The organism is Rheinheimera baltica (assembly GCF_030731985.1).
Taxonomy (GTDB): domain Bacteria; phylum Pseudomonadota; class Gammaproteobacteria; order Enterobacterales; family Alteromonadaceae; genus Alishewanella; species Alishewanella baltica.
Map to the genome: position 1 here is coordinate 288,358 of NZ_JAPJDY010000004.1, position 115,343 is coordinate 403,700.

Consider the following 115,343-nt stretch of genomic DNA (forward strand, 5'->3'; position numbering starts at 1 on the left):
CCTTACGTAGTTAAAATAGGGCCAGAGGAAACGGCAGCTGTGCGTATCAGTATCATGGGAATATTAAATAAAACGGCTGGTGTTGTAGCACCAATCGTGTTTACGGCATTAATGGCGAGCAGCTTTGTGGCAACGCCAGACACCGCGTTAACAACCGCACAAATTGACGAAATGGCGGCAGGTTTGGTCTTACCATACCTGGGGTTAGCCGCTTTTTTGGGTTTGCTGGCATTAGCGGTAAAATTTTCACCGTTACCCGAGTTGGCAAAAGAGGCGGACGATAATAGTCATGCCGGGCAGATTAAAGCGGCGCTGGCAAAGCCCAGTCTGGCACTGGGTGTCGTAGCGTTGTTTGTATATGTTGCAGTAGAAGTTATTGCTGGAGATACCATCGGCTTGTTTGCCTTGTCGCTGGGTGTAGAGCGCTATACGGTGATGACGTCCTACACTATGGGGTGTATGGTTTTGGGTTATGTGCTGGGTATTTTGCTCATCCCGCGGCTACTGTCGCAACAAACCGCGTTAGCGATTTCTGCCGTACTGGGCTTACTGTTGGTAATGGCTATTGTACTGGGTGACACCTCTTCCTACGCTATTGCTAATACCGTACTGGTGCCTTTCGGTGGCACTGCTTTGCCGGATACGTTGTTATATATCGCGATACTAGGCCTGGCGAATGCGATTGTCTGGCCTGCTGTTTGGCCTTTAGCGTTATCAGGTTTAGGCGCGTTAACCAGCACCGGTTCGGCGTTGTTAATAATGGGTATCGCCGGTGGGGCTTTTGGCCCGCTGTTCTGGGGCTTGGCCAGCGGCACTGGGTTGGGCCAGCAAGGGGCTTACATCGTTATGCTGCCATGCTATTTGTTTATTCTGTTTTATGCCGTTAAAGGTCATAAAATGCTCAGCTGGAAATAAACATGACGGCACAACGCTTTGTTGCGCTGGATGCGCTGCGCGGCCTGGCTATTGCGCTAATGATCCTGGTGAATACACCAGGATCATGGCAGCACGTTTATCCCAGTTTGCTGCATGCTTCCTGGGACGGTTTTACTTTTGCCGATATCGTGTTTCCAGGGTTTTTGTTTGTTGTCGGCGCAGCCATGTTTTATGCCTTACGCCATAGCACCTTCAACGTAGCCACATTGGGGCGCATTGCCAAGCGCAGTGCTCTGCTGTTTGCCATTGGCGTGTTGCTTAATTGGTACCCATTTACCACTGATATTTCCGAGTTGCGCATTCCCGGCGTGTTACAGCGTATTGGTTTGTGTTATGCCATAGCTGCGATATTGGTACTGCTGTTGCGAGGCCGTTATCTGCTGTTTGTTAGTACAGCTATTTTGGTCGCATATTGGGTATTACTTACGTTGTTTGGTAATGCTGAACCCTTTAGTCTTACCGGCAATGCCGTACTTAAGCTGGATCTGTTGTTATTGGGCCCGGCGCACTTGTACCAGGGCTTTGGTCTTGCGTTTGACCCGGAAGGATTGCTCAGCTCGTTACCCGCGGTAGTGTCGGTATTAGTAGGGTATTACGTTGCACAGCAACTTAGTCAGCACAATGCAAAAGACGGTGCGCGTTGGTTGCTGCTGGCGGCTTTCGCTTTACTTGCTTTAAGCTGGGTTTGCGCTGGTTTTTGGCCACTGAACAAAGCACTATGGAGTGGCAGCTACGTTATGTTATCCAGTGCTATTTTAATGGTGTTGTTGGCCGTGTTAGTTGGCTTGTCAGATGTACTTAAGCAGCACCGTTTAGTTCAGCCGCTGGTAACCTATGGGACTAATCCGCTGTTTATTTACATTTTGTCCTGGCTTTGGGCTGCCACACTGATGCGTATCCCGTTTGCAGGCAGCAATGTGTATCAGGTGGCATTTGAGTTTATAGCGACAATGATGCCCGCTAAACTTGCCTCACTTGTTTTTGCGTTACTACATGTGGTGTTATTCTGGTGGTTATCACGTTTACTCTACCGGCGTAATATCATAATTCGCCTTTAACATAGCCTGCTTCTAACCTTGTTAGAAGCGGTACTCCCATGTCGCGGCCAAACTGCCACGTTTTATGTTGAGCTCAGGCTGGGGTGACTTATCAAACACCCGGCCTTCAACACTTAATAATCCGTCCAGCAGGGGTTGGCGATATTCCAGACGTAACTGCCAGTTTTTTAAATCAGAACTGGCAGCCAAAAACTCACCGCGTAACACACTTACCGCCCAGCTAACACCATCAAAGGTTTGAAACCGGTAGCCTGCGGACAGTACTTTAGCATCGGCACCGTAACCACTGCCTATAACCCTGTCGTAACGTCGGTAGCCTTGCGGATATATATTGCCTTCATAAGCACAATTTCCCGCCAACGTAGCTCCCTCGCAACGAATGTAGGTATCTGACCACTCTAGGTTAAGTGTGTGTATGGTACTGTTATTCCCAAAAAAAGTGCGTATCCCATATAGCTGCAGGGGCTTACTCAGGTTGTCGCTGCTGTTGTCGTCTGCCAGCTCGGTGTAAAGGCTAAACGGCATATCAAACATATTAAAATGCAGGGTTACATCTATTGCAGCCAAATTGTCAGAATTAGAATCGGCCTTGTTATTAAGCAGTAACATGTCAGAAAAAGCGGCTAAGCCGTTATCTAAGCTGTCGCCACCCCATTGGCTAACGCGGGATAAGCCAAGTTCAAGTTGCGGTAACGGCCTGGCACTAAAACGGGCGCCAAAGTGTTTTATTTGTCGGGGTATGCTGCTGTGTTCACCCTGGCCAACAAAGCTGGTAAAGCTCCATGGGCCAAGCCAGTTGAAAAACATGTTCTCGCTTGCTTGCCAGCTATGCCGACTTAACCGCAGTGATGGTATGGGTCTGGCATTATTGCTAATTAGTAAGGCAGTTTGCTGGCCCGGGCCCCACCATAATGGCTGTTGATCCACTGCCAACACCCAGTTGCCCAGGATGACAGCCATATAGCTGCCATCAAGGGTTATTTTTTGTTCGTTACTGCCGTCTTCGCGATTACGGTAATTAATTTGTGTTTTACCTGCCCAATCGTCGCCAACATACTCATCAAATACCGATACGCTGGCAGTTTCAAAGTAATTTTCACCAAAACTTTGAAATAGCGATGGGTCACTACTGGCTTTGAGCTTTACACCTGAAATATACCCTTGCTTGTTCGCGCGAATAGCAGAACGCACATGAGCAAGAGCAAAGCGTAGTTCTGGCGTGCGTTGAGCCTTTGCCCTGGCTAAATCAGCAATAATATTGTTCCACATCAGTGGGTAGGTATTAACCGGGCCGGTAATGACGCCGGCATGAGCCAGTGTTTGTAATGACTGGCGCAGATAATTATCCGTTGTATCTACCCATGGCGCAGCACTGGCGGGCAAGGCAAAAAGTAATGTCGCTATAACGCTTAGTTTAAAGGTCATAAGTTAAATTTGGCTCTTAACGCAAGTTCAACATGTTCAGGAACAAAGCTGGAGATATTGCCACCATGGCGGCACACTTCTTTAACTAACGTAGATGAAATAAACGTGTTTTTCTCAGACGGTGTCATAAAAATACTGTCCAACGCCGGGTTTAATTGCCGGTTCATACTAGCCAGTTGAAATTCATACTCAAAATCAGCCACGGCACGAACACCGCGGATCAGTATTGCTGCACCTTGATCCTCAGCAAATTTTGCCAGTAAGCCTGAAAAACCAATAACACTGACATTGGTAATGCCAGCAAAAGCTTGCTGGGCTAATGCCACACGTTCTTGCAAACTAAACAGTGGTTGTTTACTCGGGTTGGCAGCAACACCGACAATGACAGTGTCAAACATACGGGCGGCACGTTGGACTAAATCGGCATGGCCGTTGGTAAGGGGGTCAAAAGTACCTGGATAAATAGCTTTATTTTTCATTATGTTAATAGCATTCCTGGGCGGCTTGGACCTACCGCTTGCACTGCGACTAGAGTTTTTAGTCAATTTGGCGTTACTATAGCAAATTAATTTAGCTAACCATAAGCCTGTTTCGCAGATGGAAAAGAAGTTAAGAACAAAAGATAAAATTCTGCAAGCCAGTGTCGAATTGTTTAATCAAGTTGGAGAGCGGCAGGTTACCACCAATCATATTGCTGCTCATTTAGGCATTAGTCCGGGTAATTTGTATTATCATTTTCGCAATAAAGAAGACATCGTTCGTCAAATATTTAAAGAGTACGCCAAACTACTAGAAACGCGTATTAAGCCACCCTCAGATAAAGCCGAAGCATTAGATGCCCTGGCCAGTTACCTGGACGCGGTATTTGAGTTGATGTGGCGCTTTCACTTCTTCTATGCCAATTTACCCGATATTTTATCGCGTGATCCGGCGTTGCAACAAGACTACCAACACGTACAGCAAGGTGTTTTGGCGCGTGTTACCGCGGTACTCAAGGCACTTAAACAATCCGAAATTATTCAGATTGAAGACGAAGATATTACTGATCTGGCGCACAGCATAAAATTGCTGGTGACTTTCTGGATAAGCTACCTGAAAACGCAAGCACCGGACAAAGACATTGATCAGGCTAGCGTGTATCAGGGGGTATTAAAAGTTCTGTTGCTCTTTAAACCTTATGCTACAGCACAAGCCCAACCTCGCATTGCGCGCTTACAGCAACACTATGCCGCTCTGGCTGGCGATGCAACGTTGGTGTAGGCCGATATTTACACTGTTCAGGTCTGAACAGTGCTTTCTATTTTGCAAAAGCACTGCAGGCCTTGCCCATTCACTATACAATGGCGCCGTTTTTTCTATTCTCTTACCTCAGTAATAGGAGGCTTTATGCGCAGCAGCGCTTTTCTGCAACACCTACAACAACAAATAGATGATGTCAAAGCAGAAGGTCTATACAAAGCAGAACGTATTATTACCTCTCAACAGCAGGCTAGCGTTAACGTCGCGGGTGAGCAGGTACTGAATTTTTGTGCGAACAACTATTTAGGTTTGGCAAACCACCCTGATCTTATCGCGGCGGCACAACAAGGTTTAAGCAGCCATGGTTTTGGTGTGGCGTCTGTGCGCTTTATTTGCGGTACCCAGGATATTCACAAAACGTTGGAACATGATATCAGTGCATTTTTAGGTACTGAAGACACTATTTTGTACTCGTCATGTTTTGATGCCAACGGCGGGTTATTTGAGACATTGTTAGGTGCTGAAGATGCCATTATTTCGGACGCATTAAACCACGCTTCTATTATTGATGGTGTTCGGCTGTGTAAAGCCAAACGCTATCGTTATGCTAATAATGATATGGCAGAGCTGGAAGCACAGTTAAAACAAGCTGATGCAGATGGTGCCCGCTTCAAGCTTATTGCTACCGACGGTGTTTTTTCCATGGACGGCGTTATAGCAGATTTAAAATCAGTCTGTGATCTGGCTGATAAATATGGCGCTATGGTGATGGTTGATGATAGCCATGCGGTTGGGTTTGTCGGTAAAAATGGTCGCGGTACGCATGAATACTGTGACGTATTGGACCGTGTCGATATTATTACCGGTACTTTAGGTAAGGCACTGGGCGGCGCATCTGGTGGCTATACCTCGGGTAAAAAAGAGGTTATTGAGTGGTTACGTCAGCGTTCGCGGCCGTATTTATTTTCAAACTCTCTGGCACCCTCAATTGTTACAGCCTCTATCAAAGTATTGCAAATGCTGCAGCAGGGTGATGCACTGCGAGCTAAACTATGGGAAAACGCCAACTACTTCCGTGAAAAAATGTCTGCCGCTGGTTTTACCTTGGCCGGCAAAGACCATGCGATTATTCCGGTTATGTTAGGCGATGCTAAAATCGCGGCGGAAATGGCCAAACGCATGCTTGAAGCAGGCATCTATGTTGTAGGATTTTCTTTTCCTGTAGTGCCTAAAGGTCAAGCGCGGATCCGGACACAAATTTCTGCTGCACATAGCAAGGCACAGTTGGATAAGGCTATCGATGCCTTTATTCGTATAGGTAAAGATATGGGCGTGATCGCATAAGGGCGGGGCGTTAAAATGAAAGCATTAGCAAAGTTAAAAGCAGAACCAGGTATATGGCAAACTGAGGTTGAGAAACCGGTAGTTGGGCCAAATGACGTGTTAATCCGCATTAAAAAAACCGCGATTTGTGGCACTGATGTACACATATACAAGTGGGATGAGTGGGCACAGAACACCATTCCACATGGCATGGTTGTCGGCCATGAATATGTTGGCATTGTTGAAGGTATGGGCTCTGAAGTGCGCGGTTTTAATGTTGGCGATCGTGTGTCTGGCGAGGGGCATATCACCTGTGGTTATTGCCGTAACTGCCGTGCAGGTAGAGTGCACTTATGCCGTAATACCATTGGCGTGGGGGTGAATAGACCGGGGTCTTTTGCTGAATATTTGGTGATACCGGCCTATAACGCTTTTAAGCTGCCAGATAATATTCCGGATAATATTGCCGCAATATTCGACCCCTTCGGTAACGCAGTGCACACGGCATTGTCATTCGATTTAGTCGGTGAAGATGTACTCATTACCGGTGCGGGTCCTATCGGCATTATGGCTGCGGCGGTAGCACGCCATGTGGGTGCCCGTCACGTGGTCATAACTGACGTAAACCCTTATCGCTTAGATTTAGCGATGAAAATGGGCGCGACGCGAGCAGTAGATGTTAGTAAGCAATCTCTTAAAGACGTGATGAAAGAGCTTGGCATGACAGAAGGCTTTGACGTCGGGTTAGAAATGTCAGGCGTGCCTGCTGCATTTCGGGGCATGTTAGATACGATGAATCACGGTGGCAAAATTGCCCTGTTGGGTATTCCACCATCAGATATGGCCATCGATTGGAATAAAGTTATTTTCAAAGGCTTAGTCATTAAAGGCATATACGGCCGTGAGATGTTTGAAACCTGGTACAAGATGGCCAGTTTGATTCAATCCGGGCTCGATTTAACGCCAATGATTACCCACGAAATGCCGATGGCAGAGTTTCAGCAAGGTTTTGACATCATGTGTTCTGGTCAATCAGGTAAAGTAATACTGAACTGGTCGTAGTTGAGCACGGATAATAAAAAAAGCGAACTTAGGTTCGCTTTTTTTATGTCGTCATCAGTCGCAAGACAGAAATAATTTTTCAGTGTCATATTACTGCAATAAAAATGCAGCAAACTATGCCCGTACATTAATCGGATGACCGAGGAATTAAAATGAAACTGAATAAAATCTCTAACCTGTTGCTGGCCACTACCATTGCATTAACGGTATCAGCTGCTGCTCAGGCGCAAAGCCGTGACACGATCCAAATTGCGGGTTCATCAACTGTACTGCCATTTTCGTCAGTAGTAGCAGAAGAGTTTGGTAATAACTTTGCTCAGTTTCGCACGCCGGTAGTCGGCTCTGGTGGTTCTTCTGGTGGTTTGCGTCAATTTTGTCAAGGTGTTGGTGCCAACACCATTGATGTCGCTAACTCATCACGTAAAATTCGTCCTAACGAAGTTGAAGCATGTAAAGAGAACGGCGTTAAAGAAATCATTGAAGTAAAAATTGGCTACGACGGTATTGTGTTTGCTTCACGTACTGATGCTGCATTATTTAAATTGGAGCCTCAGCATGTCTTTTTAGCCCAGGCAGCTGAAGTACCACAAAACGGTAAGTTGGTGGCTAATATATACACCCGTTGGAATCAAATAGATAAAAACTTACCAGATCAAGAAATCTTGCTGGCCATTCCGGGTTCAAACCACGGTACGCGCGAAGTTTATGAAGAAAAAGTCGTCATTCCTGGTTGTGAAACGTTGCCACTGGTGCAAGCAATGGAAAAAGACGCCGCGAAGAAAGTCTGTACAGCTATGCGTACCGACGGCCGGGTGGTTGAAATCGCGGGTGATTACACTGAAACGTTAGCACGCTTGACGGCACAAAAAGATGCTATAGGCGTATTTGGTTTAAGCTTCTACGAAGCTAACCGTGACCGCATCAAAGTTGCAACTGTGTCAGGTGTTGAACCTAATCTGGATACTATTATATCTGGTGAATACCCGGTATCACGCCCATTGTTTATCTATGTTAAAGGCGCGCATATTGGTGTGATCCCAGGTCTACAGGAATATGCTCAGTTCCATGTGAGTGAAGGCATGTCAGGCTTCGGTAGTGTGTTGGAAAGCGCAGGCTTAATTCCATTATCTGACGATGAGCGTGCTCAGATGACACAGAACATTAAGTTGAAAAAGTCGCTATAATAAGCTCCGAGCTTTTAAAGAGAACCTGGCATGGTTCTCTTTTTTTGCTTTGCCTTTGTCATAAAAGTGAAATATAAGTCGCTTACACTGCTCTCTTTAACTAGCAACAACGTGTAAGCCGATTACGGAGCAACCATGAGTAACTTTTCGTTAATTGTAGTGCTGTTAGTGCTGTTGGCACTGGGATACCAGCTTGGTATGACCCGCAGCCGCAAAGTGGCTACAGTTAACTCCGATTTGCGCATGCATTCCAGACCACATCATTACGGCATGATGGTGGGGCTCTGGGCGGTATTACCAGCCTTTTTAATATTGATACTTTGGTTATGGCTATCACCGGCAGTGATCAATGCCATGATGGTGTCACATCTACCGACAGAGGTGAGTAGCCTAAGCACAGAGCAGCTTCGCGTCGTATCACAACGTATAAGCAATTTGGCAGATAATTTTGGTGTTGTCGCTGATGCTGAAGCCTGGGAGCTTAGCGCAGCCGATCATCTACGCCAGCTTAAAGCCAACAGCGCCATTATGTTAACTGCGCTGATGGCAGTGATTGCTGCCGTTGGTATGCTCATTAGCCTGCTGAAAATTACACCCCGGTTAAAAGCCCGACATCAGGTAGAACGTGTGGTTAAAGGGCTGCTGGTGCTCTGTTCTACTGTTGCTATCCTTACGACCATCGGTATCGTGTTATCGATGGTGGGGGAAACATTAAAGTTCTTTAGTTACATTCCGCCGACAGAGTTTTTCTTCGGTACTACCTGGAATCCGCGTTTTTCTACTGTTGGCGTGGGTGAGCAGGGTGATTTTGGCTTGGTACCATTACTGGCCGGTACGACTATGATAGCCGGAATCGCAATGCTAGTGGCCATACCGCTGGGGTTAATGGTTGCTGTGTATTTGGCAGAATATGCGCCGGTAAAATTGCGCAACACGGCTAAACCGTTGATTGAAGTGTTAGCGGGTATTCCTACCATTGTTTATGGCTTCTTTGCTTTAGTCACCGTAGGTCCATTTCTGCGCGACCTGGGGGCCTCTATCGGGTTGGATATTAATGCCACTTCTGCATTAACCGCTGGCGTAGTGATGGGTATTATGATTATCCCGTTTATCTCGTCGCTGTCAGATGACATCATTACGCAAGTGCCAAAGTCGATGCGAGATGGCTCTCTTGGTCTGGGTGCAACGAAATCTGAAACCATTTTAAAGGTTGTTTTACCTGCAGCCTTACCGGGTATTGTTGGCGCGGTACTGCTTGCTGCCAGTCGCGCTATTGGTGAGACGATGATCGTAGTGCTTGCAGCCGGTAACAGCCCTGCACTAACAGCTAATCCGTTTGAAGCGGTATCAACCGTTACCGTTACCATTGTTAATCAGCTTACTGGCGACAATGACTTCTCCAGCCCGCAATCGTTGGTAGCCTTTGCCCTGGGCTTAACCCTGTTCGTTATTACCTTGCTACTTAATGTGGTGGCATTGGTAATCGTGCGTAAATATCGTGAGCAATACGAGTAAGCTATGACAATTATTGCAGAAAATCCGATTAAAGCGGTTGCTACACCCAGCTTGGTGCAGCAAAAAGTGATCGCCTCGCTGTCGAAGCGGCATCGCAAAGAAAAGCTGTTCCGTCGTTTAGGGCTCAGTGCAGTATTGATTAGTCTGGGGCTGGTTGCAGTGCTGTTTATCAATATATTTTCTCGTGGTGTACCAGCGTTCTGGCAGTCTGCAATCACGCTGGATATTTATTTTGACCCGGCAATAATTAAGATCCCGGCTAAACCAGAGCAGCAGGCCGAGGAGTCTGATAACGATTTTCGTCAACGCTATCTGGCATGGCAGACCGACGTGGGTTTTGTTAACTTCAACCGGTTGATTACAGACAGCTTGCAAACTATTTTGCCTGATGCCAGCAAACACAGACGTGATTTAGCGCGCTTTGTGACGTCGGGTGAGCGTTTCGCCTTACGTGATATGGTGGTGGCTGATCCCAGCATTATTGGTCAGCGTCGCACACTTCATTTACTGACAGATGCCAACATTGATGTTTGGTTAAAAGGTAATATTGACCGCAGTTTGCCAGATGAGCAGCAACAGCTAAGCCCAATTACTCGTCAGTGGGCCGATAAATTGTCGGCAGACGGCATTATTCAGAATCGCTTTAGCTTCGCCTTGTTTATGAACCCTGACTCACGCAGTTCACTCGCGTCAGCTGGTTTGGCAGGTGCCTTTATGGGATCGTTTTACATGATGCTAGTGGTGATTTTGCTGGCGGTACCAATGGGTGTTGCTGCGGCAATCTATCTGGAAGAGTTTGCCCCACGTAACAAAATTACCGATTTGGTTGAAGTTAACATTAATAACCTGGCTGCTGTGCCGTCTATTGTATTCGGTTTGTTGGGGGCATCGGTGTTAATTGGCTGGTTTAATTTGCCGATGTCTGCACCTATTGTTGGTGGCCTGGTGTTGTCCTTAATGACGCTACCCACAGTGATTATTGCTACCCGCTCTACGTTAAAAGCTATACCCCCTTCCATACGTCAAGCTGCACTGGGATTGGGAGCGTCAAAAATGCAGGCTATCTTCCACCATGTACTGCCACTGGCGATACCCGGTATTTTAACGGGGGCTATTTTAGGTGTAGCGCAGGCGTTGGGTGAGACAGCACCACTGTTGCTTATCGGTATGAAATCCTTTGTTGCTTCGGTGCCGGCATCGCCGTTTGACCAAGCCAGTGCTTTGCCAGTGCAAATTTATCTGTGGCAAGGCAACGAGCTACGTAACTTCTTCGAAGCGCGTACATCGGCAGCCATAATCGTATTGTTGATGATGATGATTAGCTTAAATGGCATGGCAATTTGGCTACGGAAAAAATACGAAAAGCGTTGGTAACCTTTTGCCAGTAGGCAGGCTACGCTAAACAGATTTAATTTTTAAGGTAACGGATAAAAGCATGAGTAACTCAGCCCCGGTTAAAATTAGTGCGACAGATGTGAAGGTGTTTTATGGCGACAATCAGGCGCTGCATGGCATCAACATGGACGTATATCAGAATGAAGTTATCTCTTTTATCGGCCCGTCTGGCTGCGGTAAGTCAACCTTTTTACGTTGCATGAACCGGATGAACGATACAATTGATCAGTGCCGGGTTAATGGCAGCATTTTGCTTGATGGGCGTGATATCCATGACCCTTCGCTGGATGTTGTGCAGTTGCGGGCACAGGTTGGCATGGTGTTTCAAAAGCCTAACCCGTTTCCCAAGTCGATCTACGAAAACATCGCTTATGGCCCTAAATTACATGGCTTGGCAGAGCGCAAAGCCGATCTGGACGATATTGTTGAGTCGAGTTTACGCCGTGCCGGCTTGTGGAACGAAGTAAAAGACCGTCTGGATCAACCCGGTACCGGATTGTCAGGTGGTCAACAACAGCGTTTGTGTATTGCCCGCAGTATTGCGGTAAGCCCGGAAGTTATTCTGATGGATGAACCTTGTTCTGCATTAGACCCCATTGCAACCTCAATTATTGAAGAGTTGATAGATGAATTAAAGCAGAACTTCACCATTGTTATTGTGACACACAATATGCAACAGGCGGCGAGGGTATCGGATCGTACTGCATTCTTCCATCTGGGGAATCTCATCGAGATTGGTAATACCAACGATATTTTTACTAATCCGCAGCAAAAACGAACCGAAGACTATATTACCGGTCGTTACGGTTAATACTATTGCCGCCCAGGGTGCAGACAATTTCAGGAGACTGGCGTTATGCCAAATAATAAAATCGGCGGCCATTATTCACAGGCTTATGATGAAGAGTTACAACAAGCCGTTATGCGCTTATTGCAAATGGCGGGCTTAGCACAACAACAACTGAGCGACGCTTTAACGGCGTTTACCTCGGCAGATCTTGCTTTGGCAAAGCAGGTAAAAGCGGCTGATCGCAAGGTAAACAATTTTGAAGTCGACATCAGCGAGCATTGCCTGGATATATTGGCCCGGCGACAGCCCGCTGCAGGTGATTTACGCTTAGTATTAGCTGTGCTGAAAAGTATCAATGATGTCGAGCGAATAGGTGACCTTGCTAAGCGCATTGGTAAGGTGCTACTAAAAGAAGAGCCGGGTAACCGCCCACAGCAATCTCAGTTAGATGAGCTGGCCGTTATGGGACAAAAAGCCCTGCAAATGCTACAGCGCGCCTTGGTGGCATTTGAAAAAATTGATGCTGATGAAGCCTTAGATGTTCTGCGTGAAGATAGAGCCATTGATGACGACTATGCCCGCATTATGCAGCAAAGCCTTACTATGATGATGCATGACGCACGTCAAATTAGTATTAGTCTGCAGGTGTCGCACGTTGCCAAAGCGTTGGAGCGTGTTGGCGATCACGCGCGCAACATTTGCGAACACACCATATTTTTGAGTAAGGGGCGCAATGTCGCTCATCTAAGCGATGATGAATTGCAGCAAGTCGTCGACAAGAAACGTGATTAAGCATTAAACACAGAAAAAAGGAGCGAAAGCTCCTTTTTTTATATCATTTTTTTTATGAAAAACTGGCTATCCGATTATTTTGGTAGATACTTTTTGTTATTAGGACAAGTGCTTAGCTGTTTTAAGGTCATAAAATTATCATTTGATCGTCACAAAAAGTCCATATTGTCATTTTAGTGTCATAAATTAGCCATATTATGGCGCGGTCATCAACAGCATAGGTCGTAAACGGCCGAAACGAATAACGGTAATTACTCAGGTGCAGAATATGAAGAAATCAATTTTAGTTTTAGCGGTAGCCTTGGCCAGCGCAAGTACATTACAAGCCAGAGAGTTGGAAGTGTACGGCAAAATTAATGTTACCGCGCAGTCGAGTGACGAAGGTGAAGGCCGTTTTACCGAGTTAAAAAGTAATACTTCACGTTTTGGCCTTAAAGGTGATTATGCACTGGAAGATGGTTTAAGCGTAACGTATCAGCTGGAATGGGAAGTTGACCCTTCAGATGAAGCGAATGAGAAAAATATCAAAGCACGTAATCAATACCTTGGTTTGGCTGGCAGTTTTGGTGAAGTGCGTGTTGGGCGTCATGATTCTGCGCTTAAAATGTCGCAAGGTAAAATTGACCTGTTTAATGATTATGAAGCCGATATTAAAGTGCTGTGGAAAGGCGAAAACCGTGTGAGTAACTCTATTAGTTACTTCACGCCATCATTTTCTGGCTTTAGTGCTCAGGTGACCTATGTCGTTGAAGATAGCCCTGCTGGAGAAGATGGTATTTCAGCAGCACTGATGTATGGTGACGACGGTTTAAAAAACAGTAACGTATATGCGGCGCTGGCGTATGACGCTGAAGTAAATGGTTATGATACTGTGCGGGCTAGTGGTCAGGTTAAAGTGGCTGGTTTTAAACTAGGTGCTATGTACCAAACACAGGAATCAACCAGCACCACAGTTGAGCGCGATGGTTATTTGGTCAGCGTTGCTTACCCTATGGGTAAGGCTGAACTTAAAGGCCAATATCAGGTTATGGAAGATGACAACGGTTTTAGTGCCGGTGTGGACTACAAACTGGGTAAAAACACCAAAGTATTTGCCTGGTATTCCAGCTTTGATTTCGATGAAGCGTTGGATAAAGACTATTTAGCAGTGGGTTTAGAACACAAGTTTTAATGCTTAATACATGAATTGATAAAAACGCCGGTCATTGACCGGCGTTTTCATTAGCTCTAGCAGTACTAGTACTTATACGAGAAACTCAAGCCAAAGCTCTGGCCTTCAATCCGTTTTTGCAACACTTCACCTTGCTGCAAAATCTCCACGTCTTCGTCCAGTAAGTTTTTCAGCCCCAGTTTTACCGTCATACTTTCTTGCGGCATATAGCTGTAAGTGAGATCCAACGAGTGGAATGGTTGCTCAAAGGCATCGTCTTTGTCATTCACACCCGCGAACGCGATACGCTTACCAAACACGTTATAGGTTAACGTTGCATTGTGCTGGTTGTTATCGGAATCAAAACCTAACTGCAGGTTAGCAACATACTTAGAATGGCCGCTTAGACTGCGTGTCAGGTTGGTCAGGTTTGCGCCCGGGAAGCGTTGAATGTTGATTTCTGACTCGCTTACTGTCAGGTTGCCGGCAACAAAGAAGTTATTTGCCAGCTGACCAAAATCGCCACCAAACATGTCCAGTTGTTGCAGAAATTCTGCTTCAGCACCATAGACTTTGCCATCTTGTGCATTACGGAACGACATTAGCAGGTTGCCGTCTGAGCCCGATAACTCTACGGCTTCTATTGGGTTTTTTAAATCTTTGTAAAATAAACCCAGACTGTAATTGCTGTTATCGTAGTACCACTCTAATCGCACGTCAGCACTGTTAATATCAGTGCTTTGTAAGCCAGAGAAACCGGTTACTTTAAAATCAGTTAATGGGTCGACATAAAGTACTGGCGTAACTTCACGTAAGTCAGGCCGCACTACGGTCTGGCTGTAACCAAAGCGGGCTTGTAAGTCATCAGTAACAAACCAGGTAAGCGACAAGGCCGGATAAAAACCATCTTCCAGCAGCACCGAATCGGTAACTTCACCGCTTAACTCACCTTCTGCGGTTAGTGGCAGTGAAATTTGTTTAAAGTCTTCATAGCGTACGCCCAAATTAAGGCGGAATTTGTAATCGTAGTTTACTTCCAGCGCAGCGTAACCGGCGTCAATCATTTGTGCAGCCAGATAATCGTCGGCCTGTGTTGTCACGTTTGATATTTTAAAGCCATTTGCGGCATCTAAAATATTGCTGTCTGAGAATATCTCTGAGAAGCTGCCCGATAACTGCTCCAGGCTGTATCCGACAGTGTCAAAGTTAAAACGGTCAGTTTGCGCATTGCGGCTACGTTCAAAGTAGGCATAACCGCCGCTTAACGTCATTTCTGCTTTGCCCAGTGTAAGCGGCAGCTTGGCGTTCCAGCTTAGGTTTTCAGTGTTATCTTTCATATCACCGAAACTGTAGTTCACCGCATTTTGGTTACGACGCAAAAATGAGAATACCGAGCCATCGCTCTGCGTTTCGTTCAGATAACGATACTCAATTTCTCCCGGCGCATAGCGGCGTGCTTTTGCGTCGGTGTACTGCCAGTCTAAGGCTAAGTCCATTAAGTATGGAAAGTTGTGTCGGCCACGTAATTGATTGCTGAGCATGGTGCGCTCTTCATACGTGATGCTGGTATCAGTGTTTGAACGGTTGTTTTCGTTGATGGTTTCTATACTATCGCCGTTCTTTATTTTAACTTCGTCTTTGGTATCGCTAAGGTAAATGGTTGAGCTTTCTATACGGTGATCAACACCAAGCTCTAAACCAAAGTTCAACATGCCAGACATTTTGATCTGATGTTCTGTGCCTTTGATATCGTCATAACGGTTAAGTGGCACCAGACTGTCGCCTGATACAGAGTAGTAACGCTCTTGCTCTTCAATATTTTGCGTGGAACGGTCATAGCTCAGGCCCGTCATCACGCCAAACACTACATTTTTCGCTAAATCAAAGCGACTACCAAAAGACACACTGCCATCAAAATCTGGTTTTACGCTGTCACGGCTAACATCAACATCGCGGTTAAATGCGGTGCCAAGTTCCCGTACTATGGTTTCAGCCTGTGCCAGGTTGCCCGCATTGATGCCGCCAAGGGCTTCGGCAATATTAACCGGTGTTAATATGCCGTATTGCTGCTGCGCTGAGGCCAGTTCAGGTGAAATACTACGACGGCCATCATCTTTGCCGCGCCAATCATCACCGCCACCGGCATAATCAAAACCATCGTCGCTATTCAGGCTGCTATAGCCTGTGCCAACGGCGACGTTAAAGCTGGTTTGCAATGGAATTGCCGTAGTGCGGATATTAACGTTACCACCACCAAAGGCCGCGGGTAATTCAGGCGAATACGCTTTTTGTACTACCAAACTTTCAATAATGCCGGCGGGAAACATGTCCAGTGGAATAACATTACGCGTAGGATCCGGGCTTGGCACCTGAGCGCCATTGAGTAAGGTGCTGGAGTAGCGCTCACCTAACCCGCGTACATAAATAAATTTGTCTTTAACCAGCGTCAGGCCGGTTACACGACGTAGTGCGGTGGCGGCATTACTGTCACCAGCGCGTGAAATTTGCTCCATACCCAGGAGTTCGGCAACATAAGGTTGTTCGCGGCGCTCTGCTGCTGCAGAGGCGGCTGAGCTCATCAGACGGCCGGATACAGAAATACGTTCAACATCGGCTTCACTCTGTGGTGCTGGCTCAGTGGCGTCTTGCGCGACGGCGCCCAATGACACCAAGGCGGTTGCCGTGCTCAGGGCCAGCAACACACTGCGGCCAACACGACTGAAATTAAACTTTTGCATGCTGCTCATCTGAACTTTGTCCTATCAGCTTAATTCTGTTACATCTGCGTAGCGTTAAGCGGCAACGCGGCGCTTAACCTGGTGAAATAAAAAACACTGCCAGCTCGCACCGGCAGTGTTGATATGGCTTAGTCGTCTAAGCCAACAGCCCAGCCTGCAGTCCAATCGTTGCCAGCTTTAATGGCACCGATAAAATCAACTGCTTCAAAGAAGCTGTCTTGCGCTGACATGTCTTTTGGCGTGGTGGTGTCGATGGTAAAAATACCATCTACTACGTCTGACATACTGGCTGCGGTGCTGTTGCCTGTTTGTGCTAAGAACCACTGTTCTGTGGTTGTGCCGTTGCCTAAGTCACCTTTAAAGGCTTCAGGGCAGGCAATCACAGAGTGAGTCATGGTTAAGGTGCCGGCTGCTGCCAGTGCCTTGGTTTCTGCCGAGTCGAATTCTAAACATTCACCCATGCCGGTTGGGCCAGTTACCACAAAGTTTGCCAGCTGGGCATTGGTACCAGCACGTAACAGTAAGCCTTCAGAATCATCATCACCGTCAAAGGTGTTACCGATAATGGTCATGTTAGAAATCATTGGGTTAGAAACAGGCAGTGCAGTAAAGTTACCTGACTGGTTGTCGCCTTCAATGCCGCGGTTGGCTTTAGCGCCATCAGCTGCATGCTTAACCAGTACGAACTGTAACTTACCGTTCCAACCGTCAGCCCAGTCAACTGAGTCATCACCGTTAGCGGTTAACACCACGTTTTTACAGCTCACGCTGCCACCGAACATTTCGATACCGTCATCCACGTTCTGGTGAACCTGAATGTTTGAGCACTTAGTGCCTGAACCCACACCTGCGAAGGTAATACCGTTTAACTCATTGTCAGGAATAACTTCAAAACCAGCATGTTTTACTACGACATAATTCAATGTGCCGCTGTTGTCAGCCGGGTTAGCACCACCGTAGTTACCTGCGTCACCTTCTGCGGCTACCTGGCAGTTAGCTAAATCAGCTTGGTCACATTTGTTTGTTGGTGCCTTACCCAGTAACACTAAACCACCCCATTGTCCGGCAGCGGTAGGTGAACCAATGATGTCCTGTACTGATGTCATGACGATTGGGTTAGCAGCAGTGCCGTTAGCTTCAATTTTTGAACCACGGGTAACAACCAGGAAATCTGCACCAGATTTACCGTAAATGCGCACGCCAGGTTGTACTGTTAAGGTGGCGGCAGTGGTGTTATCTATACCCACGCGTACCCGGCCATTTAATACGTAGTCAGCACCCGCTAGCAGGGTAACATTTGAGGTAATATCACCGCTTAATTGACAATTTAACCGGCCAGACAAGCTGTTAACTTCGCTGGTGCCGGCAGGGCAGGCCGCTAAGTCGTCTTCTGGGTGAATACCTACTGTCCAACCTTCAGTCCAGTCTGTTGTGCCATTGAAAGCGCCCACGTAGTCAACGTTATCAAACCAGCTGTCTACATTGTTTGCTACGTTGTAACCGTTACCCAGCGCCGGTGAGTTTGGTGCGGGGATATAACCGCCCAGCAAGGCATCGGTTACCATGTTGCCCGGTTGTGCACGGAACCAAACTCCCGCATCCAGCGTCACGTTATTGTTGCCATCTACGCTATTTTTAAACGGCTCAGCACAATCGATAATAGAGTTGCGAAACACGATTTCGCCATTACCGGTGTTGGTAACCGACTCATCGCTATTGATTTCAAAACACTCACCCATGCCAGCAGAGCCGGTGATGATCATGTTGTACAGTTCGCCAGCGGTACCTGCGCGTAACAACACACCCTCTGAGTCGTCTTCGCCGTCAAAGTCGTTACCAATAATCGTTACGTTAGCGATTTGTGGCTTACTTACCGGCTCAGCTGTGAAGTTGCCAGACTGGTTATCCGCTTCAATGGCGCGGTTGGCTTTGCTGTTATTTGGGTTATGACGAATAAGTACGTGTTGCATACGGCCAGTCCAGCCATCTGCCCAGTCTAAAGAGTCGTCGCGGTTGCCGGTTAATACCACATACTTGGCATCAACTGTACCGCCGAAAAACTCAACGCCGTCATCCAGGTTATTGTGTACCTGAATGTATTCAACGGTAGTGCCACGACCAACACCCGCAAATGTGATGCCGTTTAATTCATTGTCCGGAATAACTTCGAAACCGGCAAAACGCACTTGAACATATTTCAACGCACCGCTGTTATCATCCGGGTTATCACCGCCGTATGGGCCGGCTTCACCTTCAGCTTCTACCTGACAGCTGGCTAAATTAGCCTGATCACATTTATTAGTAGGTGCTTTACCCAGTATTACCAGGCCACCCCACTCTGCAGATGACTCTTCGTCAGATAATCCCAGCATATCGTTTACTGATGTCATCACGATTGGCGCAGTTTCAGTACCTACTGCCTGAATTTTTGAGCCGCGGGCAACAACCAGATAATCAGCACCACTTTTACCGTATACATAAGTACCTGGTTCAATTGTCAGCGTAGCGCTGTTGCTGTTGTCATTACCTACCGTAACTTTACCGTTTAACGACCAGGCGATGTCAGCTGTTAACCGCGTGTCGCTGGTAATGGTACCGGTAACTTCACAAACGGCTTTACTTACACCGGCCAGGCTAGCACCTTCTGTTGCAAAGCTAGGGCACTTACTTGTTACTGGTGGCGTACCACCGCCGTTATCTCCACCGTCGCTGCCAGAACCAGCATTAATGACTAAGTCACCACCACAGCCAGCCAGCGCTACCGCTGACGCTATTGCGCTTAGTTTTAACAGTTTGCGTAAAGCCATTACCATCTCTCCGTTGAGTTGTTTTAGGTCGTGCGAATAAGTTGCACGCACCCTAACGCAGAGAAATGACGCTTTTATTACATTGATGTGGCTGTAACATAACAGTCATGTTTACCCTTGATAAGACTGGGGTTGCAGCGTGGTGTGTCAAAAAAAGTTCACTGTACTGTCATAAATTAGCGGCCTGCAAAGGTTTAAATCTGGTAAATGATGTTGCGTAAATGTGTGTTTTTATTTTGGGTGCAGGCCAAAAAAAGATTAACCTTACGTTTTCATAAAAATGTCATAAACTGCAGCAATACTATGCGCAGTAAATAGTTACAGTAGCCCGGCATCCAAGTCGGAAAACAGAATGTGGTGAGTGCTATGGCAAGAAAAATCCTGGTAGTTGAAGACGAAGCGCCGATTCGCGATATGTTGTGTTTTGTGTTGGAGCAAAATGGTTATCAAGCCACAACGGCAGAAGATTACGATTCTGCTGTTAATGCTTTAATGGAACCCTATCCTGACTTAGTGTTGCTGGATTGGATGTTGCCCGGTGGTAGCGGCATTCAGGTAGCGAAAAAAATGAAGCAGCATGAACTGACGCGTAATATTCCCATTATTATGATTACGGCGCGCGGTGAAGAAGAAGATAAAGTACGGGGTTTAGAAGTAGGCGCTGACGATTACGTCACCAAGCCGTTTTCACCGAAAGAGCTCATGGCGCGTATTAAGGCGGTAATTCGCCGTGTATCGCCGACCAGCCTGGACGAAGTCATTGAAGTGCAGGGTTTGAAACTGGACCCAGTGTCACATCGCGTTATGGCGCAAGAGCAAGCGCTGGATATGGGGCCGACAGAATTTCGTTTGCTGCATTTCTTTATGACACACCCAGAACGGGTATATAGCCGGGAACAGCTATTGGACCACGTATGGGGCACTAATGTTTACGTAGAAGACCGTACAGTGGATGTGCATATCCGCCGCTTACGTAAAGCGATTTCTATCGCCGGTCATGATAGATTAGTGCAAACCGTGCGTGGCTCCGGCTACCGTTTTTCTGCTAAGTAAGGTTAATTGCCACTGCTATGCGCCAGCTGCTATCAAAAAGGAAGGTATACACCAGACTCTTCCTTTTTTACTGTTTTATTGCTCTGGTGGGGCTAATTTCCAACAGTTTACTGCTGGCGTTGCTTATATTCACCGTTGCGTTATTGCTTTGGCATTATCACCATTTATTTTTAATGGATAAATGGTTATGGCGTGACCGTAAATTGTCCCCGCCCATTAGTGAGGGTATTTGGGGTCATTTATTCGAAGGTATTTATTACCTGCAACGGCGCGACAGACGCAAGCGCCGTGAGTTGCGTAATGTGGTTCGTCGTTTTCGTGATGGCGCAGAAGCATTGCCAGAGGCTGTAGTGGTGCTGCGCGATGATTGGTCTATTATCTGGAGCAATAAGCTGGCTCAAATTCTGGTTGGCTTGCATTGGCCGGCAGATGAAGGCTTGCGTTTGGACAACCTTATTCGACACCCCGACTTTTTAAACTATCTTCATGCCGCTCAGTTTGACATACCTATAGAGTTACCGTCACCGGTGAACGACCAGCTCACACTAGAATTTAATATTATGCCGTACGGTATTGAACAGTATTTGTTGATCGTACGCGATGTTACTCAGCTAAAACAGCTGGAGCAAATTCGTAAAGACTTTGTCGCTAATGTATCTCATGAACTGCGCACGCCGCTTACTGTTTTGCAAGGCTACCTGGAGGTGATGGACGATGAGAACCTGCCTGACAAACTAATGTGGAAAAAAGCCCATAACGTGATGCTTGATCAAACTAAACGCATGGATGCTTTGGTACAACAGTTACTTACCTTATCGCGCATTGAAGCCTCGGCGCGGGTACATTTTGATGATGCAGTCGACGTGCCAGCCATGTTGCATAAATTAGAGCAAGAAGCGCAGGCGTTAAATCGTGATAAACAACATAATTTAACGTTTGATATTGACGCTGAGTTAAAAGTGACCGGTGTTACAGAAGAGCTACGCAGTGCATTTTCAAACCTGGTTATTAACGCAATTAAGTACACGCAAAATGGCGGTGATATTCAGATAAGCTGGCAGCGTCAGCACAAAAAAGCGGTATTTGCGGTAAATGACAATGGGCCGGGGATCGCGCCGCAACATGTTAAGCGTCTAACCGAACGTTTTTATCGCGTTGATGAAGCACGCGCACGCAATACCGGCGGCACAGGCCTTGGCTTGGCGATTGTTAAGCACGTATTATCGCGCCACAACAGCCGGTTAATGATTTTCAGCGAGCCGGGCAAAGGTAGTAGCTTCTCGTTCACATTGCCACCTGAATTGGTGTTGAGCAACACTGCCAAACGAAGTAGCAAAAAAGCTGCAAACTAAGGGCAACGCTGATCAATTACGCAGAGACAATGTGTTGATTTTAGTAGGGTGCATAGTTATTTGATATTGCTGTACAGCAAATTTACCCTGCTTCTCTTGTTCTTGGCGTTCACGATTGCCATTGGCTGCTTCTATCAATCCTTGTAGTGCTTCGCCAAATTGGTCTATTTTGGCATCTAGCGCAGTTATTTTATTATCACGCTCCGAGCTTGGCGGTAGTTGAGTCAGACTGTCTTTTTCAGCCATAGCTTTTTCAATTTGCAATAGTATTTCATTATACTTTTGTCTATCTAATCCTAAACGGTTAGCCAGCATCTGGTCCATTAGGCTGGTTAAAAAAGCGTCTTGGTTTGCGCTGTCTTTGTCTATCTGTTGCGCAGGTGGTCGTGTTGCCGGTTTTACCGTTGATTGTGCCGTAGCGGCAAATTCTTGCCGGTGCGAGATGTCATTTGCCGTTTGCTCAGATTGCACTCGCTGCTGATATTGTTGCTGATAACCATTAATAAGCTTTACTGACATTGACATCACAATCTGTCCACGTTGAGGATGTATTTTAATGTGAAAAATAAAGCAGAAACTATGCCAATTGCTAATTTAGTGTTATTAAGTGGCGAAAGTGACAACGATATCGCTTCAAGCATAGCCTTGCACAGTTGTACTCTGTTAACATTTGTACAAAGCATATGCAGTTAAGAGGTAGGATGATGAACTGGTTACGTCAGTGGTTTGAATATCCGGCCGATCCTATGTTGCTTGCAGGTAGTTATGACCCTGGTTTGGTACTGCTATCATTTTTGATTGCTGTTTTTTCCTCAGCTATTGCAATCCATGTTACTGCGCAAGCGATAAGTGTTAAGAATAAAAACATAAGAATGTTGATGCTGGGCAGTGGCAGTATTGCCTTAGGTGGTGGTGTCTGGTCTATGCACTTTATTGGCATGTTAGCGTTTGCGTTGTGCACCAGCGTTGAGTATCACCCCGGACTAACTTTTTTATCTATGTTGCCCAGTATTGCTGCATCTTGGGTGGCATTGGAGCTGATTAGTAAAAAGCATTTGCATCGCATGCAATTGCTAATTGGTGGCGTATTAGTTGGTGCGGGTATTGGCACTATGCATTATATGGGCATGGCGGCTATGCAGATGTCGGTTGCGCTGCGGTACGATTTACTCATATTTTCCTTATCGATTGTCGTGGCGGTAGTGCTGGCTATTGTGGCACTGTGGGTGCGCTTTGGTTTGCGTCGTTTTAACTTGCGGCCGCATTGGCTTACCCTAATAAGCAGTCTGGTAATGGGCGCCGCAATAAGCGGTATGCATTATACCGGGATGGCAGCCGCGCGTTTTGTGCCACCACAGGGGTTTACTGCAACAAATGACAGCAGCGATATTTCCTGGCTATTGGCGCTGGGTGTAGCTTTTACCACGCTATTGATTACCGGATTAGTGGTCGTGCTAAATTTACTGCTGAAATATCGTGAGCTTAATCATCAGGTTAAGGCTAATGAAACCCGGCTGCTGGCGATGATGGATACTGCCGTTGACGGCATTGTTACCATTAGCAGCAAAGGCTTGATTCAGGGCATTAATAAAGCGGCTGAAAAAATTCTTGGCTGGAAAGAGTCAGAGTTACTGCAGAAAAACGTTAACATCCTGACTCCTGCACTTATTCGTTCAGAACACGACTCTTATCTGCAAAATTATTTACGTACCGGCATTGCTAAGATTATTGGTGTGGGTCGCGATGTGGATGCTCTTCATAAGAATGGTTATACCGTACCAATACGCCTGGCAATTGGACATGCCAAATTGGCAGAAGAGGATATTTTTGTCGCCTTTATCACTGACATTAGCGCACGGTTGCAAATGGAAACGGCGCTGCGTGAAAATGAGGCTAAGTTCCGCTCTCTCATCGGTAATATACCCGGCGCAGCCTACCGCTGTTTGTTCAATGACAGCTGGGACATGCTGTTTATAAGTGATGCAGTGGAGTGGTTGTCAGGCTATCCGGCGAGTGATTTTATGCTGCCATCGGCGCAGCGTAGCTGGTCTGATTTAGTTCATCCGGCTGATAAAGCCACAACCACCCAGTTAGACTTGTATCAAGGCAGCTTTACGGTTGAGTACCGTATACGTCACAAAGACGGCAGTTGGCGCTGGATTTTAGAGCATGGCGAAGCGATAAAAACGGATACGGGCGATGTCGTTTGGCTGGACGGTTTCTTAATGGATATCAGTGCTCGTAAGCAGATGGAGCAAGAGTTGGTTCAGGCTAAAAACATTGCAGAACAAGCTGCTGAAGCCCGTTCAGCTTTTCTTGCCAATATGAGTCATGAAATTCGCACGCCGATGAATGCGATTATTGGTTTTAGTGATTTAATGTTGTCATCCGGTTTGCCCGAACAGCAACAAAAACACCTGCAAACTATTCATAGTGCCGCCCGTTCCTTATTGCATCTGCTTAACGACATTCTTGATAGTGCCAAGCTGGAAAAAGGCAAAGTTGAGTTGGAATATGCTGATTTTTCTTTACCGGCGCTGTTGGATACTGTGGTGTCTACCTTGTGGTTGCAGGCCCGTAAGAAACAATTACAACTCACGTTAGAGCTAGATGCTGCCGCGGCTGAGTTTTACTACGGCGCGCCAGATAGGTTGCGTCAGGTGTTAACAAACCTGTTGGGTAATGCGATTAAATTTACCGAGCAGGGCAGTGTAACGGTGAAAGTGCAGCTTGATGCGCCATCTGAACTCACATTTAGCATTATTGACAGCGGCATTGGTATTTCACCACAACGTTTGCCGTACATTTTTGATGCCTTCACCCAGGCTGATGCGTCGATGAGCCGTCGCTTCGGTGGCACTGGTCTTGGCACCACCATAAGTAAGCAGCTTGTTGAATTGATGGGTGGCCATATTAGTGTGCAAAGTACAGAAGGTGTTGGTAGCTGCTTTAGCTTTACCTTGCCACTTAAACCGGGCACAGCACTACCACAACGCAATATTGATCATGCGTGTGCATTACCGCCGTTGTCGGTGTTAATAGCGGATGATATACCGCAAAATTTAGAATTATTACAGCTGTTGTTGGAGCGTGCCGGACACAAAGTGGTGGCTGTATCAGATGGCGGGCAAGCGCTTGTAGCGGTGCAGCAACAACCGTTTGATGTGGTGTTGATGGACATTCAAATGCCAGTAATGGACGGTTTACAAGCCTGCAAGTTGATTCGGCAGTGGGAGCAGTCACTACCGCGAGAGCCGTTGGCCATTATCGCACTGACCGCAAGTGTGCTGGATGAAGATAAAGAGGCAGCTAAAGAAGCCGGTATGCAGGGGTTTGCCAGTAAACCCGTTGATTTTGAAATGTTAAGTGCAGAAATTGCCCGCGTATTGGATTTAGATGTTGGTGCGCTACCCTCGGTTATAGCCGCAGAGGCTCAGCCACTGCAAGTACTCAATTTGTCCAAAGCGTTGCTGTTGTGGGGCTCGCTTACGCATTACCTGCCCCAACTGGAACAGTTTTTACAGCAGCAAGAGCCCGTGTTGGCGCAAGCGGCAGTAAACCTGAAAGCAGCTCAATTAGATGAATTACAAAAAGCGGCGCATGCTATCAAAGGGGTGAGTGCTAATTTGGCGCTGGAGCAATTAAGCAAACTGTGTGGTGAGTTAGAGCAGGCAGCTCGTCAGCAGCAGCAAGATCGCGCAGAAAACACGCTGCAACAAATATTGCAAAGCTGGCCTGAACACCTGGCAGCTTGCCAACAGTTGCAGCAACAACCAGACAGTGTTTCAACAAAGACGTTGCAACCGCTCGATGATGTCGCCCTTGCAGCTTTGCTTAGTCCTTTATCTCAGGCCCTGCAAAGACATGAAATTAATGACAGCGTACTGGCACAGTTAGAACGTTATACTGGAATACATGAAACACTGATCCTATCTTTGCTTGATGCAGTAAACGAATTTGACTTTGCCAGCGCTATGGCAACCCTAAATCAAATACAACAGCGGATAAACGCAGGATAACACCGATGGCCGAGAAGCAAACCCTACTGCTGGTAGACGATGAGCCCACCAACTTGCGCGTGCTGCGGACGGTGTTGCAAGACGAGTATCGGTTGTTATTTGCCAAAAGTGGTGAAGAAGCGTTGCAATTGATACAGCAACAGCAACCTGATCTTATTTTACTCGATGTAATGATGCCTGGTATGACGGGCTATGACGTTTGCGCCCGGTTAAAAGCCGATCCTGCTACGCAGCGATTGCCGGTTATTTTTGTCACTGCGTTAAAAGACGAAGTGGATGAAGCCAAAGGCTTTGAAGTGGGGGCTGTAGATTATATTGCCAAGCCCATTTCGCCAGCCATTGTTCGCGCCAGAATCAAAACGCATTTGTCGCTGGTACGGGCGGATGAACTTAAACAAACCCGGTTGCAGGTTATCCAGCGCCTTGGCCGCGCGGCGGAGTATAAAGATAACGAAACCGGGCTGCATGTTATGCGTATGAGCCATTACGCGCAGGTACTGGCGCGCGCTTATGGTTTATCTGCACAACACGCTGAAGATTTACTGCATGCAGCCCCCATGCATGACATTGGCAAAATAGGTATCGCTGACAGTATTTTGCTAAAACCAGGCAAGCTTACCGTAGAAGAATTTCGCGATATGCAGCGCCACCCGCTTATTGGCGCGGAGATTATCGGTGACTGTGACTCTGATCTATTGCGAATGGCAAAAGTGGTGGCGTTATATCATCACGAAAAATGGGACGGTAGCGGTTACCCGCATGGCCTGGCTGGCGACGCCATACCGCTGGAAGCGCGCATAGTGGCAGTGTCAGACGTATTTGATGCGCTCACCAGTGCCCGGCCGTACAAACAAGCCTGGAGCATTGAAGACACCATGGCACACATGCAGGCGCAAAAAGGCCAGCATTTTGAACCGCGGCTAATTGATCTGCTTGAGCAACAGTTGCCGGCTATTCTGGCTATCAAGCAGCGCTGGGCCGAGTAGCAGACCTGCTGACCACTGACACTGCACTTCGATGTCGTAAATCATTAATTTTTCGGTAAGAAAACCATCATATAGCTGCTGTACTGTAGCGCCGTTCCTGTTAGCGGGATGCAGTGCTTCGGTATGTCTTAGCTTATTGTTGCCCGGCAGCACTGCATCGAGCCATTAATCCGATAATAACCGTGCGCGCCAGGCCGGGTTGCTGTAACAGCGGCCGGGCCGGCGATAGCTATTAGCAGTGGGTAAACACATGCAGTCCTCTATTAAACACAACGACATCAGCAAACTAAACAAAACACTATTAAGCCGTGCCGTGCAGCAGATACTGCTGGGCGGTGCACTGGCCGTAGCCGCAGCACCGCTGTTGGCGCAAGCGGCGGATAACAGCACAGAACAAGCGGTAGAAGTTATCTCGGTAACCGGCAGCTACAGCCGCAGCCTCGAGCAAGCGGTAGATTTGAAAAAATCGAATATCGGTTTTTCTGATTCGGTTGTTGCCACTGATGTAGCTGACTTTCCCGAGCAAAACCTGGCCGAAGCGCTGCAGCGTATGCCTGGCGTTACCATAGAACGTAACAAGGGCCTGGGCAGTAAAATTAACGTGCGCAGCTTGCCAAGTGAATTTACCCATGTGTCTATCAACAACCTGGCGACAGCCTCAGGCAGTGGCGGCCGCGATGTAGAGTTTGATATTTTTGCCTCGGAAATTATTCAAAGCGTAACGGTGCAAAAATCGCCAACGGCAGCAGATGAAGAAGGTGGTATTGCCGGTTCGGTAATGATATCTACCGCGCGGCCGTTTGATTACAGCGAGCGCAAACTGATTGTGTCTGCCGAAGGCGCGCATAATTCTATTTCAGAAGAAATTGATCCTAAGTTCTCCTTTTTAGCCAGCGACACCTTTGGTGATTGGGGCGCGTTAGTGTCGTTCTCTAAAGCCGGTCGCACCAACAGAACCGATTCGAATTCGGGCATTAACTTTCGGCCGATGGGGCGCTTTTTGGAAGCGACAGGGCCACGCTCTGAGCAAGCTGCCGCGGTGCTGGAACGTGATGCCGGTGTAATGGTGAGCGATCGCAGCGATAAGAACGAAACCAACCGGATTATTTTTCAGGATAAAGTTGGCGACCGTTTGTACCTGAATGACCAGGATAAGTGGGGCGCTACCGCGTCGCTGCAGTATAAACCCGACAATGATTTCAGCCTGACCTTTGATGCGATGAAAGGCGGCTATGATGTCACCGAAGATGAATACGATGCCGCGGCTTACACCGCGTCCAGCCGCAGTACGCTGGAAACGATTCACGATTATGACGACACCACTTTGGCGCAGTACGGCATTATTGTGCTGACCGATGTGTCTTACACCGCTACTCAGCACGAGTTTTTAAGCAAAGAACGCATTAACAACACCGATTACTCGCAGTACAGCCTGGCGCTGGACTGGCAAACCAATGGTTGGGATATCAACGGCCTGGTTGGCTTTTCCGGTGCAGAAAAATCGCAGGATTATGCCAACCTGAAACACGTAGCCTATGCGCCGTCACGTAGCCGCTGGACTGCTAATGGCGGCGAAACGGTGGTCAGCGCTAACCCGGCCAGTATCGATATGTACAACTCACCGGACAGCTACCTGTTTGAAGCATATGAGACTGAGCTGGAGCAGGTTAGCGACGATAAATATGCTGCCCAGCTGGATTTTAAAAAGTCACTTGAGCTGGATTTTATGCCGGCGCTGAGCAGTGTGCAGTTTGGTGTGCGTTATACCGATAAATCGAAAAAACGCCAGTTTGGCGGTGCTAAAATACAGGGGCCGGCTGCCGGTGATGCTTCCTGGGTTAATAACCGCACCCTGGCCGACAGCGAGCTGCAATGGGTAACCGATATAGTACCCGGTGGTGCCTATAAAGCCAAAGATCTGAACTGGATGCAGGTATCGAACGATTACGCCCGCAGCACCTTCCGTTATACCGGTTTCAGCACGCCGTTTAACGAAGGCGATTACTACCGTGTAGATGAAGAAGCGCTAAGCTTGTATGCCATGGCAAACCTGGATTTTGACCTGGCCGGTAAACCTGTAACACTGAATGCCGGGGTGCGTGCCGTAGATACTTCTGTGCTGTCATTTGGTTATCACCAGGTGCAGAACGAAGACGGCTCTAATGGCTACACAGATACGCCGATCTCGAAAGAAGGCAGCTACACCGATGTGCTGCCCAGCCTGAATATGACGGTAGAGATTTTGGATGATGTGCTGTTTCGCGCTGCGGCGTCTGAGACGCTGATGCGCCCGGCACTGACTAATATTGCCTATAAGCGTTCGGTCAGCTGGAATGAGTTCCGCTTTACCGACGGCAACCCGGATTTGCAGCCTACCTATGCTAAACAATGGGAAGCCGGACTGGAATGGTATCTGCAGAATGGCGGTATTCTGGCAGTGTCTTATTTCTGGAAAGATATCGAAGGCGTGGTGCGGCAGGAGCTGACCGGTGTGGTTGAGGATGTAGAGAAACTCAATGCTAACGGTACTCTGGATGGCTACTATGATTTCGATGTATATCAGCCGGTTAATGCTGATGGCTCTTATAAAGTCACCGGCCTGGAGCTGATAGCGCAACTGCCGCTTAACATGCTGCATCCGCTGTTAGACGGCTTTGGTATTAATGCCAACTATACCATGCTGGATAACTCCTTAACCGGTTCATCCGGTTTGGATATTCCTACGCCGCCGGAAGGCCTGGCCGACAGCACGTACAACTTTACGCTGTATTATGAGAATGACCGCTTCGATGCGCGCATCTCTTATAACTACAAAGATAAGTATGTTGAAGTCATTGAACGTAACCTGTACCCGGTGTATCGCGACGCCTACGGCCAAACCGATATCGCCATTGGTTATAACCTGACTGACAATATTAAACTGAGCTTAAAAGGTATTAATATTACCGATGAAGCCACCACCGGTTATACCTTAACGCCGCAATTCCCGGTAATGAACGAGTTCTCCGGACGCCGTATCAGCTTAGGCATCCGCGCAGACTTCTAAAACACACCGGCCGGTACTACAGTTTATGCTGTAGTGCCGGCTGTTTTATTGGCGCAAAAGGTTCGTTTATGTCACTTAATCCACGTTTTAGCCCTATGCTGGCGCTGTTACTGAGTTTTAGCAGCCTGGCCGCTTCTCCTGTTTCAGAGCACAACGCAGCGCAACCGTTGCAAATTGCTTTTATGCCGGATATTCATTTTCACGATATTTACGCCAATTTTAACGATGCTGCTTTTGCCGGCTTACCTAACAGCCTAAGCGGTAAAAATGCCACTATCCGCACTATGGCGGCACAGCTTAAATCGACGCGCTTATTTAACGAAAACTACTTTGCCTTGCTGGCAGCACTGGACGACGCGGCCGCGCGCGGCGTTAAGCTGATAGCGCTGCCCGGCGACTTTAGCGACGATGGCCAGCCGCTGCATGTGCGTGGCCTGGGAGCCATTTTACAGCATTACAGCGACACGCACGGCATGCAGTTTTTTGCTGCGCCCGGTAACCACGACCCGGTAAGGCCCTTTAGCCGCCCGGCCGGTAAAAGCGATTATTTAGGTGCAGGCGGTTACCCACAGCCAATTTACAGCCCGGGCAGTGAGCCGTGCGCCGCTAAATTGCCAGCTGTTCTGAGCAGTGCACAGCTGCCAACCATCTGCAGTGAAGAGGTAAAAGAGCTGGGCTATAAACAGATTATGGCGCAGCTGGCGCCATTTGGCTTTTACCCGCAGCCGGGCTATCTGTATTGGGAAACGCCGTACAGCGGTTACAGCGAGCTTAATTACAGCTTTAAACTGGCCAGCGGGCAGGCTGCTTACAGCCAGCGTCAATATGAGATATGCCTGCAAGGCACCGGCGGGCGCTATAAGCAGCCAGGTTACAGCCAGTGCAGCATGGTGCCTGACAGCAGTTACCTGGTAGAGCCGGCGGCCGATGTATGGTTGCTGGCAATAGATGCAAACGTGTATTTGCCACAGGCAACCGGCGATGGTTATGCCGGGGCCGGCAGTGCCGGTTATAACAAGATGTTTAGCCATAAAACTCAGGTAACCGACTGGATAGCTCAGGTAGTGCAGCGCGCAGAGCAGGCCGGCAAAACCTTAATTGCCTTTAGCCATTACCCGATGACAGAGTTTTACAATGGCCAATCCGATGCAATAGCCGCGCAATTTGGTGCCGACAGTTTTCAGCTGGCGCGCCGCCCGGCCGACAGCGTAACTAACTTGCTGGCCGCTACCGGCTTAAAGCTGCATATTGGCGGCCATATGCATTTTAACGACACCGGCATTAGCCGCAGTGTGGATGGCAAAGTGCTGGTGAATGTGCAGGCACCGTCGCTGGCAGCTTATGTGCCGGCGTATAAACTGGTTAGCATTCAGCCGCAGCAAAAAGTTACAGTGCACACTGTGGTACTGGATGATATTCCGCGCTACAACGAGCTGTTTCAGCATTATCAGCAGGAACATGACAGCCTGACTAAACAAGGCGCGCCGTTGTGGAATAAAGCGATTTTAACGGCAAAAAACTACCGTGAGTTTACCAACTGGCACCTTAGCGAATTAACACGGCAACGCTTTTTACCGCAAGACTGGCCGGCACCGCTGCGCGAAGCGCTACTGGCATTAGACGGCCGGCAACTGCTGCTGTTATCACAACTGCAAAACTTACCGCCATTAGCCCAACTACCGGCTGAACTGCCAGCCTTACAGCACAGCCCACACTGGCAGCAGGCGTTAAAGGCAGCCGATACATTGGCGATAGATGCCGGCTTTACGCTGCAGCAGTTTGCCGGCTGGAGTGGCTTTGATTTAGCACTGGACTTTTACCGCCTGCGTAATGCCGGCAGCCTGGCGTTGCAGGATATCAGCCCGCAGCGGCTGGCGCAGTATCAGCTGCTTACGCGCTTACTGGCGGCTAAAGCTGCAAGCGACAGCAGCGGCTTTGCACAGCAGTTTGGCGGTGTGTTTCAACTGCTGCAGGCCTTTAGCCATGGCGGACACGATATGCACTTTATGCTGGATTTAACCAACGGCAGCCTTAGAGAACTAAGCCGGTAATCGTGACGCCGGCGCAGCAGTGTGCGCTGCCGTGCCGGTTTACCTCGGGCTTTATGGCGCTTCAGGTTTCACCCTGTTTAGCAGCTCGTCATAACGTCCAAGATCAAGAAAGGCAATAACTTCTGTTGCTTGCTGTCCGTTCATGCGGAAGATCCAAACATAACTGTTTTGATAGGGCTGGCCATCTTTAGCGGTGCCGGTGCCATCCCAGTGGATTATCACATCATTACCTTGCGCCCAGATATCACGCACTGTGGGCTTTAGCGGGCCAGCCATGCGTTCGGCAAAGGGTTTTACTGCACGGTTAATGAAGTCGTCGCGGCCATGGTAACTGCCAGCGGTCGGGCCGGAGCCTTTAATGGTCCAAACAGCATCTGGTGCCAGCATATCGGCAAAAAAGCTGCTGCCACCGGCAGCCCAATTGGCAAATGCCTGACTGACAAGCTGCCGGTTTTGCTCCGTTATCTGAGTGGATGTTTGCGCTGCTGCCGCGGACACAACGGTTAAGGCTGAGCATAACTCAATAGCGGCACCTAACCTGTGGGTAGCGCCGGTAGTAAACCTGGTTTTTGCTACTGAGATTGTCATAAAGTGGCCCTCTGTTGAGTAAATTTACGCTAACCAGCATGGCATTAACGGTACGTTGGTAAGTAGAACAATAGTATCGAGCTATTGCCCAATACTATTTTGTGTTTGCTGTTAATAGTTCGCTGAATAAAACCAACCGGAGAGATACTTGCAAGCTACCGGCTAAAGGTTTACTTTCCTTAAAAAGGTATTTTCTTAACCGTACTACAGGGAGCAGTAATTGAAGGATATTCACGCTGAGAAAAAAATAGCTGTGCTGATTGATGCAGAAAATGCGCAGTATTCTGTATTAGGAGCTGTGTTGTCTGAGTTGGCCAAACATGGCCATATCATTGTGAAAAAAGCTTACGGTGATTGGAGTTCAACCCACCTGAAAAACTGGAAAGAAACACTAAACGAGTTAGCGATTAATCCGGTGCAGCAGTTTTCTTACACCCAGGGTAAAAACTCATCTGACGCGGCCATGATTATCGATGCGATGGATCTGCTGTATTCAAATAAGTTTGATGCTTTTGCTCTGGTATCCAGCGACAGCGATTTCACCAAACTTGCCTCCCGGTTAAAGGAATCGCAAATCTATGTATTTGGTGTAGGTGAACAAAAAACACCTCTGGCATTTCGTAATGCCTGCGATGATTTTATTCACACCGAAGTGTTACGCGCCCCAGAGTTAGATGAATCCGCTGAAGTTGCGCCAGCCAAGCTGCAGCCACATTCTAATGGCAGTAAAAAGTCTAAACGTGAGTTATGTTGTGATGCGCGGTTAATAAACATTTTACGCAATTCAGTGCGGGATAACGCTGATGTTGAGGGTTGGGCGCTTCTGGCAGTCTGCGGCTCATTGATAAAACGACAGTATCCGGACTTTGACGCCCGCACTTATGGCTACCCAACTTTTACCAAGTTATATGAAGCGACGGAGTTGTTTGATATTGAAAAACGTAAGTCTGGCAGTGCGAAAGCTTTGGATGTTTACGTGAAAGATAAGCGTGCCTAGTTTGCTGAAGCTAATAGGATATATAGCCGACTTATGAATGATGTTAATGATGAAGATTACTTTGTGGCGATATCTCTCACCGATGAAACATCGACGATAGAAAATATTCCCTGCAAGATATTTTTACCCAAGAACCGGCAGGAACCAGTAAAACTTATTGCAACGACCGATGATCCGGGGATCTCTAAAGCTCTTAGAAAACAAAAGCTTTCGAAGTTAAATACTAAAGTTGTTGGTCTGGATAGTCGATGTGAGGCAGACATTTTTGCTGACAAGGTTATGATTCGGAATTTACGCACACGCTTTTGGGGGCCTGGGAAGCTTGTGACACAGGCTGAGCTTTACTATAAAAATCTCTATGTCAAAGGGTATGCGCCTGAATGTGATCATCAGGTCGAGAACAACTTCACATTTTGGCTTTCACCGAATTTTGTACTTAAACCGCATAATTTTGAATGTCCAAAGAGGGATGGATCAATCGAGGTTGAGTTCTCAAACCCAATTCAATACGAATTATCGAAATTTGGAACGGTTTTATTTTCACAGGCTTTTCGATTCGAGAGAAAAGAAGAACAACTAGTAAGACATGCTTGTTTAACAGCTAACCTAGTTATGGATAAAGGCAGAGTCTTTACAGCTGATCTTGCAGGGGAGCTTCTAAGTGAACTTGAAGATTTTTTGCTAATTGCTTCCTTGGTTTCAAATGAGCGAACTTTATGCTTCGGTTGGAGCTACGAAGATAACCGAGGGGTTACCGATTTATACAGAGGCAATATGCCAATTGTAGCAAGGAATCCGTACAGCTATGAAAAATCGATAATCGATAGAATGCTAGCTAATGAGTTCATTTCTAATACATACAGCGTATTTGTAAAATTCAACAATAGACAGCATATCCGTGATGCGATCTATGCACTCGTACCTATTAAAAAGCCTACATTAGAGCTTGAGTTTCTGGCCTATTTTTCAGCATTTGAAGCAATTCTTCTCGAATATAAACGAGCAAATGACGCAGAGCTTGTTCTTGATGAAGGTCAGTTTAAATCCTTTAGAAAGTACCTTGAAAATTGTATCAAAAATAGTGACAACCCAGTTCCTCTTAATAAAGGACAGAGAAAACTTCTCTATGATAAGTTAGGTGAGTTAAATAGAGTCTCTTTGCAAGAATCTTGGATTAGCTTCCGTAATTTTCATCAGCTTGATATTTCGGACTTGTGGCCTGTTTTTTCGGATGATGGGCAAGGTCTGACATTATCAGAGATTCGAAATCGGCTGATTCATGGCGATACAGTGGGTATCGATTTCATTGACGCACTGAGTATTGCAACTATACATTTACGGTTCGTGTTGTGTCGTTGTTTGTTAGTCAGTCTCGGCTGGGACGTTGTAAACAGTAAGACTAGTAAGGAGTATTTACGTCTAAATTTCGGCAGGATACTAGATGTGTCTGCTATCAGGATAAAACATAAGTGATAAGCAGATGACCAATCAAAGCTACTTTCTAATGATTATTTTACTACTTAGTTTTGCATTTACCGCAAACGCTTACGACTCGTCTTATCTGGACGATATTGACTCCATTTTCTGGCAGCCGCAGGGACAAAAAGGTGCTGTGGTGTATCACAGATTTGATGATTTTTATGCGCTACGAATGTTTATTGATAGCACTTTGATGACTGCGCCGGTGCGACCGGCCGTCGAAGCGGATTATGCCGGTGCAGAAAAACTGATACTGATGTTGCCACTGCGGCAGCAATTGACAGAAGTGCAACTGTCTGCGAACCATTTGCTGTTTAATGACAAGGTATACTTGGCTGATACTGCCCAGCTTGCCCGCTGGATTAACACAAATAGCAAACGGGCAAGTCGTGGTGATACTACCTCTGAGAAGTTGTTTCAGCGCTCTGTTGCCAACTTTGGCGCTGACTTTGAGCAATAGCCAATAGATCTGCTACTCAACATATATTTCTTTACCCAGTGCTAATTTGTACGCGTCGGTTTTTGCGGCGCAGCTGTCGTACAGTTGCTCCAGGATCTGCATATCGGCGCTATTTTGCTGTTTAAGTGCTACAGCCTGTTCGGCCAGTGGCAGTAAATTTGGTGCCGGCTCTTCGCCTTTCAGATAAAACAACACTGAGGCTGCGCTGGTGTTAGCTGCGCCGGCCTCGTTCAGAGCTGTCACCAGGTTTTCACTGGCATCGCCACACACTGTGCGTAGCACCGGCCAGGGGCTATCTACTATGTCTGCCAGCAGGGCGTCGGCAGTAAAGGTTTGGCACAATGCGGTGACGTCGCTGCTGATTTGCTGTTCGGCTTTACCTTGCTGCCAACCCTGATAGGCCAAGGCAATCAGCTTAGCACCAGCACTGTTTGGCAAGCGGCCGAGGCGCTCTGTAGTCATATTCAGCGGATGGCCCATTTCCAGCCAGGTTTGGGCACCGTAAACGGCAGAGGGAGTGTCGATAGCGCATTGATCAAATTGAGCCAGTGCCGTTAGCGGGCAGCACAGCAACGGCAGCAAATACAGGTTACGCAGGGCAAAGCGGGGCATAGTAACAATCCTTATTTAATATCAGTGCGCTTCAGTGTTAGCCATAAGGTTTGAATTGGCAAGATGCGCCGCTATGCAGCAGCGACAACCGCTAAGGTTTTACCCTCAGCAGCTGATTGCTCAGCCAGCTCAAGCAGTTGCATTACCGTGCAGGCTTGCTGCGGCGGTACCGGGTTTGGGCCTTTGCCATTTATAGCCGCCACAATGGCCGTGTAATACTGCTGATAACAGCCTACTGCGGTGCTGTACGGCGTAACCTGCTCTGCCAGGTACAGCAAGCCGGGTTGGGGGTCGATGCCCCAGCCAGCAGTGGCTGGTGTTAAGCCTTGTTTTAGCTGATCTTCCTGAATATCCAGACCAAACTTTTGCCAGCTGCCGTGCTGTGCCTGCAGCGTAAAGCGCGGCGATGGTGCGGCGGCCAACATAGAGGCACCCAGGGTTACGCTAAAGTGACCGTAATCCAGCAACACGCTAAACCAGTCTGTTGTTGTTGCATCCGGCCGAACGGTTTTTAAACTGGCGCTAATCGTTTGTGGCAGGCCAAATAACACCAGACATTGATCCAGCAGGTGCGGGCCTAAGTCAAACCATAGCCCAGCACCCGGGCCAGCTTGTTCACGCCAGCGCTGGCGCACTTCTGGCCGGAAGCGGTCAAAGCGGGATTCCAGATGTGCAATTGGGCCCAGCCGACCACTGTTGATCAAGTGCTGCAGGCTTTGAAAGTCGGCATCAAAACGGCGGTTATGAAACACGGATAACAGCAGATGTTGCTCTTCAGCTAAGGCGGTTAAGGCGTTGGCTTCTTTAACAGTAAGCGCAAAGGGTTTATCCACCACGACGTGTTTGCCAGCGCGCAGCGCCCGTTCAGCTAAAGGCGCATGGCTATCGTTTGGGCTGGCAATAACCACCAAATCAATATCTGGCAATTGTACGGCCGTTTCGTAATCGGTCAGCACGATAATATCAGCGCCCAATTGCTGCTTAACCTGTGCCGCCTGAGATGAGGCAACATGCGTCAGCTTAATACCATGCGTTGCGCACAGCAGCGGCGCATGAAAGGTTTTGCCGGCGTAACCATAACCCACCAGCAGGGTACGAAGTTCAGAGAATGTTTGCATGCCAAGTTTAGCCTCATTGGTATAAGGGCTTACTTTGCGAAAATTAGCACAATTGTGCAACTTCAACTTTTCTGAAATATACGTTTCATATATGATTCGTATATTGTTGTGAGGCAAAATAGGAACATTGTATTGGGCATTGTTAAAATTGCAGATGAACTGCACGAGGAAATTCGAAAGGCTAGTGGTGCTATGTCGCGTTCTATTAATGCGCAGGCCGAATTCTGGCTGAAAATGGGCATGTTAGCCGAATTGCACCCATCACATAATTATCATCAACTCGTGGTGATGATGTTACAGCAAGCCGACGTGAAACTGGCAGGAGGCGCAGATGAACGGCGTTCAGCTTAAAACCGCGGCAGAGTTGGCGTTGCAACGAGAAGCAGGCCGACTATTGGCACAGGTATTTGCCATGTTGGACCAAAGCATTGTGGCGGGTATGTCGACTTTGCAGATAAATGATCTGGCAGAGCGCTATATTGTCGATGAATTGCAGGCACGGCCTGCCAGTAAAGGGCAGTACGGTTTTGCCTACGTACTGAATACTTCGGTAAATGATGTGGTGTGTCATGGCGTACCATCAAGTACGCAGTTGCTAAAAGATGGTGATATTATCAACGTAGATATTACGTTGGAAAAAAATGGCTTTATCGCAGACTCCAGCAAAATGTATGGCGTAGGTAAGCTAAGCTTTGTGGCGCAGCAATTGGTAGATGATTGCTACCTTGCATTGTGGCTGGGCATTAACGCAGTAAAACCCGGCGCCCGCTTGGGTGATATCGGCTTTGCTATTGAGCAGTTTGCCCGCAGTAAGGGCTATAGCGTAGTACGTGAATATTGCGGCCATGGCATTGGCCGTGAAATGCACGAAGCGCCGCAGGTGCTGCATTACGGCGCGGCTGGCACAGGTATGCTGTTAAAACCCGGTATGGTATTTACCATAGAGCCAATGCTGAACCAGGGCAGCGCTAAAGTAAAAACCAAAAAAGATGGCTGGACAGTAGTTACCCGCGATAAAAAGCTATCGGCGCAGTGGGAACACACCATTGCCGTAACAGACAGTGGCGTAGAAGTGCTAACCCTGCGTGCGGAAGAACAAGCACAACTGCAGCAAGAAACATAAGCATAACTGTAAAATTGGCCATTTCTTCAGTGCGCTAATAGTGCTAGCGTGTAGTGACTTTTTCTTTTGAGGCCATGTTTATGCGTTTTTCAGCAACTGTTTTATGTATTCTGTTTAGTCCGATATTAGCGGCTAATAGCGCCTTGCCGGCACAGCCAGTGCTAACAGTTACACCAGCCATGCACCATGTGGTGGCTGCAGATGCAACGCTTGAGCAACTGGCCGAGGGGTTTAGCTGGGCGGAAGGGCCGATAGCTGAACCCGTTACCGGCGATATACTGTTTTCTGACGTACCTCAAAATAAAGTCTATCGCTGGAATGAACAACAAGGCTTAACAGTATATCTTCAGCCGTCCGGTTACACCGGTTTGTACCCACAGAATAACCGCCAACAGGGCGCGAACGGTCTGATCTTTAACAGTGAAAAGCAATTGGTGCTGGCGCAACACGGCGATCGCCGCTTAGCGCTGTTTAATGGCTTTGATAATGGTGTGCCGCAGTATCAAACTTTGGTGACAGCCTTTAACTGCAAGCTGTTAAACAGCCCGAACGATCTGGTGCAGCATAGCAGCGGAGCTTACTATTTTACCGATCCGCCGTATGGCTTAGCAGGCGGTGATAATTCAACAGAAAAGCAGCAAAGCGTAAATGGGATATACAGGCTGGCACCGGATGGCAATATCACGCTACTGGCTGACAATTTAACCCGACCCAATGGTCTGGCGTTTTCGCCGGATGAAAAGTGGCTGTATGTGGCCAATTCTGATCCTGCAGCGGCGCAGTGGTGGCGTTATGCGGTAAATAGCGATGGTAGCCTGGGTAAAGGTAAACTGTTTTTTGATGCCACCGTCCAGGTTAAGCAACTACCAGGTTTGCCAGATGGTTTAAAAGTACTACCGTCCGGCGTATTACTGGCCACCGGCCCCGGTGGCGTCTGGGTAATCTCGCCTGGCGGTGAGCATTTAGGCAGCATACAAACCGGTGTTGCCGCGGCTAATGTTGCGCTAAGTTTGGATAACAGTTGGCTGTATATTACTGCTAGTAGTTACTTGCTTAGAATTAAGCTGCAGCAATAACAACGGCTATTCCCAACGCGCGTCATCTTCGCTGATGTTAAAAGCGATGGCCTGGCCTTGCACCGTAAGCTGAACAACCTGCTTAGGCGAGCCGTCGCTATGAAGCTCTACCAAACCTATGCCGGCTTGATTCAGCAAGCGCTCGCCAGCTTTAGCATTGTCAGGTTTGTGCGGCACTATTTTCATACTACGGCGTTTGGTCAACCAGTTAAGTGGCGAGCGCGGCGAGTATAGCCAGCGGTTTAGCCGGTCTAACACATCTAACAATTTGACCGGAAACTGGTTTTTTAAACCGCTACTGGTAATTTGCCAGATATCAGGGCCGTCTTGCTGGCCGCGCAGGTTAACCTCGTAGACAAAAGAGTAGTGCACATCGCCAGATAAAATAACAAAGTGCTTCGGTGTTTTCGGGTGGCGAAACAGATTCATCAGTGCGTAAGCGGTGCCGCGGTGTGCCATCCAGTTTTCAGCATCTACTAATAGCGGTTTGCCAAAAAACGTAAACAATTTTTGAATGCCCTCAATAAGCTTTACGCCAAACACTGGCGCTGGGGACACCAGAACCACCGCATCGTGGCCGATTAAATCTTGCTGAAGTTCGGTAATGGCTTCCCAATCTAGCAGGCCAGAGGGTTTACCTAAGGCGATTTCTGAACGCCAGCGGCGGGTGCGGGTATCTAGCACCAGAAGAGGGGGCTCGGTAGGCCATTGATAATGCCATTGATTAAAACGTAACAAGTCGGTAATAAGTTGCTGGTGTTGCACTGAGCCGCTGTTGCTAAAGGCTAACTCTGCCTGATGTAACAGCTCGGGCGTAAACTTCTCTGGCGTATTGCCCCAACCCTGACACAACAAATAGCTAATCAACGCATTTCCAATAATGCGGCGGGAGAAATCATGGTTATAAGCGGTTTGCTCCCACTGTGCGGTTAGGTTCCAGTCGTCGGTGACATCGTGATCATCAAAGATCATGGCGCAGGGTAAATGCGCCAGTAAGCGTCTTACTTTACCCAGGCCAGCAGCAAACTGGTGAATAATCTGTTGCTGTGTCTGGTAGGTTTGCTGCTGCTCGGCACTCAGTGCGTTTGCCTGTTCGGTACTTAGCTCTGTTGCATCAGTTTGCCAGCCTGCAGGCGACCAAACCAGTATGTACATGCCCAGCATTTCTGCCAGGCTAATTAAGTGGTTGCGGGCGTTGTCAGAGGTAAAAACCGGCTTCTTCACGCCTTTAAATACCTGAGTGAGTACCGCCTGACTGGCCTCCGTTTTTGGCAGTAAGCTATCGCGCCGGTAATAGTAAGGGTGGCTAGTATGTAACTGTGCGGACTGGCTAACAACAGAGCAAGGCAGGCTTTCATCGGCAAAATCCAGTTGGCCGATAAGCTGATGAATAGCTTTTAGCATTGGCGCCGCAACATCATCAGCATAGATCTGATCGCCGCTCATCAGCAATAAAGCTGGCCATTGTTCTGGCGGATGTTGCTGCAGGTAATAATCAGCGGCTAGCAAACCGTCGTCAGAAGCAAAATGCGGCTTTCGACATGAGCCATGTAACAGCTTAGTGAGCTTGGTCTGAATAACAAAACCGGGGCTGCTACGATCGGGGTATATCAGATCAGGGGCCCATTGTTGCCAACCAAGCCAGTCCGGCTGTGGGCCGGCCTCTTTATTTGCTAGGCGTAAGTCATACCCGATCCAGCAGCCTTCGGGTAATGCTTGTGGTAATGGGATATGAATCAGCTGCAGAAACAGCTTTCCTGCGCAGCGAATGCTCTGAGTGTATTGCTGCATCTGTTGTGCACAGAAATAAATAGGCTCTGCGTTATCAGGTGTGAGGTCTAGTTGTAACTGCACTGGCTGCCTGGTTGCCAGCCATAGCGTAATGCTTTTCGCTGTGACTGCACGGAGCAGTGGCCCTGCCAAAACCATTGGCAGGGTGTGATCTAAGTTAACGTCTATTTCGCTAGCAGGCATTAACAGAATTATTCCCGTATTGGTCTTATGCATTCTGCAAAAGGCATCAGTATTACAACATTACTTATGGCGCTTGAAAATGCAATGAAAAAACAGAATACCTATCGTTTTGTCAGGTTAACTTGACATGGTCGTGATATTGCGCCATTGTGTCATACATACCTTACATATTGTAATGAGTTGGTGTCATATAATCTGTTATTCCATCAATAGTGATGGGCACACTTTTAGGAGAATGTTATGGCTAAATCAAAAGCTGAGATCACGTTCATGAAACGTTTTATGACGGCCATGGTTGTGTTTTTATTGTTAATTGCAATTCAAGCATTTTCGTTGGAGCTACTAAACATGCCGACATGGCTCAATGTAGCGGCGACGGTGTTGCCTGTCGCACCGCTAGTATGGGCATTTTTTATTTTCCGAACTCGCTATCGCACACTTGATGAATACATGAAAGCACTCACGGGTGAAGCGTTTTTATGGATGATTGGCCTTTTGTGCTTTTCATCATTTATCTACGGCATGCTGGCAATGAAGTTTCCAATGCCAGAAGTAAATCTAGCCTTTGTAATGCCTGCGGTTTTTGGTGGCCATGGTTTGATCGTTCAACTATTGGTTTGGAGAGACAATGAAGAATCGAATTAAGGTTTTGCGCGCCGAACGTGATTGGTCGCAACAAACATTAGCGCAGGAACTTGGCGTATCACGACAGGCGGTTAATGCCGTTGAACGAGGAAAGCATGACCCATCTTTACAGTTAGCATTTGATATTGCCAACATTTTTAATTTGCGTATTGATGATGTGTTTTTCCCAGAGAAAAAATTAAACACAGACAGCAACGAAGAAAGCTGAACCGAAACCGTATGCAAAGGCAACAACATGAATTACAAAAACTATAGCGGCTATTCAGGTGGATGAACTCGAGGTAAACCTAAAGCAGTTCCCACTTACAGTGTCTTTGACATTCGTCACTAATTCACATAGTCTTTCCAGCAGGCTGCAGAGACGCCTTTCCGCTTAAGATGATATCACTCTGACACCATGTTTTAATCAGTTCATTACGAACTAAGTAGGCTTTGCGGAATGCCATATATACTTAGAGGTAATTGAATTGTGACATCTCAAAATATGCGTCAGGAAAACCCTGAACACAAACTCACTCCTTCTTCACTTGAAAGCGAAAAGCTTCGCAATTTGTACGTTAAAATCGCACTGCCCATGGCATTTGGCATGGTTTTAAGTGGTTTATACAATATGGTTGATGCGTATTTTATCGCTCAATATGTTGGTGATATTGGCTTTGCTGCGGTTTCTGCAATCTTTCCATTGCAAATGTTAGTGATTGCATTGGGCGCTTTCATCAGCAATGGCGTCAGTATAGTTGTAAGTCAATATTGGGGGGCAGGGCAAAACTCAAAAGCACAAACCGTCATCAATAATGCTTTTACCCTGGTATTACTGCTTTCTATTGTACTTGCCATCCTGGTGCTAAGTGCTACATCACCTTTACTAAGATCAAGTGGCGTAACGGATTTACTGTTTGATGATGCAAGGGCTTATTTTATTCCAGTGACTATGGGCGCAGTACTCGTATTGAGTCTGTCATTGATCACAGACCTATTACGCGCGCAAACCAAAATGCAGAGCTTGCTGCTAATTATCATCTTAGGCGCCGTAAGCAATGTAATACTAGATTACTTGTTTATTGCCGTGTTCAACTTTGGTGTCAGTGGTGCTGCTTACGCAACGATAATATGCCAATTAATGGGGCTATTACTGGGCATACGTTTATTGAATAATCCTACGCCACTATTATCAATTGAGAAACTTAGCTTTGCCCTGAACTTTGGCATAATAAACAAGTTCCTTAGTATAGGAATGCCTGTCTTTATCTCCTATTTTGGTGCTGCAGTAGTGATGGTGTTTATCAATACGCGTATAAGTCAAAGTGGCCTGATTGGCTCAACTCAATGGCTCGCCGCTTATGGCATTGTGAGTAGGATCAACATCTTTTTGATTTTGCCCCTCATTGCAATAAGCCATGCCAGTCAAACTATCATTGCTCACAACTATGGCGCTAAGAACTTTTTAAGGGTGAAAAACGCAGCAATAACCGGCGCCTTTATGGCCAGCAGTTACCTGGCTGTGATGACATTGTGTTTGCAGGTTTTCCCCAGACAGATTATCACCGTATTTAGTCCTCAAGAAAGCGTGCTCGCAAATAGCGAAACCATCATCGGTACAATGTTTATGTTGCTTCCTTTGGCAGGGGTGAGTGCTATATGTATCGCGTTTTTTCAGGCGACGGGAAGGGCAAAAAAGGCGATGCTACTTTCTAGTGCGCAGATTTATGTCTTTTTACTACCGGCTATGATTTTCATTTCTGCTAAATTTGAGTTGAGCGCGCTGTGGTATGCTTTTCCTCTCACTCATGTTCTTTCAGCTCTGTTAGCGATAAGCCTGGTATGGACGCACTTGCACAGATTAATACCACAAAGCCTGGGTAGTATGGAGGAAAAGGCATAATGGAATTAGCATTAAATGAAGTAAAAGTTCAAGCCAAGAAGTTGCTCAAGGCTATAAAACGTGACCCGATACTGCAACAGCATATGGCACCTCAGCTTAAGCGCCTGGAGATCAAGGACGGCGATGACCTGCAATTAAAGCATTGCTTGACGATGCTTTCTCAACAAATAGGGTTCGCCAGCTGGCATCATGCCCAAAAAGTGCTATCCGGTAATGAAGACCTGCACAGTACACCTGATATGGGCAAGGTCTTCTATACCAAAGCCTGTGGAGGACTTATTAACCTGTGGTTTGCTCAATACCAACAAGCCAAAACTGTGTTAAGCGAAAATCCAAGTTCACGTTGGCTTATTCCTTATCAAAAACAATTTATTATTGTGGATAAAGACTACCTGAACTTACTCAAAGTGAGTAAGGGCTGTGAGGGGTACTGGCAAGACATCAATCATGATCTTTATGGGGGGTACAATAGCCAAGCTTGGGATAAATTAGCTTATATAATAATTCGAAACCGCACAGTTGACGGTGATACACCTTAGAAAAAATCACTGCCTAGCCAATATAGACAGTGATTGGTTATTTTCCAGGTTTATTGATATGTGTAGGATGCTTTTCCTACACTAGCCCCTAAGGGTAACAAATTCTTCGGCGCTAGTAGGGTGCAGCGCTACAGTGTTGTCAAAGTCAGCCTTGGTAGCGCCCATTTTTATTGCCACGGCAAAGCCTTGCAACACTTCATCCATACCCTCGCCAATACCGTGTAAGCCCACCACTTTTTCGTTGTCGCCGGTACATACCAATTTAAAGCGGCTAAGCGCCCGATGCGGGGTAATGGCGTTATACATGGCAGCAAAGTTAGAGCGGTATACTTTTACCTTGGAGGCGCCATATTGTTCAATCGCTTCTGCCTCTGTCAGCCCTATAGTGCCAATGGGAGGGTGGCTGAACACTACGGTTGGAATAAGTGAATAATCCATATGTGCATCGGGCAAGGCAGGGTTAAACAGCCGTTCGGCCAGCAAACGGCCTGCTTTTACTGCTACCGGGGTTAACTGGGCTTCGCCGGTAATGTCGCCAACGGCATAGATGCCATTAACATTGGTATTTTGATAGTTGTCGGTACGGATATAACCGTCTTTATCGGTTGCTACACCGGTCGCGGCCAAATTCAGCTTGTCTGTAGCCGGTTCGCGGCCAATGGCCCAAATAAGGCAATCTACGTTAGTAAACACGCTGCCGTTATCACAGCTAACGGTTAAGCTGCCGTCGCACATTTTTTCTACTTTATTAACATTAGATTGGGTGTGCAAATTCAGCTTATCCTGCGCCATGCGTTCAAGCAGCATATCGGTTATATCGCTGTCAAAGTTGCGCAGCGGCCGGTCTTTGCGTACCAGCAAATGCGTGTCGGTACCCAGCGCATGTAGCACACCAGCAATTTCTACTGCGATATAACCGGCGCCAATAACCAGGGCTTTTTTCGGCTGTGCTGTTAAGGCAAAAAAACCATCTGAGTCAATGCCGTGCTCTGCACCTGGAATATCAGGCCGTGTCGGGCGGCCACCTACCGCAATGGTAATATGATCAGCCGTTATACGCTCGCCATTAACCTCGACAGTCTTGGCATCCACAAAGGTGGCGAAACCTTCAATTACGTTAACGCCGTTACTAGCAAAGCCTTTGTGGTAGCTGGCATGAATGCGCTGAATATAGGCTTCGCGGTTTTGTACCAGCGTGGCCCAATTAAAGCTATTTTGTAACACATCAAAGCCATAAGCGGGACTGTATTTCAGCGCTTCAGCGATATGGGCTCCGTACCACATCACTTTTTTCGGCACGCAACCAACGTTAACACAGGTACCGCCAACGGCTTTAGCTTCGATAACCGCAGCGCTGGCACCGCGTTGTGCTGCGCGATTGGCGCTGGCAATACCACCGCTGCCGGCGCCAATGGCAAGATAATTAAAATGACGGGTCATAACACAGTTCCGGATAAATACACTGTGTTGTTTATAGGGTGTCGCCAGGGGTTTTACAAGCCCGGCACAGGAGCCAGCCGGGCAAATATGGTTTACTAAAGCTTTTTCAGGTCGATGGCATTGGCCAGCTTTAATATAGTGCTTTGTGCGGCATTGTCACCACGCAGGGTGATCATGGCGCCTGTAGGGGATAAAAGCTGGATTTCCAGGTTATCGCCATCAACTTTCTGCACTGCCTGAATACCTTGTATTTTAATGAGCTTACCGCCAGACATCGCAATCATTGACGGGTTGCTTAGCATCATTGAAAACGCCTGCAGCATAGGAGAGTCCATCATTAACTGTATTTCAATACGGTGATCGTCGTTATAGTAGTTGCGAGATGCCGTAATACCACCGCCAAACATTGCTGCACCGGCAACTTCACTGCTAGCGTCTTCGGCTTGCCAACCGGATGGTGCAGGAGGAAATGCATTTTTTACCTGCTCGCCTTTTTCCTGGCGAATAAGCGTGCTGGCATAGTCGAGCTGGGCAATGGCCTGTGACAACTCGCCGGCTTTATAGTGCTTGGTGGCTGACTCGATAGCTTCATCAATGTCAGATGCCAGAGCTTGGAAGCTTAAGCAACCACTTAATAGGCTAACAACCAGCGTTTTATAGTGTGTTTTCATGTTGTAGTTCACTCCGTTGATTAACAAATTGTGCACATTATAGTCAGTTAAAATCTATGCCGCCAATCGTTCTTCTTTGCATTGACAATATGGCGTATTGCCCCAACATTAATAACATTAGTGTATTGCCATATTATTTAATGTTTTAAGGTTTTTTATGACTGCAACCGACAATGTTTTGTTATCTTTTCCTGATTTACCGCCTTTTTCTACCATTACACCGGAGCAGGTAAAGCCTGCAGTAGAGCAGGCTATCGCCCAGGCGCGAGCAGCTGTTGAGCGGGTTGTTGCCGCGCCAGAAGTAAGCTGGCATAGCCTGATTGAACAACTAGAGCAAGATAGTGACCGGTTAAGTAAGCTGTGGTCGCCGGTTGCGCATATGCACTCTGTTGTTGACAGCACCGCGCTGCGTGAAGCTTTTGAAAGCTGCTTGCCGCTGCTGTCTGATTTCAGCACCTGGCTGGGGCAGCACGAAGGTCTCTATCAAAAATATCAGCAACTGGCGCAAAGCACTGACTACGCTAATTTAACTGCGGCAGAGCAAAAGGTTATTCAAAATGCATTGCGCGATTTTAAGCTATCAGGCATAGGTTTATCGGCAGATAAAAAGCAGCGTTATGGCGAAATTCAAAGCCGCTTGTCCGATTTAAGCTCGCAGTTTTCCAACAACACCCTCGATGCCACACAGGCTTGGTACAAGCATATTACTGATGCGGCAGAGCTTGCGGGGTTACCCGAAGACGCTAAGTTAGCTGCAGCAGAAGAAGCGCAAAGCCGTGACCTTACCGGCTGGGTGTTTACGCTGGAGTTCCCAAGCTACATTGCTGTAATGACCTATGCCGATAATCGTCAGCTGCGTGAAGCACTTTACAGCGCTTACTGCACGCGCGCGTCGGATCAAGGCCCAACAGCAGGCCAGTTTGACAACAGCGCCATTATTGAAGAAACATTGGCATTAAAGCACGAGCTGGCTCAATTGCTGGACTTTAACAACGCGGCTGAAGAGTCACTGGCTACCAAAATGGCACAAAGCCCGGCGCAGGTTTTGGACTTTTTACATGATTTAGCTAAACGCGCTAAACCACAGGCAGAGCAGGATTTAGCTGAACTTACCGCCTTTACTACCGCCGAGTTTGGTATTAATGAGCTGGCAGCTTGGGATGTCACCTACTATGCAGAAAAGCTCAAGCAAGCCCGGTATTCCATTTCTGACGAACAGTTGCGGCCGTATTTCCCGGAGCACAAAGTCGTTGCCGGTTTATTTGCTGTGCTAAATAAGCTGTTTGGTGTTGTAGTACGCCAACGTGAAGGTGTTGATGTTTGGCACAACGATGTGAAGTTTTACGATATCTTTGACCAAACCGGTGAACTGCGTGGCAGCTTTTACTTAGATTTATACGCACGGTCAAAAAAGCGCGGTGGCGCCTGGATGGATGATTGTCAGGGCCGGCGTATACTGCCAGATGGCAGCGTGCAAACACCTGTAGCCTACCTTACTTGTAACTTTAATAAACCGGTCGGGGGCAAACCGGCATTGTTTACCCATGATGAAGTGGTTACCTTATTTCACGAATTTGGCCATGGCATTCATCATATGCTCACAAAAGTAGACGCTGCAGCTGTCGCTGGTATAAATGGTGTGGCATGGGACGCCGTGGAGCTGCCAAGCCAATTTTTAGAGAACTGGTGCTGGCAAAGTGAAGCGCTGGCTATTATTGCCGGGCATTATGAAACAGGCGCAGCACTGCCAGACGATTTATTAGAAAAAATGCTAGCCGCTAAAAATTTCCAATCGGCGATGTTCCTTGTCCGTCAGCTGGAATTTGCCCTGTTTGATTTTCGTTTACATGCCGAGTACGACCCCGCGCAGGGCGGCCGCGTGCAGCAGATGCTGGATGACGTCCGCACAGAAGTATCGGTAATAATACCGCCACGTTTTAACCGCTTTCAGCATGGTTTTGGTCATATTTTTGCCGGTGGTTATGGTGCTGGGTATTACAGCTATTTATGGGCTGAGGTACTGTCGGCTGATGCGTTTGGCCGTTTTGAGGAAGAGGGTATTTTTAATGCCGACACCGGCCGTGATTTTCTGCGCTGGATTTTAGAGCGCGGTGGCAGCGCGGAACCTATGGAGTTATTTAAAGGCTTCCGAGGGCGAGAGCCAAGCAATGCCGCTTTGCTGCGGCATATGGGCATAGCGGGCTAGTTGCTGTTGTGATGATTAATTTAGCAATTCATTGCCAATTCATACCCGCTCTGCCAAGCTCAATGCCAAACAGCGGAGGAAAGTAAATGCGCACTAAGTTATTGATACTGATAATGACAACCCTTGCTCTGACGGCTTGCCAACAGGGCCAGGCCAGCAACGACCCCAGTGTCGAGCGATTGCCACCTCAGCCGTTGGTCGAGCCAATTGATCCGACAACTGATCCGGTGGCGGCGGTTAAAGCGAGGAGGAAACAAATGATTGACCAGCAACCGTTATCGGCAATGCGTGCCGAAATTATGGCACTGATAGGTGACGCACAAGCGGATAACATTCAACAGTGCCGGGTGGTAGAGTTTGGTAGTAAGCCTTGCGGTGGGCCAGCCAGTTATATTGCTTTATCTACCAAAGATGGCAACGAAAGCGAAATTATGACGCTTATTAGTAAATATAATGCGGCACAAAAAGCGGAAAATGCCCGCTTAGGTTTAATGTCCGACTGTGCAGTGGTGCCAAAGCCTGGAGTGATACTCGAAAATGGGGTTTGTACGTTAAAAGGTGCAGGCAACGGTTCTGTGTTTTAACCCACAGTATTTGGCGTAATTGTTCTGGCCGGATTATAAGGGCAGCAGTTAGACTGTTGCCCGTTTTAGTTTCTAAAGTAGAGTAATATGGATACTGCTGAATCTTTTGCGCGTATTTATCAGCGTGCTTGCGAGCGTAAAGGCGGCGCTGCTGCTTTGGAGGCCTTGCTTGGGCAAAGTGCCAGCGCTGACGATATTGCCGCCATCCCCGATAACCTGTTACTAGGCGAGCTGACAAAAAAAGTATTTCAATCCGGTTTTGTCTGGCGGGTTGTGAGGCAGAAATGGCCTGGCTTTTGTGAGGTGTTTTTCGATTTTGCCATTGAAAAAATTTTACTGATGAGCGACGAAATGCTCGAAGCAAAAGCGCGCGACGAACGTATTATCCGCAACGCAAGTAAAGTGTTTACCATTCGCCACAACGCTATGATGATTGATGATATTGCGATGAAACATGGCAGTTTTGCCAAGTTTATTGCCCACTGGCCAAGCAGTGACATTATTGGCCTGTGGGCTTATCTTAAAAAGCACGGAGCACGTTTAGGCGGCAATACCGGGCCCTACGCATTGCGGGCTATTGGTAAAGATACCTTTATTTTAAGCGAGGATGTTGAAGCATACCTGCGGGCCACCAGGGTGTTTGACGGTGGAATTACCAGCAAACGCAGTTTGGCACAAATTCAACAGCAGTTTAATGTATGGCAGCAAGAGTCGGGGCGCAGCCTGCAGCAAATAAGCCAGATCATAGCGTTAAGTGTTGGCGAAAATTTTGTCGGTATGGCACGGTAATGGCCTTGAGTATCTTAGCCAGTTCACTGCTAGATGCTGACTATGCGGCTAGTTTATGTCAGCAGTTTGGCCTAACGCTTGCCGATGAAGTAAGCGGCTGGCATTTAGCCTGGCATAATGATGCGTTGGTGCTGAGAAACGCTGAGCTGCCAAAACAGGGCGATATTGTGGTCGATTTTGCCAGCGGTGCCGCCAGTTACCGGCGCTTGCATGGTGGAGGTAAAGGCGAGGCGATAGCCAAAGCCTGTGGCTTGAATAAAAAGCGCGAATTAACGGTGTTAGACGCAACAGCGGGTCTTGGCCGTGATGCTTTTGTGCTGGCGAGTCTTGGCGCCAGCGTTACCTTAGTTGAACGTAATCCGGTTGTCGCAGCGCTGTTATATGATGGGTTACGCCGGGGCTGTAATATTACTGAGCTACACTGGTTAGCCAAGCGTATGACATTACTGCATAGCCCGGGTATTGATGCGCTACAACAGCACCCGGCAGTGGATGTGGTTTACTTAGATCCTATGTTTCCGCCACGGGATAAAACTGCCTTGGTAAAAAAGGAAATGCGTGCCTTTCACGATGTTGTGGGTAGTGACACCGATGCAGATGCCTTGTTGGCACCAGCATTGCTGCTGGCGCAAAAAAGGGTGGTGGTGAAACGGCCAGGTTATGCTGATTTTCTGGCTGGGAAGGCACCGACTATGTCGGTAACGGGTAAGAATAATCGGTTTGATGTGTATATAAACGCCGCTATTTAATAGTGTGGCTTAGCAATTAACTTAACAGGGAAACAGCGATGATTAAAATAGGCGACAAGTTACCAGAGGTAAGTTTTTCACAACTGACGAAAGAAGGCGTAATGAACCCCACCACCAGCCAAATTTTTGCCAACAAAAAAGTGGTATTGTTTGCTGTACCTGGTGCGTTTACGCCTACCTGTTCAGCAGCGCATTTACCAGGCTACATTACACTGGCCGACCAAATTAAAGCCAAGGGCGTTGACGCTATTGTGTGTACTGCGGTAAACGATGCGTTTGTTATGAGTGCCTGGGCAAAAAGCCAGAATGCGGAAGAGATCGTATTTTTAGCCGATGGTGGCGCGGCGTTTCATAAGGCTATAGGCCTGACAATGGAAACTGCTGATTTTGGCGGTGTGCGCTCACAGCGTTATGCCATGATTGTCGAAAACGGTGTTGTAACACTGTTAAATGTTGAAGCACCAAAAACGTTTGAAGTCAGTAAAGCTGAAACCATTTTAGCCGCGCTGTAGCATACCCAGAAATTGACCTCTGTCCGGAGGTCAATTGATTGTACTAGCTATCGTTTGCCTGAACTCACACTGTGATAGATGGCTTCGAGCTTTTCACATTGCCGACGAATATTAAAATGTTGATCTATGTGGTCAATACCTGCTTGAGACATTTGATCGCGTATTGCAGTAGATTGCAATACAGCGAGTAAATTTGCAGCAAGTTGTCCGACATCTTTTTGTGTCGACAGCAGGCCGGTCTTTTCATGCACAACCCCTTCACTGACGCCTCCGGTATCAAACGCGACAACCGGGGTACCTACTGCCTGAGATTCAACGCATACCGTAGGCATGCCTTCTTCATTGCCTCTGGCCATAACAATACTTGGCAAACAGGTTACCCAGGCTTTTGACATCAGATGTTTTACTTGAGCTCTATTTTGCGCGCCAACAAAGGTGACATTGTTTATGTCGCTCGCCAGTGCCTGTAGTTTTTCTTGGTATGAGCCATACCCGGCAATAATTAACTGGGCATCCGGTAAGGTTTTATGAATGGTTTTCATCGCCTGCAGTAAATACTGACAGCCTTTTTGCTCTATTAACCGGCCAACAAATAAAATAGTTGGCGGGTCAAATTTATCCTCTGCAGGGCTAAAAAACTGGTTATCAATGCCTATGTAATGCTGAATAATTTTATCTTCCGGGCAGCCCCGGGCCAGCAACTTGTTTTGTATGAATTTAGACACCGCTAATATTTTTGCAGAGTGTTTGAAGGTAATATTTCGATGTTTACTGTTGTACGAAAATTTGTCTTTTTGCGTAACATCCGAGCCGTGAAACGTTGTGATCAAGGGCAGATTTAACGTCTTGGCTATTGGCGCACAGTAGTAACCGCCCTTACCAAAATGGGCATGTATGACATTAGCTTGTTGTGCCGCCAATGCGTTTGCCCATTTAGACGTCAAAATTTGACAGCCATCCAATAGTAATCGGGATAGCATCGCGAAAGGCTCAACATTCGCTTGCACGCAACTGGACATACCCTCAATAAGATTAATGCCACCACTATCGTTTCTTAACCCGATATAAATGGGTTCAAAACTGGGCAGATTATTGCCTTGGGCGGCTACAAAGGTATTGGATCTTGGTAGCACACGCTTAGTGAAGATAAGTACTTTTGCTGACATAGGTTGACGTTATTTATTAATCAGTGCCGACTTAACGCGGCGAATGGCTTTACGAACTACCGAAATTTTACTGTCTTCTTTATAACGGCCTTTTTCAGCGTGGCGAATAAGCAGCAAATTGGGTAAGGCTATTGGTACACCATGGGTGCCTAGCAACCAGCGTACGGCACGGTCTTCGTAGGTTTTAGTCCAGTGGTATTTGGGTTTTTGGTATACCGCTAAATCGTCACAGTAACCGCAAGCACGCGCAACATCACCATGAATAATCTGAATAGCGCCGGTCGCACGGTCAAATTTACGCGGTTTAAACTTGCTGGTATCTACTTCCAATAACTCGGTTTTATCTTTGCCAGCGGAAATCATCGGATCGGCTTCTGTTAGCAGTGGCGTTACTAACAATGTATCAGGGAAAACTAAAATATCTTGCCGGCCCTTCAACAGCTGTTCAAGCGTGTCTAAGCAGCCTTCGTGAAATACCATGTCGCAGTCGGCGAACCAAATCCAGTCGGCGCTAGTGTGTTTAGACGCGTGGTTGCGGCCTATGGCGCGGCGCAGCAGCAATGGCGTTGGTAATTCCTGAAAATTCCACTCTACATTGGGCACGTCAATAGTTTGAAAATGCTTAAGCAGCTTAGCGGTTTCTACATCTTCTGCAGAATAAAATACGGTAAACCGCACTTGCATATGCGTGGGCGGATACTTGACCAGCGAGCTTAGCTGATAAACAAAAAAGCGCGCGTAGTTCCAGCAATGGCTGACAATTTCTATTTTTAAATTGTCATCTACCACCCGCAGGTTGGCTTTCACCGGTTGGTTTTTAATAAAAGCAGTGGCAGGGAAATAGCCTGATGCGGCAAAGCGCAATAAAAACTCTTTTACGCCATCGAACATAGCCGGTTGCTGGTGTTTAGGTAACGCCATAATAAGCTCCAAAGACCCACAGTGTGTGCAGCTGTAAAAGCTGGGATCGGACAACAAATATGCCCGCTAGCGTAGCATTTAATGCCGTTTTGAAACAGAATCTTTTGGTATCAGCGGGTTAAATTTGGCATTATGGCGGCCATTGCGCTTTGCCTGTTAAGGCGCCCGTATTCTAAGCCTGACTGTTAACCGCAGGGAATCGTTAATGCCACAGCTGTTTGTCCGTGTTTGCTATAGCGTGCTTATTTATCTTGTTACTGTGCCTGCGGTGCTGTATCTGCTTTGGCGCTCGGGTAAAGATAAACGCTACCGCCAACGTTTGGCTGAGCGGTTTGCCTGGCAGACAGTACCGGCTAATGCACGTGGTGGTATTGTTGTGCACGCGGTATCCGTGGGTGAAGTGGTGGCGGCTACGCCACTTATTCACGCCTTGCAGCAGCGCTATCCGCATCTTAGATTAACCATAACCTGCACGACACCAACCGGCTCTGAACGCATTAAACAAACCTTTGGCGACAGTGTTTACCACTGCTATTTGCCAGTAGATACGCCAGGGGCGGTATCACGCTGGCTAAACAAGCTGCAACCGCAGGCGGTTATCGTGCTGGAAACTGAACTGTGGCCAAATGTGTTGCAGCAATGCCGCAGTGCACTTATTCCCACCATAGTGGTCAATGCCCGCTTATCTGCCCGCTCGGCTCGCGGTTATAGGCGCTGGCATGCATTTTCTCAGCTGGCGCTGAGCAATATTAGCGTGTTGTTAGCCCAAAATAGCCACACCGTTCGGCGTTTTAAAGCGCTTGGTTGCCAGGCCGAGCATTTGGTTAGCGGAAACCTGAAGTTTGATATGGCACCAGCGGTTGCGGCATTGGAGGGCGTGTTTGCGCAGTTTACGCCAGTACTGGCAAAGCGTCAGGTGTGGGTGGCGGGCAGTACCCATGTAGGTGAAGACGCATTACTACTTAGTGCTTATCAGCAGCTAAAACCTCAGTTCCCAGAGTTACTGCTGTTATTAGTCCCACGTCATCCTGAGCGTTTTAACGCCGTGGCACAGCAAGTGCAGCAAGCCGGATTACAATTGTTACGTCGCAGCAGTAATGCCCCAGTGTGTGATGCAACAGATGTGCTGCTTGGTGACAGCATGGGGGAGTTGATGGTTTGGTATCAGTTGGCTGACGTGGTGTTTATTGGCGGCAGTTTAATTGAGCGTGGTGGTCATAATCCGCTGGAGGCAATGTCGCTGGGTAAAGCGATACAAAGCGGGCCACATGTGTTTAATTTTGCACAGGCGTATCAATGGCTACATAAGGCAAAGGCGGTTAATTGGGTCAGCGATGTAGCCTCTCTGGTAAGCAACACGGCGCAGTTACTCTTGCAACCTCAGGTGCGTAAACAGCAAGGCGAGCAGGCGCTCGCGTTGTATCAACAACAGTCAGGAGCGGCAGTGCGCAGTTGTCAGGCTATTGCCGACTATCTTGGGCCGGATACGGATAGCTTTTGCGTTGGAGTGCAGCAACGCGGGGTAAGCTGGTATCAGCGTGATGTGTTTCACCACGAGACTAACCTGAGCTTTGTACCTGAGAATTGGCAACAACAAGGTGCGGTTATTGGCCAATCTAAAGGGCGGAATATCGCTTGGTTTGTGCGCCACAACGACACAAATTTTGTCTTGCGGCATTATTACCGTGGAGGCTTGGTAGGTAAGGTAATACAGGATAAATTTTGCTTTCAACGGGTGCTGCGTAGCCGTGCCATGCAGGAGTTTGCCTTACTACGACATATGCGCCGCTGCGGCTTACCTGTACCCAGACCTCTTGCCGCGCATTATCAGGTATCTGGCGGTTATTATCGCTCTGATCTAATAATTGAACTCATTGCCGCTAGCCGTGATCTTTATACGGTGCTTTGTGCTTCGGAAGCGCTGACAGTTTTGCAGTGGCAGCAGTTGGGGGCACTGATTGCCCGCTTTCATCAACAAGGGGTTTATCACTCAGATCTTAATTGTCATAACATTCTGCTGGATCAGCATGGTGAGTTTTGGCTGATTGATTTTGATAAATGCGCAATTCGACCAAACGGACATTGGCAGCGCGATAACCTGGCACGGTTACAGCGGTCGTTAGTAAAAGAACGCGGTCTGCACGCTGACTTTGCCTGGCATGAACAACACTGGTTAGCATTGCTAGATGGTTACAATCGACAGTCTGCCTGAAAAAATAGACGATTAATCGCAGTTTTTCGCTGTTTATTCACGCTAGGTTCACTTTTTATCTTGGTTTCGCCCTTGGTGTAAACGCCTTTATTTGATATAACAACATGCAATGGAGGGGCATCTATGCGGCTAAATAAAATAATAACAAGCTTAATGGTCACCAGCTTTATGTTGGCGGCTGAACCGCAACAACAAATCGCTGATGCAAAGGCAGCATTTCAGCAAGGTGACTATGTTAAGGCGGCTGAAATCTGGCAATCTCTGGCAATGGATGGCAATACTATGGCTCAGTTTGAGCTGGCGAAAATGTATTCGATGGGCCAAGGGGTTGAACAAGACGCTTTGCAAGCAGCTTATTGGTTGGAGCAGGCAGCGTCTAATAGCTCCGATTTCGCCGAATCAGCCAGAGCGAAAAAAGACATTACCGATGAACTTGCGGCGCGCAAAGCGCAGCAGGACACTTCGGTTATTGCACCTGCACCTGCATCAGATGATGTTACGGTACCTTTGGTCGAAGTACCTACTGCTGCCATTGCTGCTGCGCCAACGGCTCCGGAACTACAGCCGGCAGTAGAGGTTACCAAGAAAATAACGACGCCTGTTCAGGCGACATCTAATCCAGATGTGATTAAAACGCAAACCGTGAGCAAGCCCAAACAAGCCGAGTTAGCTGTACTGCCTTTGGTAGATGCGAAGTTTGATAGCGGTTTGCGAGAGTTTCAGCGCAAAAATTATGCAGAAGCCTTTAGCCATTGGTATCCGCTGGCTGAATCAGGTATGGCAGATGCTCAATTTAATCTCGCCGCCATGTATGCAAATGGTTATGGTGTGTCTGTTGATGCTATCGCAGCTGCGCAGTGGTTTAGCGCCGCTGCTGAACAAGGCATGGCGCAGGCACAATATCATTTGGCTGTATCACTGGCCAACGGTATCGGGTTGGCGCAGGATGACGCGTTGTCGGTATTTTGGTATCGCCAAGCGGCAGAACAACAGCATGTATTAGCAATGTATAATCTAGGCTTTATGTATGGCGGCGGGCGGGGTGTGCCAAAGGACGATACTAGTGCATTAATGTGGTACGAACGTGCGGCTGCGCAGGGTGATATTGATGCGCAATACATCGTTGCTGAACGTTACAGTGTGGGTCGTGGTGCGCCGGTTAATATTGCAAAAGCCATCGATTGGTATCAAAAAGCATTGGAACAGGGGCATATTCGTTCAGGGTATCAATTGGGGCAATATCACTTGCAGGGTATAGGCTTTAGTCAGAATGATAACCGTGCATTTGAACTGTTTAGCCGTGCGGCAGCGCAGGGGTTAATAGAAGCGCAGCGTGAAGTTGGGATCAGTTATTCGCTTGGCCGTGGCACACGAGGAAACGATGCTAAAGCGGTTGAGTTCCTTGAGCTGGCTTGTGGTGAACAAGATCAATCTGCATGCTATTACCTCGCTATTCACCTTAGTGAAGGTCGTGGAATACGGGCGGACGCCCGTCGGGCTGCTGAGCTGTTAAAACTTGCAGCAACGGCGGGCAATAGGGATGCGCAGTTCCGTTTAGGCAACTTACTAAGTCAGGATGAAACCGCCAGTGCAAGTGAGGCGCACAAGTGGTTAAAGCTTTCCGCCGAACAGGGCAATGCTGATGCACAGTATCTTGTAGCGTTACAGTTAGCTAACGGCACAGGCGTGAAGCAAGATGATGCAGAGGCCGTTAAATGGTATCAGCGAGCTGCAGATCAAGGCGTATTGTTTGCGCAATATAATTTGGGTTTTATGTATGGTGCGGGCCGTGGTGTAGCGCAAGATAATGAAAAAGCGTTGTATTGGTACAGTAAGGTAGCAGAGCAAGGTGATGCCGATGCCCAGTTTAATTTGGGTTCGCGTTATGAAACAGGACGCGGTGTCAGGCAGGATGATAAACAAGCCGTATATTGGTATCAGAAAGCAGTTGCTCAAGGCCATCAGCGTGCCGTGGCAAATTTAGGCTACATGTATGAAAAAGGCTATGGTGTAAGTTTAGATGAGCGCAAAGCTTTTGAGCTATATCAGCAGTCGTTAGACGCTAAGGTACCGCGTGCGTTAACTGCATTGGGTTTGTTTTATAAAAATGGCCGGCAGGTAAAAGTTGACGATAAAAAGGCAGTTGAATTGTTTGCTATGGCGGCTGAACAAGGTTATGCCAATGCTCAGTACAACTTAGGTTGGATGTATGAATACGGTCGTGGCGTGAGTAAAGATTTGGTAAAAGCCCGTGACTTGTATCAGAAAGCTGCTGATCAAAGCGAGCCGTTAGCGCAGGCTCAGTTAAGCCGGTTATTAAACCCATAAACCGTTATAACTAAAGCCATAAAGAGTAAAAACAAAAAAGGCCAGCTGTGATGCTGGCCTTTTGCATTAGACAATCTTAATTACGGTTTGTATTCGGTTACCAAGGTTAGGCCACTGAACGTACTGTAGGCGCGTAGGCTGATATGCCATACAGCAGCTTGTGGATTATTAATCGCACAGCTTTCAGTATTGCCGTTTTTATATGGACGACAATCATAGGTGGTTGTGGTTGGCTGGGCGCCACGACGAACATATAAGTCTGCATCACCTGAACCACCTGAAGCATTTACCGTTAAACTGCTCATGCCAGCAGGCACGGTAACAGTGTAGTGTAGCCAGTTGCCCTTAGTCGCTGTCAGGTTGTTTAGTGTGCTACTACCACCTGTACTGCCACCTGAACCTGAGCCAGCTGTGTAATCTGCCACTAACGATACGCCAGAATATGCACTGTAACCGTTAATCATTACATGATATGTACCGGCTTGAGGTGCGGCAAAACTGCAGCTCTCAGCATTACCGCCTTTGTATGGACGACAATCGTAGCTTGAGCTTGTTGGCGCACTACCAAACTTAACGAAGATATCCGCATCACCTGAACCACCAGACATAGTAAATGTCAGGTTGGTTGCACCGGCAGGAACAACGAAGGTATAAAACGTATTGCTTCCTGCTGCACCGCTCAGGCTTGTTTGCGCAACGCCTTTTTGCAGCTCATTGCCCGCTGGTGGTTGTGGCTCTTCGCCGCCGCCGTTGCCATTCCCGTCACATCCGTTCTGTGCAATATAGTCATAGGCAGTCTTGGTGCGAACTAAACCAAAGCCGTAAGAGTTGTCACGACCTGCTGTGCCTAAATCTTCGGCTGTCAGTGCCAGCACATTACGAATTTGTGCATTGGTACACTGCGGGTAATGGCTCCACAACAGTGCTGCAACACCCGCTACATGCGGCGATGCCATTGAAGTACCACTCATTAAGCCATAGTTGCTGGCACCTGAGCTAACATTAGCTGTTTGGTTAAGTTTGCCCATAAGTGCCTGGCCAACCGCTTGAGTAACAGCAAGTGCTGGAATGGTAGTACCTGGGTTGTCACCCAGAGTGCCGCCAAAATCGCCAGTAGTGTTGTTATAAATAATTGCGGCTAAACCACCGCCATCTTCACAAGATTGTACTTTTTGCACAAAGCTAACGTTGCCACGTTCAATTAAACAAATTTTATTGCTAACTGTCGTACACGTTGTTTCACCTAAACCACAACTGGCCAGTGCTGCAGTAGCAGAGCCATCAGACGAATTAGTCATTGGGCTACTTTCGTAGCTGGTGCTGCCTACGCTTAATAGTGCTTCTAAGCCTGTGCCTTCAGGGTAGGTAGAGCGAATGTCTACACCCGGGCCGGCCAGTTCTACTTGTACGTTACGCTGTGAAAAGTCAGCCAGTTGCTTGTTTTTATCAATTGCGGCAACAGAAACAACAGCATCATAAGAAGCTGGGTAAGAAAGTGTGGTATTGCCATCGTTGCCCGCAGCGGCGATCAGTAATACGCCTGCATCAAAAGCGGCTTGCATAGCGTTACCTTCAGTCGTGCTTGCACCACCGCCACCCAAGCTCATGTTAATTACCGTAGCACCATTGGTTACACAGGTATTTACGGCATTGGCCAACGTGGAGGTATACCCCCAGCCTTCGGCGTTAAACACTTTAACAATGTGCAGTTTTAGGTTGCCGTTTGGCAGTACGCCAAGCATGCCTGTGCTGTTGTTTAATGCGGCAATAGTTCCTGCTACGTGCGTGCCGTGTGGGCCACCATTGTCGTACCAGTTACCGGTGCCTGAATTGTTAGTGCCGGTAATATTGCCAGTTAAGAAATCTTCATGTGGCAAATCTAAACCAGAGTCGATAATGCACACTTTCTGGTTTGAAGCGAACTGGTCACTTACCTGATTCGCTTGAACCATGGTGTAACCGAATGGGATCTGCTGTGCCATTGGGAAGCGTTTGTAATCTTCTTCAACAAACTCAACATCACTTGCATTTTGCAATTCGGCTAATTCAGCAGCCGATAATTCCACTGCAATTGAAGATTGTGCAGCTAATACTTCTTTTACCTTGGCACCACGTAATTCCAACCGTTGTTTGCGTTGTTGCAAATTGTGGTTGCGTCGTTCAACGGCATTAAGGCTAAACGCGCCAGGGCCGGCAAAATCCAGCTGTTGCTGCTTATATTTTACGATATAACGTTTAGATTCATTTTTTTCTACAGGCAGCAACTTTGCCGCTACCGGGCTGAGATACTGGCTTGCTTCATCAACGGTGATTTGCGCATTGGTATGGGTAGCAACCAATAGCGTGGCTGGTAAGCAAAGCAGTGCCAGCTTGGTTAGTGTGAACTGAGGCTTTCTCATTAATTTCTCTTATTATGTAGTTATTTATTGTTATGTGTTTCCTGGACGACGACGGCATATTGCAACCATGCAACAACATCTACTTCTGTTTTATCTAATATGTAATTAAGTGTAAATACACGAAACAGTGACAATTGTTGCAATTTTTCATTTTGCTTAACGACGTTTCAAAAAAAGGTCTTTGTTAAAACGCCGGTTAAAAAATAAACTGAGCGAAACCAGCCCCTTTGGCGACGTTTTCAATTATGTGTAAGTTTCTCCTTTATGCTTAAATGCTATAAGTTATAACTGAACTGATTGAAGCTGGTGGCACGATTGCAACCAGGCAAAGAGTAAACGACAATAGCGCCTATATTAGAGTTCAAGATAGGCCGATGTAATGCAAGCGTGGGACGTTATAGTAATTGGAGCCGGTGCCGCTGGCCTGATGTGTGCGATTGAGGCCGGTAAACGTGGCCGTAACGTACTGGTACTGGATAATGGCAAGCGCGTAGGGCGTAAAATTTTGATGTCGGGTGGCGGGCGTTGTAATTTTACCAATATGTATACCGGGCCTGAGAATTTCCTCTCGCAAAATAAGCATTTTTGTAAATCGGCATTAAGCCGTTATACCCAGTGGGATTTTATCGGCTTGGTGCAGCAGCATGGCATTGCTTTTCATGAAAAAACGCTGGGTCAGCTGTTTTGTGATGACAGCGCTAAAGACATTGTAGAAATGCTGCTCAGAGAAGCTAAAGCGGCCAATGTGCAAATTGCATTGCAGCAAAGTATTACTGGCGTGAGTTTTGCTGATGGCCAATATACCGTTACCACGGCAGAGCTAAACCGGCAGTGCCAAAGTCTTGTTGTCGCCAGCGGCGGTTTAAGCTTGCCCAATTTAGGTGCCACGGCATTTGGCTTCCAGTTAGCCGAGCAATTTGGGTTAAAAGTGTTACCGCTGCGAGCCGCTTTAGTACCCTTAACGTGGCAACCTAGTGATAAAGCTGTATTTGAAGAAATCAGTGGTGTCGCCTTGCCGGTTACTGCACAAGCCAACGACACACTATTTCCGGAAGACATGCTGTTTACCCACCGTGGGCTAAGCGGGCCGGCTATATTGCAGGTATCCAGCTACTGGCAGCCAGGTGATGAGGTGATAGTAAACATGTCACCGCAAACCGATTTAGCGGCGTTTTTAGCTGAACAGCAGCAAGCCCATCCAGAGCAAGAGGTGAAAACCGCCCTGACTAAATTACTGCCTAAACGGCTGGTAGAAAAACTAATTGAACTACAAGTGTTTACTAACCAACCGCTAAAAGCATTAAACCCGAAAACCACGAAACAGATTGCTGACAGCCTGCATGGTTACATTTTTAAGCCCAACGGTACTGAGGGCTACCGCACCGCAGAAGTGACTATTGGTGGCGTGGATACCGACTATTTATCGTCAAAAACCATGGAAGCTAAACAGCAACCCGGCTTGTATTTTGTTGGCGAAGTGGTCGATGTTACCGGTTGGCTGGGAGGCTACAACTTTCAGTGGGCCTGGGCCAGTGGCTGGGTTGCTGGGCAATATTGCTAACTTTTGTGGAATAACAATAAAGTTTGCCCTAAGTGTTGATGAGCTTTAAGCTAAATCAAAACTTTTAATTGGTATATTTTGGATGGGAAGAGGCCGAAAGTTAGCAACCCTTAGCGATTTCAATTGTAGTGGTCAACAACTGATTTAGAGTGAAAACCCGAACGAAACTTGGGAATAAAACTCTTGCATGAGGGTTTTCGCATGAAGTGAGTAAGCGTTTTAAAATCCCTCGCTCGAAAGGGCGTGCCGGTTCAAGTCCGGCCCCGGGCACCATTTAATCCTCTGATTTAATGCAACTTTTTCTATAAAGCTCAATTCTCACCTCAACCTTCAAAAACATCAGGATGTGCAGGTTATATGCGGATTGTTTGATGTTTCGCTTCAAATCACCACTTTTAGCCACTGTTTTGTCGCCGTTTAAACCCGATTTAAGCCATTTCGTGCATTAAGGTTTAGCCTTCTATCAGATAACGCTAGTTTCGCACTGCTTAATCACACAGTATTACCAGAGCTTATTAACTGCCTTTGCGCTGGTAAGAAATCAGCTGCACTTAAGGTGCCGCCATACAGTGAAAATCCAAGCAGCTACGGCATTTAGCTTTCGCTGACACTGAATTCGCTTACCTAATGACTTTAGCCGCCTTTATCAGGCGCAGTGCTTAAGTGTTTAGTGCTTTAAATAATGAACAATTGTTCAAATAATTGAAATACTTTTCTGCTGCGGCCGTTCTACTACGCAGACACTTAAACTTAGGAGAAAATGATGCTTAACACTATACCGACTATTATCCGTGCCCTGATGCTTTTGGTTGCGATGACCGCACTACCTGCTTTTGCAAAGCAAGCCTTTACCGAGCAAGGCTTTGAACAAGCTCAAGCCGCAAACGAGCTGGTACTGATTGATGTGTACGCCACCTGGTGTCCAACCTGTAAAAAACAAAGCAAAGTACTTGATGCTTACTTTAGCGAATACCCTGACAGCAAATTAAAAGTACTGGTGGTAGATTTTGACAAGCAGAAAGACTGGGTAAGTTTTTTTAAAGCACCACGTCAGTCAACGTTATTGCTATATCGCGGCGAAGAGCAGTTGTGGTTCTCGGTGGCTGAAACTAACAAAGAGCGAATTTTTGCCCGCTTACGCGAAGCAGAACAAGCAAGCGCTGCGGAGTAAGTATAAAGATGGAAGTCACCGCTATTCCAATCGCCTTTCTGGCAGGCATATTAAGCCTGATTTCACCCTGCGTGCTACCGATGATTCCGGCGGTAACGGCATCGTCGATGCAGGCATCGCGTTGGGGCGTACTTTCTCTGGCGCTGGGTATAAGCCTGGCCTTTGCGCTGGCCGGTACTTTGCTGACGTTTTTATTGTTAAGCCTGGGCATATCGACTGAATGGCTGCGCTATTTTTCTGTTGTGCTCATGCTATTGATGGCTGCCGTACTGCTGATCCCGGCAGCAGCAGATCGGTTTTCTTACTGGCTGTCACGTTTGACAGGTCCGGCAGCCAATATTCAATTGCAAGGCAGTAGCAATGGTATGCAATTTTTAATCGGCGCAACCCTGGGCTTGGTGTGGTTGCCTTGTGTTGGCCCGACACTGGGCACTGCAATTGCATTGGCCTCTACTGGCCAGAGTATGCCGATGGCATTTGTGGTGATGCTGAGCTTTGGCTTGGGTACGGCCTTACCGCTGGTGCTGATTGGCTATGCTTCGGGTACCAAACTGCAGCGTTGGCGTGGCTCCGCTGTTGCGGGTAAAAAGCTGCTGGGCTGGACTTTACTACTGTTGGCGCTGGTGATTATTACCGGGTTTGACAGGGTATTGGAGCAGCTGGCACTTGAAATACTACCAGACTTTGTCACGTCACTTTAAGTAACCATTTACCGGGGTTGCATCCCTTTGGCGGTGGAGACACCGCCGGTTTTATTTTTGTAGCAGTGTCGCAAGCACATCTTCTACCATTTCAGCCAAAACGGTTTGATCTGGTTGCGTTTGTGCGTAGGTTTTAAGGCCAATAATTTGCGCCTGTAACACTTTGCTGAGCCGCTCTGGCGGTGCGGATAAATACACACCTTGTGCTTGCGCCTGTTGCAGCAATTGGCGAAATGCCAGCTCCATCTCGGCAAGCAAACTTTTTGCCAACAGTGCCAGTTTTGAGCCTTCAGCACTTAACTCCGCTACGGTTTTAACCAGCATACAAACCTGACTTGGCGCTTGCTCAGCGTGTAGCACCTGCAAACGGACAAACTGCCGCAACGCCGCTATTGGCGTTGCGGTATCTGCCTGACATTGTGCCAAAAACTGCTGGCCCTGCGCAGCGTACCTGAGTAAGGCATCGTGATACAGGGTTTCTTTATCGCCAAAGCTGGCGTACAAGCTGCCCGGTCGTAAATTAACGGTCTGTAACAGTTCGCGCATAGAGGTACCGTTAAAGCCGCGTTGCCAAAATAAACGCTGTGCTTTATCGATAACCTGGTCACGATCAAACTTAATAGAATTTGTCATAACATCCTCTTAGAACGATTGTTCAAGTTCAACTATATTAGTGCCATACCCGATATAAGGAGAAACACATGTCTGACTTTACCCTGCACACCCTCGATAGCGCACCAGAGCACAGCAAGCCATTGCTGGAAAAATCGCTGAAAAGCTTTGGCAGTATTCCCAATTTGCATGCGGTCATGGCGGCTGCACCTGCGGTGCTGGAGGCTTACAAAAACCTACACCAGCTGTTTATGCAAACCTCCTTTAATGCTGCGGAAAAAACGGTGATTTGGCAGAGTATTAATACCGAGCATCAGTGTCACTATTGCGTGCCGGCACACACCGCTATTGCCAATATGATGCAGGTTGATCAGCAGTTAATTACTGCGCTGAAAAACAAGCAGCCGCTTGATGATGCCAAATTGCAACAGCTACGCGACACCACCCTTGCGCTCGTGCGCCAACGCGGACAGCTGAACGCCGAACAAGTGCAGACATTTTATGCGGCAGGCTATAACCGGCAACAATTGCTGGAAATTATTCTGGGCATCAGCCAAAAAGTGATGAGTAACTACGTTAATCACATCGCCGCTACGCCATTGGATGATGCCTTTAAGCCTTTTGCTTAACACGCTGAAATACAATAGGCCTTAGCAAGGTCTTGCTTTATACATAAACCAAGGACAATGTATGTTATGTATCAGCATTATCTTGCTACCTTGCAGCAAGCAGAAGACTTTCTCTTCAAGCTTACTCCGTCGCAGTATATTGCCGCCGCCGCAGATGGCGGCAGCAGTATTGGCAAACATATGCGCCACATACTCGATCATTTTTTTGCCATAGCAAATTCTGACGGTTTAGTTAATTATGAACAGCGCCAACGTGGTACTGCATTGGAAGCTGACCCCGCTCTGGCACTGGCAAAACTGGCGCAGCTAAAAACCTGGCTGAAGCAGTTACCACAGCAGCAGCTGACACGAAGCGTTATGGTTCGAAGTGATATCGGCATAGGGACGCAGCAACTGGTTAATGTTGAAAGTACCTTAGGTCGCGAACTGATGTTCGCCTGCAGCCATGCCATTCATCACTATGCCATGCTAAAACAGTTATATCAGCAGCAAACTGGGCAATGTCTTCGTGCTGAATTTGGTTTAGCACCTTCTACCGCCACATTTTTACGTCAGCAGCAATGTGTACGCTAAGCTGGTTTTTTAAAAACGACGGCCTGCAGCTGTTCTTTAACCGCGATGAGCAACGTAGCCGCCCTAAAGCTGTACCGCCCGCCTATTTTGCTGAGCATAACGCGGTATACCCAACCGATCCGCAAGGCGCAGGCACCTGGCTGGCTCTGACGGGTGGAGGGGCGGTATATTGCCTGCTGAACAATTATCAGGCTGCAGGTCGCAGTTTGATTGAAAAGCCTGTCTCGCGGGGGCAGGTGATCATGCAGTTGTTGCAACAGCCGCAGCAGGACCTAATCAGCGCCCTGCAGCAATTACCCTTACAGCAGATCCAGCCTTTCACGCTGTGTTATTTTGCACCGCAGGCGCGCGGTGATGATGACATACTTTGTATTAGTTTGCAGGGAGGCAAGTTGCAGCAACACAGAGCAATATCGCCTTTGATTTCATCCGCAGTAAACTTGCCTGAAGTCAGTGCGCAGCGCATTGAAGTGTATCAGCAATTATGTGTCGCTACAGCGGCAGGCACAGAGCAGTATCTGCAATTTCATAGCAGCCATGTACCGGCAGCATCCGCTTTATCGGTGTGTATGCACCGGTTCGATGCTCACACCGTCAGTTTCAGCCATATTAGTATCAGTGGCAGCCACAAGCAGTTTCACTATGTTGATGGAGCCCCCTGCAGTAATGCCGCATCGCTAACCCTCTGTTTATAAACCGGCAGTAAATCGGCAAAGAATAACTTCTGCAATTTTTCCGGCGCTTGGCTGATATCAACGCTAAGCAGCAGGCCTGGGGTAGCAGCAAAATTAGGGTCGATGCCAACGCAGTAAAAACGCGCTCCCAACTGATGATACTGTCGCACCAGCACTGGCACACCTTTACCGTCCGGTTCAATTTGCCGTACTAACCAATCCAAACTGTCGATGTCGCGCGGCTGCCGTGCCAGATATTCTGCCAGCGCCGGATGTACTGGATGGCTAAACGGCAACTTAGCTCGTACGTTTGCATCAGGTTGTGTTAGAAATTTCTGGATTAAACTAACACTAAGCGGTGTGTACTGGCGTGATAATGACACGGTGCCATACAACACCCTGTAACGTGGAAACTGGCTAACAAAGGCGGCAATACCGCGAAACAGCAATAACAAGCCATGAAAGCTGCGCTGCTGATCGGCGACAATAAAAGAGCGGCCCATTTCCAGACAAGGCTGCTGCTGATTAATAAACTGACTGGAAAAATCAAACATCCGGCTTAAATACAAACCCGCTATACCGCTCTGCTGCAGCAAGTTATCGGTTTGTCCCATCCGATAGGCACCAATAATTCGCTCAGCCTGATGATCAAACACCAGCAAATGGGTATAGCTTTGGTCAAATTGATCGCCATCTTGTGCCTTGCCACTGCCTTCGTCCAGCAAGCGAAAGTTGGCCTCTCGCAGCAAGCGAATTTCTTCTACCACTGAAGGGCATTGCGCCTGACTGCAATAGTAACTGCTGTAATGTTTAAACTGTGCAAGTTTTTGCCCCTCTGGTAGAGCAGCCAGTTCTGCGCTGAGTGTCGCTTTAGCTTGTGCAGGGGCCAGCGCTTGCTCTGGCTGGCTTTCCTCTGTTGGCCAGTGCTGCTGATAAGCCGGATCTTGCAGGTAAGTTACAAGTTGTAGTAAATCGGTATTATGATGATCAGCCACGGGTAACAGCTCCTGTATCGGTTGGCTAAAGGTAACAGAAAAGCTTTTGTGGTTACTGACCAGTAGCTCGCGAACCAGCAAAATCATCCGCAGGCGATACCACAGCTTACCGGCAAGGTAAAACCCGGGCCGGTTCTGGCCGCTGATAAAGCAACTGATAATAGGCGCCTGGCTTTGCTTTGCCAGCATCGCCACACTGCGATGCCAGCGATGATCCAACACAGCATTGTCGGTGCCTTGTGGATAGCTGACCCTGCCAGCCGGGAACACCAATAAGGTGCCACCCGTTTTAAGGTGAGCAAGCGCCGTTTTAAGCGAGCTTAAGTTTCCACTGGCACCGGCTTTTAGCGGGTTGGTATAAATAAAATAGTCTGACAACTCAGTGAAGATACCCAGCATACGGTTGGCAAGAATTTTTACATCTGAGCGTTGCTGTGCCAGCAAATGTGCCATGACTACACCTTCCAGCCCACCAAAAGGATGGTTGGCAACAATAATCAACGGGCCATTTGTCGGCAACGCCGGCATCTGGCAACTGATCTGCAAATTAAACTGTGCGATAAACTGCCTGGTAAACTGCTCGGGCGACAAACCGGCGAAACCTTGCGTCTGATAACGCTGGTTCAGCCGGTGAATGGCGGTTACGCGGTCAATCACAAACGCAACAGAACGTTTTAACCATGATGGCCAAGGTTCTGGCAGAAAAGAGAAAGCTGATATCAAATTAGCACCGGTTTAACAGCATTTAATTAAAGTATGGTAAAGACTTTCAGCCATCAGGCTATAATTATTGTCATCAGGCTTAATTGCCGACTGGTATATTTTGGGTGAACTACACATATATGCCGCATCCTAACCCTCACTTATTAGCATAGACCCGATAAACCGACATTCGCTTTCACCTACTGTCTTAATGGTCGCTAAGCTTGCACGAATATCTTACCAATATATGGTTTTTGTTATTACCGAACGGTTGATTACAGCCGCATAGCTTAGCTTCGGTTGTTAACTTGCTTCCTATCTCAAAAATTGAAACAACATATCTAAACTCGCCTCTATAACAGCTATTTGACGGAGAGTGTGTACACCTTTCTGCCCTATTTGAGCAGTAACTGGTAAGCTGCCACCCACTCCGGCCTGCCTCAGGGAAGCTATAATTAAGCTGCTTTATCATCACCAAATCAAATTATTGGTTGACAAATTGGACATAATTAAATAGCTTTGCCTCCATGCCGATTGGTAAGCTAATGGCTTTAATCAAGCAATTAGCGGCCAATACCTATTCGGTTCTACAACAGCATTTACTCGTTGCAACAATGCAACAACAAATGGCTTTGTGGTGTACAAAAGTTTCTTCGCACCATTGTCAGTGCAGCAAAAATTTAGGGGTTAACAATGTCAAAACCAGCGATCGGTTTCATCGGCCTTGGCCTTATGGGCGGCAACATGGTCGAAAATCTACAGAAGAAAGGCTATCAGCTGACTGTAATGGATCTTAACAAAGACGCAGTAGCAGCCTGTGTTGCCAGAGGTGCATCTACTACAAGCTCGGCAAAGGAGCTGGCAGCATCTGTTGATATCGTCATGCTTTGTCTCACCACATCAGCTATTGTTGAAAAAGTGGTTTACGGTGAAGACGGTATTCTCGCTGGTATCAAAGCAGGAGCGGTGCTAGTGGATTTTGGTACCTCTATTCCAGCGTCAACGCACAAAATCGGTGCTGACCTGGTTAAGAAAGGTGCAGGTATGATCGACGCCCCGCTGGGTCGCACTCCGGCACATGCAAAAGATGGATTACTGAATATTATGGCTGCCGGTGATCCGGAGACATTCAACAAAGTGAAGCCCGTGTTGCAGGATCAAGGGGAAAACGTGTTTTATCTGGGCAAGTTGGGTGCTGGGCATACGACAAAACTTATCAACAACTTCGTTGGTATGACGACCGTTTGCGCCATGTCTCAGGCATTTGCCATCGCTGACCGTGCCGGTGTTGATCGGCAACAACTGTTCGACATTATGTCGACCGGACCTTCCAGTTCGCCTTTTATGAAGTTCTGCAAGCACTATGCAGTGGATAACGTCAGTGATCTCGGCTTCTCACTGGCAAATGCTAACAAAGACCTGGGCTACTTCCTCAAAATGGTTGAAGACCTTGGCACCGAATCAAAAATTGCCAAGGGATCATCTGCTGACTTGCAAGCCGCATTCGATGCCGGTATGGGCAACGGCAACGTGCCAGAGATATTCGATTTTTACCGCACGCTTGGCAAATAGAGCGGATTGTCAGCCTATCGGCGCTATCCGGGCTCTGAATTCTGAGAATAGAATCGCAGCTCAGTTTTAGAAAAGCGTCGACTGTGGATCAGGCGCTAATAAGATAGAACTTATTAGCGCAGGAAGTAACCCTCTGACTTCATGCTCCGACAGCAATGAAGCGAATCTCAGTATTGAGGTGCAAAACGTAATGCGTTTACTCAAAGGTTTTCTGTTAAACATTTGCTTAGCTCTGCTATTGCTCCCGCTGTCAGTTACTGTATTCGCTACAGAATATTTTGTAGAGAGTCAAGACGACTACAAGGCGATTTCATCGACATTGGTTGCAGGTGACAAGATAATCTTGAAAAACGGAGTTTGGACCGACTTTGAGATATTACTGGAGGGCCAAGGCCGGGCTGAAGCCCCCATAACGCTGACGGCAGAAACAAAGGGCCAAGTGATACTTTCTGGCCTGTCTAATCTTCGGTTGGCAGGTCAGTTTCTTACCGTTTCAGGCTTGGTGTTTAAAAACGGCACTACCCCCAGTAGTGCCGTTATTGAGTTTCGCAAAAACAGTGATGAGCTAGCCTTCCACTCCAGGGTGACAGAAGTGGTCATCGATAACTATAACAATCCGGATAAACAGGAATCGGATTATTGGGTAGCGATGTATGGGCAGCATAATCGTTTAGACCACGGTCATTTCGTGGGTAAACGCAATAAAGGCGTCACCATTGCTGTCCGATTAAACAGCGAACAGAGTCAGCAAAACTATCACCGTATTGATCATAACTACTTTGGTTATCGCCCTACCTTTGGTTCTAATGGTGGCGAAACTCTGCGTATTGGCACCAGCCATTATTCGCTTACCGATTCTTATACCTTGGTTGAAAACAATTACTTCGAACACACCAACGGTGAAGTAGAAATTATCTCGGTAAAGTCCGGCAAAAATACCCTGCGTGGCAACGTGTTTTTTGAAGCCCGTGGCACGCTCACCCTGCGCCATGGTAACGGTAATATCGTTGAGCAGAATATATTTCTGGGTAATGGCGTGGAACACACTGGTGGCATACGTGTTATCAACAAAGATCAGGTGATCCGTAACAATTATTTGCAAGGTTTAAAAGGCTATCGATTTGGCAGTGGCTTTACGGTGCTAAATGGCGTCCCTGACTCGTCAATCAACCGCTATCATCAGGTCGAAAACGCCCATATCGTCAACAACAGCTTTATTGACGTCGACCACATCCACCTGGCGGCCGGTAGCGATGCCGAACGCACCGCGGTGCCTATTAACTCAGTGATGAAAGACAACCTGATAATCAATACCGATAACCAGCAGCCATTTAGCCTGTTTGATGATGTTAGCGGTATCAAGCTCTCCGGCAACGTTGCAAATACCCAGGTGCCAGCAGCGCTGAGCTCTGGTGTAAAACGCCAGGACGTTGCTGTTAAAAAAGCTAAAACCGGCCTGCTTTATCCCGTGACTGACAAGCTAAATGCCGGGGCAACGCGAGACCTGAAAGTACTGGCTAAACAAGAAACAGGTGTCAGTTGGTATCCGAAGTTGCCAGGAGTAGTGGCATTCGATTCAGGTCAAACACATAGGGTTAAGAGCGGAGCAAAGGCTTTATTAGCGGCAATAGACAACGCTGCTGATGGTGACGTTATTCTGCTGGCCAATGGTCAATATACTGTGTCAAAACTTATCAAGATTGATAAAACCCTAACCATTAAAGCGGCACAGGCAGGCCAGGCCCAGTTGACTTTTGAACGTTCTGCCTTGTTTGAAATCCGGGATGGTGGCAGTTTGAAACTTGACGGCTTAACTATCTCAGGAGCAAACAGCCCAGACGCCGCGGGCAATACTGTCGTTCGGACGCAAAAGTGGGGCATGGTTGATAACTACCGTTTTGTAATGCTCAATTCACAAATCTTGCAGCTGGATATCAACCATTCGTTCGATTTCTTCGCCACGGGCAAAGGCGCCTTTGCTGATGAGATCAGCCTGATGGGTAACACTTTTGAGAATGTGACTGGCGACATTCTGCGCCTGAACACTGAAATTGAGGACCTGGGAATTTATAACGCCGAGTATGTCACGTTAAAGGGTAATACCTTCAACAACGTGCAGGGTGCTGTGGTGAAGCTTTATCGTGGTGGCACCGATGAAAGTACCTTCGGACCGCATTTGTTAATGGCAGACAACACGTTAAACCAGGTTGGTTATGGCAATCGCAACAAGAATAAAGCCAGTCTCTATCTGCACGGCGTTCAGGTTGCCGACATTCTTAGCAACACCCTGGTCAGGTCTGCCCCGGTAATGATTGAGCATACGGTTGGGGAGCCGGTAACGGTGATTAAGGGCAATCTTTTTGATGCGACCCAGGCACCCACTGTGACTGAGCTTCGGGTTGAAGGCCCGCATACAGCCATCATTGACGATAACAAAACAGTTAACACTGAGAAGAGGTAGCCTCAGATGAACACTCCGATACTCCTGTCAAAATTAAAGTCGCTGACATTGATTATTTTCACCTTGGTATTGTCATGCAGTGTTCAGGCGTCTCATCCTAATTTAGTCATTACACAAGCTGATGTGCTCGACATGCGCAAAGCGATTAATGAACAGGGAAGGTTTGCTACCGCCTATAAAAACCTGAAAGCTAAGGTCGACTTACAAATGGCATTACCTATTGAAGTGCCAGTTCCAAAAGACGGCGGAGGCGGTTATACCCACGAGCGTCATAAAAAAAATTATCAGCTTATGTATGACGCCGGCATCCTTTTTCAGCTAAGTCAGGATAAGACTTATGCAGATTATGTACGGAACATGTTGCTGGCTTATGCACAGTTGTACCCTACACTGGAGCTGCACCCCGCACGAAAAGTGAAGTCACAAAATTCGGGCAAGCTGTTTTGGCAAAGCTTAAATGAGGCCGTTTGGTTGGTACATACCATCCAGGCTTACGATTTTGTCTACGGTGCGCTAAGCGCGCAAGACATAAAGCGTATTGAAACAAATCTGCTGAAGCCTGTTTCGTTGTTTTTATCTGAAGGACAACCCTCTACGTTTAACAAAGTGCACAACCATGGTACCTGGGCAACAGCTGGGGTTGGTATGGCCGGTTATGTGATGAACGAACCGGAGTGGGTTGAAAAAGCGCTCTACGACCTGGAAAAATCAGGCAAAGGCGGCTTTCTGAAACAACTGGATGAATTGTTCTCCCCGCAGGGCTACTACAATGAAGGGCCTTATTATCAGCGTTACGCGCTATTACCGTTCGTGACCTTTGCTAAAGCGATTGATAATAACGATCCGCAACGCAAGATTTTTCAGTACCGGGATGGGATTGTATTAAAAGCCATAGATACAACAATTCAGCTAAGTTATAGCGGTCTGTTCTTCCCGATCAACGATGCCATAAAAAGTAAGGGTATCGATACCATCGAGCTGGTGCATGGCGTTGCTCTGGCGTATAGCCTGACCAAGGAACCCGGCTATTTGGATATCGCTAAGCAACAAAACCAAATCATTCTTTCCGGCAATGGTCTCAAGGTGGCGCAGGCTCTGGACCAAGGCCTGGCGGCACCCTACCCATTCATATCGGTTGCCTTCGGCGATGGCAGTGATGGTAAGCAAGGGGCACTGGTAATTATGCGCAGCCAGCTGGCGGGCGATCAAGCCGTGCTGTTTAAACCTGCTGCCCAAGGACTGGGCCATGGTCATTTTGACAAGCTCACCTGGCAGTTTTATGACCAGACTAAAGAAATCGTCTCTGATTATGGTGCGGCGCGTTTCCTCAATGTTGAAGCCAAATTTGGTGGCCGCTATCTGCCTGAAAACGAGAGTTACGCCAAACAAACTGTGGCCCACAATACGGTGGTTGTGGATGAAACCAGCCACTTTGACGGTGATGTCGAGGTAGGTAACGCAAATGCGCCGGTACTTAGTTACTTTGAAACCAGTTCGCGTGGCACCGTATCCAGCGCAAAGATTGATACGGCTTACCAGGGTGTTGAACTAAAACGTACCATGGCGTTGGTTAATCTGACGGAGCTTGAAAAAACCATAGTGCTGGATGTGTTCGATGTTGTTGCATCCGGCGAGCATCAACTGGATCTGCCGCTACATTATCAGGGGCAGCTAATTGATATGAACTTTGCCTTGTCGGTGAGTACTGATCAGCTTTCGGCTCTGGGCGCTAAAAATGGCTATCAACATCTATGGCTTAAAGGCCGTGGTCTGCCAGAGCAGGGGCTGGCAAAGGTGTCCTGGTTAAATGAAAACGGATGCTTCTATACCCATACCAGTTTGGTAAATGGCCAGGAGGAGTTTTTGTTCACCCAGTTAGGTGCCAACGATCCTCACTTTAATCTTCGCAATGAACAGGCATTTGTCCGCAGAGTAAACAACAAGAAGCAACACCAGTTCATTTCGGTACTTGAACCCCACGGCGAATACAACCCTGGCAAAGAATACACGCTGGATGCCGCGAGTCAGGTAACGCAGCTCAGCTATAGCCAACAAGGTGAAGTGATGTTGGTCAATATCACTATTGCGGGTGTTTCATACCTGATTGCTATTAACCAAGTACCTGATGGTTCAATCAAGCAAAATTTTCAATATCAAGACCAATCGTTTTCCATCAACAGTCGACTGGCTGTTTTTGCACTGAACGATGATGAGGAGTAAGTCATATGAGCAAGCAAAGTAACCATTTTATCTCTGGAGCCGAAGCTGAGATTGAAGACTTGGGTGGTGGCTTAAAACGCCAGATGCTGGGTTATAACCACGAACTCATGATGGTCAAAGTTTGGTTTGCCAAGGGAGCCGAAGGCTATGTACACAAGCATCGTCATTCACAGGTGACCTATGTCGAAGAGGGCGAATTTCACTTTAATATTGGCGGAGAAATCAAAGTGATGAAACCCGGCGACAGTTGCTTAATTCCACCCTATGTGGAGCATGGTGCAGTGTGTCCGACCGGCGGTATCCTGATTGACACCTTCAGCCCTCCCAGAGAAGACTTTCTTGAGGACTTATCATGAAAATTAAAGGTTTACGCTGGTGGGTGGTGATGTTGATCGCATTGGCGACCATCATCAACTACATTGATCGCCAATCGCTCAGTGTACTCTGGCCAGCCATTGTAGAGGATTTATTTCCTGACAAATCGGCGCTGGAACGCAAACAAATTTATGCAAACATCTCTGTAGTATTCGTTTTTGCTTATGCATTTGGTCAGGCGATCTTCGGCAAGATTTTTGACTGGGTTGGAACCAGAATCGGTTTCGTTCTCTCCATCGGGGTATGGTCATTGGCCACCATTGCTCATGCATTTGCGCAGGGCTTGCTCAGCTTCAGTATTTTCAGGGCGATTCTTGGGGTTGCTGAGGCAGGTAACTGGCCAGGTGCAACCAAGGGAAATGCCGAGTGGTTTCCGATCAAGGAGCGCGCATTAGCTCAGGGAATTTTTAATTCAGGTGCTGCAATTGGTGGCATTATCTCTATCCCATTGATTGCGTTTCTTACCGTTTATTTCAGTTGGCAAATGGTCTTTGTAATTATCGGTCTGGTAGGTTTTCTCTGGCTGATACCGTGGCTGGTTTTGGTTAAGGCGCCACCAGCCATGCATTCATGGATTACCGAAGAGGAACGCGACTATATCCTGACCGGTCAAAAACGCAAATTGACGCCGGAGCAGGCGTCTTTGCCAGAAGAGGCAGAATATAACCCTACTACCGCCGAGTTACTGTCACGCAAGCAAAGCTGGGGGGTGATTATTGCCTCTGCGGCTATCGATCCGATTTGGTGGTTGTTTGTTTTCTGGATCCCCATTTACTTGAATGAAGTTTACGGTATGGATGTTCAGTCTATCGGTATATATGGCTGGGTACCTTATGTGGGCGCGATGTTTGGTGCCTGGTTTGGTGGCCTGCTGGCCCAGAACAGACTAAATGCGGGTTGGAGTGCCGATAAAACCCGAAAACTCACCATCACCTTGGGCTGCTTTATTATGTTGCCATCATTACTAGCGATGGCTAATCCGGGAGAGCCAGTCATTGCCGTGCTAATCATGGCCGTCATTTTATTTGGTTTCCAAACGGCTATTGGCAACGTGCAAACGCTTCCCAGCGATCTCTTTAGCAAGAGTGCCGTGGGTACCTTAGCTGGATTTTCTGGCATGGCGGCTAAGTTAGGCGCAGTGGGGCTGACCTCTCTGGTGCCTTTCCTCACCGCTGACGGAAATTATACACCCGCGTTCGTGATAGGCGCTGTACTAGCGATCACTGCAGTTGCCGCTGTGTGGATATTGATCCCCACCATAGAACCCTTAAAGAAACCCTCAAAGAAAACTGAGTAGAAACATGACGAAGATATTTTTTCTCGGTGAGTGCATGGTTGAACTCAGAGAACTGGATGACGCAATGATGGGACAGTCGTTTGCTGGTGATGTGTACAACTCAGCGGTATATATGAAACGCTGCTTTCCAAAAATTTCAGTTTCCATGATCACAGCCATTGGTCGAGACCGACTCAGTGAAAAAATGCTTAGCCGATTCAAGAGTGAGGAGTTAGATACACAGTTTGTGTTTCGACATCCAAGCAAAGTGCCGGGTATGTATTTTATTGAGACCGATAGCGCCGGTGAGAGGCGCTTCACCTACTGGCGTAACGATTCTGCGGCCAAGAAAATCATTCCATTTCTTAACGATGATGTCGTTACACAATTAACCTCAGCGGACATGTTTTTTTTCTCAGGCATTCCACTGGCAATTATTGACGAAGACAGTAGGGACGCGTTTTGGCAAAAACTGGAACGCTTAAAGCTGGCCGGCGTAAAGCTGGTGTTTGATCCAAATTATCGGGCGCAGCTTTGGGCTAGCAAAGAAGAGGCTATTGAACAGTTTAACCGAGCCTTTCAAATAAGTGATATCGCCCTACCCGGCATCGAAGACTTGAGCGTGCTTTACGGCATCACGTCTGCGCCAGAGGCAATTGACTTTTTCCAGCAATATCAATTGGCAGAACTTGTGGTAAAAGACGGGCCGAATTCTGTTGTCACATTAACTGGCACAGAACGTCTTAGCCACCAGATCATCCCTGTCACCAATGTTGTGGATACCACTTCTGCCGGCGATGCATTTAACGGCGTTTATCTTGGGGCGCGTTTGTCAGGAAGAACGGTGTTTGACGCGGTGCAACTGGGCGCTAAAGCCGCGGGAACGGTAATACAACATCCTGGCGCGATAGCACCTTTGGTAGCATTCAAACAGGCAATGTCTGAAGCAGGCATATAGCTGTTATTGCAAAACTACATTCACTATTAATTGAAGAGATATACAGACATGACTCGCTTTTCTGAACTGATGTCAGGACAGACATTGTTACCTATTATTCAAGCACAATCGCCGAGGCAGGGCGTGCAAATCGCCCGGGCCATGGCCGATGCGGGTCTTACTCTGGTAGAAGTGGTATTGAGAACGAACGCCTCTCTTGCGGCTTTAACCGCGATTAAGCAAGAAGTCCCTCAACTCAAAGTAGGCGCAGGTACGGTGATCGATGCCCGGATCCTGAATCAGGCACTAGCAGCAGGAGCCGATTTCATTGTAACCCCAGCAACTTCAGAGGAGCTGTTGGCTGAATTGGCTAGCTGTGGGGTGCCGGTGCTACCCGGGGTGTCTAATACCGGTGATATTTTGCTGGCGTATGAGCATGGTTACACAGAATTGAAACTTTTTCCGGCTTCCCTGTCGGGAGGAACGGCTTTCCTGAGGGCGATGTCGTCGGTTTTCCAGTCGATTCGTTTCTGTCCAACGGGTGGCGTTAATGAGCAAAATATGCAGGACTATTTGGCATTGAGCAATGTCTTTGCGGTAGGTGGGACTTGGGTTGCATCTGCTGAGTGGGTTGAACAGGGTAATTGGCAGGCAATCACCACAGCCTGCCATCAGGCAATTAATAGATCAGAGCCAGAAATTACTCATTCAGTTGCTTAGAGTCAAGCAGCTATCGTTTTGGCAGAGCAAAAGGAACAACAATGAAAACAATAAACTGCATGCTGACGCTTTGCCTAATATTGTTGACAGTATTCGTCAGTTACGCCAATGAAAGCGACGAGACTGAAACACACATTATACCCCCAGTATCCCATCAGCAATTAGGGCAAGGAGTGCTACTTGGCAGTTTTACTCAGTTGGATCCTGCGAAAAAACCCAGTGAAAATTTTGACCTGCTGGATTGGAGTCTGACCCTGCCGACGGATCTGAACAAAGATAAAAAAGCCGACATTGTTTATGAGCGTGCGCTAGCCGATGGTTTTGAATTGAAACCGCTGTTTTACACCGCAGAGGATGGCGGAATGGTGTTCGCTTGCCCTAATGAAGGTGCCAAAACCTCCAGTAATACAAAGTATGCCAGAACGGAATTGCGTGAAATGCTCAGGCGTGGCAAAACTCAAATAAAGACGCAAGGCATAACCAAGAACAACTGGGTATTCAGGAAAGTACACGGTTCGGTCAAACGAGATGCCGGCGCTATTGAAGGAAGCCTGGAAGCCACACTTGCTGTTAACAGGGTGTCGGTAACGGGTGATGAGAAACAAGTTGGTAGGCTGATTATTGGCCAGATCCACGCAACAGACGATGAGCCCATTCGTCTTTACTACCGTAAACTCCCAAATAATGAAAAGGGTTCCATTTATTTTGCTCACGAGATAAATGGAGGAGATGACGTCTGGATCAATATGATCGGCTCACGCTCCCATACACTTTCTGATCCCGAAGACGGAATTCGCTTGAATGAGACGTTCAGTTATAAAATTACGGTTGAGAACAGTGTTTTATTTGTCACGATTATTCGTCCAGGCAAAGCCAATATCACTAAATCCCTTGATATGAGCCAAAGTGGCTACCATAGCAATAATCAGTACATGTACTTTAAAGCGGGTGTGTATAACCAAAACAACAGCGGCGATCCCCGAGACTATGTACAAGCGACTTTCTATCATCTTGATAACCAGCATGATGGTTAGCCATCCTAGTTGAATTTTGTTCCTGCATTTCATTAAAAAATCGCAAATTGGTTTACCAATTTGCGATTTTTTATGGCAATTTTTCGGTTTATAACTGGTTGAGATTTTGCTTCCTTTATCTATCTCTTTTTAATTGGTAATCAGTTCTGGTAATTTATTAGTTTGGTAATTGGTTGATATGTAGGTTTGGTTTGGTTATATTTCAAACATAAAAAATGCATTACTTGAATTAAACAGGTAAGCCTAACAACAAGATCGTGAAAATGGACAACGGGGAATTAGATATGTCGCTGATATTTGATAATGATGCAGACACAAGCAAACAAGAGCTGCAATTCAGGCTTACGCCTGTTGCAAAATTGGTAAAAATGGCAGTAATTGTCTCTCTGACCAGTTCTTTTGCTTTTGCTGCTAACGCGCAGGATACGAACAATCAATCTAAAACCAAAGCTGATAATATTGAAGTAATTGAGGTTGTTGGTACCCGTAAAACCATCCAAGACCAAATTACCATAAAACGTGAGGCTACTTCAGTCGTTGACGGCTTATCTGCTGCAGATATCGGTGATTTGCCCGCACTTTCTATTGGTGAAGCGTTAGAGTCGATAACGGGTGCAGCGTCTCACCGTGAGAATGGCGGTGCTACCGAAATTACTATCCGGGGCTTAGGTCCCTTCTTGAGCGCGACTCACATTAATGGTCGTGAAGCGACGAATGGCAGTGGTGACCGCTCGGTTAACTTCTCACAATTTCCGTCGGAGTTAATGCAAAAAGTTGCCATTTATAAAACTCAGGACGCATCACTGATCGAAGGTGGTGTGGCCGGTGTCATTACCTTAGAAACGCTTAAGCCTCTGGATTACGGTAAACAGCAAATTCAGGGGGAAGTAAAACTAAACTATAACCCTGATGAAGCGAGTATTGACAACTCATTACACGGCAACGTGGGGGGGCGGCTGACATTCAGCCTGGTTGACCAATTTGAGTTTGATAATGGTCAGGCTTTAGGGGTTTCTTTTGGCGTGCAGCGTCAGGATATCAGCCAACCTGAAGCGGAATACCGCAGTTCAGGTCCTACCGGCGCTTCTTTGTGGGCATGTTTAAACGACCCTACCAACAGCAATGAAGGTTTTTTCCGCAGTTCAGCAGGCGATTGCGAAGATCAGGTCAGTGGTAGCAGTAACCAAGGTTATCAAACCGCGATTAATCCTGTGACGGGTGAAGCACAAAGTGCGGGTACGCCTTACGCTTGGACGGGTAGTAGCCGTAGTTACCGCCAAAACGAAACGTCTGATGAGCGTGATGCCGTGTTTTTTGCCTTACAATATCGCCCTTCCGATGCTTGGGATATTAACGTCGACGTTCAAATATCAGATCGTAATCAGGCGGAAGCACGTCATGACTTACTCTTCTTGCAAAAACGTGTCACGCCAGGTGTCACTGGTGAGAATCTTATTGTTAATGAGGTAGGCGGCATTTTGCAATGGCAAGGTGAAGAGCGTTTTGAGTCCGCCGGCGAGCAATTTTCTCGTGAAGAAAATTATGTTGGTTACGGCCTGAATGTTGAACACTTTTTCAGTGACCGCTTAACGATCACGGCCGATTTGGGTTACTCGCAAACCAAACGTGAAGAGTTGCAAATTTCTAACCGGGGCAGAACGATTGACCGGCCCTTTTTAGCGTGGGAAATGGGCAAGTATATCCCGCATATTACCGTCACTGATTTTGATGTGACCGACATCTCGAATTTCACAGACAGCTTACGGACCCGTCTTGATAGAGAAGGTGTGCGTGAAAACGAGATTGTTTCTGCACGCTTGGACTTCAAATATGCGCTGGACAGCAATGTATTTTCCAGTGTGCAAGGTGGGGTGAGAGCGTCAGAACTCAGCTTTGTGCAGTTTGGTGGCAACCAAGGTAGTGGTTCACGTACGGAAATATTGTTGGATGAAAGTGTAATATCCGCATTAGACGTGTTGCAGCAATGTCAGATCAATTTCCCTGAAACCGACTTATTATCCTCCGTGTCTGATGGCAATCTGATTACCCACATCGACAGTAACGGTAACGTCGTGGCCAGTGGTACGGGTTCATCATGGGCCACTTACGATAATGTCTGTTTCTCACAAGCACTTGTGAATTCAGTCGGAGGGAGCTTTGCCTACCCGGAGGTTGAGTATCAAAACTCGGGAACTCAGGATGTTACTGAAAAAACCCTGTCGGCTTATCTGATGGCCAACTACGATACTGAAATGTTTGGTAAGTTTGTTCGCGGTAATTTTGGTGTGCGGCTGGTTGATACCGACGTTACTTCAATTGGTTTTAGAAACAGCTTTGATGTTGTTACCAATGAATTAGGGGTGCTGAGCCTGGTTACCGGCGATTCTTTAGAGTCGATTACTGGCGGCGGCGGTTATACCGAAATACTCCCTAGCTTTAACCTGGTCGTCGATTACAGTGAAAACATTTTGCTGCGGGCTGGTATTTACCGCGGCATGTCAAGAGCGAACCCCAGTGATATGAGTTATAGCCGCACATTCCAAACGGATGATGATGTAGCGCCAACGTCTTTGACAGACTTATTTGTCGGCGTGAATGGTTCAGGTAACCCGAATATCAAGCCTCTGATGTCATGGAATTACGACGTCGCATTTGAATGGTATCCTAACGAAGATTCCATCTTCGCGCTAAGCCTCTATTACAAACAATTCCAGGGCGGGTTCCAACAACGCACCGTATTGGAAGACTTTCTTGTTGACGGTCAGACGGTAACCTTGCCGATTACCAATTCGGTCACTACGGACAATGAAAGTGACCTGTACGGCTTGGAGGCGTCAATAGCCTATCGCTGGGACAATGGCCTTGGCGTTAAGCTGGGTTACAACTACGCCGATACGGACTTCGAGTTTGAAGACAGCTTATACGGCGATACCTTTATTACCGATTTAGATGGCACCACGCGTCAATTGACGGCAGGTATTGTGCCACCTGGCTCGGTTCCTGGCTTTTCTGAACATGTATTCAGTGGTCAGCTCTACTATCAAATCGGCGATTTTGATACGGCGCTTATTTACAAGTATCGCAGTGAATACTTCCAGCCCTATACCACTGACGGAACCCGACTGCGTTATGTTGATGAAGTGGGCGTATGGGAAGCTCGCGCCTCTTACCGCATTAATAAAAATATTCGGGTAAAAGTGGAAGCGATTAACCTGTTCAGTGCACCCAAATCACAGGATTTCTTTGTGCAGGGTAACTTGGGCGAAGTTAACGACTATGGTCCGCGATTCTTTGCCGGTATCAGTTTGAAGTACTAATCGATTCACTAGAGATCTGAATCAGAATGCGGGAGAAAATCGAAGCCCGCGAGTATTGACCTATATTACTTTTGTTCAGTAACTAAGCCACTTGTTAGTACTGAATCAATAGGAGCAGAAAGCATGTTTAAACAGTCTCTGATAGCCATCATCTTGGCAACTGCCTTGGTCGGTTGTGGTGGTGGTGATAATAACGAACTGGCTGGCAATAGCAGAGGAAGTATCAGTATCAGTGGTGGCACGTTAATCGCAGGCACCACCCTCTCGGCATCGGTAACGGATGCCGACGGCATTAAAAACGACACCCTAGTTTACCAGTGGTCAACGGGGACGACGGGATCGTCATACACAATCACTGAAGCGGATGAAGGTTCTATTATCTCTGTGTCGGCCAGATATACTGATGAAAAAGGCATTACAGAAGGCGTAGGGGCATCGACGTCTGTGATACTGCCCACCCTGGATGTCAATGCCAATGTGGTAAAAGGGCCAATTGGCGCCGCAAATTGCGAAATATTTGCTGTGACTGACACGGGGGTTCCGGCAACACCGGCTCAGGCCACGGCTATCTCCAATAGTATGGGCCGCGTCACTTTTACTAATGTGCATTTTGAAGGTACGGGCTTAATTTCGTGTTCAGGCGGTACTTACAAAGATGAGTCAACCGGCTTAATGCTGGAAGCGCCTACTTTGAGGTCGGTGGTGAATGTGGTGGAAGGCACTGCAGATACGTCTTCACCTTCTTATGTTGTGTCGCCTTTGACGGAAATGGCGGTACAGGCAGCAGGTGCCAACTTAAACGCCTTTGCTGAGCGTGCTCGAGTCATCAATGCACGTTTTGGTATTCGTTTTGATACTACAACTGTGTTACCGACCGAGATTGGCGTTGTAGATCTGGGCGCAGCTGGTGCAACAGATGCCGACCGCTATGGCTTGGTATTAGCACTGTTGTCGCAACTCGACGCCGACAATACTGGCAAAGATATGGCGATGTTAATCGCGGATATTGCGGCTGATTTAGCGGATGGCTCGTTTTCACAGGCGTTACTAGATGCCTTTGAAACAGCTCAGATAAATTTACAAACGGTGTCAGTTATCGCCAATGCCGTTAATCCATCTTTGCTTGATGTGATTGGCTCGGCAATTGGATACAACAACACCCCTGTCGCGGCCATTATTGAAGGGATGTTGAGCGGAACCATTCAATATACCGCCACAGAGCCGTTGACGGGTTCAGTCACGGTGATTGATCCTAACTTTGGCGAAGATGAAATTGTGGCGCAAAATGCCATGCTGCTCGACTTTGGTACCTTTAGTATCAATGCGCAAGGTAATTGGTCATATACCGTTGATGTTAACAACGAAACGGTCGCAAGCCTGGAGCTTGGTAACTCTGTGAATGATACGGTGACTATCACATCGCTTGACGGAACCACTGCCGACATCGTCATTCGCATTGCTGCGCTGACGCAGTTAGTAAAGATTTCAGATACTGGCAATGACACGGGTGAAATTAGATTTAGTGTCAATAATTTACGTAAAGGTAAACTCAGTGCTGCGTTTGCCAAAGATGAAACTTTGGGCAGTGATGGCAATATTAAAGATGCCTACATTACACTGTATGGCTCTTCTGGTAGCTCAAGTGAGGCGTTGATTGATTTGCGAATTCAAGGCTCGCAAACAGACGCTAATGGCATGCCGATCGCCCCTCGCTTCTTGGTCAGAAACACAGAAAGTGCCGCTTATCCCGGTGTGATCGTTACTGCCCCTTTTGTTGAAGGGCAATTTTATACTGTTGAGATTACCTGGGATTTGGATGCCGCTGAGCAATTAACCCTGACCATTAACGATGAAGTTATTGGTGGAGGGTCTTTCACTACTGCGGCGGTAGTTGATCCCGATTTCGTTAATATTGAGCAGTGGTTTGCCGATGGTATTAAGGCCGTTCAATTTAGATTGGGTGACAATGACAGAACGATCCCTTTTGGATCCTTTTATGTCGACGATATCGCCGTCTATTCAGACGTTACGGGCACCACCAGCGTATTTGCCGATGATTTTGAAAGCTACGCCGAGGGTGAAACCCTGGATGGTGTTGGCAGTCGTTATAACTTAGCGATCTATTCAGAAGTTGTGGTATTTGATGTTGGCGATGGTACTAGCGAACCGACACCAGCAGCCTTCTTTGACTTAACCGCGACCCTTCCAAGTAATGCTACTGCAGCACTGACCGGAACCGTTACTGTTGTTGATCCGGATGAAGGTGAAGCTTTTATTATGCCTGCATCGTTCCGCAGCACCTTTGGCGAATTCGCCATTATGGAAGACGGGGCTTGGACTTACTTGCTTGATACAAGCAACGCCGTTATTGCTGCGCTGGTAAGCGGTGAGCGCGAAACGGATACGATCACGATTGAATCTGTTGACGGTACAACCGCTGAGCTGGTGATTACCATCACTGGTGTGGGCGGCGATACAGGTGGCGCCAATAATGTCGCAGTCATTGTTGATACCGATCCAAGTGATACCGGAGAGCTTCGTTATGCGCTTGGGAGCGATGGCCCACTTGCGCAAGGTCGAATTACGGTATCTGTTAAGCGTTTAGATGATGAATTAGGCGATGGTGATGCGTTTATCACGCTATTCAATTCTGCCACCAATAATGATGGGGCGATTTTAGATCTACGTATTAAAGATGATAGCTTTGAGGTTCGCAGCCCAAGTGGTGTCGATGCGTCGGCGGCCACGGTATTGTTAGATACCTTCATGGATGTTGTTATCACCTGGGAATATCCAAATGGTAACTTAGAGGTAACGCCATTGGTTACGGTTGAAGTCGATGGTGTCAGTTTTGTGGCCGAAGGCTTTACCCCAGACAATAATGCTATAGGTGGTGTGACTCACGTGTCGTTCCGGTTTGGTGACAATAGTGGAGTACGGGCAGAGACAGGTAAATTTACTGTTGATGACTTATTCATTTACTCTGACACGGCTGGAACCAATGTCGTGTTTTCTGACGACTTTGAGTCATACATTGATGGTGATTCTCTCGACACGGACAACCCTGCATCACCCTATAACTCAGCAACGTCTGAAGCAAGTGTTGAGTCTGTGGGTGACGCTGGTGGACCCGGTACACCGGGCAATAAGATTGCAGAAATACGTGATACCGATGCCTCTGACACCGGAGAGTTAAGATACGCACTTGGGGATAATGGTCCTCTGGCACAAGGACGGATTACGGCATCTGTTAAGCGGTTAGATGATGAATTAGGTGATGGTGATGCGTTTATCACGCTATTCAATTCTGCAACCAATAACGATGGCGCGATTTTAGATTTGCGTATTAAAGATGATAGCTTTGAAGTTCGCAGCCCGGGTGGTGTTGATACGTCGGCGGCCACCGTAGTGTTAGATACCTTCATGGATGTTGTTATCACCTGGGAATATCCAAATGGTAACTTAGAGGTTACGCCATTGGTTACGGTTGAAGTTGATGGCGTCAGTTTTGTGGCTGAAGGCTTTACCCCCGATAACAATGCTATAGGTGGGGTGACTCACGTGTCGTTCCGGTTTGGTGACAATAGTGGTGTACGAGCCGAGACAGGTATATTTAGTGTTGATGACATAGTGATATTCGCCGACAAGGCGGGAACCAGTGTGGTGTTTTCAGACGACTTCGAAACCTATGAAGAGGGTGATTCGCTGGATGCTGACAACGCTGTGTCACCTTATAACTCAGCAACGTCTGAGGCTATCGTAGCGGTTGAATAACCCCTTTTATCCTCTGCTGCGTAATCGCTCAGAGATAAAAGGAGTCAAGGTGAGAGGGGCGGGAGTGATCCCGCCTCGTATTTTATTGGCTATTCACTGCCAGAGTATCCAATGTGACTGTTTTTTATGTTATAGAACGTTGCCTGGACAAATTCTTCGGGGTTGCTTGAATTGTTACCGTTATAAACGCCAACTTTGAAATAATGGTACTGACCATCCTCATTATACAGACTGTCAGACATATCATAATGCGACACCACATCGGCCTTACCTTCACGGCTGATTGTGACTGTGAGTAAGTTGACATTGACGCTGATGTGGTAACTAAAAACCTCATTCAGGGCGATACCCTCTACTGGGTTTGCAGCGGTGTTGCTGCGAGAGCCAATCATGTCGACATAAGTTTCAAAGTTGTCACCGTCGCTGTCTTTAACCCGGCTCTCATGCGCGAAATAGATGGCGCCGCGATCGTTTCCTGGCAGTTTCCGGTAATATAAGCGCACAGGCTCATCGTCATTGGCGTGGATTTGACCAATGATTACCCGGCCAATCTGATAATTTTCACCAGTGGTGGTAACCTGATTGACCGCCATTGTTACCCTCAGTTCACCGTCGAAGCCAGCTGCATTATTTTTTCCCTGCGCTGATGCACTGCCAAACACCCAGTTATTTTTATTCACACCCTGAGTGCTGATTCTAAGGTCGCCACGGCGTAACATTTCCCGTAGTTCAACCCTTACATAACTGGTATTGGCAGAGGTTTTAAAGCCATAACTGGGAGAGCGCATCACAATGCCGCCATCAGATGAGGCATGAAAAAACTCAGAATTAGTATAACCGTCTGCAAGGTCTGTTTCCGAAATGGAGTCGGCAGTGCCACTATTGTCCTCATCAGTAGGGATACTCAGGTACCAGTCTATCAACTCAATACCCAATTCATTGGGATATCGCTCGCTGTAGCTCCCTCCGGCGTCCTGGCAACGATGCGCCTGAACTTCAACAATGGCATTATTACGGTTTTGGTTATTGCCCAGTCCGATTATCTGAATAAAGCGGGCTGGTGCTGGCTCAATTTCTACCAATTCGAAGCCACTATGTCTGCCGCTGGAATCTGCTTCAGATAATACTGTGCTCCAGTTGCTGTTATCGCTAGATGTTTGTACGGAAAATCTGGCGATACGTTTATCACCTTCAAACCACTTAATCGTGAGTGCTCCCAGTGTTTTACTACTGCCTAAATCCAATGTCAGCGCGGCATTGTTATCATCACTTGACCATCTTGAATGGGACGAGGTTTTGCCATCAATGGCATTGGATGCTGGGTATGCCAGATTCTCCGCGTCATGCGAGGCAGAGAGTATCGGGTACACCTGATTACTGCATTGCTCAGGTGGAGCGACTTCAGGAGGTAAAGAAGGCATTATGGCTGTGGCATTATCGTCACGACTCCCTCCGCACGCTGTCACAGCTAATGCTAAGCTTGTGGCAATAACGAGTGTGCCCAGTTGACGGATTCTTTTTGACTCACAAGATCTCATCTCATCTCCTATTATCATGATTAATAGATCCAGGTATACATCTGGCCTTGTGGTATTCCTGGTCCCACTTACCGCATTGAAATTAATTACTATCAACCTATAATTGGTTGACCAAAATATTTTCCTGGTGGATGCTGGCACTATATTTAAACCAGCTTACCATCGATAGCTAGTATGGACTATCCAATATTAATGTCTCATCAAGATACTTCGAATAGTCATTTAACTTTGTATAAAACAATATTGTAGTTTGTTTTATCTGTCTTTTTTATCTTAACATTATCCCCTCTCCTTATTGGTAACACAAAATTGTCAGCCAAAAATGCAACCAATGGGTTGACCAATATCTCAACTGGGTGTAAACATAAAGCAATATAATAAAACTGCCGGGAGTTATTCTTTTCAGAATATTGGCGCTCAGGCTCGGGGGAGGAAAATTTGAGGTTGCAGTTTTGGCTTCAAATTTAATTTGTGTTTAATGTCAGACGGGGAAAAAGGATGAGGCACACACTATCAAAAATAAGCTTGGCAATACTGTCTACAACGGCGCTGGGTATCGCGTTCACTGCTAACGCACAACAGCCAGAGACAGAGCCGACAGATATCGAAATCATCGAGGTATTAGGGATCAGAAGTTCTTTGACAAATGCGTTGGCCGAAAAGCGTTCTGCGGCCAGCTTAGTCGAAGTTATTAAAGCTGAAGATATCGGTAAGTTACCCGATCAAAACCTGGCGGAAGTACTCGAAAATATTACTGGTGTTCAGATTACCCGCTCGGCGGGTGTCGGTACCGGCGTTCAAATTCGTGGTACGGATGCAAACCGAACTGAAATTAATGGTGTATCTACGGTGGGCTCGGGTGCTGGTCGAAGTGGTATTGACTTTGAAGATGTTTCTGCATCGATTATTGCAGCTGTAGAGGTAACAAAGGCGCCACAAGCAAAAACAATTGAAGGCTCTGTAGGTGGAACAATTAACTTAAGAACTATTCGCCCACTTGAGTTAAGTGAAACGCTGGCAGCATTCAGAGTTCAGGGTGAAGACAGCAGTTTATCCACCGATGGCGTAAAACCGCGCTTGTCAGGAACCTTTGGTGATAATTGGGAAAATGACCATGGTAAGTTTGGTGTTGTCATTAGTGGTAGCTACGCTGAACAAGATGTCACTGCATTTCGCCCCCGGGCTGACCGTGACAATCTGGTGCGTTCTGACAGCGGTTTAGCAAGCGCGCAAAGTTTCCATTATCTGCCCATTCAGTTTTTGATCCAGGATTACGATAATTTTGAATATGAGACGAAGAATTTTGCCGGTTCTTTTGAGTGGGCGCCAAACAGCAGCAGCAAATTTTGGTTTGATGCGATTGTAAATGATCAGGATCGCCGGGAGGAGAGTTCAAGGGTTCAGGCGTCCGGGGTGAGCGATCTTATTGGTGTCTCGGTTCCCACTGAATTTGAAACGATTGATTTTGGCGCTTTAGATGGCGTCGATCTTGGTAGCATCCAAGCCGCCCTTAAAGGCATCATTCCGGTTCAGTCTGACGGTTCAGACGGCAATTTACGCTTATCCAGTGACACCAGTTCCCGGTCCACCAAGAGCAAAATATTCCGGCTAGGTGGGGAATATCTGGGGGATAATTATAAAATAAGTGCCGAGATATCCTCATCTTCATCTGATTCTGCGACCCCCAGAATTGATACCACACTTAACTTTGTCAATCCCAATGCGGCAATTGGTTCTGCTAACGATAACGGTACACCGTTTGAGTATGACTTAAGTGGTGGTGCTTTGGCCTTCGGGATTGCATTTGGCGCAGAGAATGCCCCCGCCCCCGCTGATTTGCTCGACCCAGCCAACTACAGGTTGCAAGCGGTGGCAGTCGCAAATAATACCAACGAAAATACCGAAGATGCCGCGCGTATTGATCTTAGTTACGATTTGAATATGTCAATTTTTACTACGCTTGACGTAGGCTACCGCTATAACAAGACGTCCAGTGTGTCCAACGTCGTGGGCTCAAATGTCAGTTTGTCCAGGATGGCGGATTCTCCCAGTGGCGATATGTTTGCTGATATCCTGACAACCGGGCCTGCTAACTTTAATGCCGCAGATGGTAGATCGCTCTATGTTAAAGATTTTCTGCTGGTGAATCCGGCGCTGGTAGGCTCTGATCCTGAACGGGTATTTACTGCGTTGGCTAACGCCATTACGGCCCATGGCGGTTCAAAACCACTGAATACACCAACGTCATCGGTTGCGGGTTTTTATGATATCAGTGAGTCAACCAACGCACTGTATGCTCAGGCAAATTTTGAAGCTGGCATGTTCCGCGGTAATCTTGGGGTGCGCTATATCAAAACCGATCTTGATTCAACCGGGAACCGCAGCGTGAACGGAGACGTCGTCGCTGAAACCACCTCAAGTGATTACAGTTTTGTGCTGCCGCGGATTAACCTGGCCGCCGATATCACCGACGATCTGGTGCTGCGCGCCGCTTATGGTAAGGATATACGTCGTCCGAATTTTAGTGACCTTTCAAGTTCTTATACATTCAGCACTAGCCCCAATCCGCCGGTAGCCGGTGGCAACCCTTACTTAAAACCCGAAGTGGTCACCTCTTTTGATATTTCTGCCGATTGGTATTTTGCTGAGGCCGCAGTTGTCAGTATCGGGTATTTCCACAAAACACGTAAGGATGTACATGTGGGTCAACAAGATGATCCATATTCAGAGCCTGTCACTGGATATCGCGACATTATTGGTCCGGTGTGTGAGCAGGGCGGGATCTGGAACCCCATTGCCCTGATCAACGTGTTTGGTCCGGTAAGTTCTGACGTCGGTGTTTGTGTTCCATTCTCCAGTATCATTAATGACACTAAAGACACCACGCAAAAAGGCATCGAAATGGCATTCCAGTATGACCTGTCTGCTTTCGAAGACGAGCTGGGCTGGGCATCTGGTTTTGGTGTGGTGGCAAACTATACCATTCAGGAGTTTTCTGGTGGTGAGGCGGTCAATACCTCCGCCAGTCGTCCTAGTCAGGTCTTTGCTGCTTCAACAGGTGGTACAGGTTCACTGAACGTTACTGCCGTTCAGGGCTTACTCAATTTATCTGAAAATGCCTACAACTTTACCTTGTATTACGAAAAATATGGCTTGTCTGCCCGGATGCGTTATACATGGCGTGAAGGGTTTCGCTCAAACGATTTTGGCAGCACATCAAGTTATCCCTGGGGCTTCCCTGTTGTACAGGAAGACAGAGGCCAGCTCAATGCCAGTATCAGTTATGACGTAAACGATCAGCTCAATGTTGGCATTGAAGCCGTTAACCTGACGGAATCTGATGTTCGCCAATCTTGTGTTAATGAAGGCGCACTGCTTTGCTTCCAGGGGTTAACCGACCGTCGGATAACCTTTGGTGCCAGCTATAGGTTTTAATTCAACTTGCCAGCGGCTGGTTGTCTTAGACAACCGGTTCTGGCAATCTCAAAGTAGATGCATTTATTGAAGCAAGCCTGATGGCTTGCTTTTTTTGTATGTAGCAAGAAAAAAACAGGCCCTGTGTCAGAGCCTGTTGTCAGGAAAAAACCGTTCCAGATGTGGACTGGGTTACGCAAACAGTTTTTACTTAGTCAGGTGAGAAATAGAATACAAACCCCGGGTCTCATCCGTTTTACGTTTGATCTCCTCTAACGCTTTTGCTTCGCTTGCCTCGAACAATGCGTTGATCAGACGGTTAAAATGATTATGCATGGCTTTTCTTGCCGCTGATGAGTCACGTTTGGCAATGGCGTCATAAATAGCGGTATGTTCTTTGATCCGTTGCTCTATACCCTGCGAGCATACATCCTTATAAGCGGCAATCACTTGCGGCTCATTCCGTCTGACTTTCCAAAGGTTGTTAATAGACATGACAATGGCATTGTTACGTGTTGCTCTGGAAATGATCTCGTGGAATCGTTGATCAGCCTCATCTGCCTTTTCTGCAGACGACATATCATCCAGCGCCTGCTTAAGAGCTGAAAGCTCGGTTTCCCGGATGGTGGCTGCGGCTAAAGCTGCCGCTTCTGCTTCTACCAATGCACGGGCCTGAGTGAGTTCAAATGCGCTGATGGACTTGAGTGAAGAGTCTGATCCAGCAAAGTCAGTGACATATACGCCTGATCCTGTTTTTACTTCCACTCTCTCTCTGACTTCCAGTGCGATGATTGCTTCGCGTATGGTCGGACGGCTGACATCATATGCCTCGGCAAGCTCTCGTTCAGCTGGAAGGCGGCTCCCTGCAGGGTAAACGCCTTTGTCTATCAAAGCTTCTAACTTTTCAACAACTGTCCAGAAACGTCTGCGTTTCTTCATGATTGGTATCCCTTTAAGTCTTGCCATTGGTAATACATGTACTTACACCGATTGTACCCTGAACCTGTAGAGCTTCGCAAAAGTCTGGCATCCTGTTCCGCTATGATAGCTTCTCATAGCGGAAAGTTCTAATTGGTAATCAATTTTAATCTTAATTGGTAAGATAAAATATTTTTTTTTGGTTTTCAAATTGGTTTTGGGACGAGGGCGTATCGATTAAAGAAAATTCCTGGTTCTGTTTTTTCTGGGATGAAATCATTTTATTAAATTTATCCATTTAGCGTTTAATGTAGCATAGTCAAATTTACTGACACACTTAGTAACAGCTTGAAATGGTTTGCGTGTAGCACTTAATGCTTATCCAACCTACAGTTAACCCTGTTATTTTTTCATAACTCGTGCTGGTATGCGCGTTATGGCTACCTAAATATTTGGGCATAAGTTAGTGCCGTAAAATAAGAATAAAAACAACAGCAGGGTGCAACCTGACAATCAAGGATAACTGATGAAAACATTGAACATGTTATTAGTAAGTAGCGCTGTAGCCATAGCGCTAGGCAGTGCGTCAATAATGGCACATGAGCATGCGGCAGGAAAAACTGAGCATCTAGCTAAGAGCGCAACAAAGCAGGTAGTGCAAAGTGAGCATGACCGTTTGTTCGCTATTTTTGCGGCGTCAGATGAGCGTAATTTGGCACTTAATCCGGTTATGGGCTTATTTCGTGGCGATATGCGAAGAGCCGATAGATTGGGTGACTTTCTTACCGATGCGCATAGTTTTGCCGCCAAAACGAATACATTATTGAATTTGTCTGAGCTTAAGCAGATTGACATAACTAAGCTAAGTGACACCGATAAGCTTGCTTATGACGTGTTCAAATACAATCAAGAACGTGCACTTGAAATGTCTACAGATGAAATTCGAGCTCTGACCGAAGTACGCCCGGTTAATCATTTCAGCGGTTTCCATACATTTTACCCAACCTTTGCCAGCGGAAAAGGGGCGGCACCTTTTAAAACCGTAGAGGATTACGACAACAATTTATCGCGTCATGAAGATTACATTGCCATTTCTGAGCGTGCGATTGATAAATTCCGTGAAGGGATGAAAACCGGCGTGTTTGAAACGAAGCTAACTATTGATCGTGTTATTAAGCAGTTCGATACCCAGCTTGAAATTCCATTAAAAGAATCGCAATACTGGGGGCCTATCAACCTGTTTCCAGAAAGCTTTACCGAAGAGCAAAAGGCGCGCTTAACAAAAGACTATGAAGTGGCAACACAGGCTATTTATGACGCTAACATGCGCATGCGTGACTTCTTGCGGGATGAATATTTACCGGTAGCCCGCGAAACGGTTGGCTTAAGCCAAATGAAGGGCGGTGAAAAACTGTACCAACTTATGGTAGAAGCCTCAACAACCTTGCCCATGACGCCAGACGAACTGCATAAGCTTGGCCTGGAAGAAGTGAAGCGTATTAAAAGCGATATGCTTGAAATAATGAAAGAGGTGAAGTTTGCCGGCACGTTAAACGAGTTCTTCGATTACGTGCGCACCGATGCGAAGTTTAAGCCTGAAAGCCGTGAAGCGCTTACGCAAAGCTACTATAAAATAGGCCGCGAAGTTGATGAGAAAATTGGTGAATACTTCTCGCTATTGCCCAAGTCAAAGCTGGAAATTAAGCCCTATGACCCGGCTATTGAGCAGTTTAGCGCCGGTGGTTCATACCAACCAGGTACGCCAGATGGCTCACGCGCAGGTGTGTTCTATTTTAACGCCTATGATTTACCCAGCAGACTGACTACAGGCAATGTTACCTTGTATCTTCACGAGGGCGCGCCAGGTCATCACTTTCAGGTAAGCCTGGCGCAGGAAAATGACGCATTACCGTCGTTTATGCGTTTTAGCTTCCTACCGGCTTTCGGTGAAGGATGGGCGCTCTATTCTGAAACCCTTGGCTATGAAATGGGCTTTTTTAAAGACCCGTGGAATCGTTATGGCACATTGCAAGACGAGCAATTACGCGCGATGCGCTTAGTGGTCGACACAGGTCTACACGCTAAAGGTTGGAGCCGTGAAAAAGCCATTGATTTTATGTTGGACAATTCTGGCATGACACGCACAGAAGTGGTAGCTGAAGTTGAACGCTACATCGCTATTCCGTCCCAAGCTTTGTCTTACAAGGTGGGGGCGCTGAAAATACAACAGCTGCGCGCAAAAGCTGAAAAAGCCTTAGGTAAAAACTTTGATATTCGCCAGTTCCATGAGCAGGTTCTCAATACAGGCGGTATCCCTCTTGCCATTTTAGAGCAGAAAATTGATCGCTGGATTGTGAGCAAAAAAGCCTAAATAATCCCGTTTACGAAATAAGGCTGGTGATGCTTATCGCTCACTGGCCTTTTTACATCCTCACTCATTTGAAGCGTGTTGTTCAAACTCCAAAAAACATCCGGTAAATGTTTACCAAAGCGCACTTCGCCATTTGCATAGAAGTGGTCATCGTCTTCCTGTTATACCTGCTAGATAGAAATGCCTTATTGCTGTGCTACTTGGCGTACACAATTTCTCCCTGCGGCTTTTGCTTGATACAAACATTCATCTGCGCGTTGGATCAGGCTTTGTTGATCGTCAGTCGCAGCGCATTGCGCTACACCAATACTAACGGTACAAGCTGGTATTGTGCTTTGCTCTGTAGCGCATTGTTTGGCTTCTCTGATCCGTTCTGCCAGCGCTACTGCACTGGCTGCAGGCGTATCAGGCAGTACAATTAGAAACTCTTCTCCACCAATTCGACCGATAAAATCTGTTTTACGTACAATTCGACTAAAACACTCAGCGGCATGCTTTAGCGTTTGGTCGCCAGTGAGATGGCCGTAGTTGTCATTTATCGCTTTAAAGTCATCCAAATCCAGCATCATGATACTTAACGTACTTTGCTGGCGGACACTGCGCGATATTTCTAGTTCTAACAAGCGTAAAATCTCGCGCCGGTTAAACAAGCCTGTCAATTCGTCAGTTGTCGCCATTTTTTCTAATTGGGCCGTGCGTTTGCTCACTTCAGCTTCTAAACGCTGGTTAGACTCGGCTAATTGAGTTTCGACTGCAGTTAACTGGACAATTTTTGACTGTAACAGCCGTTTGCTGGGCAGATTTATCGCATAGGGCAACAGGTACCAAAGTAAAACCGCGGTAGTAATGGATATAAGGCCGGTAGCGCTTTTAACCACGCCATGAATATAGTAATAACCGTGCCATACATTAATAACCCCGAGTAAATGAGTGGCACCGCAAAAGAAAATAAAACCGGCAAACATGAGGAAAATCCAACCGAAATGCAGATCATCGCGTGCCCGGACTAATCGAATCAGCGCAATAGGAATGAGCATATAGGCAACAAACGTTAATATATCGCCACCCACATGCAAGATAAGTAAATCGGTACGCCATAATAAACAGTGACCATGCGGCATAAAGTCACCGTTAAGAAAATCATTTACCAGTCCCATTCATATTCCCTGTTATAACAACATATAAGTAATCAGCTTAGCTAAAAAAGCAAAAAAGGCATGATATCTCTACGGAAAGTTTTGTTTAGCCAGCAGCTTGAGGTGTTAATTCGGTGATGTGGTTTGGGTTTGAGGGAAAGTCGCCTCCAGATGTTTTCTGGCGGCGATAAGGTTAAACCAAAACTGCTCGACCAGCTCAGTGTTATTGGCATAAAAGTCCGGGTTGAAGACGATATGCCAATTTTTAACTAATAAGTTATCGTCACTGACAGCCACTTTGCCGGTAAGGCCTAGCTGTTGTAGTTGATAGCGCCCTATAAGACGTTCGACGCTATACCCATCCAGTTTTCCTTCAGCAACCATTTTCAGGCCTTCGTCCGGCGTAAACTTGTAAGGGCTAAGCCAACCTTTATGCTGTAGCCATTGTTCGACAATGTATCCCAGCGGTGCACTAATGCCAAACTGAGGTTGATATTGTGCTAGCGAGAAGGGTTTATCGACAGTATGCAATACCGGATATTCAGCCTGCCATAGATAGCGATTTGACAGCTCAGTACCGCTTTGCTGGTCTGGAAAGCGATACAGTAACGCGCGCTCGGGTGACCAAATCATTGCCAAGGTGGCATTTAGCTGATTTTCTTGTACCATTTTTTGGCATCTAAGCCATGGCGCTTGTTGGTACTGCAAGGTGATTTCCAAGGGGGCCGCTGCCGCATTTAGCATCTCAACCAGGAAACCCATAGGCTGGCTGCCATCGATGCCAGCGCTGATAAATGGCTCCATGCCCGAGCCTTCATAGCATACCGAAAACACGGTTTTTGCCTGGCTAAACCAAGGAAATAAAACGAAGAGCAGCGCAGTGCAGATTTTCATCAAATTACATCCGTTGACCTAGCAGGTGTTTGTCGCCTTTGGATGGTAACAAAAAGTTACAATATAAGAAAAAAAACTTTTAACTAACCCCAATTGCAACCTTATAAAGCGGCGACAGCTTGATGACGGAAGCAATTATTGTGATGATCATTGACCATGCCGCATGCCTGCATATGGGCGTAAATAATAGTTGAGCCGACAAACTTAAAGCCGCGCTTTTTTAAATCTTTGCTAAAGGCGTCAGACTCCGGGCTGGTGGCGCGGTAATCCTCAGGCCTGGCAATGCTGTTTTGCTGCGGTGTGCCACCAACAAACTGCCATTGGTAGGCGCTGAAGCTGCCAAACTCGGTCTGCACTTCTAAAAAGCGTGCTGCGTTATTTATGGCCGCAGCCACTTTCAAGCGGTTACGGATAATGCCGGGGTTTTGCAGCAGCTCTGCCGCTTTGGCTTCATCAAAAGCCGCTACTTTTACCGGGTCAAAATTGGCAAAAGCAGCACGGTAGTTATCGCGTTTTTTTAGCACCGTGTACCAGCTTAGTCCCGCTTGGGCCGCTTCTAAGGTTAAAAACTCAAAGAGCTTATTATCGTCATACACCGGTACGCCCCATTCGGTGTCATGGTAAGTAACATAGTCCGGCTTGGTTACGTCGACCCAATGGCAACGGCACAGTTCAGTCATAATCTGTCCTTAATCTTTGGCAGCATGTGGTGGATTGGCTAAGTAATCTAATGCTAAGCCGGTTAATGCCCGCACGCCGTTTACCAAGGCGTCTTCGTTAACATCAAACATCGGTGAATGGTTCGGCGGGACTTCGCTCAGTGGCTTGCCGTCCGGCGATATACCTAAAAAGAAAAATACACCGGGTATTTGTTGCTGGTAAAACGAAAAGTCTTCTGCGCCGGTAATGGGTTTTATCGCGGCAACGCCTTTATCGCCGGCAGCCCATGCTAAGCTTGGCATGGCCCAGTCGGTCAATGCCGGGTCGTTCCAGGTCACGGCAGCAAAGTTATGCACATGAAAATCCGCTTCAGCACCGCTGGCTTTGGCGATATGTTCGCTGGTGTGGGCCATGCGGGCGATTAAGTCTTCACGCATTTCGCTGTCAAAGGTGCGAATGGTGCCTTCCAGTTTTACGTCATCGGGAATAATATTCCAGCGAATACCACCATGTACCTGACCAAATGACACTACAGCGGGTGCTTTGGTAACATCTATCTGCCGCGCCGGTATCAGGTTAATAGCGTTAATTAGCTGGCCGGTAACATTGATTGGGTCGATGCCGCGCCATGGTGATGAACCATGTACCTGCTTGCCCTTAACGGTAATTTGAAAGCTGTCTGCCGCGGCCATAATACCTTCAGTTTTTACCTGTAATTGCCCTGGCTCACCGGGCCACACATGCAAGCCAAAAATGGCTGATGGGGTAGGGTTTGCAAATAAACCTTCAGCCAGCATCATTTTTGCGCCGCCCTCTTCACCAGCTGGCGGGCCTTCTTCAGCGGGCTGAAATACAAACATAATAGTACCGGTAATATCGGCTTGCTGTTTCGCCAATACCTCAGCCGCGCCCATCAGCATGGCTACATGTGCGTCATGTCCGCAGGCGTGCATCACACCGGTTTGCTGGCCGTTAAATTCGCTTACCGCTTTTGATGCAAAGGCTAAACCGGTTTGTTCAGTAACCGGTAGTGCGTCCATGTCGGCGCGCAGTGCCACCACAGGGCCGGGTTTGCCGCCAGTTAAAATACCCACCACACCGGTATGAGCAATGCCGGTACGTACTTCTAAACCAAGCTTTTCCAGGTGGGCCGCCACCTTGGCCGCCGTGCGCACTTCGCGGTTAGACAGCTCCGGATGCTGGTGAATATCACGCCGCCAGCTAATCACTTTGGGCATTACCTGTTCAATTTGCTTACTTAGCGTCGCTTTAGTTTCTGCTTGGGTTTGGGCCGTAGCCTGAGTACTAAATAATAGTGGCAATAAGGCCAAACTGATTAACGAAAGGTGCATAACGGCTCCAATACTAATAATGAGTTACTACCTTAAGCGTTAATATCAAAAAAACCAAGCTGGCTAAAATGAGGATAGAAATATTTAACCCGGATTTACTTCTGCTAAACCCGGGCAATCCAGCACAAAGGCAATTTTTTTTAGTGCTTTTTGTTCCAGTTGTAAATCTGCGGTCAATAAGGTTTGTTGAGCTAACCAGTCCGCGGGAAGATGCAATTGTAAAGATTGGCTGCTGCCGGTGGCTATTAATTCTGGTAATAAATCATTGCGTCTTTTTTGATTTAGCAGCACAGCAATACGCAGCAGTACCAGCAGATAAATTACCTGTGGTAACTGATACAAACTAAATGCCGGGATCTCATCGGCGCGTATTTTTCGCCGGTGAAAACGCACTAATGTAGCAATAAGTTGCTGCTGCTCCTGATTAAAGCCGGGTAGGTTGGCATTTTGCAAAATATAAGCTGAGTGTTTTTGTACGCCGGACGAGTTAATGTGTAAACCCACTTCATAGAGCGTAGCGGCCCAGCCAAGTAGAGTGGCGTCTTCATCGGTTAGTTGCCATTGCTCACGCACCTGGCTAAATAAAGTTAATGCAGTTTGGCTAACCCGTTCGGCTTGTGTCATATCAACATCGTATCGCCGTTGCATGCTGGCGACGCTGTTTTCGCGAATATCTAGATGCTGTAGCCGGTCGCTCATTTCGTATAACACGCCTTCACGAAGAGCTGCGTCGGTATAGACCATTTGTTCAATTTGCAGCAGATTAAAGGCGGCAATTAAAATCGCCAATCCAGAACACAGCAGTAATTTGCGATCATCGGTTAGGCCGGGTAAATCAAGTTGATAGCTGTTTTCTTGCTCCACCAAATGAGCTTTTAATGCCATTAAATGCGCTAATTCCAGCGCGTTAGTGCTAAAACCTAAACCAACTATAATGTCGCGGATAGTTTTAACCGTACCTGACGTGCCGACCGCTTGCTGCCAGCCCGCCGCTCTGAAGCTACTGACTATAGGTTCAAGCTCTTGTTCTGCTTGCAAAATAGCACGGCTAAAGCGTTTTTCGCTAATACGGCCCTGCGGGAAATGTTGCATGCCATAACTGACGCAGCCCATATTACGGCTACTTAAACGCAAGGGTTGTAACCCCTCACCAATGGCGAATTCTGTACTGCCACCACCAATGTCGATGACCAAGCGACGGCCGCTGAAATGCTCGAAATGTGCCACACCCTGATAAATAAATCGTGCTTCTTCCTGACCAGAAATGACCTCTATAGGAAAAGGGAATACGGTTTTAGCCCGGCGCAAAAAGGTTGCGGTGTTTTTTGCACGGCGTAAGGTATAAGTGGCAATAACCCTTACCGATTGCGGCGCAAAAGGTTTTAATGTGTCGGCAAACTGCGCCAGTACCATTAAGCCGCGTTCTATAGCTTCTTCGCTTAGCACCAGTTGCTCATTTAAACCTTCAGCTAACTGTACCTTTTGCTTCTCGCGGTGGAGCAATTGAATGTCACCATCTACAACCCGAGCTATCACCATGTGAAATGAGTTTGAACCAAGATCTACAGCAGCCATATAGGCTTGATTATCAAGGCGTTCAGCATTAAGTACCGTGTCGTTCATTAAAGTCCGCTATCGCTATTTTGCTGTTGCTGCCGAGCGAAATAATCATAGATCTGCTGCTGCGAGCGGATACTGCGCTTATTGCCGCGTTTAACATAGGTGTTGCTTTGTTTAGCATCAATGATACGTGCCTTTACGTTGTCCCGCCACTGTATATCTAAGGTGTCTAGCACCTGCTGCTTTATACGCACATCGTAAATGGGTACGCCAACTTCAACCCGCTGGTCGATATTGCGCGTCATCCAATCGGCTGACGACAAGTAAACGTCTGTTTCGCCACCGTTATGAAACACATATACCCGGGCATGTTCTAAGAAACGGTCCAATACAGAAATAATTTTAATGTTCTGGCTTTTACCGCTAATGCCGGGCATTAACGAACACATTCCGCGTACAATGATGCGAATTTTTACCCCAGCCTGACTGGCTCGGTAGAGTAATTCAACAATTTGTTGGTCAACCAGGTTATTGATCTTGAGAAAAATTTCCGCTTTGCGCCCACTAATAGCAAAGTCAATTTCTCGCTGGATCAGTTGGATGAGTCGAGGCCGGCTCCATGTTGGTGAGACAATCAAGTGTTTAAACTGATAAGGCCGGTAGCTGTATTCAATAAACTCAAACACCTGGCCAATCTCTGCGGTAATTTCCTGATGGCAGGTGAATAAACTCATGTCGGTGTAGATGCGTGCGGTTTTCTCATTAAAGTTACCGGTTCCAATATGACCATATTGCACTAGCTTGCCTTTTTCCAGGCGGCTAATCAGGCAGAGCTTAGAGTGTATTTTTAATGTGGTTAAGCCAAAAACAACCTGAATGCCGGCCTCGGTCATTTTACGGGCCCAATTAATATTGTTCTCTTCATCAAACCGGGCTTTCAGTTCAACAACAACAGTAACCTTTTTGCCATTGCGAACGGCATCTAACAACGAATGTATTACCCGGGAGTGCTTGGCAACCCGATACATTGTCATTTTAATATGGCTAACTTTAGGGTCAAATGAGGCCTGGCGCACCCACTCGGTAAAGTAACCAAAATTATGATACGGGTAGTGCAGCATAATGTCGCCTGCGCGTATCGCATCAAAACTGGTCGGATATTGCTCAAACTCAGGGCTTTGCAGAGGCGGTAAAGTTGGAAACTCTAAACTCTGGTGACCGATGTTAGGAAAGCCAATAAAATCTTTAAAGTTGCGATACCGACTGCCTGGGATCAGCGAGTCAACGGAGCTGGTACCTAATTGTTTACTAAGCACTTTAAGCATTTGCTCTGGCATAGCGGCATCATAAACCAGTCGCACGGGTTCAGATTTTAAACGTTGCCGGATACCTTTGGACATTTTGTCCATCAGGCTCTGGTCCAGTGTGTCACTGATATTGTATTCAGCATCGCGGGTTAACTTCAGCGAATAGGCTTGAATAGTGTCAAACTCAAAGAAACCCGAGAATAGGTCGGCAATACAATGCACGATGACATCGTCCAACAACAATATTTGCCGGCGATAGTGGCCATTTTTCTTGCGCGTATTTAAATGCAGCGGCAATTCGATAAAGCGCGACAGTTCATTTGTCGGCACTTGCACTATGGCGTATTCAGGTTTACCTGCCCCGGTCATTTCCACCATCAAATAAGTGGTGTTGTCATCCAGTGCTTTGGGTAAGCTGACTTCATCTCCGGATAAAATCATCGGCGAAATGTGTTTAATCACTTCATTACGAAAATAACTGCGTACCCAGCCCGATTGTAATTCAGTCAGTTTAAAATGATCGATAAGCTCAATGTTATGCTTACGCAGCTCTAACTGAATGTCTAAATAGATGGCGTTAAAGCGGGCTCCTAGCTGCAATACTTGCTGTTGGATTTCTTGCAACAGTGCCTCTGCATCTTCTTGTTCACTCGACTGATACTTTTTAAGCAGTATCCGGCGTTTTACGTCGGCTACCCGTACACGGAAGAACTCATCCATATTATTGGAGTAAATGCCTAAAAACCGTAAACGTTCAATCGGCGGATTACGCTCATCGGCCGCTTCTTGTAGCACACGGCCATTAAACGCTAACCAGCTTAATTCTCTTGGGTAAAGGGGAAATTCAGTGCCTTTTGCAGCGTCGATGTATTCCATATTCCAGCTCCCTAACTACAACTGGGTATCACTCTATGGCATTTTTATGACAGCAAGATGAATGCAGCCGGCATGCGGCTGCAATGAGTCTCAGTTTTCTGTTTCAATATCCACGACGATATCAGTAGCGATTGCTTCCAATGCCTTTACCACTTCGTCGCGGCTAACACTGGCAGGCAGCTCAACCGTTGCAATTGCGTTAAACAATGGTACGCCCCAATTTGGCGCACTTTGCTTGCTGCTTTCAAAATGAATAATGTTGGTGCCTTTATGTTTGATAACCGAAGATAATTCACGCACGATGCCTGGGCGGTCATTACCGGTAATGACAAATTTGAGATGCTGTTCTGCATTGAGGTTGCTAGGCACGCCGTGCTGAATCTTTATATCCAGGTCGGTGAGTTGTTCCAGGGCCGCTGTCAGGGCTGGCAAATCTTGCTCTGCAACTTCAACTTGTAAAATGCCAGCAAAATATCCGGCAAGGTGACTTAAGTTGCTCGCCATCCAGTTACCATTATGTGTGCTAACCACGGTTGCCAGTTTCTCGACTAAACCAGCTTTATCTTTACCAATTAATGTAAGTACTAACTGCTTCATTCAATATTTTCCTGTCATACCTGAGTAATAATTATGATTTTTTTGTGATGTTGCTTTGGAAAAATGTACGCAAGCACTTGCTGAGTGTAGCCGCCAAGTCAGCATTTTTAAATGTGTTCGTAATAATATTTGTGAATATAATGGTTTAGCTGTAACCAAAGCGGCAAGAACTTTCATCCTATAACTATTGTGCTACAAAAAAGTTGCGAAACTCAGTAAGTTAGGCTGCTGGCACAGCACCCCCGTTTCTGCCTATACTGCATATATGCAAAATGCGACCTGATAGACGGTGTCGCAAATGTTCATTCAGACTAGCGGAGAGCGCAGTGGATCAGCTTAATTTAAGTAAACATATTTCCAGCTCTTTTAATGAAGAGATCGATATTGTTCGTAACCATGTTATGGCGATGGGCGGACTTATAGAGCAGCAATTGAACAATGCGCTGATGGCCATTGCCACAGCCGATACCGAGTTGGCACAAAAAGTTATCGACACTGATTTAAAAGTAAATGACTGGGAGCTACAAATTGACAAAGAGTGCACCAGCATTATTGTCAAGCGCCAGCCCGCGGCCAGTGACTTACGTTTAATCATGGCCATCATGAAAACCATTGCAGACCTGGAGCGTATCGGTGATGAAACCCGGCGTATCGCCAGAGTGGCGTTAGAGTCATTTAACAGTGAGCAACAGGACTTACTGGTTAATTTAGACAACTTAGGTCGTCACGTCGGTCAGATGCTGCATGATGTACTAGACGCTTTTGCGCGGATGGATGTTGAAACAGCGTTGTTGGTGCATAAAGAAGATAAAAAAGTTGACCGTGAATACGAAGCCATTACCCGCCAGCTAATGACGTATATGATTGAAGACCCACGTTCCATTCCTAAGATTATGAATGTCATCTGGTCAGCCCGTTCGCTGGAGCGTATAGGAGATCGCTGTAAGAATTTGGCCGAATATATTATCTTTTTTGTTAAAGGTAAGGTGGTACGCCACAGCAGTGCTGAACAACTTGAGCATGAAGCACGTAGCTGATTTAATTATGCTTTTTCTGTATGTCTGCAATGTCCCTGCACTATGGCTGTGCGGGGCATTTTCATTCTGCGTTCATTTTTCGTTTTTATTGCGCTTTGAATGTCGCTACAATGCGCGCCGACTACAGTCAAACCAACTTACGAGGCCAGGCTATGCCAGCTAGTACTTTTTTATCCGTGTTTGCCAAATCACCGATTAAGCCGATAGAAGAACATATTCGCAAGGTGCATCAGGCGAGTGAATTACTGCTACCTTTTTTTGATGCTGTCTATCAACAGGATTGGCAGCTTGCGGCGGACGTACGCAAAAATATCGTGATGTTGGAAAAGGAAGCCGACAAATTAAAACGCGAAATTCGAATTAATCTGCCACGAGGCCTGTTTTTGCCGGTAGATCGAACCGACATATTAGAATTGGTATCACAGCAGGACAAAATTGCTAACAAAACCAAAGATATCACTGGCCGGGTATTAGGCCGCGAATTACTTATTCCTGCAAGTTTACAAGACGGTTTTAAAGCATACGTACAACGCTGTATTGATGCGACTAAGCTGGCAAGTGAAGTGATTAACGAATTAGATGAGTTACTGGAAACAGGCTTTCGTGGTCGGGAAGTTGATTTAGTAATTAAAATGGTTGAGCAGCTGGACATGATTGAAGGTGATACTGACGATATGCAGATAAAGCTGCGTAAAGCCTTACGTCTGGCAGAACAAGAACTAAACCCCATTGATGTGATGTTTTTATATCGTACCTTGGAGTGGGTTGGTGATTTAGCCGACGTGGCATTGAAAGTGGGTTCGCGCCTCGAAATTATGCTTGCCCGTTAATTATAAAAGGTTTTCCTGATGGATATTTTACAATCATACGGTTTAATTCTAGTTGTTATCGCCGCCGTATTCGGTTTTATGATGGCTTATGGTGTTGGTGCAAATGATGTAGCCAATGCCATGGGTACGTCAGTTGGCTCAAAAGCCCTTACGATAAAACAAGCTATCTTTATTGCTGCTATTTTTGAGTTTGCCGGAGCATATTTAGCCGGCGGTTCAGTGACGTCTACTATCCGTGGCGGCATTACAGATGCATCGTTCTTTGTTGATGCACCAGAATTAATGGTTTATGGCATGATTGCTGCGCTGTTAGCAGCGGCCAGCTGGCTAATTGTGGCTTCTTATTTTGGCTGGCCGGTGTCTACTACACACTCTATTGTTGGTGCCATTATCGGTTTTGCCGCGGTAGGTGTAGGCGTTGATGCCGTACATTGGGACAAAGTGGGTGGTATTGTTGGCAGCTGGGTTGTCACGCCGATGCTTGCCGGTGTCTTAGCCTATATGTTTTTTATGAGTGCGCAAAAACTCATTTTTGATACCGATGCGCCTTTGGCTAACGCTAAAAAGTTTGTCCCGTTCTATATGGGTTTTGCCGCCTTTATGATGACCTTGGTTACGGTGCAAAAAGGCTTAAAGCACGTTGGCTTGCACCTTACTACAGCAGACGGTTATTACATTTCAATTGTGGTAGCCATAGTGGTGGGGATCATCGGTAAACTGGTCATCGGCCGGTTGAAATTTGACCCGGCAGCCGATAAAAAAATGCAGTTTAATAACGTCGAGCGTATTTTTGGTGTGTTAATGATCACTACCGCTTGCTGCATGGCTTTTGCGCACGGCTCTAACGATGTTGCCAATGCTATTGGTCCTCTAGCCGCTGTAGTGAGTGTGGTAAGCAGTGGTGGTGAGATTGTCAGTAAAGCTTCGCTGGCATGGTGGATCCTGCCGTTAGGCGGTATTGGTATTGTTATCGGTCTTGCTACGCTGGGTGCACGGGTTATTAAAACCGTAGGTACCGCTATCACTCATTTAACCCCAAGCCGCGGTTTTGCTGCTGAACTGTCTGCAGCCTCAACGGTGGTTATCGCGTCAGGTGCAGGTTTACCTATCTCTACCACCCAAACATTAGTTGGCGCGGTGTTAGGTGTAGGCTTAGCGCGTGGTATTGCGGCACTTAATCTGGGCGTCGTGCGCAATATATTCATTTCCTGGATTATTACACTGCCAGTAGGGGCGGGTTTAGCGATAATTTTCTTCTATATTCTGCAGGCTATCTTTAGTTAAGCTGGCATGTGGTTGATAAAAGCCTCCAAATCGGGGGCTTTTTTATTGGCTAAAGCTTGTAATGCTCTGGGCATCGGCATATCTTTTATTAGTATTTTTGTCTAAAAAATGTATTTTAAATCGGAATAAATAATGAAACGGTTGCCGAGTATTAAACAACTACAGTATTTATTGGCATTGCATGAGCATCAACATTTTGGCCGGGCAGCAGAGGCGTGTTATATCGGCCAGTCTACGTTAAGTGCTGCTATTGCTAATTTAGAAGAGACGATGCATGCGCAGCTTCTGGAGCGTGATCACAAAACTTTCATTTTTACTCCGTTGGGTGAAGATATTGTCCGACAGGCGCGCTATATCATTGAACAGTGCGAAGAGTTAACTGATTTTGCTAAATGTCAGGGCAAACCAATGGCGGGGCCTTTCCGGCTTGGCTGTATTCCAACCATCGCGCCTTTTGTGCTGAGCGAAGTGATGACGCTATGCCGCAAGCGTTATCCTGAATTACAGTTATTGCTGCGTGAAGACACATCAGATAACTCTTTGCATGCTTTGGCAGAAGGGCGGCTGGATATGGTCTTGCTGGCGTTACCTTATGAAACCGGCCCTTTTCATACCGAAGTGTTGGCGCAGGATGGTTTTAAACTGGTGTTACATAAAGACTGGTTGGACAGGGGGTTTAACCAAGATATTAGCCAGTGGCCAGATGAAAGTATCTTTTTGTTAGAGCGTGAACATTGCCTGACAAACCATGCTGTAAAGGCCTGTGAGTTAGACGATAGCCGCAAAGTAAACCCGTTTTTTGCTACCAGCCTGCATACGCTGACACAAATGGTAAACAATAAGCTTGGTGTTACCTTTATGCCGCAAATGGCCATTAACAGCGGTTTGCTCGATAGTACAGAGCTGATTAGCCGGGCTCCTGGTAATGCTGCTGCGTATCGTGATATCGGTGTAGCCTGGCGACCCACGTCAACTAAGGCCCGCAGTTATCGTTTAATGGCTGATCTTATCGCCGAGGTGTTGCAACAAAAGTGCGGTGCACGTGTGTCTGAGTCATTGGCCGCTAGCCAATGATCACTCTGTGACCAGATAAAAATCACTATATTGCTGATAAAACTGCTGCAGTTCACCACTGGCAAGCAGTGCGTTAAAGCGCTGGTCCCAGATACGTTTTAGTTGCTGACCAGCGCTCGTGTCGGCAAAGGCAATATAAATGTCATCAGCGGCGATAGCTTTTAACTGTAGCGGATTAAGTTGTTTTTTTTTGCTTTTAAAATAGTGATCTAACTGGCTTTGCTCAGCCAGATAAACATCTATACGCTGCTTTTTCACCAACTCCACACCTTGTTGCACCGATAACACTTCGTATCCAACTCTGGGTAGATTGAGTATGGTGCCAAAATCATATGCCAGGTTCCAGGCCAGACGCAGTGGTTTTAAGTCAGCCACCGTTGTAAATTGAAGAAAATTCGGATGATAAATAGCAACGATTTTGTCCTGGTCAATTGGCCTGGCAGACAGCAAAAATCGGCCACTATTGTGGCCCGATACTGCCAAGGTAATATCTGCCTTATGCTGGCGTACCAGGGTTAAGGCGCGGTTGTAGTTGCTTAAGGTCACTTTAAGTTGAAACGGGTAAGGCTGGTATATCAGCCGGATCAAATCGAAGTAGGCGCCGCTGTGATCCTCATGGGTAAACCCCTGCCATTGCTCTGTCGCCACATGGATAGTGCCCAGATCTGGTTGCGTGGCCAAACTGGCCGCGGTCTGTGCGCTGCAGACAGCCGTTTGAAACAGTAACAACAGGAGCAGCAGTAACAAGGATCTCGGCATATCGGTAAACTCACGAGAGATTCTAGCGTAAAGTGTAGCGATTATTTGCTAGAATGCGCGCTGTTTTTATCACACCGCGCCCATTGGTCGGTAAAGCCAAGGAACCATCTATGTCAGTAAAAAGCATGCAAGTTAAAGACTTTTCTTTCGAACTGCCTGAGCAGCTAATCGCCCGTTTTCCTAAAGCCGAACGTTCATCCAGCCGCTTATTGGCAATGGATAAACATAACGGTGAGTTAAGCCATCATATCTTTAAAGATCTGACAGATTTTTTACAGCCCGGTGACTTACTGGTATTTAACAATACTAAAGTGATACCCGCGCGGTTATTTGGTCAGAAAGCCTCAGGTGGAAAGGTTGAGGTGCTGGTAGAGCGTATGCTGGATAACAAGCGTTTTCTGGCGCATGTTCGTGCCAGCAAAGCCCCTAAACCCGGTGCCATATTGTTGTTAGAAAGCTCGGCCGAAGTGAAAATGAATCAGCGCCACGACGAGTTGTTTGAACTTGAGGTTATCGGTGAAGAACCTGTGCTTGAGATGCTGGAGCGTTTAGGCCACATGCCATTACCGCCTTATATTGACCGGCCGGATAACGATGAAGATAAAGCGCGTTATCAAACGGTGTATAACGAAAAACCCGGTGCGGTTGCCGCGCCTACTGCTGGTTTACATTTCGACCAGCCGTTACTGGATGCGTTGAAAGCCAAAGGTGTCGAGTTTGCTTATATTACGCTACACGTTGGTGCAGGCACCTTTCAGCCGGTGCGGGTTGATAACGTGTTAGAGCACAAGATGCATGCTGAATACATTGAAGTACCGCAGAATGTGGTGGATGCCATTGCTGCATGTAAAGCGCGGGGTAATCGTGTGGTTGCGGTTGGTACTACTTCGGTACGCTCATTAGAGTCGGCGGCGCAGCAAGGCGGCGGTAAATTGATTGCCTATAACGGCGATACGCAGATTTTTATCTATCCTGGTTACGAATTTAAGGTGATTGATGCCTTAGTGACGAATTTCCACCTGCCAGAATCGACGCTGATTATGCTGGTATCCGCGTTTAGTAACCGCGAAAATGTAATGAACGCTTATAAAACGGCGATAGCTGAGCAGTACCGGTTTTATTCCTACGGTGACGCGATGTTTATTCGCTAGACGTAATTTCGCTTTATTGAAGAGTCAGGTTTTCGAGCGCAGCAGCGACAGGGACAGTGTGAAGGCTATGGCCGGGAAATTCTTATTTCGCCGTCTTCGACAGCACGTCCCTGTGCTGTCTCAGCCTCCGCGGCTTCCCTGCCGCTGCTGCATAAGAACACCCAGCCAGAGCCTGCATAATTTGCAGTACGTTTCATCCAGCCGGTTCAGCTTAGCTTCTGCTGGTTAAGCTGCTATAATCGCGGCGCAAAAAGCCGGACTGTTTTTCCGGCGTATGAGGATAGTAATGAAATTTGAATTAGACACCACAGATGGCAAGGCCCGCCGCGGCCGGCTTATTTTTGAACGTGGCGTAGTTGAAACGCCGGCTTTTATGCCTGTTGGCACCTACGGCACAGTAAAAGGCATGACGCCGGAAGAGCTGGAAGCAACAGGCGCACAAATTTGCTTAGGCAATACCTTTCACTTAATGCTGCGTCCTGGCACTGAAATCATTAAAAAGCACGGTGACTTACACGACTTTATGCACTGGCATAAGCCAATTTTGACCGACTCAGGCGGTTTTCAGGTATTTAGCTTAGGCGAGCTACGTAAAATTACCGAAGAAGGCGTTAAATTTCGCTCTCCATTAAATGGCGAGCGCATCATGTTAACGCCAGAGCGTTCAATGGAAGTGCAGCGCGACCTGGGCTCCGATATTGTCATGATCTTCGACGAATGTACGCCTTACCCGGCAACTGAGCAGCAAGCGAAAAAGTCGATGGAAATGTCATTGCGCTGGGCTAAGCGCAGCAAAGATGCCCATGGCGACAACCCATCGGCTCTGTTTGGTATTATCCAGGGCGGTATGTACCCGGGTTTACGTGATGTATCGCTTAATGGCTTAGAAGACATTGGCTTTGATGGCTATGCCATAGGCGGATTATCGGTGGGTGAACCCAAAGAAGACATGATCCGCATTTTAAACCACACCACGGATAAAATGCCGGCGCATAAGCCGCGGTATTTAATGGGGGTGGGTAAACCTGAAGATATCGTTGAAGCGGTGCGCCGCGGTATCGATATGTTTGACTGTGTAATGCCTACCCGTAATGCCCGTAACGGTCATTTGTTTATTAGTACCGGTGTGGTAAAAATCCGCAACGCGAAATATAAAGACGATATTGGCCCATTAGACGCAGAATGCGACTGTTACACTTGTAAAAATTATTCCCGTGCATATTTACATCATTTGGACCGTTGTAATGAAATTCAGGGAGCAAGGCTAAACACCATGCATAACCTGCATCATTACCAGAAATTAATGCAAGGATTGCGCGCAGCGATAGCCGCTGGTACTTTGACACAGTTTGTCGAACAATTTTATACCAAGCGTGGCTTGCCGGTACCGGCACTAGACGCGCTTGATACTAATAAAGAACAACATTAATCACAATTTAAGGGGACACTTATGAGTTTATTTATCAGCGATGCCTATGCACAAGCGGCACCGACAGGCGCTGCACAAGGTGGTGGCTGGGATCTTATTATTATGTTGGTGGCCTTTGGTCTGATCTTCTATTTTTTGATCTACCGTCCACAAGCCAAACGTGTAAAAGAGCACCGTAACCTGATGTCAGCACTGGGTAAGGGCGATGAAGTTCTTACACAAGGTGGCTTAGTAGGGCGTATCAGCAAAATAGCCGAAGACAAAGACTATGTTGTGATAGCACTAAACGATAGCACTGAAGTTACAGTGCAAAAAGCTGCTATCAGCGCCGTATTGCCAAAAGGCACGCTGAAGTCACTGTAAGCCGGAAGAAAGGATAAGCTGGTGTTAAATCAAAACCCTTTGTGGCGCTATTTCGTCGTTATTGGCATGTTGCTGGTAGCGCTGGTTTATGCGCTGCCTAATTTATACCCGGAAGACCCGGCACTGAATATCAGTGCAACCCGCGGTGGTACGGTCAGTGAACTTACCCGGGCTCAGCTGGAGCAAAGCTTTAGCGAAGCCAATGTTGCGGCTAAATCTGTCGTGTTAGAAAATGGCCAGATTTTAGCCCGTTTCAACAGCACAGAAGATCAATTGCAGGCGCGCGAAATAGCCAGCCAGGTATTAGGTAGCAGTTTTGTCACGGCGTTAAACCTGGCACCGGCAACACCCGACTGGTTGGCCGCTATTGGTGCTTCACCTATGAAGCTAGGCTTGGATTTACGGGGTGGTGTGCATTTTCTGATGGCGGTTGATATGAAAGCCGCTTTAGATAAAAACCTCAACGATATGGTGCAAACCTTCCGTACCGACTTACGTGAAGAAAAAATCCGCTATCGTAATGTGCAGGCAGACCTTGCTCGCGGGTTGGTCGTCCTTAGCTTGCGTAGTGTTGAAGACGTTACCGCCGCCGAAACGATTTTGAAAAATCGCGACCGTGAACTGGTGTTTACCGCCGGCCCCGATGAACTGACCGTGTTTGTAAGCATTAGCGAAATCCGCATAAAAGAAATTCGCGAATATGCCTTAGAGCAAAACATCACCATTATCCGAAACCGGGTAAATGAAATTGGTGTTGCCGAGCCATTGGTACAACGTCAAGGTTCAGATCGTATCGTGGTGCAGCTGCCAGGCGTACAAGACACCGCACAAGCGAAAGAAATTTTGGGTGCTACTGCATCGCTGGAATTTCGTTTGGTTGACGAAGAGGGTGACTTATCTGCAGCATTAGATGGCCGTGTGCCACCCAATGCTGAACTGTATAAAACCCGTGATGGCCGTCCGGTATTGCTAGAAAAACGTGTCATGTTAACCGGTGAACACATTACTGGTGCCAGTTCTGCTTTTGACGAATATAGCCGACCGCAGGTGAGCATTAAGTTAGATGCTAAAGGCGGTAACATGTTATCCGCGGCAACGCGTGATGCTATAGGCCGTCGCATGGCGTCAGTATTTATTGAGTACAAACCGGGCACAGAAATTGGTGAAGACGGTAACCCTGTGCTGATTAAACAGCAAGAGGTGATTAACGACGCCACTATTCAAGCCCGTTTAGGTCGCGATTTCCGCATTACCGGTATCAGCTCACCTGGCGAAGCGCAAAACCTGGCGACGTTACTGCGTGCAGGTGCGCTAATTGCACCCATTCAGATCATTGAAGAACGCACTATCGGCCCAAGCCTTGGTAAAGAGAACATTGAACTTGGCACCACGGCTATTCAGTGGGGTATGGTATGTGTGTTGATCTTTATGGTTATTTACTACAAAGCCTTTGGTATGGTGGCTAATCTGGCATTGGTGGCCAACCTGATATTAATCGTTGGCGTGATGTCGATGATTCCAGGCGCTACGCTTACCCTACCAGGTATGGCGGGTATTGTACTAACGGTAGGTATGGCGGTTGATGCCAACGTTCTTATATTCGAACGTATTCGCGAAGAATTAGCCGATGGACGTTCAGTTCAACAAGCTATTCACCATGGCTACGACCGCGCATTTGCTACCATTGCCGACTCCAACATTACCACCTTGTTGGTTGCGCTAATTCTGTTTGGTATTGGTACTGGCCCGGTTAAAGGTTTCGCGGTAACGCTGGCAATTGGTATTTTAACGTCAATATTCACCGCTGTAGTGGGTACCCGTTTATTGGTTAATCTGTTCTGGGGTGGCCGCCGCGTGCAGTCACTGCCAATATAAGGGGTATATAATGAGAATATTTTCCTTTAGTCAGCCACTGGGTTTTATGCGGTTGAAATGGCCGGCGATAGCGCTTTCCGTGCTGTTAATTCTTGGCTCACTGCTGTCTTTTGCTACCAAAGGCATTAACTGGGGCTTAGATTTTACTGGCGGTACGGTAATTGAAATCGGTTTTGTACAACCGGCTGATTTACCTGCTGTACGGCAAACGCTAACCTCTGCAGGATACGGCGATGCGGTGGTGCAGTTATTCGGCACCAGCCGTGATGTACTTATACGTATTCCACTGCGCACCGATGTCGACCAGTCAACGCTGGGTGACAATGTCATTAAGGCGCTAAACGCCTCGCTGACAGAGCCGGTGACAATGCGTCGTATCGAGTTTGTTGGCCCAAGTGTTGGTGAAGAGCTAAAAGAAGATGGTGGCCTGGCAATGCTAGTGGCACTAATTGGTATTTTGCTGTATGTCACCATGCGGTTTGAATGGCGCTTGTCGGTGGGTGCGGTAATGGCGTTGTTTCACGACGTTACGTTAACAATGGGGCTGTTTTCAGTATTGCAGCTGGAGTTCGACTTAACGGTGCTTGCAGCGATACTGGCACTAATAGGTTACTCGATTAACGATACTATCGTGGTGTTTGACCGCATCAGAGAAAGCTTTCGTAAATTGCGCGACACCAGTGTCGATGACACTATTAACGATGCCATTACGTCAACCTTAAACCGTACTGTTATTACCTCATTAACCACCGTATTGGTGTTAGTGGTCCTGTTTTATATGGGTGGTGCGTTAATTCATGGTTTTGCTACGGCGTTGTTGTTTGGTATTGCTATTGGTACCTACTCGTCTATCTATGTCGCCAGTGCGATAGCTGAAATTCTCGGTATCAGCCGAGAAGACATGCTACCGCCACCGCCGATAGAGAAAGAAGGCGAAAATACTGACGCTTTGCTGTAATTGCACAGTTAAAGATGCTAAAAATGCCAGTCATTGACTGGCATTTTTTTATGGAGCCACATTAAGATGACGAAGCAACATGCCCCCGGTTTTTTAGCACTGGTTACCCAGGCAAAAGCCCAGATTAAAGAAATTAGCATTACCGAATTACAGGAACATAACCAGCCTTATGTGCTATTAGATATTCGCGAAGATCATGAATGGGCGCAAGGCCACTTACCCGAGGCCATGCATTTGGGTAAAGGCATCATTGAACGCGATATTGAGCAAACTGTTGCCGATAAAAAACAAAAGCTGGTGTTGTATTGTGGCGGCGGTTTTCGCTCGGCTTTATCTGCACAGACCTTACAACACATGGGCTATCAGAATGTATACAGCCTGATTGGAGGCTATCGGGAGTGGTGCGATCGTAATTTACCGGTAGAAGTACCCACGGCAATATAGCAGGAGTATTAAATGGTGAAGTTAACCACTAAGGTAATAGGTCTGTGCGCTATTGCGACGTTATTTTGCAGTGCAGCACTACAGGCAGACACCTCAGTATGGCGCGTTAGCAAAGGCGCGCAGCAGCTGTATATTGGCGGTACTGTGCACTTATTACCGCCAGAGCAGTTTCCGTTGCCACCGGCTTTTAACCAGGCATATGATCAGGCAGATGTGCTGGTGTTTGAAACCGATGTGCGTGAGTTGGAAACTGCCCAAGGTATGCAGTTGTTAATGCAACAGGCCATGTATAGCGATGGTCGCAACCTAATGCAGGTGCTGTCGGCAACGACATATAAGCAGTTGCAACAGTATGCCAAAGTGCAAGGGGTCGATTTGGCAGCGCTAAACGGTTTTAAACCCGACTTTGTGTTACTTACCTTAATGCAGGTTGCACTGCAAAAAGCTGGCATGGCAGGTGAAGGCGTGGACATGCATTTTCTCAAGCAAGCCGTGGCAGACAATAAACCGTTATTGTTTTTGGAAACCGTAGAGCAGCAGTTGAATATGCTGCTAAATGTGTCTGCTAATAACGAAGATGCTTTTGTCCAACAAAATTTGCAGCAGTTATCAGCATTAGAAACGGAGTTAGCTAATATCATTGCGGCCTGGCGCAGCGGTGATCGGTCGGCAATGGCTAAGCTGGCAATGGCCTATACCGACACGCCAGAAGGAAAGCAGTTTTATGATGTATTATTGGTTCAGCGCAATAAAAACTGGCTGCCACAGCTAGAGAAAATGTTTGCTACACCAGAGGTAGAATTAGTGCTGGTAGGTGCATTGCACCTTGCTGGCGAGCAAAACGTGCTGCAGTTGTTGCAACAGCAGGGCTATAACATTACGCAGCTGTAATACATTTACCGTTGTAAACAAAAAAGCCCGCAGTGCGGGCTTTTGACATTAAATAGAATGGCTCAACGAGACAGCGTTTCTGTCAGGTGTGGCCGAATGCCTTTTAACATGCCGGCTAATACTTTTGGCGCTGCTGCAACCACGTTACCACTGCGCATCTGGTTATTTCCACCAACGAAGTCACAGACTAAACCACCGGCTTCACGAACAATAAGCTCGCCCGCAGCAATATCCCAGGGCTTTAAACCAATTTCGAAGAAACCATCAAAGCGCCCTGCGGCAACATAGGCTAAATCCAGTGCGGCAGAACCGGTGCGACGAATGTCTGCAGCGTCAGCCAGTAATGCGGTTAGCATGGCAGCATGCGCTGGCAAATGGGTTTTGTTTTTAAATGGAAAGCCTGTGGCTAAAATGGTGCCGCTCATATCTGGCAGGTTATTTACCCGGATACGAGTACCATTTAACTGGGCGCCGCGACCACGTGATGCCGTGAATAGCTCACCGCGCAGTGGATCAAAGATCACTGCCTGGTCTAATTTACCCTGGTGTTTTAGTGCGATAGACACCGCAAAATGCGGAATGCCCTTAATAAAATTTGCGGTGCCGTCCAATGGGTCAATAATCCATTGAAACTCACTGTCGCTGTTGCCGTAATCACCATGCTCTTCGCCGACAATACCGTGAGTCGGGAACGATTTTTTTAACACCTGAACAATGGCTTGTTCAGCTTCTCTATCAACATTAGTAACAAAGTCGTTAGTGCCTTTCTGTTGTTTCTGAACCATATCAAGCTGGCCACAAGCACGAGCGATCACGTTACCCGCGCTACGAGCAGCACGAACCGCGATGTTTAACATCGGATGCATAGTCATTACCTTATTTTGAAAAGAGCAGTGTAAAATTTGGTCAAAAGAGCGGCGCACATTGTAA

The 115,343-nt window shown here is 47.2% G+C and carries 90 protein-coding genes (1 of these 90 running past the window's edge); 63 read left to right on the top strand and 27 right to left on the bottom strand.

The window, feature by feature from the left end; all coding sequences use genetic code 11:
• Together nagP and ORJ00_RS08775 are read left to right on the top strand one after the other, a co-directional pair.
• Positions 1-915, top strand: the 3' portion of a protein-coding gene (gene nagP, locus ORJ00_RS08770; protein WP_205623216.1) for an N-acetylglucosamine MFS transporter NagP. The gene continues 384 nt to the left of window position 1, outside the view; only the last 915 of its 1,299 coding nucleotides appear in the window; the start codon falls outside the window, past its left edge; the stop codon is at positions 913-915.
• Between the two features lie 2 nt (positions 916-917).
• Positions 918-1,994 carry an acyltransferase family protein gene (locus tag ORJ00_RS08775; protein ID WP_306125727.1) on the top strand — a complete coding sequence of 359 codons (1,077 nt, stop codon included), beginning with the start codon at positions 918-920 and terminating at the stop codon, positions 1,992-1,994.
• A 21-nt stretch (positions 1,995-2,015) separates the two neighbouring features.
• Here ORJ00_RS08775 and ORJ00_RS08780 read toward each other — a convergent pair whose 3' ends face one another.
• Both ORJ00_RS08780 and coaD read right to left on the bottom strand, forming a co-directional pair.
• Positions 2,016-3,419: a capsule assembly Wzi family protein gene (locus ORJ00_RS08780; protein ID WP_306125726.1), complete on the bottom strand. Its 1,404-nt coding sequence runs from the start codon at positions 3,417-3,419 to the stop codon at positions 2,016-2,018.
• On the bottom strand, positions 3,416-3,898 hold the full coding sequence (gene coaD, locus ORJ00_RS08785; RefSeq protein WP_306125725.1) for a pantetheine-phosphate adenylyltransferase: 483 nt from the start codon (positions 3,896-3,898) through the stop codon (positions 3,416-3,418). The genes ORJ00_RS08780 and coaD overlap by 4 nt, the downstream gene beginning before the upstream one ends.
• 118 nt (positions 3,899-4,016) lie before the next feature.
• Between coaD and ORJ00_RS08790 the strand changes: the two genes are divergently transcribed.
• The 9 genes from ORJ00_RS08790 (at position 4,017) to ORJ00_RS08830 (ending at position 13,890) form a co-directional block, all read left to right on the top strand.
• Positions 4,017-4,679 (top strand): TetR/AcrR family transcriptional regulator, encoded by a 663-nt coding sequence (locus ORJ00_RS08790; RefSeq protein ID WP_306125724.1) that lies wholly within the window; start codon positions 4,017-4,019, stop codon positions 4,677-4,679.
• 126 nt (positions 4,680-4,805) lie between these two features.
• On the top strand, positions 4,806-6,002 hold the full coding sequence (locus ORJ00_RS08795) for a glycine C-acetyltransferase (RefSeq protein ID WP_306139596.1): 1,197 nt from the start codon (positions 4,806-4,808) through the stop codon (positions 6,000-6,002).
• A gap of 15 nt (positions 6,003-6,017) precedes the next feature.
• Positions 6,018-7,043, top strand: a complete 1,026-nt coding sequence (gene tdh, locus ORJ00_RS08800; protein ID WP_027671466.1) for an L-threonine 3-dehydrogenase — start codon at positions 6,018-6,020, stop codon at positions 7,041-7,043.
• 152 nt (positions 7,044-7,195) lie between these two features.
• A complete protein-coding gene (locus tag ORJ00_RS08805) occupies positions 7,196-8,227 on the top strand; it encodes a substrate-binding domain-containing protein (RefSeq protein WP_027671467.1) in 1,032 nt (343 codons plus the stop codon).
• Positions 8,228-8,362: 135 nt separating this feature from the next.
• Entirely contained in the window at positions 8,363-9,742 is a 1,380-nt protein-coding gene (gene pstC, locus ORJ00_RS08810; RefSeq protein WP_305975460.1) for a phosphate ABC transporter permease subunit PstC, read from the top strand.
• 3 nt (positions 9,743-9,745) lie between these two features.
• Positions 9,746-11,116, top strand: a complete 1,371-nt coding sequence (gene pstA / locus ORJ00_RS08815) for a phosphate ABC transporter permease PstA (protein ID WP_051219868.1) — start codon at positions 9,746-9,748, stop codon at positions 11,114-11,116.
• 61 nt (positions 11,117-11,177) lie between these two features.
• A complete protein-coding gene (gene pstB, locus ORJ00_RS08820) occupies positions 11,178-11,948 on the top strand; it encodes a phosphate ABC transporter ATP-binding protein PstB (RefSeq protein ID WP_027671470.1) in 771 nt (256 codons plus the stop codon).
• A gap of 45 nt (positions 11,949-11,993) precedes the next feature.
• Positions 11,994-12,719, top strand: coding sequence for a phosphate signaling complex protein PhoU (gene phoU / locus ORJ00_RS08825; RefSeq protein ID WP_305975458.1), 726 nt, complete (start codon positions 11,994-11,996; stop codon positions 12,717-12,719).
• Positions 12,720-12,987: 268 nt separating this feature from the next.
• Positions 12,988-13,890 carry a porin gene (locus ORJ00_RS08830; protein WP_306139597.1) on the top strand — a complete coding sequence of 301 codons (903 nt, stop codon included), beginning with the start codon at positions 12,988-12,990 and terminating at the stop codon, positions 13,888-13,890.
• 65 nt (positions 13,891-13,955) lie between these two features.
• Here the strand turns inward: ORJ00_RS08830 and ORJ00_RS08835 are convergent, their stop codons facing one another.
• Positions 13,956-16,616 carry a TonB-dependent receptor domain-containing protein gene (locus ORJ00_RS08835; RefSeq protein WP_306139598.1) on the bottom strand — a complete coding sequence of 887 codons (2,661 nt, stop codon included), beginning with the start codon at positions 16,614-16,616 and terminating at the stop codon, positions 13,956-13,958.
• A 119-nt stretch (positions 16,617-16,735) separates the two neighbouring features.
• Entirely contained in the window at positions 16,736-19,414 is a 2,679-nt protein-coding gene (locus ORJ00_RS08840; RefSeq protein WP_306139599.1) for a beta-helix domain-containing protein, read from the bottom strand.
• 366 nt (positions 19,415-19,780) lie between these two features.
• Here ORJ00_RS08840 and phoB point away from each other — a divergent pair, with 366 nt between their 5' ends.
• The gene (gene phoB, locus ORJ00_RS08845) at positions 19,781-20,467 is read left to right on the top strand and encodes a phosphate regulon transcriptional regulator PhoB (protein WP_027671475.1); all 687 of its coding nucleotides are present in this window, start codon (positions 19,781-19,783) and stop codon (positions 20,465-20,467) included.
• A gap of 17 nt (positions 20,468-20,484) precedes the next feature.
• Entirely contained in the window at positions 20,485-21,819 is a 1,335-nt protein-coding gene (gene phoR / locus ORJ00_RS08850; RefSeq protein ID WP_027671476.1) for a phosphate regulon sensor histidine kinase PhoR, read from the top strand.
• Positions 21,820-21,831: 12 nt separating this feature from the next.
• Here the strand turns inward: phoR and ORJ00_RS08855 are convergent, their stop codons facing one another.
• Positions 21,832-22,344, bottom strand: a complete 513-nt coding sequence (locus ORJ00_RS08855) for a hypothetical protein (protein ID WP_306136348.1) — start codon at positions 22,342-22,344, stop codon at positions 21,832-21,834.
• 176 nt (positions 22,345-22,520) lie between these two features.
• Here ORJ00_RS08855 and ORJ00_RS08860 point away from each other — a divergent pair, with 176 nt between their 5' ends.
• The 4 genes from ORJ00_RS08860 (at position 22,521) to ORJ00_RS08875 (ending at position 31,921) form a co-directional block, all read left to right on the top strand.
• The gene (locus tag ORJ00_RS08860; protein WP_305975448.1) at positions 22,521-25,838 is read left to right on the top strand and encodes an MHYT domain-containing protein; all 3,318 of its coding nucleotides are present in this window, start codon (positions 22,521-22,523) and stop codon (positions 25,836-25,838) included.
• A gap of 5 nt (positions 25,839-25,843) precedes the next feature.
• Entirely contained in the window at positions 25,844-26,824 is a 981-nt protein-coding gene (locus ORJ00_RS08865; protein ID WP_306139600.1) for a response regulator, read from the top strand.
• A gap of 250 nt (positions 26,825-27,074) precedes the next feature.
• Positions 27,075-29,870 (top strand): TonB-dependent receptor, encoded by a 2,796-nt coding sequence (locus tag ORJ00_RS08870; RefSeq protein ID WP_306139601.1) that lies wholly within the window; start codon positions 27,075-27,077, stop codon positions 29,868-29,870.
• Between the two features lie 68 nt (positions 29,871-29,938).
• A complete protein-coding gene (locus ORJ00_RS08875; RefSeq protein ID WP_306139602.1) occupies positions 29,939-31,921 on the top strand; it encodes a metallophosphoesterase in 1,983 nt (660 codons plus the stop codon).
• A gap of 51 nt (positions 31,922-31,972) precedes the next feature.
• Here the strand turns inward: ORJ00_RS08875 and ORJ00_RS08880 are convergent, their stop codons facing one another.
• On the bottom strand, positions 31,973-32,509 hold the full coding sequence (locus tag ORJ00_RS08880) for a nuclear transport factor 2 family protein (RefSeq protein WP_306139604.1): 537 nt from the start codon (positions 32,507-32,509) through the stop codon (positions 31,973-31,975).
• A gap of 220 nt (positions 32,510-32,729) precedes the next feature.
• Between ORJ00_RS08880 and ORJ00_RS08885 the strand changes: the two genes are divergently transcribed.
• Genes ORJ00_RS08885 through ORJ00_RS08895 form a run of 3 tightly spaced genes read left to right on the top strand, consistent with a single transcriptional unit; the run spans position 32,730 to position 35,445 of the window.
• A complete protein-coding gene (locus tag ORJ00_RS08885) occupies positions 32,730-33,506 on the top strand; it encodes an NYN domain-containing protein (RefSeq protein WP_306139605.1) in 777 nt (258 codons plus the stop codon).
• Positions 33,507-33,539: 33 nt separating this feature from the next.
• Positions 33,540-34,979, top strand: a complete 1,440-nt coding sequence (locus tag ORJ00_RS08890; protein ID WP_306139606.1) for a hypothetical protein — start codon at positions 33,540-33,542, stop codon at positions 34,977-34,979.
• Positions 34,980-34,986: 7 nt separating this feature from the next.
• Complete coding sequence (locus ORJ00_RS08895; protein WP_306139607.1) at positions 34,987-35,445, top strand: hypothetical protein; 459 nt, start codon at positions 34,987-34,989, stop codon at positions 35,443-35,445.
• A gap of 12 nt (positions 35,446-35,457) precedes the next feature.
• On the opposite strand, the gene ORJ00_RS08900 is transcribed toward ORJ00_RS08895, so the two are convergent.
• Both ORJ00_RS08900 and ORJ00_RS08905 read right to left on the bottom strand, forming a co-directional pair.
• Positions 35,458-36,057: a hypothetical protein gene (locus ORJ00_RS08900; protein ID WP_306139608.1), complete on the bottom strand. Its 600-nt coding sequence runs from the start codon at positions 36,055-36,057 to the stop codon at positions 35,458-35,460.
• 71 nt (positions 36,058-36,128) lie between these two features.
• Complete coding sequence (locus tag ORJ00_RS08905) at positions 36,129-37,175, bottom strand: oxidoreductase (RefSeq protein ID WP_306139609.1); 1,047 nt, start codon at positions 37,173-37,175, stop codon at positions 36,129-36,131.
• 132 nt (positions 37,176-37,307) lie between these two features.
• On the opposite strand from ORJ00_RS08905, the gene ORJ00_RS08910 reads away from it, so the two are divergent.
• From ORJ00_RS08910 to ORJ00_RS08920, 3 genes are all read left to right on the top strand, one after another.
• Positions 37,308-37,526 carry a ParD-like family protein gene (locus ORJ00_RS08910; RefSeq protein ID WP_306139610.1) on the top strand — a complete coding sequence of 73 codons (219 nt, stop codon included), beginning with the start codon at positions 37,308-37,310 and terminating at the stop codon, positions 37,524-37,526.
• Positions 37,507-38,298, top strand: coding sequence for a type I methionyl aminopeptidase (gene map, locus ORJ00_RS08915; protein WP_306139611.1), 792 nt, complete (start codon positions 37,507-37,509; stop codon positions 38,296-38,298). The genes ORJ00_RS08910 and map overlap by 20 nt, the downstream gene beginning before the upstream one ends.
• Positions 38,299-38,378: 80 nt before the next feature.
• Positions 38,379-39,374, top strand: a complete 996-nt coding sequence (locus ORJ00_RS08920; RefSeq protein ID WP_306139612.1) for an SMP-30/gluconolactonase/LRE family protein — start codon at positions 38,379-38,381, stop codon at positions 39,372-39,374.
• Between the two features lie 6 nt (positions 39,375-39,380).
• Here the strand turns inward: ORJ00_RS08920 and ORJ00_RS08925 are convergent, their stop codons facing one another.
• Entirely contained in the window at positions 39,381-41,348 is a 1,968-nt protein-coding gene (locus ORJ00_RS08925; RefSeq protein WP_306139613.1) for an alkaline phosphatase D family protein, read from the bottom strand.
• Positions 41,349-41,588: 240 nt separating this feature from the next.
• On the opposite strand from ORJ00_RS08925, the gene ORJ00_RS08930 reads away from it, so the two are divergent.
• The 4 genes from ORJ00_RS08930 (at position 41,589) to ORJ00_RS08945 (ending at position 44,414) form a co-directional block, all read left to right on the top strand.
• Positions 41,589-41,993, top strand: a complete 405-nt coding sequence (locus tag ORJ00_RS08930; RefSeq protein WP_027671708.1) for a hypothetical protein — start codon at positions 41,589-41,591, stop codon at positions 41,991-41,993.
• On the top strand, positions 41,977-42,201 hold the full coding sequence (locus tag ORJ00_RS08935) for a helix-turn-helix transcriptional regulator (protein ID WP_027671707.1): 225 nt from the start codon (positions 41,977-41,979) through the stop codon (positions 42,199-42,201). The genes ORJ00_RS08930 and ORJ00_RS08935 overlap by 17 nt, the downstream gene beginning before the upstream one ends.
• Before the next feature lie 261 nt (positions 42,202-42,462).
• Positions 42,463-43,875 (top strand): MATE family efflux transporter, encoded by a 1,413-nt coding sequence (locus tag ORJ00_RS08940; protein ID WP_306139615.1) that lies wholly within the window; start codon positions 42,463-42,465, stop codon positions 43,873-43,875.
• Positions 43,875-44,414, top strand: coding sequence for a hypothetical protein (locus tag ORJ00_RS08945; protein ID WP_027671705.1), 540 nt, complete (start codon positions 43,875-43,877; stop codon positions 44,412-44,414). Before ORJ00_RS08940 ends, ORJ00_RS08945 begins: the two co-directional genes overlap by 1 nt.
• Before the next feature lie 81 nt (positions 44,415-44,495).
• Here ORJ00_RS08945 and gorA read toward each other — a convergent pair whose 3' ends face one another.
• A complete protein-coding gene (gene gorA, locus ORJ00_RS08950; RefSeq protein WP_306139616.1) occupies positions 44,496-45,854 on the bottom strand; it encodes a glutathione-disulfide reductase in 1,359 nt (452 codons plus the stop codon).
• A 95-nt stretch (positions 45,855-45,949) separates the two neighbouring features.
• On the bottom strand, positions 45,950-46,525 hold the full coding sequence (locus tag ORJ00_RS08955; RefSeq protein ID WP_305977531.1) for a hypothetical protein: 576 nt from the start codon (positions 46,523-46,525) through the stop codon (positions 45,950-45,952).
• Positions 46,526-46,682: 157 nt separating this feature from the next.
• Between ORJ00_RS08955 and prlC the strand changes: the two genes are divergently transcribed.
• From prlC to ORJ00_RS08980, 5 genes are all read left to right on the top strand, one after another.
• The gene (gene prlC / locus ORJ00_RS08960; RefSeq protein WP_306139617.1) at positions 46,683-48,731 is read left to right on the top strand and encodes an oligopeptidase A; all 2,049 of its coding nucleotides are present in this window, start codon (positions 46,683-46,685) and stop codon (positions 48,729-48,731) included.
• Between the two features lie 86 nt (positions 48,732-48,817).
• Positions 48,818-49,315, top strand: a complete 498-nt coding sequence (locus tag ORJ00_RS08965; protein WP_306139618.1) for a hypothetical protein — start codon at positions 48,818-48,820, stop codon at positions 49,313-49,315.
• An 87-nt stretch (positions 49,316-49,402) separates the two neighbouring features.
• The gene (locus ORJ00_RS08970) at positions 49,403-50,104 is read left to right on the top strand and encodes a DNA-3-methyladenine glycosylase I (protein ID WP_306139619.1); all 702 of its coding nucleotides are present in this window, start codon (positions 49,403-49,405) and stop codon (positions 50,102-50,104) included.
• On the top strand, positions 50,104-50,853 hold the full coding sequence (locus tag ORJ00_RS08975) for a class I SAM-dependent methyltransferase (RefSeq protein ID WP_306139620.1): 750 nt from the start codon (positions 50,104-50,106) through the stop codon (positions 50,851-50,853). Before ORJ00_RS08970 ends, ORJ00_RS08975 begins: the two co-directional genes overlap by 1 nt.
• A gap of 38 nt (positions 50,854-50,891) precedes the next feature.
• The gene (locus tag ORJ00_RS08980) at positions 50,892-51,365 is read left to right on the top strand and encodes a peroxiredoxin (RefSeq protein WP_306125709.1); all 474 of its coding nucleotides are present in this window, start codon (positions 50,892-50,894) and stop codon (positions 51,363-51,365) included.
• Positions 51,366-51,412: 47 nt separating this feature from the next.
• Here ORJ00_RS08980 and ORJ00_RS08985 read toward each other — a convergent pair whose 3' ends face one another.
• Positions 51,413-52,531, bottom strand: coding sequence for a glycosyltransferase (locus ORJ00_RS08985; RefSeq protein ID WP_306139621.1), 1,119 nt, complete (start codon positions 52,529-52,531; stop codon positions 51,413-51,415).
• A 9-nt stretch (positions 52,532-52,540) separates the two neighbouring features.
• Positions 52,541-53,452 carry a glycosyltransferase family A protein gene (locus ORJ00_RS08990; RefSeq protein WP_306139622.1) on the bottom strand — a complete coding sequence of 304 codons (912 nt, stop codon included), beginning with the start codon at positions 53,450-53,452 and terminating at the stop codon, positions 52,541-52,543.
• A gap of 205 nt (positions 53,453-53,657) precedes the next feature.
• Between ORJ00_RS08990 and waaA the strand changes: the two genes are divergently transcribed.
• Positions 53,658-55,664 carry a lipid IV(A) 3-deoxy-D-manno-octulosonic acid transferase gene (waaA, locus tag ORJ00_RS08995; protein WP_306139623.1) on the top strand — a complete coding sequence of 669 codons (2,007 nt, stop codon included), beginning with the start codon at positions 53,658-53,660 and terminating at the stop codon, positions 55,662-55,664.
• A gap of 123 nt (positions 55,665-55,787) precedes the next feature.
• Complete coding sequence (locus ORJ00_RS09000; protein WP_306139624.1) at positions 55,788-57,992, top strand: SEL1-like repeat protein; 2,205 nt, start codon at positions 55,788-55,790, stop codon at positions 57,990-57,992.
• A gap of 80 nt (positions 57,993-58,072) precedes the next feature.
• Here the strand turns inward: ORJ00_RS09000 and ORJ00_RS09005 are convergent, their stop codons facing one another.
• Complete coding sequence (locus ORJ00_RS09005) at positions 58,073-60,391, bottom strand: S8 family serine peptidase (RefSeq protein WP_306139625.1); 2,319 nt, start codon at positions 60,389-60,391, stop codon at positions 58,073-58,075.
• 379 nt (positions 60,392-60,770) lie between these two features.
• Between ORJ00_RS09005 and ORJ00_RS09010 the strand changes: the two genes are divergently transcribed.
• From ORJ00_RS09010 to ORJ00_RS09020, 3 genes are all read left to right on the top strand, one after another.
• Positions 60,771-61,952 (top strand): BaiN/RdsA family NAD(P)/FAD-dependent oxidoreductase, encoded by a 1,182-nt coding sequence (locus ORJ00_RS09010; RefSeq protein ID WP_306139626.1) that lies wholly within the window; start codon positions 60,771-60,773, stop codon positions 61,950-61,952.
• Between the two features lie 760 nt (positions 61,953-62,712).
• Positions 62,713-63,123: a thioredoxin family protein gene (locus ORJ00_RS09015; protein ID WP_306139627.1), complete on the top strand. Its 411-nt coding sequence runs from the start codon at positions 62,713-62,715 to the stop codon at positions 63,121-63,123.
• 8 nt (positions 63,124-63,131) lie between these two features.
• Positions 63,132-63,824: a cytochrome c biogenesis CcdA family protein gene (locus tag ORJ00_RS09020; RefSeq protein WP_305974817.1), complete on the top strand. Its 693-nt coding sequence runs from the start codon at positions 63,132-63,134 to the stop codon at positions 63,822-63,824.
• Positions 63,825-63,875: 51 nt separating this feature from the next.
• On the opposite strand, the gene ORJ00_RS09025 is transcribed toward ORJ00_RS09020, so the two are convergent.
• Positions 63,876-64,457: a TetR/AcrR family transcriptional regulator gene (locus ORJ00_RS09025; RefSeq protein WP_306139628.1), complete on the bottom strand. Its 582-nt coding sequence runs from the start codon at positions 64,455-64,457 to the stop codon at positions 63,876-63,878.
• Between the two features lie 68 nt (positions 64,458-64,525).
• On the opposite strand from ORJ00_RS09025, the gene ORJ00_RS09030 reads away from it, so the two are divergent.
• The 3 genes from ORJ00_RS09030 to ORJ00_RS09040 all read left to right on the top strand — a co-directional run bounded on the left by ORJ00_RS09030 (position 64,526) and on the right by ORJ00_RS09040 (position 66,333).
• Positions 64,526-65,065: a carboxymuconolactone decarboxylase family protein gene (locus ORJ00_RS09030; RefSeq protein WP_306139630.1), complete on the top strand. Its 540-nt coding sequence runs from the start codon at positions 64,526-64,528 to the stop codon at positions 65,063-65,065.
• Positions 65,066-65,131: 66 nt separating this feature from the next.
• Positions 65,132-65,638: a DinB family protein gene (locus ORJ00_RS09035; RefSeq protein WP_305974823.1), complete on the top strand. Its 507-nt coding sequence runs from the start codon at positions 65,132-65,134 to the stop codon at positions 65,636-65,638.
• Complete coding sequence (locus tag ORJ00_RS09040; RefSeq protein ID WP_306139631.1) at positions 65,626-66,333, top strand: NRDE family protein; 708 nt, start codon at positions 65,626-65,628, stop codon at positions 66,331-66,333. Before ORJ00_RS09035 ends, ORJ00_RS09040 begins: the two co-directional genes overlap by 13 nt.
• Here ORJ00_RS09040 and ORJ00_RS09045 read toward each other — a convergent pair.
• The gene (locus ORJ00_RS09045; RefSeq protein ID WP_306139632.1) at positions 66,279-68,030 is read right to left on the bottom strand and encodes a bifunctional lysophospholipid acyltransferase family protein/GNAT family N-acetyltransferase; all 1,752 of its coding nucleotides are present in this window, start codon (positions 68,028-68,030) and stop codon (positions 66,279-66,281) included. The two genes, ORJ00_RS09040 and ORJ00_RS09045, sit on opposite strands and share 55 nt — an antisense overlap.
• A gap of 672 nt (positions 68,031-68,702) precedes the next feature.
• Between ORJ00_RS09045 and ORJ00_RS09050 the strand changes: the two genes are divergently transcribed.
• The 10 genes from ORJ00_RS09050 (at position 68,703) to ORJ00_RS09095 (ending at position 85,695) form a co-directional block, all read left to right on the top strand.
• The gene (locus tag ORJ00_RS09050) at positions 68,703-69,581 is read left to right on the top strand and encodes an NAD(P)-dependent oxidoreductase (protein ID WP_305974829.1); all 879 of its coding nucleotides are present in this window, start codon (positions 68,703-68,705) and stop codon (positions 69,579-69,581) included.
• Between the two features lie 190 nt (positions 69,582-69,771).
• Positions 69,772-72,042, top strand: a complete 2,271-nt coding sequence (locus ORJ00_RS09055) for a chondroitinase-B domain-containing protein (RefSeq protein WP_306125698.1) — start codon at positions 69,772-69,774, stop codon at positions 72,040-72,042.
• Between the two features lie 6 nt (positions 72,043-72,048).
• Positions 72,049-74,262: a heparinase II/III domain-containing protein gene (locus ORJ00_RS09060; protein ID WP_306139633.1), complete on the top strand. Its 2,214-nt coding sequence runs from the start codon at positions 72,049-72,051 to the stop codon at positions 74,260-74,262.
• 5 nt (positions 74,263-74,267) lie between these two features.
• Positions 74,268-74,618 (top strand): cupin domain-containing protein, encoded by a 351-nt coding sequence (locus tag ORJ00_RS09065; protein WP_305974834.1) that lies wholly within the window; start codon positions 74,268-74,270, stop codon positions 74,616-74,618.
• On the top strand, positions 74,615-75,934 hold the full coding sequence (locus ORJ00_RS09070; RefSeq protein ID WP_305974836.1) for an MFS transporter: 1,320 nt from the start codon (positions 74,615-74,617) through the stop codon (positions 75,932-75,934). Before ORJ00_RS09065 ends, ORJ00_RS09070 begins: the two co-directional genes overlap by 4 nt.
• Before the next feature lie 4 nt (positions 75,935-75,938).
• Complete coding sequence (locus tag ORJ00_RS09075; protein WP_305974837.1) at positions 75,939-76,871, top strand: sugar kinase; 933 nt, start codon at positions 75,939-75,941, stop codon at positions 76,869-76,871.
• Between the two features lie 48 nt (positions 76,872-76,919).
• Positions 76,920-77,570, top strand: a complete 651-nt coding sequence (gene eda / locus ORJ00_RS09080; protein ID WP_305974839.1) for a bifunctional 4-hydroxy-2-oxoglutarate aldolase/2-dehydro-3-deoxy-phosphogluconate aldolase — start codon at positions 76,920-76,922, stop codon at positions 77,568-77,570.
• A gap of 41 nt (positions 77,571-77,611) precedes the next feature.
• Positions 77,612-78,604 carry a polysaccharide lyase family 7 protein gene (locus ORJ00_RS09085; protein ID WP_306125696.1) on the top strand — a complete coding sequence of 331 codons (993 nt, stop codon included), beginning with the start codon at positions 77,612-77,614 and terminating at the stop codon, positions 78,602-78,604.
• Positions 78,605-78,888: 284 nt separating this feature from the next.
• Positions 78,889-81,921, top strand: a complete 3,033-nt coding sequence (locus tag ORJ00_RS09090) for a TonB-dependent receptor (protein WP_306125695.1) — start codon at positions 78,889-78,891, stop codon at positions 81,919-81,921.
• 123 nt (positions 81,922-82,044) lie between these two features.
• A complete protein-coding gene (locus ORJ00_RS09095) occupies positions 82,045-85,695 on the top strand; it encodes a VCBS domain-containing protein (RefSeq protein WP_306139634.1) in 3,651 nt (1,216 codons plus the stop codon).
• Between the two features lie 89 nt (positions 85,696-85,784).
• On the opposite strand, the gene ORJ00_RS09100 is transcribed toward ORJ00_RS09095, so the two are convergent.
• The gene (locus tag ORJ00_RS09100; RefSeq protein ID WP_306125692.1) at positions 85,785-87,233 is read right to left on the bottom strand and encodes a polysaccharide lyase family 7 protein; all 1,449 of its coding nucleotides are present in this window, start codon (positions 87,231-87,233) and stop codon (positions 85,785-85,787) included.
• Positions 87,234-87,731: 498 nt separating this feature from the next.
• Between ORJ00_RS09100 and ORJ00_RS09105 the strand changes: the two genes are divergently transcribed.
• On the top strand, positions 87,732-90,668 hold the full coding sequence (locus tag ORJ00_RS09105) for a TonB-dependent receptor (RefSeq protein WP_306139635.1): 2,937 nt from the start codon (positions 87,732-87,734) through the stop codon (positions 90,666-90,668).
• Positions 90,669-90,854: 186 nt separating this feature from the next.
• Here the strand turns inward: ORJ00_RS09105 and ORJ00_RS09110 are convergent, their stop codons facing one another.
• Positions 90,855-91,586 (bottom strand): FadR/GntR family transcriptional regulator, encoded by a 732-nt coding sequence (locus ORJ00_RS09110; RefSeq protein WP_027672124.1) that lies wholly within the window; start codon positions 91,584-91,586, stop codon positions 90,855-90,857.
• A gap of 505 nt (positions 91,587-92,091) precedes the next feature.
• Between ORJ00_RS09110 and ORJ00_RS09115 the strand changes: the two genes are divergently transcribed.
• On the top strand, positions 92,092-93,936 hold the full coding sequence (locus ORJ00_RS09115; protein WP_306125690.1) for a DUF885 domain-containing protein: 1,845 nt from the start codon (positions 92,092-92,094) through the stop codon (positions 93,934-93,936).
• Positions 93,937-94,121: 185 nt separating this feature from the next.
• On the opposite strand, the gene ORJ00_RS09120 is transcribed toward ORJ00_RS09115, so the two are convergent.
• From ORJ00_RS09120 to ORJ00_RS09150, 7 genes are all read right to left on the bottom strand, one after another.
• Positions 94,122-95,093, bottom strand: coding sequence for a GGDEF domain-containing protein (locus tag ORJ00_RS09120; protein WP_306139636.1), 972 nt, complete (start codon positions 95,091-95,093; stop codon positions 94,122-94,124).
• A gap of 105 nt (positions 95,094-95,198) precedes the next feature.
• Entirely contained in the window at positions 95,199-95,966 is a 768-nt protein-coding gene (locus tag ORJ00_RS09125; protein ID WP_306139637.1) for a substrate-binding periplasmic protein, read from the bottom strand.
• A gap of 101 nt (positions 95,967-96,067) precedes the next feature.
• Positions 96,068-96,646 (bottom strand): DNA-3-methyladenine glycosylase I, encoded by a 579-nt coding sequence (locus tag ORJ00_RS09130; protein ID WP_306139638.1) that lies wholly within the window; start codon positions 96,644-96,646, stop codon positions 96,068-96,070.
• Positions 96,647-96,655: 9 nt separating this feature from the next.
• Entirely contained in the window at positions 96,656-97,978 is a 1,323-nt protein-coding gene (locus ORJ00_RS09135) for an amidohydrolase (protein WP_306125687.1), read from the bottom strand.
• Positions 97,979-98,062: 84 nt separating this feature from the next.
• Positions 98,063-99,601 (bottom strand): Ppx/GppA phosphatase family protein, encoded by a 1,539-nt coding sequence (locus ORJ00_RS09140; protein ID WP_027672132.1) that lies wholly within the window; start codon positions 99,599-99,601, stop codon positions 98,063-98,065.
• Positions 99,601-101,721 carry a polyphosphate kinase 1 gene (gene ppk1 / locus ORJ00_RS09145; RefSeq protein WP_306139639.1) on the bottom strand — a complete coding sequence of 707 codons (2,121 nt, stop codon included), beginning with the start codon at positions 101,719-101,721 and terminating at the stop codon, positions 99,601-99,603. The genes ORJ00_RS09140 and ppk1 overlap by 1 nt, the downstream gene beginning before the upstream one ends.
• A gap of 90 nt (positions 101,722-101,811) precedes the next feature.
• Positions 101,812-102,318 carry a glycine cleavage system transcriptional repressor gene (locus tag ORJ00_RS09150; protein ID WP_027672134.1) on the bottom strand — a complete coding sequence of 169 codons (507 nt, stop codon included), beginning with the start codon at positions 102,316-102,318 and terminating at the stop codon, positions 101,812-101,814.
• 326 nt (positions 102,319-102,644) lie between these two features.
• On the opposite strand from ORJ00_RS09150, the gene phoU (ORJ00_RS09155) reads away from it, so the two are divergent.
• The 4 genes from phoU (ORJ00_RS09155) (at position 102,645) to ORJ00_RS09170 (ending at position 106,543) form a co-directional block, all read left to right on the top strand.
• A complete protein-coding gene (phoU, locus tag ORJ00_RS09155) occupies positions 102,645-103,355 on the top strand; it encodes a phosphate signaling complex protein PhoU (protein ID WP_027672135.1) in 711 nt (236 codons plus the stop codon).
• A gap of 152 nt (positions 103,356-103,507) precedes the next feature.
• Complete coding sequence (locus ORJ00_RS09160) at positions 103,508-104,185, top strand: TIGR00153 family protein (protein ID WP_027672136.1); 678 nt, start codon at positions 103,508-103,510, stop codon at positions 104,183-104,185.
• An 18-nt stretch (positions 104,186-104,203) separates the two neighbouring features.
• Positions 104,204-105,469, top strand: coding sequence for an inorganic phosphate transporter (locus tag ORJ00_RS09165; protein WP_027672137.1), 1,266 nt, complete (start codon positions 104,204-104,206; stop codon positions 105,467-105,469).
• Positions 105,470-105,601: 132 nt separating this feature from the next.
• Entirely contained in the window at positions 105,602-106,543 is a 942-nt protein-coding gene (locus ORJ00_RS09170) for a hydrogen peroxide-inducible genes activator (protein WP_027671113.1), read from the top strand.
• Here ORJ00_RS09170 and ORJ00_RS09175 read toward each other — a convergent pair whose 3' ends face one another.
• Positions 106,544-107,302 (bottom strand): substrate-binding periplasmic protein, encoded by a 759-nt coding sequence (locus ORJ00_RS09175; protein WP_084153567.1) that lies wholly within the window; start codon positions 107,300-107,302, stop codon positions 106,544-106,546.
• 125 nt (positions 107,303-107,427) lie between these two features.
• Between ORJ00_RS09175 and queA the strand changes: the two genes are divergently transcribed.
• The 7 genes from queA (at position 107,428) to ORJ00_RS09210 (ending at position 114,413) form a co-directional block, all read left to right on the top strand.
• Positions 107,428-108,453: a tRNA preQ1(34) S-adenosylmethionine ribosyltransferase-isomerase QueA gene (gene queA / locus ORJ00_RS09180; RefSeq protein WP_306139664.1), complete on the top strand. Its 1,026-nt coding sequence runs from the start codon at positions 107,428-107,430 to the stop codon at positions 108,451-108,453.
• A gap of 286 nt (positions 108,454-108,739) precedes the next feature.
• Positions 108,740-109,882 (top strand): tRNA guanosine(34) transglycosylase Tgt, encoded by a 1,143-nt coding sequence (gene tgt / locus ORJ00_RS09185; protein ID WP_027671110.1) that lies wholly within the window; start codon positions 108,740-108,742, stop codon positions 109,880-109,882.
• 21 nt (positions 109,883-109,903) lie between these two features.
• On the top strand, positions 109,904-110,245 hold the full coding sequence (gene yajC / locus ORJ00_RS09190; RefSeq protein WP_027671109.1) for a preprotein translocase subunit YajC: 342 nt from the start codon (positions 109,904-109,906) through the stop codon (positions 110,243-110,245).
• Between the two features lie 21 nt (positions 110,246-110,266).
• A complete protein-coding gene (gene secD / locus ORJ00_RS09195; RefSeq protein ID WP_306139640.1) occupies positions 110,267-112,120 on the top strand; it encodes a protein translocase subunit SecD in 1,854 nt (617 codons plus the stop codon).
• Positions 112,121-112,130: 10 nt separating this feature from the next.
• Positions 112,131-113,078 carry a protein translocase subunit SecF gene (gene secF / locus ORJ00_RS09200; protein ID WP_027671107.1) on the top strand — a complete coding sequence of 316 codons (948 nt, stop codon included), beginning with the start codon at positions 112,131-112,133 and terminating at the stop codon, positions 113,076-113,078.
• A gap of 66 nt (positions 113,079-113,144) precedes the next feature.
• The gene (locus tag ORJ00_RS09205) at positions 113,145-113,522 is read left to right on the top strand and encodes a rhodanese-like domain-containing protein (RefSeq protein WP_306139641.1); all 378 of its coding nucleotides are present in this window, start codon (positions 113,145-113,147) and stop codon (positions 113,520-113,522) included.
• Positions 113,523-113,534: 12 nt separating this feature from the next.
• Positions 113,535-114,413 (top strand): TraB/GumN family protein, encoded by an 879-nt coding sequence (locus ORJ00_RS09210; RefSeq protein WP_305975338.1) that lies wholly within the window; start codon positions 113,535-113,537, stop codon positions 114,411-114,413.
• Between the two features lie 62 nt (positions 114,414-114,475).
• On the opposite strand, the gene suhB is transcribed toward ORJ00_RS09210, so the two are convergent.
• Positions 114,476-115,279 carry an inositol-1-monophosphatase gene (gene suhB / locus ORJ00_RS09215; protein ID WP_305975336.1) on the bottom strand — a complete coding sequence of 268 codons (804 nt, stop codon included), beginning with the start codon at positions 115,277-115,279 and terminating at the stop codon, positions 114,476-114,478.
• Positions 115,280-115,343: the final 64 nt, after the last annotated feature.

Bases quoted from the DNA above. Each gene is read 5' to 3' on its own strand.
- ORJ00_RS08775 (WP_306125727.1), top strand. From the start codon at position 918: ATGACGGCACAACGCTTTGTTGCGCTGGATGCGCTGCGCGGCCTGGCT.
- ORJ00_RS08780 (WP_306125726.1), bottom strand. From the start codon at position 3,419: ATGACCTTTAAACTAAGCGTTATAGCGACATTACTTTTTGCCTTGCCC.
- coaD (WP_306125725.1), bottom strand. From the start codon at position 3,898: ATGAAAAATAAAGCTATTTATCCAGGTACTTTTGACCCCCTTACCAAC.
- ORJ00_RS08790 (WP_306125724.1), top strand. From the start codon at position 4,017: ATGGAAAAGAAGTTAAGAACAAAAGATAAAATTCTGCAAGCCAGTGTC.
- ORJ00_RS08795 (WP_306139596.1), top strand. From the start codon at position 4,806: ATGCGCAGCAGCGCTTTTCTGCAACACCTACAACAACAAATAGATGAT.
- tdh (WP_027671466.1), top strand. From the start codon at position 6,018: ATGAAAGCATTAGCAAAGTTAAAAGCAGAACCAGGTATATGGCAAACT.
- ORJ00_RS08805 (WP_027671467.1), top strand. From the start codon at position 7,196: ATGAAACTGAATAAAATCTCTAACCTGTTGCTGGCCACTACCATTGCA.
- pstC (WP_305975460.1), top strand. From the start codon at position 8,363: ATGAGTAACTTTTCGTTAATTGTAGTGCTGTTAGTGCTGTTGGCACTG.
- pstA (WP_051219868.1), top strand. From the start codon at position 9,746: ATGACAATTATTGCAGAAAATCCGATTAAAGCGGTTGCTACACCCAGC.
- pstB (WP_027671470.1), top strand. From the start codon at position 11,178: ATGAGTAACTCAGCCCCGGTTAAAATTAGTGCGACAGATGTGAAGGTG.
- phoU (WP_305975458.1), top strand. From the start codon at position 11,994: ATGCCAAATAATAAAATCGGCGGCCATTATTCACAGGCTTATGATGAA.
- ORJ00_RS08830 (WP_306139597.1), top strand. From the start codon at position 12,988: ATGAAGAAATCAATTTTAGTTTTAGCGGTAGCCTTGGCCAGCGCAAGT.
- ORJ00_RS08835 (WP_306139598.1), bottom strand. From the start codon at position 16,616: ATGAGCAGCATGCAAAAGTTTAATTTCAGTCGTGTTGGCCGCAGTGTG.
- ORJ00_RS08840 (WP_306139599.1), bottom strand. From the start codon at position 19,414: ATGGCTTTACGCAAACTGTTAAAACTAAGCGCAATAGCGTCAGCGGTA.
- phoB (WP_027671475.1), top strand. From the start codon at position 19,781: ATGGCAAGAAAAATCCTGGTAGTTGAAGACGAAGCGCCGATTCGCGAT.
- phoR (WP_027671476.1), top strand. From the start codon at position 20,485: ATGCGCCAGCTGCTATCAAAAAGGAAGGTATACACCAGACTCTTCCTT.
- ORJ00_RS08855 (WP_306136348.1), bottom strand. From the start codon at position 22,344: ATGTCAATGTCAGTAAAGCTTATTAATGGTTATCAGCAACAATATCAG.
- ORJ00_RS08860 (WP_305975448.1), top strand. From the start codon at position 22,521: ATGATGAACTGGTTACGTCAGTGGTTTGAATATCCGGCCGATCCTATG.
- ORJ00_RS08865 (WP_306139600.1), top strand. From the start codon at position 25,844: ATGGCCGAGAAGCAAACCCTACTGCTGGTAGACGATGAGCCCACCAAC.
- ORJ00_RS08870 (WP_306139601.1), top strand. From the start codon at position 27,075: ATGCAGTCCTCTATTAAACACAACGACATCAGCAAACTAAACAAAACA.
- ORJ00_RS08875 (WP_306139602.1), top strand. From the start codon at position 29,939: ATGTCACTTAATCCACGTTTTAGCCCTATGCTGGCGCTGTTACTGAGT.
- ORJ00_RS08880 (WP_306139604.1), bottom strand. From the start codon at position 32,509: ATGACAATCTCAGTAGCAAAAACCAGGTTTACTACCGGCGCTACCCAC.
- ORJ00_RS08890 (WP_306139606.1), top strand. From the start codon at position 33,540: ATGAATGATGTTAATGATGAAGATTACTTTGTGGCGATATCTCTCACC.
- ORJ00_RS08895 (WP_306139607.1), top strand. From the start codon at position 34,987: ATGACCAATCAAAGCTACTTTCTAATGATTATTTTACTACTTAGTTTT.
- ORJ00_RS08900 (WP_306139608.1), bottom strand. From the start codon at position 36,057: ATGCCCCGCTTTGCCCTGCGTAACCTGTATTTGCTGCCGTTGCTGTGC.
- ORJ00_RS08905 (WP_306139609.1), bottom strand. From the start codon at position 37,175: ATGCAAACATTCTCTGAACTTCGTACCCTGCTGGTGGGTTATGGTTAC.
- map (WP_306139611.1), top strand. From the start codon at position 37,507: ATGAACGGCGTTCAGCTTAAAACCGCGGCAGAGTTGGCGTTGCAACGA.
- ORJ00_RS08920 (WP_306139612.1), top strand. From the start codon at position 38,379: ATGCGTTTTTCAGCAACTGTTTTATGTATTCTGTTTAGTCCGATATTA.
- ORJ00_RS08925 (WP_306139613.1), bottom strand. From the start codon at position 41,348: ATGCCTGCTAGCGAAATAGACGTTAACTTAGATCACACCCTGCCAATG.
- ORJ00_RS08930 (WP_027671708.1), top strand. From the start codon at position 41,589: ATGGCTAAATCAAAAGCTGAGATCACGTTCATGAAACGTTTTATGACG.
- ORJ00_RS08935 (WP_027671707.1), top strand. From the start codon at position 41,977: ATGAAGAATCGAATTAAGGTTTTGCGCGCCGAACGTGATTGGTCGCAA.
- ORJ00_RS08945 (WP_027671705.1), top strand. From the start codon at position 43,875: ATGGAATTAGCATTAAATGAAGTAAAAGTTCAAGCCAAGAAGTTGCTC.
- gorA (WP_306139616.1), bottom strand. From the start codon at position 45,854: ATGACCCGTCATTTTAATTATCTTGCCATTGGCGCCGGCAGCGGTGGT.
- ORJ00_RS08955 (WP_305977531.1), bottom strand. From the start codon at position 46,525: ATGAAAACACACTATAAAACGCTGGTTGTTAGCCTATTAAGTGGTTGC.
- prlC (WP_306139617.1), top strand. From the start codon at position 46,683: ATGACTGCAACCGACAATGTTTTGTTATCTTTTCCTGATTTACCGCCT.
- ORJ00_RS08965 (WP_306139618.1), top strand. From the start codon at position 48,818: ATGCGCACTAAGTTATTGATACTGATAATGACAACCCTTGCTCTGACG.
- ORJ00_RS08970 (WP_306139619.1), top strand. From the start codon at position 49,403: ATGGATACTGCTGAATCTTTTGCGCGTATTTATCAGCGTGCTTGCGAG.
- ORJ00_RS08975 (WP_306139620.1), top strand. From the start codon at position 50,104: ATGGCCTTGAGTATCTTAGCCAGTTCACTGCTAGATGCTGACTATGCG.
- ORJ00_RS08980 (WP_306125709.1), top strand. From the start codon at position 50,892: ATGATTAAAATAGGCGACAAGTTACCAGAGGTAAGTTTTTCACAACTG.
- ORJ00_RS08985 (WP_306139621.1), bottom strand. From the start codon at position 52,531: ATGTCAGCAAAAGTACTTATCTTCACTAAGCGTGTGCTACCAAGATCC.
- ORJ00_RS08990 (WP_306139622.1), bottom strand. From the start codon at position 53,452: ATGGCGTTACCTAAACACCAGCAACCGGCTATGTTCGATGGCGTAAAA.
- waaA (WP_306139623.1), top strand. From the start codon at position 53,658: ATGCCACAGCTGTTTGTCCGTGTTTGCTATAGCGTGCTTATTTATCTT.
- ORJ00_RS09000 (WP_306139624.1), top strand. From the start codon at position 55,788: ATGCGGCTAAATAAAATAATAACAAGCTTAATGGTCACCAGCTTTATG.
- ORJ00_RS09005 (WP_306139625.1), bottom strand. From the start codon at position 60,391: ATGAGAAAGCCTCAGTTCACACTAACCAAGCTGGCACTGCTTTGCTTA.
- ORJ00_RS09010 (WP_306139626.1), top strand. From the start codon at position 60,771: ATGCAAGCGTGGGACGTTATAGTAATTGGAGCCGGTGCCGCTGGCCTG.
- ORJ00_RS09015 (WP_306139627.1), top strand. From the start codon at position 62,713: ATGATGCTTAACACTATACCGACTATTATCCGTGCCCTGATGCTTTTG.
- ORJ00_RS09020 (WP_305974817.1), top strand. From the start codon at position 63,132: ATGGAAGTCACCGCTATTCCAATCGCCTTTCTGGCAGGCATATTAAGC.
- ORJ00_RS09025 (WP_306139628.1), bottom strand. From the start codon at position 64,457: ATGACAAATTCTATTAAGTTTGATCGTGACCAGGTTATCGATAAAGCA.
- ORJ00_RS09030 (WP_306139630.1), top strand. From the start codon at position 64,526: ATGTCTGACTTTACCCTGCACACCCTCGATAGCGCACCAGAGCACAGC.
- ORJ00_RS09035 (WP_305974823.1), top strand. From the start codon at position 65,132: ATGTATCAGCATTATCTTGCTACCTTGCAGCAAGCAGAAGACTTTCTC.
- ORJ00_RS09040 (WP_306139631.1), top strand. From the start codon at position 65,626: ATGTGTACGCTAAGCTGGTTTTTTAAAAACGACGGCCTGCAGCTGTTC.
- ORJ00_RS09050 (WP_305974829.1), top strand. From the start codon at position 68,703: ATGTCAAAACCAGCGATCGGTTTCATCGGCCTTGGCCTTATGGGCGGC.
- ORJ00_RS09055 (WP_306125698.1), top strand. From the start codon at position 69,772: ATGCGTTTACTCAAAGGTTTTCTGTTAAACATTTGCTTAGCTCTGCTA.
- ORJ00_RS09060 (WP_306139633.1), top strand. From the start codon at position 72,049: ATGAACACTCCGATACTCCTGTCAAAATTAAAGTCGCTGACATTGATT.
- ORJ00_RS09065 (WP_305974834.1), top strand. From the start codon at position 74,268: ATGAGCAAGCAAAGTAACCATTTTATCTCTGGAGCCGAAGCTGAGATT.
- ORJ00_RS09070 (WP_305974836.1), top strand. From the start codon at position 74,615: ATGAAAATTAAAGGTTTACGCTGGTGGGTGGTGATGTTGATCGCATTG.
- ORJ00_RS09075 (WP_305974837.1), top strand. From the start codon at position 75,939: ATGACGAAGATATTTTTTCTCGGTGAGTGCATGGTTGAACTCAGAGAA.
- eda (WP_305974839.1), top strand. From the start codon at position 76,920: ATGACTCGCTTTTCTGAACTGATGTCAGGACAGACATTGTTACCTATT.
- ORJ00_RS09085 (WP_306125696.1), top strand. From the start codon at position 77,612: ATGAAAACAATAAACTGCATGCTGACGCTTTGCCTAATATTGTTGACA.
- ORJ00_RS09090 (WP_306125695.1), top strand. From the start codon at position 78,889: ATGTCGCTGATATTTGATAATGATGCAGACACAAGCAAACAAGAGCTG.
- ORJ00_RS09095 (WP_306139634.1), top strand. From the start codon at position 82,045: ATGTTTAAACAGTCTCTGATAGCCATCATCTTGGCAACTGCCTTGGTC.
- ORJ00_RS09100 (WP_306125692.1), bottom strand. From the start codon at position 87,233: ATGAGATCTTGTGAGTCAAAAAGAATCCGTCAACTGGGCACACTCGTT.
- ORJ00_RS09105 (WP_306139635.1), top strand. From the start codon at position 87,732: ATGAGGCACACACTATCAAAAATAAGCTTGGCAATACTGTCTACAACG.
- ORJ00_RS09110 (WP_027672124.1), bottom strand. From the start codon at position 91,586: ATGAAGAAACGCAGACGTTTCTGGACAGTTGTTGAAAAGTTAGAAGCT.
- ORJ00_RS09115 (WP_306125690.1), top strand. From the start codon at position 92,092: ATGAAAACATTGAACATGTTATTAGTAAGTAGCGCTGTAGCCATAGCG.
- ORJ00_RS09120 (WP_306139636.1), bottom strand. From the start codon at position 95,093: ATGGGACTGGTAAATGATTTTCTTAACGGTGACTTTATGCCGCATGGT.
- ORJ00_RS09125 (WP_306139637.1), bottom strand. From the start codon at position 95,966: ATGAAAATCTGCACTGCGCTGCTCTTCGTTTTATTTCCTTGGTTTAGC.
- ORJ00_RS09130 (WP_306139638.1), bottom strand. From the start codon at position 96,646: ATGACTGAACTGTGCCGTTGCCATTGGGTCGACGTAACCAAGCCGGAC.
- ORJ00_RS09135 (WP_306125687.1), bottom strand. From the start codon at position 97,978: ATGCACCTTTCGTTAATCAGTTTGGCCTTATTGCCACTATTATTTAGT.
- ORJ00_RS09140 (WP_027672132.1), bottom strand. From the start codon at position 99,601: ATGAACGACACGGTACTTAATGCTGAACGCCTTGATAATCAAGCCTAT.
- ppk1 (WP_306139639.1), bottom strand. From the start codon at position 101,721: ATGGAATACATCGACGCTGCAAAAGGCACTGAATTTCCCCTTTACCCA.
- ORJ00_RS09150 (WP_027672134.1), bottom strand. From the start codon at position 102,318: ATGAAGCAGTTAGTACTTACATTAATTGGTAAAGATAAAGCTGGTTTA.
- ORJ00_RS09160 (WP_027672136.1), top strand. From the start codon at position 103,508: ATGCCAGCTAGTACTTTTTTATCCGTGTTTGCCAAATCACCGATTAAG.
- ORJ00_RS09165 (WP_027672137.1), top strand. From the start codon at position 104,204: ATGGATATTTTACAATCATACGGTTTAATTCTAGTTGTTATCGCCGCC.
- ORJ00_RS09170 (WP_027671113.1), top strand. From the start codon at position 105,602: ATGAAACGGTTGCCGAGTATTAAACAACTACAGTATTTATTGGCATTG.
- ORJ00_RS09175 (WP_084153567.1), bottom strand. From the start codon at position 107,302: ATGCCGAGATCCTTGTTACTGCTGCTCCTGTTGTTACTGTTTCAAACG.
- queA (WP_306139664.1), top strand. From the start codon at position 107,428: ATGCAAGTTAAAGACTTTTCTTTCGAACTGCCTGAGCAGCTAATCGCC.
- tgt (WP_027671110.1), top strand. From the start codon at position 108,740: ATGAAATTTGAATTAGACACCACAGATGGCAAGGCCCGCCGCGGCCGG.
- yajC (WP_027671109.1), top strand. From the start codon at position 109,904: ATGAGTTTATTTATCAGCGATGCCTATGCACAAGCGGCACCGACAGGC.
- secF (WP_027671107.1), top strand. From the start codon at position 112,131: ATGAGAATATTTTCCTTTAGTCAGCCACTGGGTTTTATGCGGTTGAAA.
- ORJ00_RS09205 (WP_306139641.1), top strand. From the start codon at position 113,145: ATGACGAAGCAACATGCCCCCGGTTTTTTAGCACTGGTTACCCAGGCA.
- ORJ00_RS09210 (WP_305975338.1), top strand. From the start codon at position 113,535: ATGGTGAAGTTAACCACTAAGGTAATAGGTCTGTGCGCTATTGCGACG.
- suhB (WP_305975336.1), bottom strand. From the start codon at position 115,279: ATGCATCCGATGTTAAACATCGCGGTTCGTGCTGCTCGTAGCGCGGGT.